The 112593-nt window shown below is 71.3% G+C and carries 102 protein-coding genes, 13 tRNA genes, 1 other RNA gene, 3 pseudogenes and 1 riboswitch (1 of these 120 only partly in view); of the genes and pseudogenes, 60 read left to right on the top strand and 59 right to left on the bottom strand.

Annotated features, from left to right (window positions below; translation table 11 throughout):
* Both ADK65_RS12445 and ADK65_RS12440 read right to left on the bottom strand, forming a co-directional pair.
* On the bottom strand, positions 1-2632 hold the 5' portion of the coding sequence (locus ADK65_RS12445) for a PAS domain-containing protein (protein ID WP_078955935.1). 2255 nt of this gene lie to the left of the window's left edge; 2632 of the gene's 4887 nt are visible here — the first part of the coding sequence; its start codon is at positions 2630-2632; its stop codon lies off the left edge, out of view.
* A 345-nt stretch (positions 2633-2977) separates the two neighbouring features.
* Positions 2978-3502, bottom strand: a complete 525-nt coding sequence (locus ADK65_RS12440; RefSeq protein WP_234352859.1) for an SSI family serine proteinase inhibitor — start codon at positions 3500-3502, stop codon at positions 2978-2980.
* Between the two features lie 187 nt (positions 3503-3689).
* On the opposite strand from ADK65_RS12440, the gene ADK65_RS12435 reads away from it, so the two are divergent.
* Together ADK65_RS12435 and ADK65_RS12430 are read left to right on the top strand one after the other, a co-directional pair.
* Positions 3690-3780 (top strand) — tRNA-Ser (locus ADK65_RS12435).
* Positions 3781-3976: 196 nt separating this feature from the next.
* A tRNA-Arg gene (locus ADK65_RS12430) sits at positions 3977-4049 on the top strand.
* Positions 4050-4297: 248 nt separating this feature from the next.
* Here ADK65_RS12430 and ADK65_RS12425 read toward each other — a convergent pair.
* From ADK65_RS12425 to ADK65_RS12415, 3 genes are read right to left on the bottom strand one after another with little or no spacing between them, the layout of a single operon-like run.
* Positions 4298-4720 (bottom strand): arsenate reductase ArsC, encoded by a 423-nt coding sequence (locus tag ADK65_RS12425; RefSeq protein ID WP_053670038.1) that lies wholly within the window; start codon positions 4718-4720, stop codon positions 4298-4300.
* Positions 4721-4750: 30 nt separating this feature from the next.
* A complete protein-coding gene (locus ADK65_RS12420) occupies positions 4751-5485 on the bottom strand; it encodes an aquaporin (RefSeq protein ID WP_199825614.1) in 735 nt (244 codons plus the stop codon).
* Complete coding sequence (locus ADK65_RS12415; RefSeq protein ID WP_078955933.1) at positions 5482-5856, bottom strand: ArsR/SmtB family transcription factor; 375 nt, start codon at positions 5854-5856, stop codon at positions 5482-5484. Before ADK65_RS12415 ends, ADK65_RS12420 begins: the two co-directional genes overlap by 4 nt.
* A gap of 106 nt (positions 5857-5962) precedes the next feature.
* On the opposite strand from ADK65_RS12415, the gene arsM reads away from it, so the two are divergent.
* The 3 genes from arsM (at position 5963) to ADK65_RS12400 (ending at position 8765) form a co-directional block, all read left to right on the top strand.
* Entirely contained in the window at positions 5963-6853 is an 891-nt protein-coding gene (gene arsM, locus ADK65_RS12410) for an arsenite methyltransferase (RefSeq protein ID WP_053670035.1), read from the top strand.
* 294 nt (positions 6854-7147) lie between these two features.
* Positions 7148-8392, top strand: a complete 1245-nt coding sequence (locus ADK65_RS12405; RefSeq protein ID WP_159038772.1) for a hypothetical protein — start codon at positions 7148-7150, stop codon at positions 8390-8392.
* A 106-nt stretch (positions 8393-8498) separates the two neighbouring features.
* A complete protein-coding gene (locus ADK65_RS12400) occupies positions 8499-8765 on the top strand; it encodes a hypothetical protein (RefSeq protein ID WP_053670033.1) in 267 nt (88 codons plus the stop codon).
* 5 nt (positions 8766-8770) lie between these two features.
* Here ADK65_RS12400 and ADK65_RS12395 read toward each other — a convergent pair whose 3' ends face one another.
* Positions 8771-9247 carry a MarR family winged helix-turn-helix transcriptional regulator gene (locus tag ADK65_RS12395; RefSeq protein ID WP_053670032.1) on the bottom strand — a complete coding sequence of 159 codons (477 nt, stop codon included), beginning with the start codon at positions 9245-9247 and terminating at the stop codon, positions 8771-8773.
* A 95-nt stretch (positions 9248-9342) separates the two neighbouring features.
* Here ADK65_RS12395 and ADK65_RS12390 point away from each other — a divergent pair, with 95 nt between their 5' ends.
* The 8 genes from ADK65_RS12390 (at position 9343) to ADK65_RS12355 (ending at position 19382) form a co-directional block, all read left to right on the top strand.
* A complete protein-coding gene (locus tag ADK65_RS12390; protein ID WP_053670031.1) occupies positions 9343-9735 on the top strand; it encodes an HGxxPAAW family protein in 393 nt (130 codons plus the stop codon).
* Between the two features lie 105 nt (positions 9736-9840).
* Positions 9841-10713, top strand: a complete 873-nt coding sequence (locus tag ADK65_RS12385) for a DUF2797 domain-containing protein (RefSeq protein ID WP_078955932.1) — start codon at positions 9841-9843, stop codon at positions 10711-10713.
* A 155-nt stretch (positions 10714-10868) separates the two neighbouring features.
* The gene (locus ADK65_RS12380; protein ID WP_053670029.1) at positions 10869-11609 is read left to right on the top strand and encodes a response regulator transcription factor; all 741 of its coding nucleotides are present in this window, start codon (positions 10869-10871) and stop codon (positions 11607-11609) included.
* A complete protein-coding gene (locus tag ADK65_RS12375) occupies positions 11606-13222 on the top strand; it encodes a sensor histidine kinase (RefSeq protein ID WP_053670028.1) in 1617 nt (538 codons plus the stop codon). The genes ADK65_RS12380 and ADK65_RS12375 overlap by 4 nt, the downstream gene beginning before the upstream one ends.
* Before the next feature lie 14 nt (positions 13223-13236).
* The gene (locus tag ADK65_RS12370; RefSeq protein WP_053670027.1) at positions 13237-14619 is read left to right on the top strand and encodes a bifunctional glycosyltransferase family 2/GtrA family protein; all 1383 of its coding nucleotides are present in this window, start codon (positions 13237-13239) and stop codon (positions 14617-14619) included.
* Positions 14616-16802, top strand: coding sequence for an ArnT family glycosyltransferase (locus tag ADK65_RS12365; protein WP_053670026.1), 2187 nt, complete (start codon positions 14616-14618; stop codon positions 16800-16802). Before ADK65_RS12370 ends, ADK65_RS12365 begins: the two co-directional genes overlap by 4 nt.
* A gap of 106 nt (positions 16803-16908) precedes the next feature.
* Complete coding sequence (locus ADK65_RS12360; protein WP_053670489.1) at positions 16909-18405, top strand: MFS transporter; 1497 nt, start codon at positions 16909-16911, stop codon at positions 18403-18405.
* A gap of 149 nt (positions 18406-18554) precedes the next feature.
* Positions 18555-19382, top strand: coding sequence for a TetR/AcrR family transcriptional regulator (locus tag ADK65_RS12355; RefSeq protein ID WP_053670025.1), 828 nt, complete (start codon positions 18555-18557; stop codon positions 19380-19382).
* Between the two features lies 1 nt (position 19383).
* Here the strand turns inward: ADK65_RS12355 and ADK65_RS12350 are convergent, their stop codons facing one another.
* Positions 19384-19854, bottom strand: a complete 471-nt coding sequence (locus ADK65_RS12350) for a PPOX class F420-dependent oxidoreductase (protein ID WP_053670024.1) — start codon at positions 19852-19854, stop codon at positions 19384-19386.
* A 10-nt stretch (positions 19855-19864) separates the two neighbouring features.
* Entirely contained in the window at positions 19865-20158 is a 294-nt protein-coding gene (locus ADK65_RS12345) for an STAS domain-containing protein (protein WP_234352879.1), read from the bottom strand.
* 272 nt (positions 20159-20430) lie between these two features.
* Between ADK65_RS12345 and ADK65_RS12340 the strand changes: the two genes are divergently transcribed.
* Positions 20431-21150 carry a GAF and ANTAR domain-containing protein gene (locus ADK65_RS12340; protein ID WP_078955931.1) on the top strand — a complete coding sequence of 240 codons (720 nt, stop codon included), beginning with the start codon at positions 20431-20433 and terminating at the stop codon, positions 21148-21150.
* 57 nt (positions 21151-21207) lie between these two features.
* Positions 21208-21909, top strand: coding sequence for a GAF and ANTAR domain-containing protein (locus tag ADK65_RS12335; protein WP_053670021.1), 702 nt, complete (start codon positions 21208-21210; stop codon positions 21907-21909).
* Here the strand turns inward: ADK65_RS12335 and ADK65_RS12330 are convergent.
* From ADK65_RS12330 to ADK65_RS12320, 3 genes are all read right to left on the bottom strand, one after another.
* Positions 21892-22713 carry a YceI family protein gene (locus ADK65_RS12330; protein ID WP_053670020.1) on the bottom strand — a complete coding sequence of 274 codons (822 nt, stop codon included), beginning with the start codon at positions 22711-22713 and terminating at the stop codon, positions 21892-21894. The genes ADK65_RS12335 and ADK65_RS12330 overlap by 18 nt on opposite strands.
* A gap of 91 nt (positions 22714-22804) precedes the next feature.
* A complete protein-coding gene (locus tag ADK65_RS12325) occupies positions 22805-25351 on the bottom strand; it encodes an MFS transporter (protein ID WP_107092274.1) in 2547 nt (848 codons plus the stop codon).
* Between the two features lie 13 nt (positions 25352-25364).
* Entirely contained in the window at positions 25365-25853 is a 489-nt protein-coding gene (locus ADK65_RS12320; protein WP_053670018.1) for a MarR family winged helix-turn-helix transcriptional regulator, read from the bottom strand.
* A gap of 215 nt (positions 25854-26068) precedes the next feature.
* Between ADK65_RS12320 and ADK65_RS12315 the strand changes: the two genes are divergently transcribed.
* Positions 26069-26266 (top strand): hypothetical protein, encoded by a 198-nt coding sequence (locus tag ADK65_RS12315; protein WP_053670017.1) that lies wholly within the window; start codon positions 26069-26071, stop codon positions 26264-26266.
* Positions 26267-26556: 290 nt separating this feature from the next.
* Here ADK65_RS12315 and ADK65_RS12310 read toward each other — a convergent pair whose 3' ends face one another.
* The 5 genes from ADK65_RS12310 to ADK65_RS12295 form a co-directional block, all read right to left on the bottom strand.
* A complete protein-coding gene (locus ADK65_RS12310) occupies positions 26557-27462 on the bottom strand; it encodes an RNA polymerase sigma factor SigF (RefSeq protein WP_053670016.1) in 906 nt (301 codons plus the stop codon).
* A 268-nt stretch (positions 27463-27730) separates the two neighbouring features.
* A complete protein-coding gene (locus tag ADK65_RS12305; protein ID WP_053670488.1) occupies positions 27731-28618 on the bottom strand; it encodes an RNA polymerase sigma factor SigF in 888 nt (295 codons plus the stop codon).
* Between the two features lie 199 nt (positions 28619-28817).
* On the bottom strand, positions 28818-29111 hold the full coding sequence (locus tag ADK65_RS12300; RefSeq protein WP_053670015.1) for a Dabb family protein: 294 nt from the start codon (positions 29109-29111) through the stop codon (positions 28818-28820).
* Positions 29111-29287, bottom strand: coding sequence for a hypothetical protein (locus ADK65_RS38035; protein ID WP_107092272.1), 177 nt, complete (start codon positions 29285-29287; stop codon positions 29111-29113). The genes ADK65_RS12300 and ADK65_RS38035 overlap by 1 nt, the downstream gene beginning before the upstream one ends.
* Before the next feature lie 234 nt (positions 29288-29521).
* Positions 29522-30031 (bottom strand): AAA family ATPase, encoded by a 510-nt coding sequence (locus ADK65_RS12295; RefSeq protein WP_324614270.1) that lies wholly within the window; start codon positions 30029-30031, stop codon positions 29522-29524.
* A 30-nt stretch (positions 30032-30061) separates the two neighbouring features.
* On the opposite strand from ADK65_RS12295, the pseudogene ADK65_RS12290 reads away from it, so the two are divergent.
* Positions 30062-30319: pseudogene (locus tag ADK65_RS12290) on the top strand (site-specific integrase); the annotation flags it as partial.
* Between the two features lie 83 nt (positions 30320-30402).
* Here ADK65_RS12290 and ADK65_RS12285 read toward each other — a convergent pair.
* The 5 genes from ADK65_RS12285 to ADK65_RS12265 form a co-directional block, all read right to left on the bottom strand.
* Entirely contained in the window at positions 30403-31005 is a 603-nt protein-coding gene (locus ADK65_RS12285) for a DUF6082 family protein (protein WP_159038771.1), read from the bottom strand.
* Positions 31006-31223: 218 nt separating this feature from the next.
* Positions 31224-31308 (bottom strand) — tRNA-Ser (locus ADK65_RS12280).
* 45 nt (positions 31309-31353) lie between these two features.
* Positions 31354-31785 carry a tRNA adenosine(34) deaminase TadA gene (gene tadA / locus ADK65_RS12275; RefSeq protein WP_053670012.1) on the bottom strand — a complete coding sequence of 144 codons (432 nt, stop codon included), beginning with the start codon at positions 31783-31785 and terminating at the stop codon, positions 31354-31356.
* A 62-nt stretch (positions 31786-31847) separates the two neighbouring features.
* Entirely contained in the window at positions 31848-32387 is a 540-nt protein-coding gene (locus ADK65_RS12270) for a hypothetical protein (RefSeq protein ID WP_053670011.1), read from the bottom strand.
* 276 nt (positions 32388-32663) lie between these two features.
* Positions 32664-32897 (bottom strand): hypothetical protein, encoded by a 234-nt coding sequence (locus ADK65_RS12265; protein WP_053670487.1) that lies wholly within the window; start codon positions 32895-32897, stop codon positions 32664-32666.
* 131 nt (positions 32898-33028) lie between these two features.
* Between ADK65_RS12265 and upp the strand changes: the two genes are divergently transcribed.
* Positions 33029-33664: a uracil phosphoribosyltransferase gene (gene upp / locus ADK65_RS12260; RefSeq protein WP_053670486.1), complete on the top strand. Its 636-nt coding sequence runs from the start codon at positions 33029-33031 to the stop codon at positions 33662-33664.
* 15 nt (positions 33665-33679) lie between these two features.
* Here the strand turns inward: upp and ADK65_RS12255 are convergent, their stop codons facing one another.
* Both ADK65_RS12255 and ADK65_RS12250 read right to left on the bottom strand, forming a co-directional pair.
* Positions 33680-34297, bottom strand: coding sequence for a LytR C-terminal domain-containing protein (locus ADK65_RS12255; RefSeq protein WP_053670010.1), 618 nt, complete (start codon positions 34295-34297; stop codon positions 33680-33682).
* 132 nt (positions 34298-34429) lie between these two features.
* Positions 34430-34726, bottom strand: a complete 297-nt coding sequence (locus ADK65_RS12250) for a type II toxin-antitoxin system VapB family antitoxin (RefSeq protein ID WP_003999914.1) — start codon at positions 34724-34726, stop codon at positions 34430-34432.
* 106 nt (positions 34727-34832) lie between these two features.
* On the opposite strand from ADK65_RS12250, the gene ADK65_RS12245 reads away from it, so the two are divergent.
* Entirely contained in the window at positions 34833-36434 is a 1602-nt protein-coding gene (locus ADK65_RS12245) for a helicase HerA-like domain-containing protein (RefSeq protein WP_053670485.1), read from the top strand.
* 57 nt (positions 36435-36491) lie between these two features.
* On the opposite strand, the gene ADK65_RS38525 is transcribed toward ADK65_RS12245, so the two are convergent.
* From ADK65_RS38525 to ADK65_RS12230, 4 genes are all read right to left on the bottom strand, one after another.
* Entirely contained in the window at positions 36492-36629 is a 138-nt protein-coding gene (locus ADK65_RS38525) for a hypothetical protein (protein ID WP_159038770.1), read from the bottom strand.
* 76 nt (positions 36630-36705) lie between these two features.
* Positions 36706-37044 carry a hypothetical protein gene (locus ADK65_RS12240; RefSeq protein ID WP_107092271.1) on the bottom strand — a complete coding sequence of 113 codons (339 nt, stop codon included), beginning with the start codon at positions 37042-37044 and terminating at the stop codon, positions 36706-36708.
* A gap of 235 nt (positions 37045-37279) precedes the next feature.
* Complete coding sequence (locus ADK65_RS12235; protein ID WP_053670009.1) at positions 37280-37873, bottom strand: HhH-GPD-type base excision DNA repair protein; 594 nt, start codon at positions 37871-37873, stop codon at positions 37280-37282.
* A gap of 36 nt (positions 37874-37909) precedes the next feature.
* Positions 37910-38632, bottom strand: coding sequence for a siderophore-interacting protein (locus ADK65_RS12230; RefSeq protein ID WP_053670008.1), 723 nt, complete (start codon positions 38630-38632; stop codon positions 37910-37912).
* Between the two features lie 80 nt (positions 38633-38712).
* Between ADK65_RS12230 and ADK65_RS12225 the strand changes: the two genes are divergently transcribed.
* The 4 genes from ADK65_RS12225 (at position 38713) to ADK65_RS12210 (ending at position 43910) form a co-directional block, all read left to right on the top strand.
* The gene (locus tag ADK65_RS12225) at positions 38713-40854 is read left to right on the top strand and encodes a penicillin acylase family protein (protein WP_053670007.1); all 2142 of its coding nucleotides are present in this window, start codon (positions 38713-38715) and stop codon (positions 40852-40854) included.
* Complete coding sequence (locus ADK65_RS12220) at positions 40847-41455, top strand: GNAT family N-acetyltransferase (RefSeq protein ID WP_053670006.1); 609 nt, start codon at positions 40847-40849, stop codon at positions 41453-41455. Before ADK65_RS12225 ends, ADK65_RS12220 begins: the two co-directional genes overlap by 8 nt.
* Entirely contained in the window at positions 41452-41931 is a 480-nt protein-coding gene (locus ADK65_RS12215) for a cupin domain-containing protein (protein WP_053670005.1), read from the top strand. The genes ADK65_RS12220 and ADK65_RS12215 overlap by 4 nt, the downstream gene beginning before the upstream one ends.
* A 170-nt stretch (positions 41932-42101) precedes the next feature.
* Complete coding sequence (locus tag ADK65_RS12210; protein WP_053670483.1) at positions 42102-43910, top strand: copper resistance protein CopC; 1809 nt, start codon at positions 42102-42104, stop codon at positions 43908-43910.
* On the opposite strand, the gene ADK65_RS12205 is transcribed toward ADK65_RS12210, so the two are convergent.
* Complete coding sequence (locus tag ADK65_RS12205) at positions 43810-44775, bottom strand: DUF72 domain-containing protein (RefSeq protein ID WP_053670004.1); 966 nt, start codon at positions 44773-44775, stop codon at positions 43810-43812. The genes ADK65_RS12210 and ADK65_RS12205 overlap by 101 nt on opposite strands.
* 147 nt (positions 44776-44922) lie before the next feature.
* Here ADK65_RS12205 and ADK65_RS12200 point away from each other — a divergent pair, with 147 nt between their 5' ends.
* Both ADK65_RS12200 and ADK65_RS12195 read left to right on the top strand, forming a co-directional pair.
* Entirely contained in the window at positions 44923-47424 is a 2502-nt protein-coding gene (locus ADK65_RS12200) for a SpoIIE family protein phosphatase (RefSeq protein ID WP_053670003.1), read from the top strand.
* Positions 47425-47529: 105 nt separating this feature from the next.
* Positions 47530-47997: an MSMEG_6728 family protein gene (locus tag ADK65_RS12195; RefSeq protein ID WP_053670002.1), complete on the top strand. Its 468-nt coding sequence runs from the start codon at positions 47530-47532 to the stop codon at positions 47995-47997.
* Positions 47998-48281: 284 nt separating this feature from the next.
* Here ADK65_RS12195 and ADK65_RS12185 read toward each other — a convergent pair whose 3' ends face one another.
* Positions 48282-48503 (bottom strand): hypothetical protein, encoded by a 222-nt coding sequence (locus ADK65_RS12185; RefSeq protein WP_053670482.1) that lies wholly within the window; start codon positions 48501-48503, stop codon positions 48282-48284.
* 144 nt (positions 48504-48647) lie between these two features.
* Between ADK65_RS12185 and ADK65_RS12180 the strand changes: the two genes are divergently transcribed.
* The 5 genes from ADK65_RS12180 to gap all read left to right on the top strand — a co-directional run bounded on the left by ADK65_RS12180 (position 48648) and on the right by gap (position 51829).
* Positions 48648-48881, top strand: a complete 234-nt coding sequence (locus tag ADK65_RS12180; RefSeq protein WP_053670000.1) for a hypothetical protein — start codon at positions 48648-48650, stop codon at positions 48879-48881.
* Between the two features lie 44 nt (positions 48882-48925).
* The gene (locus tag ADK65_RS12175) at positions 48926-49150 is read left to right on the top strand and encodes a hypothetical protein (protein WP_199825613.1); all 225 of its coding nucleotides are present in this window, start codon (positions 48926-48928) and stop codon (positions 49148-49150) included.
* 66 nt (positions 49151-49216) lie between these two features.
* Complete coding sequence (locus ADK65_RS12170) at positions 49217-49672, top strand: amphi-Trp domain-containing protein (RefSeq protein WP_053669999.1); 456 nt, start codon at positions 49217-49219, stop codon at positions 49670-49672.
* A gap of 64 nt (positions 49673-49736) precedes the next feature.
* Positions 49737-50693: a GlxA family transcriptional regulator gene (locus ADK65_RS12165; protein WP_053669998.1), complete on the top strand. Its 957-nt coding sequence runs from the start codon at positions 49737-49739 to the stop codon at positions 50691-50693.
* Positions 50694-50830: 137 nt separating this feature from the next.
* Positions 50831-51829 (top strand): type I glyceraldehyde-3-phosphate dehydrogenase, encoded by a 999-nt coding sequence (gap, locus tag ADK65_RS12160; protein WP_053669997.1) that lies wholly within the window; start codon positions 50831-50833, stop codon positions 51827-51829.
* A 45-nt stretch (positions 51830-51874) separates the two neighbouring features.
* Here the strand turns inward: gap and ADK65_RS12155 are convergent, their stop codons facing one another.
* Both ADK65_RS12155 and ADK65_RS12150 read right to left on the bottom strand, forming a co-directional pair.
* Complete coding sequence (locus tag ADK65_RS12155) at positions 51875-52741, bottom strand: hypothetical protein (protein WP_420709011.1); 867 nt, start codon at positions 52739-52741, stop codon at positions 51875-51877.
* A 222-nt stretch (positions 52742-52963) separates the two neighbouring features.
* A tRNA-Ser gene (locus tag ADK65_RS12150) sits at positions 52964-53051 on the bottom strand.
* 72 nt (positions 53052-53123) lie between these two features.
* On the opposite strand from ADK65_RS12150, the gene ffs reads away from it, so the two are divergent.
* The 6 genes from ffs (at position 53124) to ADK65_RS12125 (ending at position 62217) form a co-directional block, all read left to right on the top strand.
* An RNA gene (ffs, locus tag ADK65_RS36625) (signal recognition particle sRNA small type) lies at positions 53124-53220 on the top strand.
* A gap of 113 nt (positions 53221-53333) precedes the next feature.
* Entirely contained in the window at positions 53334-55868 is a 2535-nt protein-coding gene (locus tag ADK65_RS12145; RefSeq protein ID WP_053669996.1) for a DNA polymerase III subunit gamma and tau, read from the top strand.
* Positions 55869-55956: 88 nt separating this feature from the next.
* Positions 55957-57207, top strand: a complete 1251-nt coding sequence (purD, locus tag ADK65_RS12140; protein WP_053669995.1) for a phosphoribosylamine--glycine ligase — start codon at positions 55957-55959, stop codon at positions 57205-57207.
* A gap of 381 nt (positions 57208-57588) precedes the next feature.
* Positions 57589-59511 (top strand): hypothetical protein, encoded by a 1923-nt coding sequence (locus tag ADK65_RS12135; RefSeq protein WP_107092270.1) that lies wholly within the window; start codon positions 57589-57591, stop codon positions 59509-59511.
* Positions 59512-59772: 261 nt separating this feature from the next.
* Complete coding sequence (locus tag ADK65_RS12130) at positions 59773-61248, top strand: N,N-dimethylformamidase beta subunit family domain-containing protein (protein ID WP_053669993.1); 1476 nt, start codon at positions 59773-59775, stop codon at positions 61246-61248.
* Positions 61249-61317: 69 nt separating this feature from the next.
* Entirely contained in the window at positions 61318-62217 is a 900-nt protein-coding gene (locus tag ADK65_RS12125; protein WP_053669992.1) for a phosphoribosylaminoimidazolesuccinocarboxamide synthase, read from the top strand.
* Positions 62218-62259: 42 nt separating this feature from the next.
* Here ADK65_RS12125 and ADK65_RS12120 read toward each other — a convergent pair.
* The 8 genes from ADK65_RS12120 to ADK65_RS12085 form a co-directional block, all read right to left on the bottom strand.
* Positions 62260-62335: transfer RNA gene (locus ADK65_RS12120), tRNA-Gly, on the bottom strand.
* Positions 62336-62357: 22 nt separating this feature from the next.
* A complete protein-coding gene (locus tag ADK65_RS12115) occupies positions 62358-62978 on the bottom strand; it encodes a response regulator transcription factor (protein WP_053669991.1) in 621 nt (206 codons plus the stop codon).
* Entirely contained in the window at positions 62975-64258 is a 1284-nt protein-coding gene (locus tag ADK65_RS12110; protein ID WP_053669990.1) for a sensor histidine kinase, read from the bottom strand. The genes ADK65_RS12115 and ADK65_RS12110 overlap by 4 nt, the downstream gene beginning before the upstream one ends.
* Positions 64259-64298: 40 nt before the next feature.
* Positions 64299-65102 (bottom strand): ABC transporter permease, encoded by an 804-nt coding sequence (locus ADK65_RS12105; protein ID WP_053669989.1) that lies wholly within the window; start codon positions 65100-65102, stop codon positions 64299-64301.
* Positions 65099-66070 (bottom strand): ABC transporter ATP-binding protein, encoded by a 972-nt coding sequence (locus tag ADK65_RS12100; protein WP_053669988.1) that lies wholly within the window; start codon positions 66068-66070, stop codon positions 65099-65101. Before ADK65_RS12100 ends, ADK65_RS12105 begins: the two co-directional genes overlap by 4 nt.
* A 129-nt stretch (positions 66071-66199) precedes the next feature.
* Positions 66200-66272: transfer RNA gene (locus ADK65_RS12095), tRNA-Gly, on the bottom strand.
* 81 nt (positions 66273-66353) lie between these two features.
* Positions 66354-66425, bottom strand: a tRNA-Gly gene (locus ADK65_RS12090).
* Between the two features lie 134 nt (positions 66426-66559).
* Complete coding sequence (locus ADK65_RS12085; RefSeq protein WP_053669987.1) at positions 66560-66877, bottom strand: histone-like nucleoid-structuring protein Lsr2; 318 nt, start codon at positions 66875-66877, stop codon at positions 66560-66562.
* A gap of 267 nt (positions 66878-67144) precedes the next feature.
* On the opposite strand from ADK65_RS12085, the gene purS reads away from it, so the two are divergent.
* The 8 genes from purS (at position 67145) to purM (ending at position 75331) form a co-directional block, all read left to right on the top strand.
* On the top strand, positions 67145-67408 hold the full coding sequence (gene purS / locus ADK65_RS12080) for a phosphoribosylformylglycinamidine synthase subunit PurS (RefSeq protein ID WP_053669986.1): 264 nt from the start codon (positions 67145-67147) through the stop codon (positions 67406-67408).
* Positions 67405-68085, top strand: a complete 681-nt coding sequence (gene purQ, locus ADK65_RS12075) for a phosphoribosylformylglycinamidine synthase subunit PurQ (protein ID WP_053669985.1) — start codon at positions 67405-67407, stop codon at positions 68083-68085. Before purS ends, purQ begins: the two co-directional genes overlap by 4 nt.
* Complete coding sequence (gene purL / locus ADK65_RS12070; protein WP_053669984.1) at positions 68082-70340, top strand: phosphoribosylformylglycinamidine synthase subunit PurL; 2259 nt, start codon at positions 68082-68084, stop codon at positions 70338-70340. Before purQ ends, purL begins: the two co-directional genes overlap by 4 nt.
* 107 nt (positions 70341-70447) lie before the next feature.
* On the top strand, positions 70448-70948 hold the full coding sequence (locus tag ADK65_RS12065; protein ID WP_053669983.1) for an ArsR/SmtB family transcription factor: 501 nt from the start codon (positions 70448-70450) through the stop codon (positions 70946-70948).
* Positions 70949-71016: 68 nt separating this feature from the next.
* Positions 71017-71814 carry a maleylpyruvate isomerase family mycothiol-dependent enzyme gene (locus ADK65_RS12060; RefSeq protein WP_053669982.1) on the top strand — a complete coding sequence of 266 codons (798 nt, stop codon included), beginning with the start codon at positions 71017-71019 and terminating at the stop codon, positions 71812-71814.
* Positions 71815-71851: 37 nt separating this feature from the next.
* On the top strand, positions 71852-72625 hold the full coding sequence (locus ADK65_RS12055) for an META domain-containing protein (RefSeq protein WP_053669981.1): 774 nt from the start codon (positions 71852-71854) through the stop codon (positions 72623-72625).
* Between the two features lie 63 nt (positions 72626-72688).
* Complete coding sequence (purF, locus tag ADK65_RS12050; protein ID WP_053669980.1) at positions 72689-74218, top strand: amidophosphoribosyltransferase; 1530 nt, start codon at positions 72689-72691, stop codon at positions 74216-74218.
* A gap of 45 nt (positions 74219-74263) precedes the next feature.
* Positions 74264-75331: a phosphoribosylformylglycinamidine cyclo-ligase gene (gene purM, locus ADK65_RS12045; protein ID WP_053669979.1), complete on the top strand. Its 1068-nt coding sequence runs from the start codon at positions 74264-74266 to the stop codon at positions 75329-75331.
* Between the two features lie 83 nt (positions 75332-75414).
* On the opposite strand, the gene ADK65_RS12040 is transcribed toward purM, so the two are convergent.
* Positions 75415-75660: a DUF3073 domain-containing protein gene (locus tag ADK65_RS12040; RefSeq protein WP_053669978.1), complete on the bottom strand. Its 246-nt coding sequence runs from the start codon at positions 75658-75660 to the stop codon at positions 75415-75417.
* A gap of 308 nt (positions 75661-75968) precedes the next feature.
* Positions 75969-77075 carry a Leu/Phe/Val dehydrogenase gene (locus ADK65_RS12035; RefSeq protein WP_053669977.1) on the bottom strand — a complete coding sequence of 369 codons (1107 nt, stop codon included), beginning with the start codon at positions 77073-77075 and terminating at the stop codon, positions 75969-75971.
* Between the two features lie 222 nt (positions 77076-77297).
* Between ADK65_RS12035 and ADK65_RS12030 the strand changes: the two genes are divergently transcribed.
* Entirely contained in the window at positions 77298-78143 is an 846-nt protein-coding gene (locus ADK65_RS12030; RefSeq protein WP_053669976.1) for a hypothetical protein, read from the top strand.
* Positions 78144-78742: 599 nt separating this feature from the next.
* A complete protein-coding gene (bldC, locus tag ADK65_RS12025; protein ID WP_003949541.1) occupies positions 78743-78949 on the top strand; it encodes a developmental transcriptional regulator BldC in 207 nt (68 codons plus the stop codon).
* A gap of 462 nt (positions 78950-79411) precedes the next feature.
* Here the strand turns inward: bldC and ADK65_RS38815 are convergent, their stop codons facing one another.
* The 7 genes from ADK65_RS38815 to ADK65_RS11995 form a co-directional block, all read right to left on the bottom strand.
* Positions 79412-79585 carry a DUF6274 family protein gene (locus ADK65_RS38815; protein WP_199825612.1) on the bottom strand — a complete coding sequence of 58 codons (174 nt, stop codon included), beginning with the start codon at positions 79583-79585 and terminating at the stop codon, positions 79412-79414.
* A 219-nt stretch (positions 79586-79804) separates the two neighbouring features.
* Positions 79805-79879, bottom strand: a tRNA-Asp gene (locus tag ADK65_RS12020).
* A gap of 93 nt (positions 79880-79972) precedes the next feature.
* Entirely contained in the window at positions 79973-83917 is a 3945-nt protein-coding gene (hrpA, locus tag ADK65_RS12015; protein ID WP_053669975.1) for an ATP-dependent RNA helicase HrpA, read from the bottom strand.
* Positions 83918-84115: 198 nt separating this feature from the next.
* Positions 84116-84189 (bottom strand) — tRNA-Phe (locus ADK65_RS12010).
* Between the two features lie 24 nt (positions 84190-84213).
* Positions 84214-84288, bottom strand: a tRNA-Asp gene (locus tag ADK65_RS12005).
* Positions 84289-84323: 35 nt separating this feature from the next.
* Positions 84324-84396, bottom strand: a tRNA-Glu gene (locus ADK65_RS12000).
* A gap of 80 nt (positions 84397-84476) precedes the next feature.
* Positions 84477-86051 (bottom strand): metallophosphoesterase family protein, encoded by a 1575-nt coding sequence (locus ADK65_RS11995; RefSeq protein WP_053669974.1) that lies wholly within the window; start codon positions 86049-86051, stop codon positions 84477-84479.
* An 84-nt stretch (positions 86052-86135) separates the two neighbouring features.
* On the opposite strand from ADK65_RS11995, the pseudogene ADK65_RS11990 reads away from it, so the two are divergent.
* Positions 86136-86429: pseudogene (locus ADK65_RS11990) on the top strand (metallopeptidase family protein); the annotation flags it as partial.
* Positions 86430-86543: 114 nt separating this feature from the next.
* On the opposite strand, the gene ADK65_RS37040 reads toward ADK65_RS11990, so the two are convergent.
* The gene (locus tag ADK65_RS37040; RefSeq protein ID WP_078955930.1) at positions 86544-86894 is read right to left on the bottom strand and encodes a metallopeptidase family protein; all 351 of its coding nucleotides are present in this window, start codon (positions 86892-86894) and stop codon (positions 86544-86546) included.
* 48 nt (positions 86895-86942) lie between these two features.
* Here ADK65_RS37040 and ADK65_RS39220 point away from each other — a divergent pair, with 48 nt between their 5' ends.
* Both ADK65_RS39220 and ADK65_RS39910 read left to right on the top strand, forming a co-directional pair.
* Positions 86943-87074 carry a DUF3295 domain-containing protein gene (locus ADK65_RS39220; protein ID WP_234352857.1) on the top strand — a complete coding sequence of 44 codons (132 nt, stop codon included), beginning with the start codon at positions 86943-86945 and terminating at the stop codon, positions 87072-87074.
* A 344-nt stretch (positions 87075-87418) separates the two neighbouring features.
* Positions 87419-88285: a cadmium resistance transporter gene (locus tag ADK65_RS39910; RefSeq protein WP_420709010.1), complete on the top strand. Its 867-nt coding sequence runs from the start codon at positions 87419-87421 to the stop codon at positions 88283-88285.
* Here ADK65_RS39910 and ADK65_RS39215 read toward each other — a convergent pair.
* Positions 88251-89951, bottom strand: coding sequence for a recombinase family protein (locus tag ADK65_RS39215; RefSeq protein ID WP_053669973.1), 1701 nt, complete (start codon positions 89949-89951; stop codon positions 88251-88253). The two genes, ADK65_RS39910 and ADK65_RS39215, sit on opposite strands and share 35 nt — an antisense overlap.
* A 1096-nt stretch (positions 89952-91047) precedes the next feature.
* Between ADK65_RS39215 and ADK65_RS11975 the strand changes: the two are divergent.
* Both ADK65_RS11975 and ADK65_RS11970 read left to right on the top strand, forming a co-directional pair.
* Positions 91048-93022, top strand: a pseudogene (locus ADK65_RS11975) (DEAD/DEAH box helicase).
* 217 nt (positions 93023-93239) lie between these two features.
* Positions 93240-93312, top strand: a tRNA-Lys gene (locus ADK65_RS11970).
* 59 nt (positions 93313-93371) lie between these two features.
* Here ADK65_RS11970 and ADK65_RS11965 read toward each other — a convergent pair.
* The gene (locus ADK65_RS11965; protein ID WP_053670479.1) at positions 93372-94220 is read right to left on the bottom strand and encodes an RNA polymerase sigma factor SigF; all 849 of its coding nucleotides are present in this window, start codon (positions 94218-94220) and stop codon (positions 93372-93374) included.
* A gap of 340 nt (positions 94221-94560) precedes the next feature.
* Positions 94561-95055 carry a MarR family transcriptional regulator gene (locus tag ADK65_RS11960; RefSeq protein ID WP_078955927.1) on the bottom strand — a complete coding sequence of 165 codons (495 nt, stop codon included), beginning with the start codon at positions 95053-95055 and terminating at the stop codon, positions 94561-94563.
* Between the two features lie 248 nt (positions 95056-95303).
* Between ADK65_RS11960 and ADK65_RS11955 the strand changes: the two genes are divergently transcribed.
* From ADK65_RS11955 to ADK65_RS11935, 5 genes are all read left to right on the top strand, one after another.
* On the top strand, positions 95304-96476 hold the full coding sequence (locus ADK65_RS11955; protein ID WP_234352856.1) for a PP2C family protein-serine/threonine phosphatase: 1173 nt from the start codon (positions 95304-95306) through the stop codon (positions 96474-96476).
* 144 nt (positions 96477-96620) lie between these two features.
* Positions 96621-97532 (top strand): STAS domain-containing protein, encoded by a 912-nt coding sequence (locus ADK65_RS11950; protein ID WP_053669971.1) that lies wholly within the window; start codon positions 96621-96623, stop codon positions 97530-97532.
* The gene (locus ADK65_RS11945; RefSeq protein ID WP_053669970.1) at positions 97529-97942 is read left to right on the top strand and encodes an STAS domain-containing protein; all 414 of its coding nucleotides are present in this window, start codon (positions 97529-97531) and stop codon (positions 97940-97942) included. Before ADK65_RS11950 ends, ADK65_RS11945 begins: the two co-directional genes overlap by 4 nt.
* Positions 97942-98385 (top strand): anti-sigma regulatory factor, encoded by a 444-nt coding sequence (locus tag ADK65_RS11940; protein ID WP_053669969.1) that lies wholly within the window; start codon positions 97942-97944, stop codon positions 98383-98385. Before ADK65_RS11945 ends, ADK65_RS11940 begins: the two co-directional genes overlap by 1 nt.
* Entirely contained in the window at positions 98385-99458 is a 1074-nt protein-coding gene (locus ADK65_RS11935) for an ATP-binding SpoIIE family protein phosphatase (RefSeq protein WP_053669968.1), read from the top strand. Before ADK65_RS11940 ends, ADK65_RS11935 begins: the two co-directional genes overlap by 1 nt.
* Positions 99459-99505: 47 nt before the next feature.
* Here ADK65_RS11935 and ADK65_RS11930 read toward each other — a convergent pair whose 3' ends face one another.
* From ADK65_RS11930 to ADK65_RS11920, 3 genes are all read right to left on the bottom strand, one after another.
* On the bottom strand, positions 99506-100009 hold the full coding sequence (locus tag ADK65_RS11930; RefSeq protein WP_053669967.1) for a MarR family winged helix-turn-helix transcriptional regulator: 504 nt from the start codon (positions 100007-100009) through the stop codon (positions 99506-99508).
* A 117-nt stretch (positions 100010-100126) separates the two neighbouring features.
* Positions 100127-100768 (bottom strand): GTP cyclohydrolase II, encoded by a 642-nt coding sequence (locus tag ADK65_RS11925; RefSeq protein WP_053669966.1) that lies wholly within the window; start codon positions 100766-100768, stop codon positions 100127-100129.
* Between the two features lie 137 nt (positions 100769-100905).
* A complete protein-coding gene (locus ADK65_RS11920; RefSeq protein WP_053669965.1) occupies positions 100906-101415 on the bottom strand; it encodes a MarR family winged helix-turn-helix transcriptional regulator in 510 nt (169 codons plus the stop codon).
* A 77-nt stretch (positions 101416-101492) separates the two neighbouring features.
* Here ADK65_RS11920 and ADK65_RS11915 point away from each other — a divergent pair, with 77 nt between their 5' ends.
* The 3 genes from ADK65_RS11915 to ADK65_RS11905 all read left to right on the top strand — a co-directional run bounded on the left by ADK65_RS11915 (position 101493) and on the right by ADK65_RS11905 (position 104242).
* The gene (locus ADK65_RS11915; RefSeq protein WP_053669964.1) at positions 101493-102623 is read left to right on the top strand and encodes a dihydrofolate reductase family protein; all 1131 of its coding nucleotides are present in this window, start codon (positions 101493-101495) and stop codon (positions 102621-102623) included.
* 49 nt (positions 102624-102672) lie between these two features.
* Positions 102673-102746 (top strand) — tRNA-Met (locus ADK65_RS11910).
* Between the two features lie 287 nt (positions 102747-103033).
* Positions 103034-103190: riboswitch (cyclic di-AMP (ydaO/yuaA leader) on the top strand.
* A gap of 11 nt (positions 103191-103201) precedes the next feature.
* Positions 103202-104242, top strand: coding sequence for a M23 family metallopeptidase (locus ADK65_RS11905; protein WP_053669963.1), 1041 nt, complete (start codon positions 103202-103204; stop codon positions 104240-104242).
* Positions 104243-104354: 112 nt separating this feature from the next.
* Here ADK65_RS11905 and ADK65_RS11900 read toward each other — a convergent pair whose 3' ends face one another.
* The 4 genes from ADK65_RS11900 to ADK65_RS11885 all read right to left on the bottom strand — a co-directional run bounded on the left by ADK65_RS11900 (position 104355) and on the right by ADK65_RS11885 (position 109482).
* Entirely contained in the window at positions 104355-105701 is a 1347-nt protein-coding gene (locus tag ADK65_RS11900) for a PrsW family intramembrane metalloprotease (RefSeq protein WP_053669962.1), read from the bottom strand.
* Positions 105702-105759: 58 nt separating this feature from the next.
* On the bottom strand, positions 105760-106593 hold the full coding sequence (gene trmB / locus ADK65_RS11895; RefSeq protein WP_053669961.1) for a tRNA (guanosine(46)-N7)-methyltransferase TrmB: 834 nt from the start codon (positions 106591-106593) through the stop codon (positions 105760-105762).
* A gap of 119 nt (positions 106594-106712) precedes the next feature.
* Entirely contained in the window at positions 106713-107918 is a 1206-nt protein-coding gene (gene lhgO, locus ADK65_RS11890; RefSeq protein WP_053669960.1) for an L-2-hydroxyglutarate oxidase, read from the bottom strand.
* 139 nt (positions 107919-108057) lie between these two features.
* The gene (locus ADK65_RS11885; protein WP_053669959.1) at positions 108058-109482 is read right to left on the bottom strand and encodes a hypothetical protein; all 1425 of its coding nucleotides are present in this window, start codon (positions 109480-109482) and stop codon (positions 108058-108060) included.
* A gap of 944 nt (positions 109483-110426) precedes the next feature.
* Between ADK65_RS11885 and ADK65_RS11880 the strand changes: the two genes are divergently transcribed.
* Complete coding sequence (locus ADK65_RS11880) at positions 110427-112544, top strand: asparagine synthase-related protein (protein ID WP_053669958.1); 2118 nt, start codon at positions 110427-110429, stop codon at positions 112542-112544.
* Positions 112545-112593 lie beyond the last annotated feature (49 nt).

Genomic DNA, 112593 nt, shown 5'->3' with positions numbered 1-112593 from the left:
CCGCCACGGCCTGCTGCGGCTGACCCTGGACCGGCACCTGCCCCTGCACCGGCATCTGTTGTCCCTGGGCGGGCACAGCGCCCGGGACCACATCCGCTGCGGCACCCGGCACGGCACCCGGTGCGGATTCCGGTGCGGCACCGGGCGTTCCGGTGGGGCCGCCGGTGACCTGCTGCCCCTGGTCGGCCTCGGCCGGGGCCTCCTGCCGGCCCGGGGGCGGAGTCTGGTCCGACCCGGCCGGCGGCAGCGCGAACACCGGACGCGGCCCGGCCGCCTCCTGTGCGGCGGCCGCCCGCTCGCCCGCCGCGGCCAGCGCTCGCCGTCGGCGCCCGCTCGCCTGCCGGCCCTGGCCCTCGTCGGCGGAAGAGCCGTCATCACCGGACGGCGACGCGGGCAGGGCGGGCGGCAGCGCCGCCTGCTCGCCGGGCTCCCGCCGGGCCCGTCGCCCGGACGGGGCGGGCACACCCTGCGGCGGCACGGTTCCGCCGAGGCCCGTGTTCGAGGCGGCGGTGCCCGCCGCGTGCTCGGCGGCCGTCACCACGGCCCCTTCGGCGATGCCCTGGACCGCACTGCCTATGGCAGCCGCACCGGCTTCCTCGGCCGAGCGCCGCCGACGCCCGGTGCCGCCGGACGCGCCGCCCGCCGGGGCGTCCTCACCGGAAGCCTGCGCCGGGAGAGCGGCCGGCTCCCCGGCGGCCCGCCGCCTGCGCCGTCCGGTGGGCACGGCTCCGTCGGCCCCGGGACCACCGGGAGCGTCGCCATCGCCACCGTGAACGTCGCCGTCCCCACCGTGAACGTCGCCGTCCAGGAAGGCATCGGTGGTGGCCCGCCGCGCCCGGCGCCGCCCCCCACCGGAGCTCTGCCCGGCGGCATCGAGGGCGGCCGGGTCCACGGCAGCGGCATCGACGGCAGCGGGGTCGACGAGCGCGAGCGCGGCGGACTCGTCCACCGGCTGGGCGGCGACGGCCCCCGCCCCGCCCCCGATCGGCACCTCCAGGACGTACGCGCTCCCGCTCATCCCCGGCACGTCATGCGTCTGCAGCACACCGCCGTGGGCCCGGACGATCCCGCGCACGATGGGCTCGTGCACGGTGTCGCCACCGGCGTACGGCCCGCGCACCTCGATGCGGACGACCTCGCCGCGCTGCGCCGCCGCCACGACGACGGTGTTGTCCAGGTAACCACCGGCCGACACGGGCGTGTTGCCGGTCGCGTCGACCCCCGCCACGTCCGCGACGAGATGCGCCAGGGCGGTGGCGAGCAGCCGGGGATCGACCTCGGCCTCGATGGGCGGCGCGTGCACGGCGAACTGCACCCGCCCGGGCCCGATGAGCTCGACGGCCCCGTCGACCCCGGCGGCGACGACGGCGTCCAGCATCACCTTCGTACGGGCGATGTCCTCGCTGCCCGCGTCGAGCCGCTGGTAGCCGAGGACGTTGTCGATCAGGGTCGTGATGCGCGCGTAGCCGGCCGACAGGTGGTGCAGCACCTGGTTGGCCTCGGGCCACAGCTGCCCGGCGTCGTCGGCGGCGAGCGCGGCCAGCTCACGGCGCAGCTCCTCCAGGGGGCCGCGCAGCGACCGGCCGAGCAGGGTCAGCAGCTGCTCGTGCCGGGCGGCGAGCGCCTCGAACCGGTCCTTCTCCCGCTCCCCGAGCGCCGCGTACCGGTCCTCGCCCGCGGCGAGTTCCTCTGCGTGCCGCTCGGTCAGCTCCTCCAGCTCGGTGACGTGCCGCTGGCGCAGCGCGGTGAGTTCGGAGGCGTGTTCCTCGGCGATCCGCTCCAGTTCCTCGGCGTGGCGCTTCTCCGCCGCTGCCTTCTCCTCGACGACGGCGTCGTAGGGCCGCCGGTCGGTGAAGGTCATCACGGCGCCGACGAGCTGCTCGCCGTCGCGCACGGGCGCGGTCGTCAGGTCGACCGGCACCTTGCCGCCGTCCTTGGCGTACAGCACCTGCCCGCGCACCCGGTGCTTGCGCCCGGAGCGCAGGGTGTCGGCGAGCGGGGAGTCCTCGTAGGGGAAGGGCGAGCCGTCGGCGCGCGAGTGCAGCACCAGGTCGTGCAGTTCGCGCCCGCCGAGATCGCTGGCCCGGAATCCCAGTATCTGGGCGGCGGCCGGGTTGACGAGCACGATCCGCCCGTCGGTGTCGGTGCCGACGACGCCCTCGGCCGCGGCCCGCAGGATCATCTCGGTCTGCCGCTGGGACCGGGCGAGCTCGGCCTCGGTGTCCACGGTCCCGGACAGGTCGCGCACGACGAGCATGAGCAGCTCGTCGCCGGTGTAGCCGTAACCGTCGTAGGCCTGCTGGCCGTTCTCGAGATTCGCACTGGTGACCTCGACGGGGAACTCGGTCCCGTCGGTCCTGCGCGCGATCATCCGGGTCGGCTTGGTCCGGGCATGCGGATCGAGGTGCTCCGGCCGGCGCATCGAGCCGGGGATGAGCTTGGAGTCGAACTGCGGCAGCAGATCGAGCAGCCCGCGCCCCACCAGAGCGGTCCCCGGGGTCTCGAAGGCCTCCAGGGCGATGGTGTTGGCGTTGACGACCGTGCCGTTGGCGTTGACCAGGACCAACGCGTCGGGAAGCGCGTCCAGTATGGCTGCGAGGCGAGCAGCGCCCCGGGATGGCCTGCTGCTCACGAGACGCTTCCTCCCTGTTACCGCACCTTGCCGACCGCTCGGGCCATCTTGCCAACCGTCCCGCGGCGTGTCACGCGAGGGAGTCTAAGGGTTGCGGTTGCGCTCGCGACGCCGGATGAGAGGGACGTCGCACGAGGAAGTGACCCCGAACTGACGACCGAGTAACCGTGAAACGCCCGCCCTCCTGCGACGACGTCGCGGGACCTTCGCGGGACCTTTACGACGACGGCTTTTCTGTAGCTTTTGGCCGGGCTGGCGTGATGGGGGCGGAGAGTGGCGCAAATGGGATGCGCGATGAGGGGCGCCGGACGTCGCTCAGGCGCCGGGGGCCCGCCCTCGACTGCCTCAGGCCTTGGCGCCTCGGGCGCCTCGGGCGCCTCCCATGTCCGGCAGCAGCGGCACGAGCCGGTCCCACCGGGAGATCTGGCAGCCGTCGCGGCGGTCGTACGTGGCGTCTACGGGCCGGCCGGCCCAGGTGCCCGTGACGTGCGCGGTGGCCGGGCCGCCGTACTGCATCGTGCAGAAGCCGCCCTCCGGCGCGGACGCGAAGACGTCCTGGCCCCACCTCGTGTCCCGCCTCAGGGCGGCACAGGCGCCGCCCGGGTCGGGGTGGCTGCCGCCGTCGGGGTCGCAGTACAGCTCGAACGTCCCGTCGGACCCGCCGCCCGCGTTCCGCACCGTGACGGTCAGGTGATCCCGGTCCCGGCCCTCGCCGGGCCCGGCCGGGGACAGCAGTCCGGTCCCTTCGGCCTGGGCGTACGCGTCCGGGGGTGCCGCGGTCAGCGATCCGGCGACGGCGACGGAGGCGGCGGCGCCGACGAGGAGGCGCCGCAGGACGGGGCGGGCGGTGGCCCGGGGGTTGGCACGCAACATGCCGTGCCTAACGCGACGCGGGCCCGGACGTTGCGCGCGGACGCCCGGGCGGGGCACGCACGGGCCTGACAAGGTCTTTGCCCCGTGCCCTTCCCGCCTAGTACCGTGGGGGTCGATTGGTGACAGCACGCTCGACTGTGTCATCATCGGCACGCACCGCTCGCGCTCGCGCGGGAGTGATGCTGGAGGCGTCGCCTAGTCCGGTCTATGGCGCCGCACTGCTAATGCGGTTTGGGTCTTAAAGCCCATCGAGGGTTCAAATCCCTCCGCCTCCGCACTCGATCACGAAGCCCCGGTCATCCGACCGGGGCTTCGCTGTCGTTGCCTTCGAAAGTGCGGCCTGAAGTGTCGTTTCCGCAGCTCACAAGGGGTGCGGCTAACGGATTTCACATGGCGGCGGCAGTCATGTAATGTTCTTCCTGTCGCCGCGAGCGAGCCGGAAGGCCCGAGAGCGGCGAAAAAACAGAACAAGCACTCGTAGCTTAACGGATAGAGCATCTGACTACGGATCAGAAGGTTGCAGGTTCGAATCCTGCCGAGTGCACACAGGTCAAAGGCCCCGCCGGTTCGCCCGGCGGGGCCTTTGACGTCACCGCTGACATCAACGTCTACGTAGGCCGTGCCGATGACGTGATGAAGGCTTCTGACTACAAGATCTCTTCTTGGGGGATCCTGGGCCACCGCTCGTCCCCACCACGGACGCCCAGGTGTTGTGCCGATTGTGCTGTGCCTGAGAACCCGGGGACGCATAGATCACCTTGACGAGGTGGTCTTGCGGTGGGACACCGTCCATCACGTCGTAGCCGAGATGCCGAGTTCGGCGAGCAGCCCACGTACGCGCTGCTCGATCTCATCCCGGATGGGCCGCACCGCGTCGGCACCTTTGCCCGCCGGGTCCTCCAGCTGCCAGTCCAGGTATCGCTTGCCGGGGAAGACGGGGCAGGTGTCTCCGCAGCCCATCGTGATCACCACGTCCGAGGACTGCACCGCTTCGGTGGTGAGGACCTTGGGTGTCTCGGCGGAGATGTCGATGCCGACCTCCGCCATGGCCTGGACGACGGCGGGGTTGACCGCATCGGCAGGGGCGGAGCCGGCCGAACGGACCTCCACCTGGCCGCCGCTGAGGTGTGTAAGGAACGCGGCGCCCATCTGGGAGCGGCCGGCGTTGTGGACGCAGACGAACAGGGCCGAGGGGCGCGGGGCGGGGGTGCTCATGGCAGGCGTCTTTCGAGAGAGCGGAGCGGGTCACGAGGAGGCGAGCTCTGGTTCGCCGTGTGGGACGACGACCTTGTCCCCGGTGGGAGCGGGACGGCCGTACACCGCGATCACGGCACCAAGCCCGAGCACGGCCCCGGCCGATTGGGCAGCGATGAACGCGGTGACGGAGGCAGGGGCGATTCCGGCGAAGGTGTCGGTGAAGGCCCGGCCGATCGTCACTGCCGGGTTCGCGAAGGAGGTGGAGGAGGTGAACCAGTAGGCGGCACCGATGTAGGAGGCCACGGCCACCGGTGCGAGGGAGGCGTTGCCGATACGGTCGAGTCCGAAGATCAGTAGGATCAGCCCGGCCGTGGCGACCACCTCGCCGAGCCATAGGTGAGCGGCGGAGCGGTCGTGCGTGGACCACTCGACGAGCGGCTTGGCGAACATGGCGTCGGCCAGGATCGCCCCGCCCACGGCCCCGGCGATCTGCGCGGGCACATAGCCGGTCACGTCTCGCAGGGTGAGGCCGTCCTCCTTGTGGCGGCCGGTGTACCAGGCGGCGAGGGTGACGACCGGGTTGAAGTGTGCGCCGGAGACCGGTCCGAGCAGGGTGATCAGCACGCCCAGGCCGAAGACGGTGGCGAGGGAATTGGCGAGGAGCTGCACGCCCACGTCGTGTGACAGCTCAGTGGCCTGGATCCCGGAGCCGACCACAACCGCCACCAGCAGCCCGGTTCCCAGGGCTTCAGCGGCGAGGCGTCGGCCCAAGGGGGCGGTCACGCGGTGGCTCCGGCAGTCTGCGGCGTGGTCAGGAATGCGGCGAGCCGGTCCAGAACACCGGGCAGCACCCAGTAGTAGACCCAGGTCCCGCGTCGCTCGCAGTCGATGAGTCCGGCCTGCCGGAGCAGCTTGAGGTGGTGGGAGATCGTCGGCTGGGACAGGTCGAAGGCCGGGGTCAGCTCACACACGCAGACCTCCCCGCCCTCCCCGCGCGAGGCGATCATCGACATCAGGCGCAGCCGTACCGGGTCGCCCAGGGCCTTGAACACCTTCGCCAGATCCGTGGCCTGGTCCTCGCCGAGCGGTGCGGCGGACAGGCCCGGGCAGCAGGTGGCGTCCTGGCCGATCATCCCAAGCTCTTGCTTCGACATGTGTCTATGTTGACGTTTTTCGATTCAAGGCGCAAGGTTGCATCAATGAACGTCAATACAAGCCGTTCCGGGGTACCGCCATACCCCCTCCCCCAGGAGTGAAGTCATGAGCGAGCAGTCCATCGACCTACGCGAAACCGTCCGCGAGCGCTACGCCGCAGCGGCCGTGAAGGTCACCGAGGGCGGTACCGCCTGTTGCGGACCGCAGCCCGTCGAGGTCGACGAGAACTTCGGGTCCACCCTCTACGCCGCCGACGAGCGCGACGCCCTTCCCGCTGAGGCCGTCGCCGCCTCCCTCGGCTGCGGAAACCCGACCGCGGTCGCCGAACTGCGCGAGGGTGAACGCGTCCTCGACCTGGGGTCGGGCGGCGGCATCGACGTGCTGCTCTCCGCTCGTCGTGTCGGTCCGACCGGCAAGGCGTACGGGGTGGACATGACCGACGAGATGCTGGCCCTGGCCCTTGCCAATGCCGAGAAGGCAGGCGCGGCGAACGTCGAGTTCCTGAAGGGCACCATCGAGGCCATCCCGCTGCCTGCGAACACCATCGACGTGGTGATCTCGAACTGCGTGATCAACCTGTCCGTCGACAAGCCTGCCGTGTTCGCCGAGAGCTTCCGTGTCCTGAAGCCCGGTGGTCGCATGGGCGTCTCCGACGTCGTCGCAGACGACACCCTCACACCCGAGCAGCGAGCCGAGCGCGGCGACTACGTCGGCTGCATCGCCGGTGCTCTGTCGTTCGCCGAATACCGCAAAGGGCTGGAGACGGCCGGCTTCACGGACGTCGAGATCATTCCCACCCACCCCGTTGCCGACGGCATGCATTCCGCGATCGTCCGCGCGGTCAAGCCCGCCGGCGAGATCGAGGCGGCCGGTCCTTCCGCGACCGCCGCGTGCTGCGGCGTGGATGCCTGTTGCACGCCCGACGAGCAGGCTACTGATTCGTCGACCACGGTTGCCGAGGCCAAGGCCGCGAGCGGCTGCGGCTGCCAGGGCTGACGGCAACCTTTACGGCAACGACGGCACACTCGAGCCGCCGGACGCCACCGTCAGCGATCGTGGCGGGAGAGAGCCGAGCAGACGCTCCGTCGACCGGATGGACACCCTCACCTGCCGTCCAGGGCTGCGTCGCGACGACCCGGCACTCCGCACCCGACGGCTCCGCGGCCACAACCCCACGGCGACTCGCGCCAGTTCGCTTACGATCACGTGGCCGCTGCTGGGCAGGACATCGGAGGGGACACGGTCGTGAGCAGAACAGAGGGCCACGGAGGCCGCCGACGAGGCGGGGGCATGGCTGCGTTGGCTGTCGCAACGGTGCTGCTTCCGCTCATGGCGGGGTGTGGCGCGGGCGATGACGACTCCGACCCCGGCGCCAAGGGCACCGAGGCGACTGCCGGACAGCAGGGCGGGAGCAAGAGCGCAGACAAGGGGAGCGGGGCCTTCCCGGAGAGCGGTGTGATCGTCACCGCCGTGTGTTCCGTGCCCGCGAGCAAGCCGGCGGTCGTGACGGTCACAGGCTGGGATCCGGAAACGTGGGAACGGACGGTCTCGCGGGACTTCACCGTCCCGGCCGAGGCCGTGGTCGCCGAGGCCGACGATGTCGCCTCCCCGCTCGTGGAACTGTGTGCTGACAACTTCCCCGGTGTCAGCGCGTCCGAGGACGGGCCGCGCGCCGTGGCCCCCACCAGGCTGCGGCAACTCTTCGACAAGGACTTCTCCCGGATGGCCGTCGTCCTCATCGACCGGGAGACCGAGGCGACAGGGGTGGGCTACGTCGACACGAGCGGCAAGCTGACCAAGTTGTCGGGTGAACAGGGCGAGGACTTCGGTGACACGCCCAAGGAGGAGAACGCCGTCTTCGCCCAGGACGGCAGCGCTGTCTGGTTCACCGAGACCGACTCCTCGGATCATGTGCGGATCGCCAGCCGTTCCGTGGCGGGTGATCACGCGGTGACCGAGCACGGGGGCGGTGATGGCAGTTACATGGACGAGGCCGGCCTTGCGCTCGCGGGTGACCCGGTGCGCGGGCTCTTCGGCAAGGAGGTCCGGATCAGCCCCGACGGGCGCAGGGCCACGGCCTTCATCACCTGGAAGGGCTACAACGTGGCCGACGTGCCACAGCGCAGTGCGCTGCTCAAGGCCGAGCGTGTGAAGGCAAACCGCATGCCGTTCGACGCCGACTGCTCCCCCTACGGCTGGGTCGACGACAGGACCGTGCTGTGCGGCCCTCGACTCGAGAAGGCCGAGGACCCGAAGCGGGAGAACTCCTTCTGGACGCTGGACACCTCGCGACTCGACGGCACCGCGGATCTCCCGAAGGGTGCCCTGGGTGGTCCGATCATCCCGGCGACGGATCGGAAGAACACGGTCCGGGCCATTTCACAGAACGGCAAGCAGATGATCTTCGCCTCGATTCAGGGCACCCGGCTCGATTTCTTCGTCTCGGCCATCGCTCCCGGCGCGACCCCGAAGAAGATCACCGCAAGGGGCGCGAACAGGGCGCTGAGCGTGGGAGAGGTCCTGGAATGGCGGTGAGGGCCGACGCTCTCTGGCTCTCGGTCTCCTCCTTCCATGCCGGTGGCGCGCCGCCTCGTGCAAGGGGACGCTGGTAGTCGGGGGCAACGTGATGGAGGGGTACTCCATGACTCGGACCAGCCCGGACCACAAGGCGCGTACACCGTTTCTCTCCCGCCCCGGCGTCCGCCGCTTCCTGCCGTTCGTCCTGATCAGCGCGGTCGCCCTGGTCTTCATCTTCGAGAACCGCTCGGACGTCGAGATCCGCCTGCTCGTGCCGATCGTGACCATGCCGCTGTGGGGAGCCCTCCTGATCGCGTGGGCTCTCGGCATGCTCGCCTGCGTCTTCACCGTGCGCCGGCGGTCGAGCCGGCATTCACGGCAGATGAAGTAGGTCCGTCAGTCCGGGCGGCAGTGTTCCTCCAGGTAGGTAGCCGCCAGCGTGCTCGCGCGGGTGAACCAGTCGTGCAGGACCGCGATCTCGTCCGGTGAGTACTGGGCGAAGAGCTGCGTGAGGCGGGCGTAGTACGGCTCGTAGACCTCCCGGACCCGGGCGACCGCGTCGGGCTGGGCCGCGACGCGGATGCGGCGGCGGTCCGTGGGGTCGGGGCGGCGGGTGATGTAGCCGGCGCGCTCCAGGCGGTTGAGGATGCCGGTGACCGCGCCGGTCGTGACATGGACGCGAGCCGCCAGGTCGCCCGCCGTGGGCAGGTTCTCGCCGGCCTCGATGACATAGGCGAAGCAGGTGAGGTCGGTCACACTCAAGCCCACCTGCTGGGCGATCTCGTGCTGCCCGACCAGGTGCGTCGCGATGAGCTGGTCCATCGCCGACAGTGCCTGCTCCGGTGTCGCGGCCGGACGAGGCTTCGCGTGCATTCCCAGATCCCTTAGTTCGTGAGATGTTTGGGTCGTAAAAGTCTTAGCAGATGAGGGGTTCGGTGGATCGGGCCCTCGGTGCGAGGGAGCGGCACATGAGTGCACATCAGTATGACCACGGGCACACGGTCGCGGGGTGGGTCGGATTCGCCATCGCCTCGGTCGGGGCCGGTGTGGCCGGACTGGGGGTCTGCACCGTCTCCGGCGCGCTGATCGCCGGCGGACTGGCGATCGGGCTCGTGGCTCTGCTCGTCACGTGGGCCCTGCATCTTGCCGGGTGGGGGAAGGGGCCGGGCGTGCGGCCCCGGGCGGAGTGGGGCTGGCGCGTGCGGGACTCGGCGGCGCCGGGCGGGCACGAGGAGTGCCTGGGGTGCCGGCTGGCCGGGCGCGGGCGGCGTACGGCGGGTGCGGTGCGGCCGGTCATGCCGGTGCAGCGCGCGGGCGAGCCGGAGACCGTCGCCGCGGCGGGGGCCGACTCCGTGAGGTGAGGCCCGGTCCTCACCAGGCGGCCCCGGTCAGCGACCCCCAGCCGCCCCATCAGCCGCCCCATCAGCCGCCCCCGATGTCAGTGGTGCCCCCTACCCTCGGCAGAGATGGCACAGGCATGGAAGTGCTCGGGGCTGCGGTGGTCGGCGGACGGTCCCGTGCTGATGTGGGCCGGTGGGCGGCGCAGTGCGCTGACCTGGGGGAAACGCGTGGCTTTCGAGGTCGCGGACGGGGGTGTGCGCAGCTGCGTGGGGGCTCGGGGGCACGTGTGCCCGCTGGGTGCGGCCGTGCCGGGGCGGAGTACGGCGGCGCGCTGCGAGGAGTGTGCCCGGCTGGACCGGGCGCACTCGGTGGCGGCCGACACCCTCGCCGACGACCCACGGCCGTACCGCGTGTACCTGGCGTGGTTCGGGCCCGGCATGGTCAAGGTCGGGATCACGGCCCGGGAGCGGGGTGGCGCGCGGCTGCTCGAGCAGGGAGCCGTCTGTTTCACCTGGCTCGGCGTCGGTCCGCTCATGGCCGCGCGGCGTACGGAGGAGCTGCTCAGGGCCGCCCTGCGGGTGCCCGACCGGATTCCGTACGCCGCGAAGCGGGCCGTGCGGGCCGCGCTGCCGGAGGCCGCCGACGACCGGGCCCGTGAGGTCGCCGAGCTGTACGAGCGGGCCGTCGCGCTCCCCGCGTGGCCGGAGTCGCTCGTACGGGAGCCGCTGCGGGTCGTCGACCACGTGGGGGTGTTCGGGCTCGCCGGGGTGCCCGCGGCCGTCGGGGACGTGAGAGAGCTCGTCGCCGGAGGTGCGGTCGGTGGGGAGCTGGTCGCGGCGGCCGGACCCGATCTGCATCTGGTCACCGGCGGCGGGGTCGTGGTGCTCGACACGCGGTTGATGACCGGGTGGGGGCTGGTGCCCGCCACCGGGAGTGAGGTGACCGTCCCGGTCAGGCAGTTCAAGGAGGACTCGAGCGTGCAGGACGGCTTGTTCTGAGCCGGCCAGGCTTACCAGGCGTTCTCTGAGCAAGCCCGGCTCGTCATGCACCGAGCCCGCCTCCCAGGGGCCCCTTGAGAAACGCCTGTGTGTTTCTCAGACAAATCACAGGTTGGCGAAAGCATGTTCTCAGAGGCCCTCGACATCGTGTTCGCATGACCACGACCTCGCCCCAGGGGCGCACCGAACTGCTCAGGCCGGACGGGAGCCCCGTCCGCGTGCTCGTGGTGGACGACGAGCTGTCGATCACGGAGCTGCTGTCCATGGCCCTGCGCTACGAGGGATGGCAGATCCGCAGTGCCGGTGACGGCACGGGCGCGATCCAGACCGCCCGCGACTTCCGGCCCGACGCCGTCGTCCTCGACATGATGCTGCCCGACATGGACGGGCTGGCCGTCCTCGGGCGGCTGCGCCGGGAACTGCCGGACGTGCCCGTGCTGTTCCTGACCGCCAAGGACGCCGTCGAGGACCGGATCGCCGGGCTGACGGCCGGCGGGGACGACTACGTCACCAAGCCGTTCAGCCTGGAGGAGGTCGTCGCACGACTGCGGGGTCTGATCCGCCGCTCCGGTGCCGCAGACCGGCGCTCCGACTCCACGCTGGTGGTCGGCGACCTCACCCTCGACGAGGACAGCCACGAGGTGACCCGGGCCGGGGACGACATCCATCTGACCGCCACCGAGTTCGAGCTGCTGCGGTTCCTGATGCGCAATCCGCGCCGGGTGCTCAGCAAGGCGCAGATCCTCGACCGCGTGTGGTCGTACGACTTCGGCGGCCAGGCCAACGTCGTCGAGCTGTACATCTCCTATCTGCGGCGGAAGATCGACGCCGGGCGCGAGCCAATGATCCACACGCGGCGCGGTGCCGGTTACCTGATCAAGCCCGCGGCGTCGTGAGCGGACGGCGGCGGCCGGGTACGCGGCAGCGGCCGGGCAGGCGTTGGGCAGGCAGGCCGCGCACGCTGCGGACACGGCTCGTCGTCGCGTCCGTGGTGCTGATCGCCGTGGTGTGCGCGGTGATCGGCACGGTGACGACCGTGGCACTGCGGTCGCATCTGTACGAGCAGTTGGACGGCCAACTCGGTGTGGCCGCGGTCAGAGCCGCCCAGAGCCCGCCCGGGGTCGGCCCCGGTCAGGGCATGAACGGCGGCTCCGGCCAGTCCGTGCAGAAGAGGGAGAGCCTGACCGACTTCGTCACCCGGGGGCCGCAGCCGGGCGGCACGGTCGCCGCCAAGATAGTGAGCGGCCGGATCACCGAGTCCGCGTACGGCGTGTCCGAGGACAACCAGCCGATGAGGGCGCGCTCGCTGGATGCTGCCCAGGCCGCGGCCCTCACCTCCGTGCCGCAGGTCGACGGGACGCTGCGGACCGTCGACCTCCCGGGCCTGGGTGAGTACCGGGTCGGATACAAGAGCGGCGACAAGGGCGACTACTACGTCGCCATCCCCACCAGGGACGTCACCAACACCGTCAACACCCTGATCCTGGTGGAGATCAGCGTCACGGCAGCCGGTCTGGCCGCGGCGGGGCTGGCCGGCTCCGTGCTGATCGGCGTGGCCACCCGGCCCCTGCGCCGCGTCGCCGCCACCGCCACCCGGGTCTCCGAACTCCCCCTGCACACCGGTGAGGTGAACCTCAGCGAGCGCGTGCCCGACTCCGAGACCGACCCGCACACCGAGGTCGGCCGGGTCGGCGCCGCGCTCAACCGGATGCTCGACCACGTCCACGGCGCCCTGCACGCACGGCAGCGGAGCGAGACACGGGTCCGGCAGTTCGTCGCCGACGCCAGTCACGAGCTGCGCACCCCCCTCGCCTCCATCCGCGGGTACGCCGAACTGACCAGACGCGGGCACGAGGACGTCGGACCGGACACCCGGCACGCCCTCGGGCGGATCGAGTCCGAAGCCGGGCGCATGACGCTGCTCGTCGAGGATCTGCTGCTGCTCGCCCGGCTCGACGCCGGCCGGCCCCTGCAGTTCGAGCAGACCGACCTCGTCCCGCTCGTCGTGGACACCGTCAGCGACGCCCGTGCCGCCGGCCAGGACCACAACTGGCGCCTCGACCTGCCCGACGAGCCCGCGCTCGTGCCCGCGGACGCGGCCCGGCTGCACCAGGTCCTCGTCAACCTGCTCGGCAACGCGCGCAGCCACACGCCACCCGGGACGACCGTCACCGCCCGCGTCCAGCGGCGCGGACCCTGGCTGTGCGTGGACGTGGAGGACGACGGGCCGGGCATTCCGGCCGAGTTGCTGCCGCACGTCTTCGAACGGTTCGCGCGCGGCGACTCCGCGCGTTCCCGCACCAACGGCTCGACCGGCCTCGGCCTGGCCATCGTGCAGGCCGTGGTGGCCGCGCACGGCGGTGCCGTGACCGTCGACAGCGTGCCCGGGCGGACCGTTTTCACGGTGCGGCTGCCCGCGTACCCCGCGCAGCCGCAGCCGGACATGAGCCGGCAACAGCACTCACAGGCACGCCACAGCGTCACCACACGGGCACGACAGGGCGCCTGACGAAGGTCGGTTCCATGCGAACCGACTCTTCTCCCGGCACCCTGCCGGCGCGGGAACACCTCCCGGCCGCACCAGCCGGTACGCCTGTCCTGGACGTAGTGATCCCCGTCTACAACGAGGAGAAGGACCTCCAGCCGTGCGTCCGCAGACTGCACGAGCACCTCGAGAGGACGTTCCCGTACGCGTTCCGCATCACGATCGCGGACAACGCCTCCACGGACACCACCCCGCAGGTGGCCGGGCGGCTGGCGGCGGAGATTCCCGAGGTCGCCACCTTCCGCCTGGAGCAGAAGGGGCGCGGCCGGGCCCTGCGGGCCGTCTGGTCGGCTTCGGACGCCCCGGTCCTGGCCTACATGGACGTGGATCTGTCCACCGACCTCAACGCCCTGCTGCCGCTGGTGGCGCCGCTGATCTCGGGCCATTCGGACCTCGCGATCGGCTCCCGGCTGGCCCGCAGTTCACGGGTGGTGCGCGGGCCCAAAAGGGAGTTCATCAGCCGGGTCTACAACCTGATCCTGCGCGGTTCGCTCCAGGCGCGGTTCTCCGACGCCCAGTGCGGCTTCAAGGCGATCCGCCGGGACGTGGCGCAGGTGCTGCTGCCCCTCGTCGAGGACACCGGCTGGTTCTTCGACACCGAGATGCTGGTGCTCGCCGAGCGGGCGGGCCTCAGGATCCACGAGGTGCCGGTCGACTGGGTCGACGACCCCGACTCGACCGTGCACATCGTCAAGACCGCGACCGACGACCTCAAGGGCGTGTGGCGGGTCGGCAGGGCCCTGGCCACCGGCTCGCTCGCGCTGGACCGGCTCGCCCGGCCGTTCGGCGACGACCCGCGCGACCGTGACCTCGTGGACGTGCCGAAGGGACTGGCCCGCCAGCTCGTCGGGTTCTGCGTGGTCGGCGGCCTGTCCACCCTCTTCTACCTGCTCCTCTACAGCGGCTTCCGGACCGTCACCGGCTCCCAGACCGCCAACGCCCTCGCCCTGCTGGTCTCGGCCATCGCCAACACGGCGGCCAACCGGCGGCTCACCTTCGGGGTGCGCGGGCGCGGCGGGGCCGTACGGCACCAGGCGCAGGGCCTGGTCGTCTTCGGCATCGGACTCGCCCTGACCAGCGGCTCGCTCGCGGCGCTGAACGCGGCCACCTCCGAGCCCGCGCACAGCACCGAACTGGCCGTCCTCATCGCGGCCAACCTCGCGGCGACCGTGCTGCGCTTCCTGCTCTTCCGGGCGTGGGTGTTCCCCGACCGGCGCGAGGACGACCCGGCGCGTGCCGCCTCGTCCTCGTACGACACCACCCCCTTCCGCGCCGGTGACGTCGCGGACTCCTGGCGGGACTCCACCGTGCAGTTGCTGCCGGTGCGCCCGCACGACACCGATGCGAGGAACTCGCGATGACCGTCCACCTCGACCGGCAGAGCACCGGCGGAGCCACGAGCTCCGGCACCCGGGCCACAGCACCCGAGCCGCACGCCGGTGCCCCGGCCCGCCCCTCCCCGCAACGGCTGTGGCGCGGCCGCCCCGAGGATCCCCGCTGGGCCCGCCCGGCCTTCCTCGCCCTGCTGCTGGCGACGGCCGTGCTCTACCTGTACAACCTGAGCGCCTCCGGCTACGCCAACTCCTTCTACTCGGCGGCCGTGCAGGCCGGCAGCCAGTCCTGGAAGGCGTTCTTCTTCGGCTCGCTCGACGCGGCGAACGCCATCACCGTCGACAAACCCCCGGCGGCCCTGTGGCCGATGGCCCTGTCCGTGCGGCTCTTCGGCCTCGGCTCCTGGGCGATCCTCGTGCCCGAGGTCCTCATGGGGGTCGGCACGGTGGCCGTCGTGTACGCGGCCGTGCGCCGCCGGTTCGGCCCGGCGGCCGGCCTGATCGCGGGCGCCGTGCTGGCGCTCACGCCGGTCGCGGCGCTGATGTTCCGCTTCAACAACCCCGACGCGATGCTGGCGCTGCTGATGGCGGTGGCCTGCTACCTCGTCCTCCGCGCCCTGGAGGACGGCCGGACGAAGTGGCTGCTGTGGGCCGGTGCCGCGATCGGCTTCGCCTTCCTGGCCAAGACGCTCCAGGCCTTCCTGATCCTGCCCCCGCTCGCCCTCGTCTACGGCGTCTGCGCACCGGTGTCGGTGAAGAAGCGGATCGGCCAGCTCGCCGCGGGTCTCGCCGCGATCGTCGTCTCCGGCGGCTGGTGGGTCGCGATCGTCGAACTGTGGCCCGCCTCCTCGCGCCCGTACGTCGGCGGTTCGCAGAACAACAGCTTTCTGGAACTGACCTTCGGCTACAACGGCCTGGGCCGCCTCAACGGCGACGAGACCGGCAGCGTCGGTGGCGGCGGTGGCGGTGGCGGCGGGAACGGCGGCGGCAACTGGGGCGAGACCGGCTGGGACCGGCTGTTCGGCTCCTCGATCGGCGGCCAGATCTCCTGGCTGATCCCGGCCGCGCTGATCCTGCTCGTGGCGGGGCTGGTGGCCACCCGCAAGGCGAAGCGCACGTCGGTGACCCGCGCTTCGTTCCTCGTCTGGGGCGGCGCGCTGCTCACCACCCTGCTGGTCTTCAGCTACATGCAGGGCATCTTCCACGAGTACTACACGGTGGCCCTCGCCCCCTACATCGCCCCGCTGGTCGGCATGGGCGCGACGGTGCTCTGGGGCCGGCGCGACAAGGCGTGGGCCGCGCTGACCCTGGCCGCCGCGACGACGGCGACCGCGGCCTGGGGGTACGTCCTGCTCAACCGTTCCTCCGACTACCTGCCCTGGCTCAAGTGGCTCGTCCTGATCGGCGGTCTGACGGCGGCCCTCGGCCTGATCTTCGCCGGCCGGCTCGGCCGCCGACTGGCCCTGGGTGCGGCCGGGCTGGGCCTCGTCGCCGCGCTGGCCGGTCCGGCGGCCTACACCCTCACCACCGTGAACGAGGGGCACACCGGCTCGATCGTCACGGCGGGTCCGGCGGTCGCGGGCGGCCGCGGCGGCCCGGGCGGTGGCGGTGGTCCCGGCGGTGGCGGCTTCCCCGGCGGCGGGTTCCCGGGCGGCGGCCAGAACCAGCAGAACGGCAACGGCAACGCGCAGGGGCAGGGGCAGCAGGGCAACGGCTTCCCCGGCGGCGGGTTCCCGGGCGGCGGCCAGAACCAGCAGGGCCAGGGCCAGCAGGGCCAGAACCGGCCGAACGGCGACGGCGGCCGGATGTACGGCATGGGCGGCGGTGGCGGTGCCGGCGGTCTGCTCAACGGCGCCAGTGTCAGCTCCGAGGCCAAGAAGCTGCTGGCTGCCGACGCCGACCGGTACACCTGGGCCGCGGCGGCCATCGGCGCCCAGAACGCGGCGAGTTACCAGCTCTCCACCGGCGACCCGGTGATGGCCATCGGCGGCTTCAACGGCTCCGACCCGTCCCCGACTCTGGCCCAGTTCAAGCAGTACGTGGCGGAGGGAAAGATCCACTACTTCATCGCCTCGGGCGGCATGGGCGGCGGCATGCGTGGAAACGGCGACGGCACCGCTTCCCAGATCACCTCCTGGGTCGAGGCCAACTTCAAGAAGGTCACGGCCGGTTCGGCCACGTTCTACGACCTCACCCGGAAGACGAGCAGCTGACACGCAACTGACCGGGCGAAGGGCGGTGGCCGAAAGGCGCCGCCCTTCACCGTCCCCGCGGAAACTCCGTTGTACGCCGTATAAGGAGTGTTCTACGGTGTACAGCATGACGACGTCCCCCCAGGAAAAGTCCGTGCCCGAGTCCGTGCGGGGCGGCCATCCCCAGCGCTGGCTGATCCTCGGTGTCATCTGCCTGGCGCAGCTCACCGTGCTGCTCGACAACACGATCCTGAATGTGGCCATCCCCTCCCTCACCCGGGAGATGGACGCCTCGACCGCCGACGTCCAGTGGATGATGAACGCCTACTCCCTGGTGCAGTCCGGCCTGCTCCTCACCGCGGGCAACTCCGCCGACCGCTACGGCCGCAAGCTGATGCTGATGTCGGGCCTCGCGATCTTCGGTGTGGGATCGCTCGCGGCCGGGCTGTCCCAGAGTCCGGGCCAGCTGATCGCGGCCCGTGCGGGCATGGGCGTCGGCGGCGCGCTGCTGATGACCACCACTCTCGCCGTCGTCGTGCAGATCTTCGACGACAAGGAGCGGGTGAAGGCGATCGCGCTGTGGTCGACGGTCAGTTCGCTCGGGTTCGCGGCCGGACCGCTGATCGGCGGTGTGATGCTGAACCACTTCTGGTGGGGCGCGATCTTCCTCATCAACATCCCGGTCGCGGTGCTGGGCCTGGTCGCGGTCGCCGCGCTGGTGCCCGAGTCGAAGCACAAGGCCGGTGACCGGCCCGACCTGCTCGGCGCTGTTCTGTCGACGATCGGCATGACGGCCGTCGTCTACGCGATCATCACCGGGCCCGAGCACGGCTGGACCTCCGCGCAGGTGCTGGTCTCGGCACTGATCGGCCTGGCCGTGCTCGGCCTGTTCGTGCTGTGGGAGCTGCGGACCGAGCACCCGATGCTCGACATGCACTTCTTCCGCAACCAGAAGTTCGTGGGCGCGGTCGCGGGCGCGATCCTCGTGGCGTTCGGCATGACCGGATCACTGTTCCTGCTCACGCAGCACCTGCAGTTCGTCCTCGGGTACGAGCCGCTGGACGCCGGGCTGCGGACCGCGCCGCTGGCGTTGACCGTCGTCGCGCTCAACTTCACGGGGGTCGGGGCGAAGCTGGTACTGAAGGCCGGGACGCCGGCGGCCATCGCGCTCGGCATGACCCTGGTGTCCGCGGGGCTGGCCGCGATCGCCCTGCTCGGTGGGCACGGGTACGGCGGGATGCTGCTCGGCCTGGTCGTGATGGGCGCCGGTGTGGCGCTGTCCATGCCGGCGATGGCCAACGCGATCATGGGCGCGATTCCGCCGGAGAAGGCGGGGGTCGGAGCGGGGATCAACGGAACCCTCGCCGAGTTCGGCAACGGGCTGGGTGTCGCGGTGCTCGGTGCGGTGCTCAACTCCCGGTTCGCCTCGCTGGTCGCCGTCTCCGCGGCGTCGTTGCCGGCGGCGCTGGCCTCCGCCGACTCGGCCGCGGAGAAGGCCCGGATCTCCGACGCCTTCGCCTCCGGTCTCGAGACCAGTCAGCTGGTCGGGGCGGTTGCCGTGCTGGCGGGCGGACTGGTCGCGGCGGCTTTGCTTCGGCGGGCCGAGCGGGCAGAGTCGGCCTAGGAGCCCGGGGCTGGTCGTAGCGCGCGGGTGCGGGTTCGTCGTGGTTGATCGCGCTCACGCGGCGGAGCCGCACATCGACACAGCCCCGCGCCCCTGAAAAGACGGCGCGTCTAGCATGAGCGGCGTTGAAAGATCGAGGAAGGTGCGCCATGGCGAAAGCCGCCCGGCAGGAGCAGCCCCGGCCCAGTGTCTGGCTGGAAGGCAAGGCGCACCGGCGGCGTGGTGGCGGGCAGCCCTCGGGGCTCGACCGGGACCGGATCATCGAGGTCACCGTGCGGCTGCTGGACGCCGAAGGGCTGGCCAGGTTCTCCATGCGGCGGCTGGCCGGCGAGCTGGACGTCACCGCGATGTCCGTCTACTGGTACGTCGACACCAAGGACGACCTGCTCGAACTCGCCCTGGACGAGGTCATGGGCGAGGTGCGGCTACCCGATCCGGACGCCGGTGCGGACTGGAGGGTCCAGGTGCGGGCGCTCGCCCGGGAGTACCGGAGGCTGCTGGTGGGGCACCCCTGGGTGTCCGCGCTGGTCGGTGTCTACCTCAACATCGGCCCCAACAACCTGGCGTTCTCGCGGGCGGTCCAGCGTGTCGTCCGCAGGACGGGGCTGCCCGCGAAGCGCCTGACGAGCGCGATCTCGGCCGTCTTCCAGTTCGTCTACGGCTACGGCACGCTGGAGGGCCATCTCGCCTCCCGGGCCGCCGCCGGCGGTATGAGCGTGGACGAGTACTTCCAGCAGGCCCTGAGCGCGGTGACCGCCGCCCCGCAGGCCGCCGACGTCCTGCGGGAGTCCCGGGAGATCATGGAGGCGCGCGGCGGCGACACGGTCGCCGAGATGCTGGAGCGCGACTTCGAGTTCGCACTGGAGCTGCTGATCGCCGGCATCGAGGCGATGGTCGCCCGCGAGGCGGAAGCCCCCGAAGAGGCGCAAGCCACCGGCGCCCCGGCTCCAGGAGCCCCAGAGTCCTCCGAGGAGTGACCTACTCCCCTTCCACCAGCCGCGCCGGGAACCCTCCGGTCGCCACCGGACCCCACCGCTCCGGCGTGATCCGGATGATCGACTTGCCCTGCTTGACCATGGCCGCGCGGTACTCGTCCCAGTCGGGGTGCTCTCCGGCGATGTTCCGGTAGTACTCCACGAGCGGTTCGACGGAGTCGGGGGAGTCGACGACCTCGGCCGTGCCGTCGATCTGGACCCAGGGGCCGTTCCAGTCGTCGCTGAGCACGAGCAGGCTCACCCGCGGGTCCCGCTTGGCGTTGCGGGTCTTGGCGCGCTCGGGATAGGTGGAGACCACGATCCGTCCGGAGTCGTCGACACCGCAGGTCAGCGGGGAGCCCTGAGGGCTGCCGTCGGCCCGCCGGGTCAGCAGGATGGCGTGGTGGCGGGGGCGTACGAAGTCGAGCAACTCGTCGAGTGAGACGCGGGTGTTCGTCGCGATGTTCGGTGCCATGTGCGGCAGCCTACGACGCCAGGGCTTCGGCGAGGTTGTCGTACACGGGCACGTCCCGGCGTATCCCGGTCAGCTCCAGGACCCGGCTCGTGATGCCCTCGGGCCGGGCCACCAGACGCACGGCCGCCCCCGGGCCGAGCCGCCGCCGTACGTCGTTGATGAGGCGGATGCCCTGGGAGTCCATGAAGGAGGTCGCGGTCAGGTCGAGGACGAGGACGTCCAGGTGGTCACCGTGGGCCCGGGCCGCGGACAGGACGTGCGGCAGCAGATCCGCCGCGTTGCAGAAGTCGATCTCGGCGGGCATCGTGAGGTGGACGCGGCCGGGGAGGTCGCGCGGTTCTGTGGGATTCGTGAAGAAGGTCACGGCTCACCTGGCAGACGTTCGTCCGGATTCCGGTAAGGCCGCTTCCTGACCCGAAGGCCATTCCATCATGTGGGGGCGGGCGGCGAAAGCTCCCCGTGGCGGCATCGGCCGGGCGTCACCTGGAGGCAACCGAACAGTTAGAGTGCTGTCCGTCCTGTGCTCGCAGTCGGGAATGTGCTGCGGAGCTCTCCTGCGCACGGCCATGGCCGTGCATGCCGAAGAGGTTCGTGGTGGCTGCGTCCGAGTTTCCTGATTTGCCCCGTTTTCCGGCTGGCGTCGAGCTGGCCGAGGCTCTCACGGTGGCTTCTCAGCAACTGCACGAGACCCTCACGCCCCACAGCACACTGCGCACGGCGGTCCGGCTGGCCGTGCATCTCATGCCCGGGGCCGAGCACGCCGGGATCTCGGTCATCGAGCGCGGCAACAAGCTCCGCACGCTGGCCTGGACCGACGAGGCCGTGCGCTCCGCCGAGGCCCGGCACACCGGCCGCGAACAGCACGGACTGTGGGACCAGTTGTGGAACAACCCGGTCGCGCGGATAACGGACAGCGAGGCCGACGACGGCTGGGACGTGCTGGCGGCCCTGGGGCTGCGCTCGGCGCTTTCGCTGCGGCTGCGTGCCGACCGCCGCCGGCTGACCGTGCTCACGGCCTACGCGCGCAAACCGGGGGCTTTCGACGAGGAGGCCACGCGCATCGGCCGGCTGTTCAGCGCGCACGTCAGCATCGCCCTGGACTCCGCGACCGTGCGCGAGCAGCTCACCGAGGCCATGCACACCCGGGACCTGATCGGCCAGGCCACCGGCATCCTGATGGAACGCCAGGGCATCGACGCGACCGCGGCCTTCGAGAGCCTCGTGCGGGCCTCCCAGCGGGAGAACGTGAAACTGCGCGACCTCGCCCGCCGGATCGTGGGCGGCAACGCCCCCTGAGGTGAGGTGGATTACCTCAGGGGCGTGTTCGGGTGATGACGGGATATCCGTACGGCCATGAGTTCCGAGACGTCCGACACGCTGGACCAGGCGATGGTGCGCAGCAGCGGTCTCGACACCCTGCTGCGCGATATGACCGACCGCGCGGTGCAGGACGTGCCCGGCGCCGACGCGTGCAGCATCACCGTGCGCCGCGCCGGGCGGCTGCTCACCCTGGCCGGCAGTGACGGCATGCCCAGCGGCCTGGACCTGCGCCAGTACGAGAACGGCGCGGGGCCCTGCGTCGACGCGGCCGAGACCGGCGAGGAGCAGTACGCCCCGGATCTCGCCGAGGAGTCCCGCTGGCCCGACTACGCGCGCTACGCGGTGTCCCAGGGCGTCCGCTGTGTGCTGGCGGTACCGGTCGTCGTCGAGAGCGAGAAGGGCGCCGCGCTCAACTTCTACGGACGGCGGGCCCATGCCCTGGACCCGGGCCGAGAGGCGGCCCGGGCTTTCGCGACCCGGGCCGGGGACGCCATCGACGTGGCGCTGCGCATCGAGCGCCGACACCAGTCGGCGGCCGACGTGCGCACCGCGCTGCTCTCCCGCAGCGTCATCGACCAGGCGATCGGCATCCTGATGGCGCAGGAGCGGATCGACGCTCAAGTCGCGCTGGAGCGGCTGCGCCGGGCCTCGCAGGACCGGAACGTCAAGCTCCGGGATCTGTGCGGCCAGTTGGTGGCGCGGGTGTCCGTGCCGGACTCACGCCGCCGGAAGTGACTCGCCCTGCACGGCCTGGATGTCCAGCTCCACCTTCAGCGTGGTGCCGATGGCGGCGATGCCGGCCTGCAGGACCTGGTTGTAGTTCATCGCGAAGTCCTCGCGGTGCAGTTCGGTCGTCGCACGGAACGCCGCCCGGGTGCCGCCCCACGGGTCCGGACCCGTGCCGAGGTAGGCCAGGTCCAGGTCAACGGGCCGTACGACCCCGTGCATGCCCAGCTCCCCGTGGACGGTCCATCGGTCGGAGCCGGTCGCCGTCAGCCCCGTCGACCGGAAGGTGATCTCCGGGAAGCGTTCGACGTCAAGGAAGTCCGGCGACTTCAGGTGCCCGTCGCGCATGCCGTTGCCGGTGTCGATCGACGCGGCCCGGATCGCCGCCTCCACACGCGACTTGGTGACGTCGTCCGGGGCGATCTCGATCGCGCCGGAGAACTCCGTGAACCGGCCGTGCACGCTGGAGATGCCCAGGTGCTGGGCCACGGCGGCCACGCTGGAGTGCACCGGGTCGACGGTCCACGGCCCGGGCGGCGGCAGCTCGGTGCCGCCCTGCCGGGCCAGCGTCACCGTGCCGACCTCGGCCCGCCCGCTCGCCGTGACGATCACACTGGAGGCCGCGGGCGCGTAGCCCACCGCCGTGACGATGACGGTGTACGCCCCCGCCTCCATCGGCGTCGCGTCCCGCACGGCGCCCTCCGCGTCGGCCTCGGCCCGCAGCACCTGCGCGCCCGTCATGTCCGCCACCGTGACGACCGCGTGCGACACGGCCCATCCGTCGCGGGTACGGATCCTCGCGGTCAGTCCCATCTCACCCAACTTCCTCTCAGAACAAACCGGCCCGCGACAGGGGGCGCACCTCCGCTCGGAGCGCGCCCACCTGTCACGGGCCGGGGCCGGACTACTCGCCGGGGTGGGCGAGTTCGATGTCGTGGGCGTCGGTGCCGGCGCCCGCGACCGTCAGGGCGGTGGCCACCGGCGGGTAGCCCGTGGCGATGACGGTGTACTCGCCGCCGTCCAGGTCGGTGAAGGCGTACGCCCCGTCCGTCCCGGTCGTGGCCGAGCCGACGACGTTGCCCGCCTGGTCGACCAGCGTCACCCGGGCGTCGGCCAGCGGGCCGTGCGGGGCGCGGACGACACCCTGGACGCGGGCGCCGGAGTCCAGGTCGATCTCGACCCGGGTGACCCCGGTGCCGCCCACCTCGACGGGCAGGGCACGCGGCCGGTACCCGGCGGCGTTCACCGCGACGGTCACCGCACCCGGCACCAGCTCGGCGAAGGAGAACTCGCCCTGCTCACCCGTGGTCCCGTTGGCCAGCAGGTCCCCGCGCACATCGGTCACGATGACCATGGCGTCCTTGACCGGCTGCCCGCTCTCGGCGGCCCGCACCAGGCCGGTCAGCCCGCTGGTGCCGCTGAGCAGGATGTCGTAGGCGACCGGCTCGCCGTTCACCACGACCGTGGAGGCCTGCGGCTGGAAGCCGTCGGCGGAGGCGATCAGGACATACGAGCCGGCGCCCGGGGCGTCGACGGCGTACGAGCCGTCGGCCTGCGCCACGGACCGGCCCAGCTGACGCCCGCCCAGCGAGATCAGCGTGACGGCGGCCTGCGGCACGGGCGCGGACTCGTTCCCGCGGACGAAGCCGCGGACGGGCACGCCGGGGGCAGCACCGGAGGTCTCCTCCGGACGCTCCGCCGTGGCGACGGCGGCGAGCCGCTGGGTGCCCTCGGGCCCGGCCTCGGTCTCGGCGACGGCCCAGCTCGGCGCGTTCTTCTCGTTCTTCTCCGTGGCGGGAGCCTCGACGGCGACCGCCTCGGCGGGGGCCACGGCAGGCGTCTCGGACTCGGTGGCCTGAGCCAGTCCGCCCTTCGTCTTCAACGGGACCTCCTTGATGAACAGCGACACCAGCAGGGCGAGCAGCGCCATCGGGGCCGAGTAGAGGAAGACGTCCGCGACACCGTGGCCGTAGGCGCTCTCCACGATGGTGCGGATCGGCGCGGGCATCGCGCCGAGGTCGGGGATGCCGCCACCGCCGGTGCCGGCGTGACCGAGGGCCGCGCCCTTCGGGCCGAGGTCGGCGAGGCCGTCCTTGACGTAGTCGGTGATCTTGTTGCCCAGGACCGCGCCGAGCGCCGAGACGCCCACGGCACCGCCCAGGGAGCGGAAGAAGGTCACCGTGGAGCTGGCGGCGCCCAGGTCGCCCGGCTCCACCTGGTTCTGCGTGCAGAGCACCAGGTTCTGCATCATCATGCCGATGCCGAGGCCCATCAGCGCCATGAAGATCGCTATGTGCCAGTACTCGGTGTCGTAGCGGATCGTGCCCAGCAGACCGAGGCCCGCCGTCACCAGCACACCGCCGGCCAGCAGCCAGCCCTTCCAGCGCCCGGTCCGGGTGATGATCTGCCCGGAGACGGTGGAGGAGACGAAGAGACCCGCGATCATCGGGATCGTCATCACACCGGACATCGTCGGTGACTTGTCCCGCGCCAGCTGGAAGTACTGGCTGAAGAAGACGGTGCCGGAGAACATCGCGACGCCGACGAACAGGGAGGCCACGGAGGCCAGCGTGATGGTGCGGTTGCGGAACAGCCGCAGCGGGATGATCGGCTCGCTGGCCTTCGCCTCGACGAGGACGAACAGCGCCAGCAGCACCACGGAACCGCCGACCATCGCGTACGTCTGCCAGGAGAGCCAGTCGTACTTGTCACCGGCGAAGGTCACCCAGATCAGCAGCAGGCAGACGGCCGCGGTGATGAAGAAGGCGCCGGCCCAGTCGACCTTGACCTTCCGCTTCACCACGGGCAGGTGCAGGGTCTTCTGCAGCACGATCAGGGCGATCACGGCGAAGGGCACGCCGACGTAGAAGCACCAGCGCCAGCCGAGCCAGTCGGTGTCGGTGATGACACCGCCGACCAGCGGGCCGCCGACCATGGCGGTGGCGAAGGTCGCGCCCAGGTAGCCGTTGTAACGGCCGCGCTCACGCGGCGAGATCATCGCCGCCATGATGATCTGGGCCAGGGCGGACAGACCGCCCATGCCGATGCCCTGGACCGCGCGGAAGGTGATGAGCATGCCCGGGTTCTGCGACATGCCGGCCGCCGCCGAACCCAGGACGAAGACGACCAGCGCGAGCTGGATCAGCAGCTTCTTGGAGAACAGGTCGGCGAGCTTGCCCCACAGCGGGGTGGAGGCCGTCATCGTCAGCAGGGACGCGGTGACGACCCAGGTGTAGGCGCTCTGGCCGCCACCGAGGTCCCCGATGATGCGGGGCAGGGCGTTGGAGACGATCGTCGACGACAGGATCGCGACGAACATGCCGAGCAGGAGGCCGGTGAGGGCCTCCATGATCTGCCGGTGCGTCATGGGAGCGCCGTCGCCGGAGGAGCCGTGGGAGCCTCCCCCGTGCTTGGCATGAGCCCGCACACCGGCTGGTGTGGTCGTTGCCATGGGCTTCCTTTTCTTACGTGCTTGCGGGTGTACGGGTGGTCTGGTCGAAAGCGGGCGGTGCGGCCCGGGTGCCGGGGCGGCAGTCGAAGCTCTCCCGCAGCCGCGCCATGAGGTTTGTGAGCTGGCCGACCTCCTCGTCGGTCCAGTCGCTCAGGCGCTCGGCGAGGACCTCGGTGGTCCGCCGGGACAGCTCGTCGAGCTGTGTGTGGCCCGCGGGTGTGAGGCGCAGGATGCGTGAGCGTTTGTCCGCCGGGTCGGGGGAGCGTTCGATCCAGCCCCGGTCCACGACGTGAGCGACGTGGCGACTGGTGACCGACATGTCCACCGCCAGCAGCTCGGCGAGCTTGCTCATGCGCATGTCGCCGTGGCGGCCCAGCAGGGTCAGCACGGCCGCCGACCCGCCGGGGCACTCGGCGGGCATGATCCGTCCGAGCTCCCGCTTCACGGCGCCGAAGGCGCTGAACTGGCGGACCAGCTCTTCGTACTGCGCCTTTTCGGCCATGACACCTCCTGCTTTCGTTGCTTTGAGCAACCATAGAAGCTGTTGGTTGCTGCAGGCAAATAAAACGGGCCGGTGTGGGATCAAAACTTGGCAAAGGCAAGTATTGCGACAGTAAACATGCTGGTGGCGAGCCCGGCGGTAGGGGTCACTCGCTCCCAAACGGAACCCCTACCCCCACTTGGGGAGCCCCGGCGTTTTCGCTAGGGTCTCGGGCCATGGCTAACAACCAGGCCCCGCAGGGCAATCACGACCCCGCCGGCAGCACCCAGATGTTCCGCGCGTTCGTCGACGAGGCCCCGCAGGGCCGTCAGGCGGCGGCACCGTCCAGCAGCGGCCCGCGCACCGGTCTCATCCTCGGCGTCGTGGTCGCCGTGGCGGTCATCGCGGCGGTGGCCTGGCTGGCGCTGGCGTAGCACTTACGGCGGGCTTCCCGGGCCGGGCCGATTTTCCAGGTGCTCGGGGTGGTGGCCGGGGCCGGGTGGGTGCGCGACCAGGCGCGACGAGGTGCCGCTGCGCCCACCCGTGCCGCCCCCAGCGGCACGCATGCCCGCAGCTGAGCGGAGACACCCCCCGGCGTGGCCCCCACCCACACCCGGCGTCGGCGCAGCCACCCGCACCCCCACCGAACCGGCACAGACGTAGGGCGCGGCCCAAAAGACCGCGCCCCAGTCCTCCGTCAGGACCAGCCCTCGTCGGGACCGGCTCAGTCCTCCGAGATCAAGCCTTCCCGGAGCTGCGCCAGCGTCCGGGTCAGCAGTCGGGAGACGTGCATCTGCGAGATGCCGACCTCCTCGCCGATCTGCGACTGCGTCATGTTCGCGAAGAACCGCAGCATGATGATCCGCCGCTCACGGGGCGGCAGCTTCGCCAGCAGCGGCTTCAGGGACTCCCGGTACTCCACGCCCTCCAGCGCGGTGTCCTCGTACCCCAGCCGGTCCGCCAGCGACCCCTCGCCACCGTCGTCCTCCGGTGCCGGCGAGTCCAGCGAGGACGCGGTGTAGGCGTTCCCCACCGCCAGCCCGTCGACGACGTCCTCCTCGGACACCCCGAGCACAGCGGCCAGTTCGGTCACCGTCGGCGACCGGTCCAGCTTCTGCGAGAGCTCGTCACTGGCCTTGGTCAGCGCGAGCCGCAGCTCCTGCAGTCTGCGCGGCACCCGCACCGACCACGACGTGTCCCGGAAGAACCGCTTGATCTCCCCGACCACCGTCGGCATCGCGAACGTCGGGAACTCCACGCCCCGTTCGCAGTCGAACCGGTCGATCGCCTTGATCAGCCCGATCGTGCCGACCTGGACGATGTCCTCCATCGGCTCGTTCCGGGACCGGAACCGCGCGGCGGCGTACCGCACGAGCGGGAGGTTGAGCTCGATGAGCGTGTCACGGACGTACGCACGCTCGGGGCTGTCCTCGCCGAGCGCGGCCAGCCGCAGGAACAGGGAGCGGGACAGGGTGCGGGTGTCGATGGCGCCCGCAGCCGGAAGGACCGGAACGGGCTCGGCCGGGAGGGCCGGTACGTCATCGATGGAGCCGAGTGAGTCGAGAGCATGGGGAGCTGTCTCGCTCTCCGCGAGCGTGAGCACCTTCGAGCTGCCCTGTTCTGCGGACATGCCACCCCCTTTGGGTCGCGGGACGGTCGCGGCGAACGCCCCCGCTTGAGGAACGCAGCCTTCACCTGAATACCGGCTCCGAAGCTCCGGCAAACGCGCTTCCCGCAGAATGTCACATGTCGGCAACACGCTGTAGTGACATGTCGACATCTGAGACGCGAATACGCCCTGCAAACAAGGGGTCTGACGCCTTTTCGGCTTTCAACTGTCGGCAACCGCCCTGATGAGCGATTCCCTCCCCGCGGTGACCTCTCGCTCGCGTTTGCGGTTACGCGTCGATCCGGTTCGCAGAACGCAACCGCTGGAAGCTACGCGCGAGTAGCCGCGACACGTGCATCTGTGAGACGCCGAGCTCCGCGGAGATCTGAGACTGCGTGAGATTGCTGTAGTACCGCAGCAGCAGGATCCGCTGCTCCCGCTCGGGCAGCTGGACGAGCAGATGCCGGACGAGGTCCCGGTGCTCCACGCCGTCCAGCGCGGGATCCTCGTAGCCGAGCCGGTCCAGCAGCCCCGGCAGGCCGTCGCCCTCCTGCGCGGCCTCCAGGGAGGTCGCGTGGTACGACCGCCCGGCCTCGATGCAGGACAGCACCTCGTCCTCCGTGATGCGCAGCCGCTCGGCGATCTCCGAGGTCGTCGGGGTCCGCCCGAAGGAGGTCGTCAGATCCTCCGTCGCGCTGTTCACCTGCACCCACAGCTCGTGCAGCCGGCGCGGCACATGGACGGTGCGGACGTTGTCGCGGAAGTACCGCTTGATCTCGCCCACGACGGTCGGCATCGCGAACGTCGGGAACTGCACGCCCCGGTCCGGGTCGAAGCGGTCGATGGCGTTGATGAGCCCGATCGTGCCGACCTGGACGACGTCTTCCATCGGCTCGTTGCGGGAGCGGAAGCGGGCGGCCGCATAGCGCACGAGCGGGAGATTCGCCTCGATGAGCGCCCCGCGTACGCGGTCGTGCTCCGGGGTGCCCGGCTGGAGGTCCTTGAGCTGCGCGAAGAGGACCTGGGTGAGGGCCCGGGTGTCGGCGCCACGGCTGCTCCGCTGGGGTGCGGCTTGAGGAGGCCCTGCCGGAGGGGGCGACGCCTGGGAGGACGCGGGCGGAGCCTGAGGAGACGGTGCCTGAGGGGACGGTGCCTGAGGTGCGGTACTGGCCAGCACGGTCAACTCCACCTCGTCATCGTCGACTCATCCGTCAACTCTGCCATCAAAAGCGGTCATAGCATCACAAGACATGCACTCCGTGTGCAAGCACCTCATAACTACGTGTTGAGTGATGAAAGCCGCACCACTTCTCACTCAACAGAAGAGCCCCCTGCCGAGGGGCAGGGGGCGGAAGCGGCCGGTGGTGCGGCCGGTCTCAGAACTCGTAGTCCGCGATCACCCACGTGGCGAACTCACGCCACAGCGCGACCCCGGCCTGGTGGTCCGGGTGCTCCACGTACCGCCGCAGCGCGTCCGCGTCGTCGCAGGCCGAGTTGATGGCGAAGTCGTAGGCGATGGGGCGGTCGCTGACGTTCCAGCCGAGCTCCCAGAACCGCAGCTCCGGGATCGTGTCACCGAGCGCGCGGAAGGCCTCGACACCCTTCACGACCCGGGGGTCGTCACGCTCGACGCCCTCGTTGAGCTTGAAGAGCACCAGGTGGCGGATCATCACTTTCCTCCCTTGGCGACCCACGTCGCGAAGTCCCCGAGCGCCCCGGCGGCGTCCGAGATGCCCTGGAACCCTATGAGGACGTAGTCGGCCGCCGTCTGCGGGTCCGTGACGATCACGTACATCACGAAGACCACGACGACGTAGACGGCGATCTTCTTCGCGTTCACCGCCACCGCGGCCTCCCCAGTCACTGTTGCCCCATGCAGCGCACATGATCGCACGAAGGGCCGATCACCCGAAGGGGCAGATCGCACGAAGAGCCCGGATCGCACGAAGGGCCCCGTCTGACGACGGGGCCCTTCACAAGCGGTAGCGGAGGGATTTGAACCCTCGGTGACTTGCGCCACACTCGCTTTCGAGGTCTGTTCCTGCTGGTCAGAGGAATATCCAGAGTCGTTCAACCTCGTTCATTCCCGCTTCCCACCGGTGACGCGGACCGCTGTGAACGACTCCGAACGAGGCTGAATGAGACGGGACCTGAGACGGAGCGCGGTCCGGCTGACCTGCCCTTCTGCTCCCTTAGCAGTCAGAGGCAGGGGCCTCCAGGCTGCGATCACAGCCGCTGGGTCACCGTCGTAAAGCACGTGTGGCTCATCTGCCTGTGGGGGGATGAAGCGCGTGCGGTACCGCTGTAGGTCGCTCTCGGTAGCGATCGCTCGCCACTTCGCCCGGTCCTCGGGGGTCCAAAAGCCGTGGTCAACGACGACGTCACGCCCTGCCTTGAGCAGCTCCCGAAGGTCGACCGCCACGTCTTCGAGGACGGGGCGCTCAAGGGTGGGGAAAACGCCCCGGGGGAAGTCCACGCCATAGACGCCGTGCCGGCGGAACATCTCTTCGTCTGGGCACAGCCTTGAGAACCCGCGAGCAGTGAGGGTGCGGGAAAGGGTCGTCTTTCCGGAGCCGGGGAGCCCGGCCATAAGGACGCAGAACGGCGGGTGTGCAGGCATTACGACGACTGGAAGGAGCTACTGGAGGACGCGAAGGTGCGAGACGGCCGTCTGCGCGATGCTCGGCACACCGCCGCCACGGTCCTGCTGATCCTCGGAGTCTCGGAGCGGGCCGTAATGGGGCTCATGGGATGGTCCACCACGGCCATGGCCGCGCGGTACCAACACATGGTCGACAGCGTCCGCAGCAGTGTCGCCGAACAGGTCGACGGGCTCATCTGGAAGTCCGCTCGGGAATCGCAGGAGGACGATGCCTGAGCGTCTCTAAGTGTGCGCCGTCTGCCCATGGTGATGAGCGACGCCACCGCGGGCAGACGAGTGACCTGAGGGCGCAGTCGTCGCTAGCCGGTGGAGGAGTAGTGAGAATCATGCGGGATGGGAGGGCCTGCGGCGACGGCTTGCAAGTACGCCTCATCGAGTAGAGAGACGAACCGGATGGGCCGACGATCCTCCAAAGTTCCGGCCCAGTTTCTCCAGTTCGTCCCAGACAATTGCCAGTGCCGGCGTGCCACCTCGCCACTGAAGTGGAGCTCTGCCAACACTCGGATCGTGTCGTCGTTGACCCGCTTTAGGCGGTAGTCGGCGAACCAGTTACTTACGATGAGATTGACGAAGATCGTCTGCTTACGCTCTAGCTGTGAGGTGACAGGGACCGGCTCCCAACAGGCCGTAAGCTCAGGGTCCTCGACGGAGGCTAAGAGGAGTTGCCGGTGAGACGCGCGTTGCGCTTCCTCGTTCGCGACCTTGATCTGACGTGACTGATGAACCAACGAGGCAACTACGCCCAAGAGCGCTGCGGCGGAGAAGAGCACCGATAGGGCGCCGTAGGCCTGACTGACCTTGCTGAGTTCGTCCCAGTCCTTCTCCCCAGAGGCTGCCAATTGCAGCAAGAGAGGCGTCATCGCTATTGCGAGCGCAGTGGCTACCCCCGCCGTGATCCACACCGAGATCCTTTGGTGCCGTTCAGACATTCGCGCCATGAGCCCTCCGCCCCGAGACCTTCACCCATCTTGGGGAGACGCGATCAGCGGAGCAAGGTCGACGGCCGTTCGATCATCCGAGTGCCTGTGCGCGGCTCGATGTTCGGCGCGTCGTGGTGAAACAACTGAGACGGAGAAGCACGAGGGGCCCGACTCAGTGAGTCGGGCCCCTCGTCTACCTGCGGTAGCGGAGGGATTTGAACCCTCGGTGACTTGCGCCACACTCGCTTTCGAGGCGAGCTCCTTCGGCCGCTCGGACACGCTACCGAGGGAGACCTTACAGCACGGAGCCGCGTGCTTTGAAATCGGTATTCAGCGACCGCGGAAGAAATCGGTGAGCAGCCCGGCGCACTCCCCGGCGAGCACGCCCTCGATCACCTCGGGGCGGTGGTTGAGCCGCCGGTCCCGGACGAGGTCCCACAGGGAGCCGGCCGCGCCGGCCTTCTCGTCGCGGGCGCCGTAGACGAGGCGGTCGACACGGGACTGCTGGATCGCGCCCGCGCACATCGTGCAGGGCTCCAGCGTGACCACGAGGGTGCAGCCGGCGAGCCGCCACGCGCCGAGAGCGGCCGCGGCCCGCCGCAGGGCGAGCAACTCCGCGTGAGCCGTGGGGTCGCCGCCGGCCTCGCGTTCGTTGTGCCCGGCCGCGAGCACGGTCGTGCCGTCCGGGGCGAGGACGACGGCGCCGACGGGGACGTCCCCGCCCCGGACGGCCTCGGCGGCCTCGTCCAGGGCGAGCCGCATCGCGGGCCGCCAGGGGTCCCGGACCGGATCCGGCACTCCCGCGCCCGCGCCGTCACGACCGGTCAGCGGACGGTCTCCAGGGTCTCCGAGGCGCCCAGGGACTCGGCGATCTCGGTGACGGCGTCCGTCGACATCAGCCGCAGCTCCTTCTCGCTCACCCCGAGGTCGTCCAGGACCAGCGCGTCACCGACCGGGCCGTGCGGCACGGACTTGGCGGAGCCGGCGGGCCCGGAGCCGCCCTCGGCATCCTCGTCGTCCCCGTCGGATTCACCGTCCTCGGTGCCGTCGAGGTCGAGGGCGTCGAGGTCGTCCCCGTCGTCCGGATCGCGGCCGAGCAGCTCGGTCAGCAGGATCTCGCCGTAGCTGCTGCGGGCAGCGGCGGCGGCGTCCGAGACGTAGATGCGAGGGTCCTCCTCGCCATCCACGCGGACGACGCCGAACCAGGCGTCCTCCTGCTCGATGAGCACGAGCACCGTGTCCTCGTCGGGGGAGGCTTCACGGGCCAGGTCGGCGAGATCCGACAGGGTCTCCACATCGTCGAGCTCTGTGTCGCTCGCTTCCCACCCGTCTTCGGTGCGCGCGAGCAGTGCGGCGAAGTACACCGTGACTCTCCCACTGGTCATAGGCGTGCCGGTTGGGGGTCCCCCCGGCGGAGGTTACGGGCGGGGAGTGCTCGTCCGAGCCCCACCCACTCGGAATCGTGGCAGAAACAAGGCGTTCAGGGGACGTCTTCGGCTCCCTGTGTCCGGCAGTTCCGCTCGCACGCCCGTTGCCGCCACCTGCGGATCGTACGCGGCTTTGCCCCGCTGCACGCACGGTCACCCGCGACAATCTCCGCGCGGTTCGTGATCTTTGCCAGGGGTTTCCCCACCGGTTTCCTACCAGCGGAAGGTACGCATGCGCATGGCGTGCCGCAGCCGGGCCGTCTTGGCGCGGCGCGGCTGGACGCGGTCGCGCAGCGCCCGGGCCTCGGCCAGGTCGCGCAGGAACCGGGCGCGACGCCGGCGCCGCTCGGCCTCGGACTCGTCGGCCCCGTCCGTCCGGTCGGGCGTCGGGCCCGTCCCCGGCCAGGTGCGCGGCAGCGGATCGTCTCGGAATTTCCGGTCGGGCATCAGGTTCACCACCCCTATCCGTCCTTTCCGCTTTCCCCCGGACGGGCGGTTTGACTCCGGCGACCGGGTGGCGGCCGGACGGCGGGCTTGCCGTGCGGCCCGGGGCACCCCGCCCGGTTAATGTTGTGGACATGCGTCTCCACGTCGTCGACCACCCTCTGGTCGCCCACAAGCTCACCACGCTGCGCGACCAGCGCACCGACTCCGCGACCTTCCGCCGTCTCGCCGACGAGCTGGTCACCCTGCTCGCCTACGAGGCCACGCGTGACGTGCGCACCGAACAGGTCGACATCCAGACGCCGGTCGCGCGGACCACGGGCGTCAAGCTGTCGCACCCGCGGCCGCTGGTGGTGCCGATCCTGCGGGCCGGGCTCGGCATGCTGGACGGCATGGTCCGGCTGCTGCCGACCGCCGAGGTGGGCTTCCTCGGCATGATCCGCAACGAGGAGACGCTGGAGGCCTCCACGTACGCGACGCGGATGCCGGAGGACCTGTCGGGGCGTCAGGTCTACGTGCTCGACCCGATGCTCGCCACCGGCGGCACGCTGGTCGCGGCGATCCGGGAGCTGATCCGGCGTGGCGCGGACGACGTGACCGCCGTGGTGCTGCTGGCCGCGCCGGAGGGCGTCGAGATCATGGAGCGCGAGCTGGCGGGCACGCCGGTGACGGTCGTGACCGCCTCGGTCGACGAGCACCTGAACGAGCACGGCTACATCGTCCCGGGCCTCGGAGACGCGGGGGACCGGATGTACGGGGCCGCCGAGTAGGCCGGACGGGGCCTGTCAGCACCCCTTCTTCGTCGTGGGCGCCGGCTCGGGCGTGGCCAGCTTCGCCAATGCCCGGTCGGCGTCCGGCTTTTTCGCCAGCGCCTTGAAGCCGTCCCCGATGACGAGGTCGACGGCCGCGCCCTTGCGGGCCGCCTCGGTACGCCGTTCGGCGCCCGGGAGCTGGGTGCCGAGCACGGGCAGCGCGGTGTCGAGCGCGGCGGCGGGGCCGAGCAGGAGTCCGGTGCCCTTGACCTTCTTGTCGTACTGCTTCGTCGCGTTGCCCACGTCGCCGATCTTGAAGCCGCGCTTCTTGAGCTCGTCGGCGGTCTTCTTCGCCAGGCCGCCGCGGGTGGTGGCGTTGAGCACGTTGACGGTGATCGTGCGCGGCTCGGGCAGGGCCGCCTTTGCGCTGGGCGAGGGGCTCGCCTTGGTCTTGATGCCGCACCGCCCGTCGCCGGCTGCCGAAGCCTTTCTGCCGCCGCCGGTGAAGACGTCGATGAGCTGCAGGGTGCCCCACCCGCCCACACCGAGGACGACGACGGACGCGACGGTCAGGACGACGAGCCTGCCGCGCCGCCGGGGCCGGCGCATCTTGGGGTACTTGTTGCCCGTGATGCGGTACTTGCCGCCCATGCCGGGGGGAGTCAGCATGCTCATGAGCGCAGCGTAGTGCGCCGGGGCGGCGATGCCTACTAGATGATCATTCGACGTCGCCCGGCGGAACCCGAAAGGGCCAACCCGCGACCGCCGGGGATCAGTCGAACGTCAGTCGAGCTCGAGCACGCGCGCGTGCAGTACCTGGCGCTGCTGGAGCGCGGCCCGCACCGCGCGGTGCAGTCCGTCCTCCAGGTACAGGTCGCCCTGCCACTTCACGACGTGCGCGAAGAGGTCGCCGTAGAACGTCGAGTCCTCGGCGAGCAGCGTTTCCAGATCGAGCTGACCCTTGGTCGTCACGAGCTGATCGAGGCGGACCGGGCGCGGCGCGACGTCCGCCCACTGCCGGGTGCTTTCCCGGCCGTGGTCGGGGTACGGCCGGCCGTTTCCGATGCGCTTGAAGATCACACGGAAAGCCTACCGGTCAAGACCTTCCGGGCGCAGCCATGGCGAGCGAGTGCGACGCTGAAAAAATCAATACAAGGCGGTACGAACCCGGAACAGGTGCGTGAACATGCCGGATCGCGAGACCATGCCGTCGGCGCCCGCTCCGGAAGTGTCCGAGCGTGCCGCCGCCCTCCCCCAGGACGCCCTGCGGATCGCCTCCGGCTACGCGTTCACCGGCCCGGCCCTGCATCTGGGCGCCCTGTTGTGGGAGGGGCAGTGCCTGCCGGACGCGCAGATCCGGGTGCCGCTGGCGATGCTCAACCGCCACGGCCTGGTCGCGGGCGCCACCGGCACCGGCAAGACCAAGACGCTCCAGTTGATCGCCGAGCAGTTGTCCGCCCAGGGCGTGCCGGTCTTCCTGGCCGACGTCAAGGGCGACCTCTCCGGGATCGCCGCACCGGGCCGGCCGGACGCCCGGGTCGAGGGCCGGGCCGCCGATGTCCACCAGCGCTGGGCGGCGACCGGCTTCCCGGCCCAGTACCTCGCCCTCGGCGGCAACGGGCACGGCGTCCCGGTCCGGGCCACGGTCACGGGCTTCGGGCCGGTGCTGCTGGCCAAGGTGCTGCGGCTGAACCGGACACAGGAGCAGTCACTCGCGCTGATCTTCCACTACGCCGACAGCAAGGGCCTGGAGCTGATCGACCTGAAGGACCTCCGGGCGGTCGTGACCTTCCTGACCTCCGACGAGGGCCGGCCGGAGCTCAGGTCCGTCGGCGGGCTCTCGGCGGCCACGGCCGGGGTGATCCTGCGGTCCCTGACCGCCTTCGAAGCGCAGGGCGCGTCCGGCTTCTTCGGGGAGCCGGAGTTCGACACGGCCGAGCTGCTGCGTACGGGTGAGGACGGGCGCGGCGTCGTCTCGGTCCTGGAGCTGAGCGCCCTGCAGGACCGGCCCCAGCTGTTCTCGACGTTCCTGATGTGGCTGCTCGCCGACCTCTTCCACGATCTGCCCGAGCTCGGCGACGTCGACAAGCCGCGGCTGGTGTTCTTCCTGGACGAGGCGCACCTGCTCTTCGACGACGCCTCCGAGGCGTTCCTGGAGTCGATCACGCAGACGGTGCGCCTGATTCGCTCGAAAGGGGTCGGGGTCTTCTTCGTGACGCAGTCCCCGAAGGACGTACCGGCGGACGTCCTCGCCCAGCTCGGCAACCGTGTCCAGCACGCGCTGCGGGCTTTCACCCCCGATGACCAGAAGGCTCTGAGCGCCACGGTGCGGACCTTCCCGAAGTCGCCCTACGACCTCGAAGAGGTGCTGACGAACCTGGGGACGGGGGAGGCGGTGGTGACGGTGCTGAGCGAGCGGGGCGCCCCGACCCCGGTCGCCGCGACCCGGCTCCGGGCACCCGAGTCACTCATGGGGCCGCTGGGGCAGGAGGCCCTGGAGCGGGCCGTCGCAGGGTCGCCGTCGTACGAGCGGTACGCGCGGGCCGTGGACCGGGAGTCGGCGTACGAGCGGCTCGGGCGCGGGCGGGGTGCGAAGGGGCCCGACGAGATGCGGGACACGGCACCCGAACGCCCCGGGCGGGCGCAGGAGCAGCCGTCCATGGCGGAGCGGGTGGTCGAGAGCGGCGTCTTCACATCCCTGGCCCGGTCGGTGGGGACGCAGATCGGGCGGGAGATCACCCGATCACTGTTCGGCACGGCGCGTCGCTCGGGACGGCGGAGGCGGTAGAAGGCGCAGGTGTCGGCAACGGCGGAGGCGTTGTGGCGCCTCCGCCGTTCCGGTGGGTCAGCCGCGGTCTTCTCTGCTCCCCTTCGGGGGCTGCGGCGGCTTGCGGGTGTCCGGCCGGGAGGGGGGCTTGGGTGTGCTGCGGGCGGCCTCCGCGCGCAGGAGGGCGCGCAGGACCGCGTAGGGGTCTTGGAGCATGGCTGGTTCCTCGCCGTTCGTCGTCGTTCTTCCTGGTCCCGTGCGGGACGGACGGGCCGGGGCGCGGCCGGTCCGGTCAGCAGCGCAGGACCTCGGAACGCGGAGGGCGAGGGTCGTGCGGCGGGCCCGGCGGTACGGGCAGGGACGGCTGTGCGGCGTACGCGGCTCCGGGGCCGGGGAGCGGGGCCGGGCCCGGGGGGACGGCGACGCGGCGGGCGCCACGGGCCGGTGGGCGCGGGGCTGTGTCGAGGAGGTCGCACTCGACGGTGGTGTTCTCCCCGGAGACGGGGGCCGTCCATCCCGGGTGGGCCTCCGCGTGGGCACCCGGCACGAGGAGGGCGAGCAACAGGACGAGCACCCGCAGCCAGGCGTGCCGGCGCGGGCCGCGGGGGACCGGCTGCGGTGCGGGGGTCACGGGAGGTCATTCCCCGCAGGGGCCACGCCGTTCATCCCGCCGGCGGAGAGATCCGCTCGCTCGGCCCATGCGGGGGAGCCGCTCGGTGGCTCGGTCATGGTCCATGCTGCGACCGGCCCGCGAACGACCGCCACCCGGAACGGACCAGGTGGCTGACGCTCCGGCTTCCCGCTGTCGCGGGGGCGGGCCGTGCCGGCTTCCCGCTGTCACCGGGGGCGGGCCGGATGGGCGGTGCCTATCGGCCGGAGGCCTTCGCCGCCTTCGCCGCCGCTTTCATCTCCTGCTTGTGGGCCCGCACCTTGACCAGCGACTCGGGCCCCGTGATGTCGGCGACCGAGCGGAACGAGTCCGGCTCGCCGTAGGAGCCCGCCGCCTCGCGCCAGCCCGTGGGGCGTACCCCGAGCTGCTTGCCCAGCAGGGCGAGGAAGATCTGGGCCTTCTGCTTGCCGAAGCCGGGCAGCTCCGCGAGGCGCTTCAGCAGTTCCCCGCCCGTGCCCACGTCCTTCCAGACGGCCTCGGCGTCACCGTCGTAGTGCTCGACGAGGTACTGGCACAGCTGCTGGATCCGCTTGGCCATGGAACCCGGGTAGCGGTGTACCGCCGGTTTCTCGGAGAGCAGCGCGGCGAAGGCCTCCGGCTCGTGCGCGGCGATCTCGTGCGCGTCCAGGTCGTCCGTGCCGAGCCGCCGGGCGATCGTCGCCGGGCCCTTGAACGCCCACTCCATGGGGACCTGCTGGTCCAGCAGCATGCCGACCAGCGCGGCGAGCGGGCTGCGGCCGAGCAGCGCGTCGGCCTCGGGATCCTGGGCGAGGTGAAGAGTGACGTCCATGCCCCGATCATCCCCCGGGCCGGGCCCGACCGCTGCTCAGGTCGCCCGCCAGTAGCCCAGCGCGTGCACCCGCTGCTTGGGCAGCCCCAGTTCCTTGCGGACGTACGCCGCCAGGGTCCGGGTCGTCGTCGTGTCGCAGGCGATCCAGACGTAGGGGTCGGCCGTGTCCTGGAGCAGACCGGGCAGGTCCGACTTCACCCGGTCGACCAGGTGGGCTCCGGAGTCCCGGCGGGGCACCTTCCGGAGCTCGTGCCGGTCCGGGTCGGCACGGAACGGCAGGTCGTCGTCGCCGCCCTCGAACCAGACGGTGGCCGGGGCCGAACCCAGGGCGTCCAGGAGGGAGTTGATGGCGGGGAGGGAGGCCGGGTCGCCGACGGCGAAGACGTGCGAGGGCGCCGGGCTCGGGTGCTCGAAGCCGGTGCCCTGGACGGTCGCCTCGATGGTGTCGCCCGGTTTCGCCGCCCGGGCCCAGTCGCTCGCGCACCCCTCGTGCAGGGCGAACTCCAGGCCGAAGGTGCCGGCCTCGGCATCCGGGTCGACCAGGGTGTAGGCCCGCTGGTGCGGCTTGCCCGCGTTGTCGAACCACAGCCGTACCCACATGGTGGGATGCGCTCCGGTCGCGGCCAGCAGACCGCCGTCGGTGAAGCGCAGCCGCCGGTAGTCCGGGGTGACGTCCTCGACGTCCGTCACCGTGAACTCGAAGTCCTTCGCGCGCAGCAGTTTGAGGACCGCGCCCTCCCAACCCCGCCCCTGCCCCATCGTGTTCCAGCCCCTCGCGTACGATTTCGGCCACAGCTTGACTTAGGCAAGGCTAACCTAAAGGGCACAGGGGGTACAGCGTGACCGTCGAGATCTACCGTGACGCCTGGGGCATTCCGCACCTGCGCGCGGACGACGCGGTCGGCCTCGCCCGGGCCCAGGGGCTCGTCACCGCCCGCGACCGGGCCTGGCAGCTGGAGGTCGACCGCCACCGGGCGCAGGGCACTTCGGCGTCCTTCCTCGGTACGGAAGCCCTGGCCTGGGACCTTTTCGCGCGACGGGTCCGACTCGACGACACCGCAAGACGCTGTTTCGCGGACCTGGAGAGACGGGACCCCGGGACGGCGCGGTGGGTGCGGGCGTACGTCGACGGGGTCAACGAGGGGCTGGCCGACGCCATCGCCCCCGAGTTCGCCCGTACCGGTCTCACCCCCGGCCGCTGGGAGCCCTGGACCCCTCTCGGTGTCTGGCTCGCCGTCCACATCCTGTTCGCCGGGTTCCCGTCCAAACTCTGGCGCGAGCAGGTCGCCGCCCACCTGGACGGGGACGCCATCGGCCTCTTCGCCACCGACGGCCCCGGCACCTCCGGCAGCAACGGCTGGCTGGTCAGCGGTGAGCGGACCGTCACCGGACAGGCCCTCATCGCGGGCGACCCCCACCGCTGGATCGAGGACCCGGGCGTCTACCAGCAGATCCACCTGTCCTGCCCGGAGTTCGACGTCGTGGGCCTGGCCGTCCCCGGCGTCCCTGGCATCGCCCATTTCGGGCACACCGGCACCGTCGCCTGGGCCATCACCAACGCCATGGCCGACTACCAGGACCTCTACCGGGAGCGGCTGCGGCGCACCGGTGCCGGTGTGGAGGCCCTCGGCCCGGACGGTGTCTGGCGGCGGGCGGCCCGGCACACCGAGACGGTCGGGGTGGCGGGCGCGGAGCCGGTCGAGGTCGAGGTGATCGAGACCGACCGTGGCCCGGTGATCATCGGCGGCCCCGAGGGGATCGACGGCGACCCGGAGGGCGCGGGTGCGGCGGCCGGGCCGCCGGGCTCGGTGCGTCCCAGCGGCCCGGCCGGCCCCATGGGCATCCCCGTGGCGATCAGCCTGCGCTACCCGCCCCGCGTCACCGGCGACCTCGGCTTCGGTGCCCTGCTGCCGCTGCTGCGAGCCCGCCGGGCCGCCGACGTGGACCGGGCCTTCGACCGCTGGGCCGAGCCGGTCAACGTCGTCCAGGCCGCCGACACCGAGGGCGGTGTCCTGCACCGCGTGGCCGGGCGGGTGCCGCTGCGCGCCGAGGCCAACCGGCTGCGGCTGGTGCCCGCCTGGGAGCCCGGCCACGAGTGGCGGGGCTGGCACGTGTCACCGCGCGCCGGGCTCACCGACGGCGTCGCCGTCATGGCCAACCAGCGCGGCCCGGCCGAACCCCTCGGCGTGGAGTTCGCCCCGCCGCACCGCGCCGACCGCATCGCCGCCCTGCTCGCGGGCAAGGAGCGCTGGTCCGCCGCCGACATGCCCGCCCTGCACACCGACACCCACCTGGGCTCCGCGGCCCCCCTCCTGGACCACCTCGCCACCCTCGACGGCCTCACCCCCGAGGCCGCCGCCCTGCGGGACCGCCTCCTCGGCTGGGACCGCCGTATGGACGCCGGCAGCGCCGACGCGGCCCTCTACGCGGCCGTGCGCGGAGCGGTCGTCCGGCGGCTCGCGGCGCACCCGGCGTTCACCGGGCTCACCACGCCCCCGGCCTACCCGGAGGTGTTCCGGCCCTGGCTGGCGCTCGTCCCCCGGGTCGGCTTCGCCCTCGAACACCTGCTGCGGGCCGGGGAGCTGTACGGAGTCGACCGTCCGGCGGCCGTGCGCGCGGCGATCGAGGACGTGGCGCTGCGTCCGCCGGCCGGGGTCTGGGGCGACACCCACCGCCTCGCCCCCTGGCGGGCCCTGGAGCCGGAGCGGCCCCACGACGAACCGGGGCTGTCCGGCGACCACGACTGTGTGCTGTGCACGTCGGGCGTGCCGGGCCTCACCGACCGCGCCGCCCGGGGCCCGGCCGCCCGGTACGTCTGGGACCTGGCCCGGCGCGAGAACAGCCGCTGGGTGGTTCCGCTCGGCGCCTCGGGCCTCCCCGGCTCACCCCACCACCGCGACCAGCTCCCCCTGTGGCTCACGGGAGACCTCGTCCCGGTCGTCACCGACTGGTCCCTGCTGAAGAAGGAAACCGATGTCTGACCCGTACGCCTCCCGCACCGCCGTCCACGAGGAGGTGACCGACGGCTTCGGCACCGTCCGCCTCCTGCCGGTGGACCCCGGTGCCGACGCCGCCGTGATCCACCGCTGGGTGAGCGAGGACCGGGCCGCCTTCTGGGGCATGACCGAGCTGACCGAACAGCAGGTCGCCGACGTCTACGCCCACATGGCCACGCTCGACACCCACCACGCCCACCTCGTCGTCCGGGACGGCGAGCCGGTCGCGCTGCTGCAGACCTACGAGCCGGAGGCCGACCGGGTGAGCGAGTGCTACGAGGTCCGCCCCGGCGACATCGGCGTCCACCTGCTCCTGGCCCCCGCGGGCCCGGGCGGCGGTCAACGCGGCTGGACGGCCCGGCTGGTGGCCGCCGTCGCGGCCTACGTCCTGCCCGGTCTGGGCCGCCGGCGGATCGTGGTCGACCCGGACGTGCGCAACGAGAAGGCGATCACCCGTTTCCGCGCGCTCGGTTTCGCTCCCGGCCCGGTGGTGGTCCTGCCGGAGATCGACCTCCCGGACGTGTACCTGCCGGAGAAGAAGGCCCAGCTCGCCTTCCTGGACCGGGAGATACTGTTCCCCGGGTGACCCCTGAGGACCTCATCGCCCACTACGGCCTGGAGCCGATCCCGAGCGAAGGCGGCCTGTTCCGCCAGACCTGGGCCGGACCCGGACGACCCGACGGCAGGCCGGAGGGCACGGCGATCGTCGCGCTGCTGACGGCGGACGACTTCTCCGCCCTCCACCGCCTGCCCACGGACGAGATCTGGCACTTCTACCGGGGCGATCCCCTTCAGCTCCTGCTGCTCGCCCCGGACGGCACCACGAGGACGGTGGTGCTCGGGCCGGACGTCCTGCACGGCCAGCACGTCCAGTTCACGGTCCCGGCGGGCACGTGGATGGGCGGCAGGGTACGCCGGAACGGGCAGTGGACCCTGTTCGGCTGCACGATGGCACCCGGCTTCACGTTCGACGGCTACGAGCACGGGGACGCCGCGGAACTGACGGCCCGCTATCCCGCGGTGGCCGACGAGATCGCGGGACTGTCCAGGTCCGCCTCCTAGTGCCGCGGCACTGGGTCGCATCGGACGACGGACCCCTCCATCCGGTGAGCACTACACCGATCCCGTCCGTACTCCCCTCGTAGCCGTACAGCCCGACCCCGGAGACCCACGTGGACCAACGGCGGAACGAGGATCGCAATGTCGGACATCCCCGGCGATTCCAAGCCCTGGTGCTGCTCGGCACCGTGCTGGTCCTGCTCCTCGCCGGAGCAGCCCCCGCCTCCGCCCACGCCGCCCTGCGCGGCACCGACCCCGACGACGGATCCCTCGTCCGTCAGGCACCCCGTCACGTCACCCTGACCTTCACCGAGTCCGTGGGCCTGCTCGACGACTCCTTCCGGGTCTTCGGCCCCGACCAGCGCCGGGTCCACACCGGCGAGGCCACGCATGCGGAGGGCCGCTCCGACACGGCCCGGGTCGGCCTGCCCGGCAAGCTCGCCCAGGGCACGTACACGGTGGCCTGGCGGGTGGTCTCCGCCGACAGCCACCCCGTCTCCGGCGCCTTCTCGTTCTCCGTGGGGAAGCGTTCGGCGACGACGGTCCAGATCGACACGGGCTCGACCGAGGACCCGCTCACCGGCGGCCTCAACGACGCCGCCCGCTACCTCGCCTACCTCGCGGCCGCGCTGCTCGTCGGTCTCGCGGCGTTCGCCCTGCTCTGCCGGCCGGCGGACACCTCCGCCGTGCGCCGGCCGCTGGTGGCGTCCTGGTGGACGCTGCTGGGCTCGACGCTCGTGCTGCTCCTGATGCGCGCCCCCTATGAGGCGGGCACCGGCCCGGCCACCGCCTTCGACGTCTCCGCCCTCGGCCGTACCCTGACCGGCCGCCCGGGGCTGGCCCTGGTCGCCCGGCTGGTCCTGCTCCTGCTGATCGCGGTCTTCCTGCTGTGGCTGTCCAGGCGCCGTGACCCCGAGGGGAGGCCCGTCGCCCTGGCGACCGGCACCGCCCTGGCCGCGGCCCTGGCCCTGACCTGGGCGGCGGCCGAGCACGCCTCCGCCGGGATCCAGGTGCCCCTGGCGATGACGTCGTCGGTGCTGCACCTGCTGGCGACCGGCGTCTGGCTGGGCGGTCTCGTGGCACTGCTGCTGACCCTTCGCCGCCGCTCGTCCGGCGACGACGCGGTGGACGACATGGCGGAGGTCGTACCCCGCTTCTCGCGGATCGCCTTCGCCTCGGTGACCGTCCTGGCCGTCACGGGCGTCTACCAGTCCTGGCGCGGCCTCGGCTCCCTCTCCGCGCTGACCGGCACGTCGTACGGCCGTCTGCTGCTCGCCAAACTGGCCGGGGTGGCCGTGCTGTTGCTGGCGGCCCGGTACGCGCGGCGCTGGACCGCGCGGATCGCGGCCCCGACGGCCGTCACCAAGGTCCCCGTCCAGGAGCGGGTGCCGCAGCCGGTCGGAGCACCGGCGGAGCACGACGGCCCCGACGAGCCCGGGACGCCGGACGGGGCGCCACAGGAACTTCCGGAGTCCGGGGGTGCCCCGGACATCCGGCGCCGCCTGCGCCGCTCCGTCCTCGTGGAAGTCGCCGTCGCCGCGGTGGTGCTGATGATCACGACCGTGCTCACGGGCACCCTGCCGGCCCGGGCCCAGGCCGAGGCGGCCCGGCAGGCCCCGGCGGGCGCGCTGCCGCCCACCACCCTGATCACGGTGCCCTACGACACGGGCACCGAGTCCGTGAGCGGACGCGGCACGGTGCAGGTCACCCTGGACCCGGCCCGCGTCGGTGAGAACGGCATCCAGGCCGTGGCCGCCGGCTCCGACAAGGGCCTGGTCGTCGTCCCCGAGATCCGCATCACCTTCACCCTGCCCTCCCGGAAGGTCGGCCCGATCGACGCCGAACTCACCGACCAGGGCGGCTACTGGAGCACCAACTCCGTCAACCTGCCGCTCGCCGGGAACTGGACGATGAAGACGACCGTGCGGGTGTCGGACGTGGACCAGGTGTCGGTGGAGCGTCGGGTGCGGATCGCGCCCTAGGCAGCCGCACCGCCGCCGGGTCCCGTTCGAGGAGCCGTGCCATGGTCTCGGCGTCGCGGACGGCGGCGTCGCCGCAGCAGTTGTTGAAGAGGACGTGGACCTGCTCGGTCCGTTCGGCCAGCCGCCGCACGCGGGGCAGCCACTCGGCGAGCTCGTCCTCGTCGTAGCGGTACCGGAACCGGTCCTCCTTGCTGCCGGTCCCCCAGGCGGTGCTGCGGCCGTGGAAGCGGACGACGGAGAGCCGGGGCGTGGTCACCGGCGTGACGGGCGGGACGGAGGAGGCGAGCGTCTGCGTCATGTCGACGGCGACCGCGGCCATGCCGTGCCCGGCGAGCAGCGCGCCCGTCGCCTCGGCCTGCCCGGGCTCCCACCAGGAGGGATGCCGGAACTCGACGGTGAGGGGCCAGCCGGCGGTCCGCTCCGCGCACTCCCGGAGGAAGGTCTGCGCCCGCTGCCCCGGCCGGAACCAGGGCGGGAACTGGAACAGCACGCTCCCCAGCCGCCCGGCCTCCCGCAACGGCTCGACCCCGGCCGCGAACCGGTCCCACACCGCGTCGAGCACCGCCGGGTCCCGGTGCTCGGCCGGCAACCCGCCGGGCATCACCGCCTGCCGGGTGGGATGCCCCGTGAGCAGCGAGAACGCCTTCACGTCGAAGACGAAACCGTCCGGTGTCCGCTCGGCCCACAACCGGCTGTTCCGCTCGCTCGGCAGCGCGTAGTACGAGGCGTCGACCTCGACGACCTCGAACCGCTCGGCATAGTGCCGTAACCGGCCCTCGGCGTCCCGCCGCCCCGGGGGATACCAGCCGCTGCCGACCAGTGCCCGGTCGGTCCAGGAACACGTGCCCACGCGGATCTGACCCATGGGGGAGCGGTTACCCGGGCCGGGCGGCGGCAGGCTCGGCTTCCGGCGAGACGGCACGGTAAGACCCGGCGTAATCGGGGTAGGCAGGTTCATATCTGTGCAAATCCGGGGTTACGGCTGATTCCCCCGAGAGTGAGATGACCGATCATGGAGCAGCCCGTCACCGCCGGCCGGGCCACCCGGTCGTACGGAGCAGAACCGGAAGCCCTCGAAGCTCTCGTCGGCCCCTCCCTCACGGCCCGTGTCACCCTCGACGAACACGGCATCGTGACCGGCTGGAACGCGGGCGCCGAGCGACTCCTCGGCTACCCCGCCCGGCAGGTGACCGGCCGCCGGGCCGCGGATCTGCTGGCCGAGCCGATCCCGGTGCGCGGCGGCCTGCCCACGCTCGCCGAGCTGCCCCGCTGGAACGGCGACGTCGCGCTCCGGCACCGGGACGGCCGGAAGCTGACCGTCGGGATCATCGCCCACCACAGGCCGCCCGGCGCCGACGGCCCCGCCTGGCTCGTCGTCTCCGCCCTGACCGACCGGCAGCCACCGGCCGGTCTCGACGAGTCCCTCGTGAGCTGGAGCTTCGCCCAGTCCCCGTGCTGCGCCCTGGCGATCTACGACACCCGCCTGAGGCTGCGCCGGGCCAACGCCGACATGGAACGCGCCACCGCGCTCACCGAGGAGGAGATGCGGGGCCTGCGCGTGTCCGAGATCTCCGACAGTGATGCCGGCCGGCGGGCGGAACACGACATGGCCCGGGTGCTGCGGACCGGCGAGCCGGAGTACGAGGAGAACTATCTGCGCGCCCCCGGCGAAAGCCATGAGCACGCCTGGTCGGTCTTCCTGTCCGCACTGCGCGACCACGAGGGCACCATCCGGGGCGTCTGCCTGTCGGCGCACGACATGACGGAGCAGTTCTGGGCCCGCAAGCGCCTCCAGCTGATCGCCGAGGCCGGCCGCCGCATCGGCAGCACGCTCGACGTGACCCGCACGGCCCAGGAGCTGACGGACGTGACCGTCCCGGCCCTGGCCGACTTCGTGAGCGTCGATCTGCTGGCCGCGCTGGACGACGTGGCCGAGCCGCCCGAGCGGGCCGCTCCGGTCGAGGGGCCGCTGCTGCTGCGCCGGGCCGCCCTGCGGTCGGTGACGCCGGGAGCCCCGGAGTCGGCCGTACCGGCCGGCGCCGTGGACGCCTACCCGGCGGGCTCGATGCCCTTCGAGAGCGTGCGCACCGGCCGGCCCGCCCTGCACGAGACGACCGACCCGGCGTTCAGCGCCTGGCTCGCCCGGGATCCGGCACGTGCGGCCCGGGTCCGCGCGTTCGGCATCCACTCCGCGATGACCGTGCCCCTGGCCGCCCGGGGCACCACCCTGGGCGTCGCCTTCTTCGTCCGGTACCGCAACCAGGAACCCTTCCGGCACGACGACCTGGTCCTGGCCGGCGAACTGGTGGCCCGGGCCGCGGTCAGCATCGACAACGCCCGCCGCTATACCCGCGAACGGGCCACGGCCGTCACGCTCCAGCGCAGCCTGCTGCCGCAGCGGCTGCCCCGGCAGGCCGCCGTCGAGGTCGCCTCCCGCTACCTCCCGGCCGGCGGGCACGCCGGTGTCGGCGGGGACTGGTTCGACGTCATCCCGCTCTCGGGGGCGCGGGTCGCGCTGGTCGTCGGGGACGTGGTCGGCCACGGGCTGGTCGCGTCGGCGACCATGGGGCGGCTGCGTACGGCGGTCCGCACGCTGGCCGACATCGACCTGCCCTGCGACGAGCTGCTGACCCACCTCGACGACCTGGTCGCCCGCCTGAACACGGAGGAGGACCCTGAGGAGGACACGGAGGACAGCGGCGCCGGGGGCGGCGCGACGGGCCCGGCCCGCCCCACCGGCGACGTGGGGGCCACCTGCCTGTACGCCGTCTACGACCCCGTGACCCGGCACTGCTGCTTCGCCGGGGCAGGGCATCCCGTGCCCGCCGTGGTGAGCCCCGAGGGCGGCGTCGAACTCGTCGGGCTCCCGACTGCGCCCCCGCTCGGCGTGAGCGGCCTGCCGTACGAGTCCACCGAGGTCGTCGTCCCCGAGGGCAGCCTGCTCGCCCTCTACACCAACGGCCTAGTGGAGACCCCCGACCGCGATCTCGACACCGGCGTCGACCGGCTGCGGGAGGCCCTGGGCCGCCCGGCCCCCTCGCTGGACGCCCTCTGCGACACGGTCCTCGCCGACCTGCTGCCACCGCGACCGGCCGACGACGTGGCCCTGCTCATCGCCCGTACCCGCGCCCTCGACGCGAGGCAGGTCGCCACCTGGGCGGTGCCGGCCGACCCGTCCGCGGTCGCGCAGACCCGCAAGGACGTGGTGGCGCAGATGGAACGATGGGGGCTCTCCGACGCCGTGTTCGTCACGGAGCTGGTCGTCAGCGAACTCGTCACCAATGCCATCCGGCACGCCGAGCCACCGGTCCAGCTGCGCCTGATCCACGACACGAACCTGATCTGCGAGGTGTCCGACGGCGGCACCACCGCGCCCCACCTGCGACGCGCCCGCACCTACGACGAGGGCGGCCGTGGCCTGCTCCTCGTCGCCCAGCTGACCGAGCGCTGGGGCACCCGCCAGAGTTCCACGGGCAAGACCATCTGGGCGGAACAGAGCCTGACCCCCGCGTGAGGAGCCACCGTCCATGACCCCGCCCGCGTCCCGCCCCGCAGCCCGCGCCCGTGCAGCAGGCCGCCCTGCCGGCCGGGCTGCACGGTAAGGACCACCGAGGACGTCATGCAGACCTTCCTGCCCTACCCCGGCTTCCGCGCCACGGCCCTGGCCCTGGACCGCCGCAGGCTCGGCAAGCAGCGGGTCGAGGCGCTGCAGGTCCTGCGGGGCCTGGTCGTCCCCGGCTACGGGTGGCGCCGCCACCCGGCCGTGCGGATGTGGCGTGGATACGAGGAGGCGCTGGTGCGCTACGGGTTGGAGATCTGCCGCGTCTGGCGCGAGCAGGGTCACCAGGACACCTGCGCGGCGACGCTCGTGGCCGACCTCGCGGCGAGGCGGCCCCACGCACCGATCCGTGACCAGCACGAGCTGGCCGCCGAGGGTGAACTCCCGCCCTGGCTCGGCGACGGCCCCTTCCACGAGAGCCACCGCTCCGCCCTGGTCCGCAAGGACCCCGCCGCCTACACGGCCCTCTTCCCGGACGTCCCCGACGACCTGCCGTACGTCTGGCCGACGTCGGACCGCGGGATCTGAGGGCCGCGGAGCGGGATCAGGGGACGGCGGCGCTAGGCGGCCCTGCGGCGCGCCGGACGCCTGGCCGCGGCAGGGGGCTCCGGCAGCTCGTCCAACGGGAAGCTTTCGTCCTCCCCGAAGTCGGGGGCCTGGAAGGGGTTGGTCGCCGGAGGCGGCGACGCCGCGCCGGAAAGGCTCGGCTGCCCCTCCACGGCGGAGAACAGCGAAGTCGGTTCGATGAGAGGTCTCTTTTCCGTTACTGGCCCAGGTCAGGGCCAGGTGTGCCCCGGCCGGGCACGGAGGTCCTACAACTTGGTCATCTTGGCGTACGGGCTCGGGATCCGCATGTGCGCCGAACCGAAGTCCACGAGCGCGGCGATGCCGTCCTCGATGCCGATGACCCGGCCGAGGCCGTACATGTCGTGCGTGACCTGGTCACCCACGGCGAAGTGTTTGGGAGCGGGGGCGACCGGAGCCTTGAAGGGGCTGGTCGGCAAATGACGCTTGGGAGCAGCAGGCTTTGTCATCGGCCTCAGTATGCGCCCCGTCGTGCCGCTCGCGCTGCGGCTGTACCCGTCCGGTGCCCAACCGAGATGTGAGCGCGAGGCTCCGTCGTCCTCCGCCGCGTCCTCCACTGGCCCAAAAAATCGAACACATGCTTGAATTCAGTCATGCGAACGTTTCCCGACGACCTCGTCCGGGCGCAACGGGAGTGGAGTGCCACCTACCGGCAGCTCGCCCGTCGGCCCGGCCGCACCGAGCTGCGTCGGCGTCTGTACCGGCTGTCGGTCCAGACGTACTTCCACCCCTACTGGCAGCGGCGACGGCCGAGCCCGGCGGCGTGGTGTGAGCTGCGGGAGCTGGGCAGGACCGTGGGGGACGTGCGTGGGCGGCTCCCCCGGTGACGCTCCGGCCTGCGGGACCGTACGTCCCGGACGATCCTGAAGGCATGGCCGGACCGATTCGCGTGATCGTGCACCCACCCTCGCCCTCGGGCGGCCGTCGCGTGCGCGTGGACGGTGAGATCCTCGGCCTCGCCCACAACGTGACCGACGTCGCGGAGTTCCTGCGCCGCGCGGGCCTGGAGATCGACCCCGCCGACGTGGCGGAGGTGCCGTGGATCGACTGGCGCGGGGTGGGGCCGGAGCGCTGGGGCCCGGAGACGGGTGGCTGACGCGCGAGTCCGGGCAACAAGCCAAGATGGTTGTATCCACTCTTTTCTGCCATATCGGAGGGCCCCATGAAGGACCTCAAGTTCGAGCAGAAGCGCTCCCTGTCACGCCAGGAGGCCGCCGACCAGCTCACGGCACTCGCGGACGCACTGCGGGAAGGCGGGGACGCCGAGCTGGAACTCGGCCCCGGCACGCTAGGCCTGCGGATCCCCGACGATCTCCACAGCGAGATGGAGGTGGAGATCGGTGAGGGGGAGATCGAGCTGGAGATCGAGCTGAAGTGGGCGACGGCGCAGGAGCGGGCGACGCGATCGGACGCGAGAACAGCGCCCGATGAGGCGTCCCGCGCAGACGCGTCCCGCACGGACGCACCCACGCAGAAGCCCAAGCGGAAGACGGCGTCCGCGGGCACGGGCCGAAGCGGCACAGGCCGAACCGACTCGGGCAGCGGCAAGACGAGGAGCACGGGCACGGGCACCGGTAAGTCCAGGAGCCCGAAGCGCGCCGCAGCGAAGTCCGCCTGACCGGGGGGACTCGGCCGCCGGCTCGTACCCGGGCGCCGCTCCTCGCACCTCGTACCCTGTCCCGGTGCCGTCCTCCCGCCTGCACCGCGTCGCCGTCCTCGTGCTCCCGGGCGCGAAGCCGCTCGACGTCGGCATCCCCGCGCAGGTGTTCACCACCCGCGCGAGCATGCCGTACGAGGTGCGTGTGTGCGGGGCGGCGCCCGGCCCGGTGACCGGCGGCGACGGCCTGTCGTACTCCGTCGCCCACGGCCTGGACGCGCTCGCGTGGGCCGACATCGTCTTCCTCCCCGGCTACCGGTTCCCGGACCGCGACGACCCGCCGCGGGCCGTCGTCGAGGCGCTGATCGCCGCCCACGCCCGGGGCGCGCGGCTCGCCGCCATCTCCACGGGCGCCTTCGCGCTCGCCGCGACCGGCCTGCTCGACGGCAGACGCGCCACGACGCACTGGCACTACACACGGGCGCTCGCGGCGAAGCATCCGCTCGTCCGGGTCGACGAGAACGTGCTGTTCGTCGACGAGGGCAGCGTGCTGACCTCGGCGGGCGCCGCCTCGGGCATCGACCTGTGCCTGCACATCCTGCGCGGCGACCTCGGCGTCGCCGCGTCGAACCACGCGGCCAGGCGCCTGGTCGCCGCCCCCTATCGCAGCGGCGGCCAGGCGCAGTACGTGCCGCGCAGCGTCCCCGAACCGCTGGGCGAGCGGTTCGCCGCCACCCGCGAGTGGGCGCTGCACCGGCTCGGTGAGCCCCTCACCCTCGACGGGCTCGCGCGGCACGCGGGGGTCTCGGCGCGCACGTTGTCGCGGCGCTTCGTCGAGGACACGGGGTACACGCCGATGCAGTGGGTCATGCGCGCCCGCATCGACGTGGCCCGTGAGCTGCTGGAACGTTCGGAACGCGGCGTCGAGCAGATCGCCGCCGACGTCGGCCTGGGCACCGGTGCGAATCTGCGGCTGCACTTCCAGCGCATTCTCGGCACCACGCCGACCGAGTACCGGCAGACTTTCGCCCGCGGCGAGTAGCCCGGCACAGGGGCGCGTCCCCCTGGGGGATTCGCTGGCGGGATCCTTTCGAACCCTGTCGATCCCGCCGCTGTCCCGCGCGGGCGCCGGGCGCGACGCTGGTGGCGAACCGGAGAGACCGAAGGGACCCACCACTCATGACGCGCATCGCGATCAACGGATTCGGCCGCATCGGACGCAATGTGCTGCGCGCCCTGCTCGAACGCGACAGCGACCTCGACGTCGTCGCCGTCAACGACCTCACGGAGCCCGCCACCCTCGCCCGGCTGCTCGCCTACGACTCGACGGCGGGCCGGCTCGGCCGCCCGGTGACCGTGGACGGGGACACCCTCGTCGTCGACGGACGCCGCATCAGGGTCACGGCCGAGCGCGATCCCGCGCAGCTTCCGTGGGCCGAACTCGGCGTCGACCTCGTCCTGGAGGCCACCGGCCGCTTCACCTCGGCCAAGGCCGCCCGCGCCCACCTCGACGCCGGCGCGAAGAAGGTGCTCGTCAGCGCCCCGTCGGACGGCGCCGACGTCACCCTCGCGTTCGGGGTCAACACCGACGCCTACGACCCGGCCGTGCACACGATCGTCTCGAACGCCTCCTGCACGACCAACGCGCTCGCCCCGCTGGCCAAGGTGCTCGACGACGTGGCGGGCATCGAGCACGGCTTCATGACGACGGTGCACGCCTACACGCAGGAGCAGAACCTTCAGGACGGCCCGCACCGCGACGCCCGCCGCGCCCGCGCCGCCGGCGTCAACATCGTGCCGACCACGACCGGCGCCGCCAAGGCGATCGGCCTGGTGCTGCCGAACCTCGACGGCAAGCTGTCGGGCGACTCGATCCGCGTGCCGGTGCCGGTGGGCTCGATCGTCGAACTCAACACGACCGTCGCCCGCGACGTGACGCGCGAGGACGTGCTGGCGGCGTACCGCACCGCGGCGGAGGGCCCGCTCGCCGGAGTCCTCGAGTACTCGGAGGACCCGCTCGTGTCGTCCGACATCACCGGCAACCCGGCCTCGTCGATCTTCGACTCGGCCCTCACCCGCGTCGACGGCCGCCACGTCAAGGTGGTCGCCTGGTACGACAACGAGTGGGGCTTCTCGAACCGCGTGATCGACACGCTGGAACTCCTCGCCGGCAACTGAGGCGGCGACGGCGGCAGGCGGTGGCCTGCCGCCGGCCCGGCTCGTTCAGCCTGTCTGTACCTCGTCCGCCGCGGCGGCGAGGTCGGCGGTGTCCTCGGAGGGCGGTGCCTCGACGGTCACCGGCTGGTTGACGTCGAGGAAGGTGAAGGTCACGTCGAGGGGATCGCCGTCGACGAACTCCAGCGGCTTGCCGTCGGTGCCGCCCCGAGTCGCCCGCGTGTCGCCCCGCATGCGGAACTGCTTGGTGTGGCCGTCGTCGCCGACCCACAGATCCACGGTGAGCGTGCCGTCGATGTGAAGCGTCATGAACTGATCGAGGTTGCCGATCTGGCGCTCCCGACCGGCCTTGTCCGGGGCGGCGTCACGGGCGGCCATGATGTCCGGACCGGTGACTGTCCCTCTGAAGTGAGTGGTCCGGGTGCCGTTGACCGTCTCGGACCCGATCCTGCGTACCTTCTTGGCGGCGGTCAGCATCGTCGACTGCGCGGCCGGGTTGCCTTCGAGCTGAGTCGGCAGCACCCGATAGGACTGGTTGTCCGTCGCGCCGCGCCCCCAGACGGCCGGGTCGGCGCTGAACCAGCTCTTGCCCCCCAGCTCCCCGGAGTCGATCGCGCTCCCGCCGACGTACATCGCCTTGTCCACGAACCGGATCTCCATCCGGCCCTTCACGCCCTGGCCGGCCGTGTCCATCGACATCTTCATGATCGCCGGTTCCGTGCCCATGGACGCCTCGGCCTCCACCTTGCCTCTCTCCGGCACGGTCCCGGTGACCCGGTAGTGGAGCGACCTGATGCCCTCGGCGTTCTCCGCGGCCTTCGCCACGGCCGCCGCGGGCGTCTCCCCGCCCGAGCCCCCTCCACAACCAACCGTTCCCCCAGCGAGCAGCACAGCCGCGAACGCCACGCCGGCCATTCTGCGCGGTAGCGGTACGGAACCAAGCGACGGAACCCTCATAATTCCCCCCCGGAATCACAGCGACTGACCCATGCCAGACCCGTGAGGTTATCCCGGCACGGATCTTGTGGGCTGGGGGAGCGGGAGCGGCACGTGTGCGCGCCCGATACATGGCCGGACAACGTCGAAGGGCCCCACCGCGAACGGTGGGGCCCTTCGACATCGTGCCCGGTGAGGCACTGGCGGAGGATACGAGATTCGAACTCGTGAGGGGTTGCCCCCAACACGCTTTCCAAGCGTGCGCCCTAGGCCTCTAGGCGAATCCTCCGCTGGGAACATTACATGACCGAGAGGAGTGCTCGCGAACTCGTTCCCTGCCCCAGACATCAGGTAGCCTTGGCGCAGCCCCTCACGCGGCGCTATCTGACTGAACTCCCCCAGGGCCGGAAGGCAGCAAGGGTAGGTCGGCTCTGGCGGGTGCGTGGGGGGCGTCTGCGTTCCCGGACCGAACCTTCCGGACGGAACCTCCCGGACGGACTTGCCCGCTTGGATCTCCCGGCCGGGTCCCGGCCCGGGCCCGATGTCAGCGGGCGCCTATAACCTCGTATGCGTGTCGTCTCTCGCTCTGTACCGCCGCTACCGCCCCGAGACCTTCGCCGAGGTCATCGGGCAGGAGCATGTCACCGACCCGCTGCAGCAGGCGCTGCGGAACAACCGGGTCAATCACGCGTACCTGTTCAGCGGGCCGCGCGGCTGTGGCAAGACGACCAGCGCGCGGATCCTGGCCCGGTGTCTGAACTGCGAGCAGGGGCCCACGCCCACGCCGTGCGGTGAGTGCCAGTCCTGTCAGGACCTCGCCCGCAACGGCCCCGGCTCCATCGACGTCATCGAGATCGACGCCGCTTCCCACGGTGGCGTGGACGATGCCCGTGACCTGCGTGAGAAGGCCTTCTTCGGTCCGGCCCGCAGCCGGTACAAGATTTACATCATCGACGAGGCCCACATGGTCACGTCGGCCGGCTTCAACGCCCTGCTGAAGGTCGTCGAGGAGCCGCCGGAGCATCTCAAGTTCATCTTCGCGACCACCGAGCCCGAGAAGGTCATCGGGACGATCCGGTCCCGGACCCACCACTACCCCTTCCGGCTCGTCCCCCCGGGCACCCTGCGGGAGTACCTCGGCCAGGTCTGCCAGAAGGAGACCATCCCCGTCGAGGACGGCGTGCTGCCGCTCGTCGTGCGGGCCGGCGGCGGGTCCGTGCGTGACTCCATGTCGGTCATGGACCAGCTCCTCGCCGGCGCCGCGGCGGACGGTGTGACGTATGCCATGGCCACCGCCCTGCTCGGATACACCGAGGGCTCCCTGCTCGACTCCGTCGTCGAGGCGTTCGCCACCGGAGACGGAGCCGCGGCCTTCGAGGTCGTCGACCGCGTGATCGAGGGCGGGAACGACCCCCGCCGCTTCGTCGCCGACCTCCTGGAGCGGCTGCGTGACCTGGTGATTCTCGCCGCCGTCCCGGACGCGGCGGAGAAGGGGCTGATCGACGCCCCCGCCGATGTGATCGAGCGCATGCAGGCCCAGGCCGGCACCTTCGGTCCCGCCGAGCTGAGCCGTGCGGCCGACCTGGTCAACGAGGGCCTGACCGAGATGCGCGGCGCCAACTCGCCCCGCCTCCAGCTCGAACTGATCTGTGCCCGTGTCCTGCTCCCCGCCGCCTACGGCGACGAGCGCTCCGTCATGGCCCGCCTCGACCGGATCGAGCGCGGTGTGAACTACTCCGCGGGCCCCGCCGGCCTGCCCGCCATGGGATACACACCCGGGCCGGAGGGCCACGGGGGAGCGGCGCCCGCTGCGGCTCACGCGGGCGGCGCGGCTCCGGCCCAGACGGGCGAGGGCGCTCCGGTGCCCCCGGGCGGTGGCCCGGCCGCGGCCCGAGCGGCGGTCCGTGCGTCCGGAGCGCCGGGCAACGGCGGTGGCGGTGGCGGTTTCGGCGGGAGCGGCCATACGGCGGCTGCGGCCGGCTCGACCCATGCGACCGGCTCCGGCCCTGCGACCGGCTCCGGCTCATCGGCGGCGGGCCAGGGAACGCCGCCGTCGGCACCGGGCACGCCCCCGGCCCAGGCGTCCGCTCCCGGCCCCCAGGGCGGACCCTCCGCCCACGGCGGGCCTGACACCGCCCGCACCCCCGCCGAATCCCCGGCCGCCTCCGCTCCCGCGGGACCCGCCCAGCCGGCCCCGGCCCCGGCCCCGTCCGCCCCCGGCGCCTGGCCCACCGCCGCCTCCGCCGGAAGCGGCGCCCGTCGCCCCGGCGGCTGGCCCACGGCGGCCCAGGGCGCCCCCGCCTCGAACACCCCACTGGCAAGCGCCCCACCGGCGTACGCCCCGCCGACGAGCGCCCCCGCTTCCAGCAGCCCACCAGCGGCCCAGCCCCCGGTTCCGGCACCGGCCCCCGCCTCCGGTCCCGCTCCCACGGGCGGCGGCGGCCTCGACCCCCGCATGCTCTGGCCGAACATCCTGGAGGCGGTCAAGAACCGCCGGCGTTTCACCTGGATCCTGCTCAGTCAGAACGCCCAGGTGGCAGGCTTCGACGGCACCACCCTGCAGCTCGGCTTCGTCAACGCGGGCGCGCGGGACAACTTCCTGAGCAGCGGCAGCGAGGACGTTCTGCGGCAGGCGCTGGGCGAGCAGTTCAACGTCCAGTGGAAGATCGAGGCGATCGTCGACCCGTCGGGCGGCTCCGCGCCCCCAGCACCGGGCGGCCCCTCCGGGTTCGGCGGCGGTGGGGGCTACAACACCTCCGGCGGTCCGGGCACCGGCGGCGGCCACACCTCCGGCGCCGGTGGCTACACCTCCGGCGGCGGACACAGCGCGGGCGGCGGTACGGCCACGGCTCAGCGCCCCGCCGCGACCCCGTCGGCTCCCCCGGCCGCTCCCGCCCAGCAGTCGAGCAGCCCCGCTCCCGCCGCGACCTCCGCGCCGGCCGCCTCCGTCCCCCAGCCGTCCGCCCCCCAGCCGCGTCACGTCTCCGTCGAGGAGGACATCCCCGAGGACGACGATCCCGACCTCGACGAGTCGGCCCTCTCCGGCCAGGAGCTGATCGTCCGGGAACTGGGGGCGACGGTCGTCGAGGAGTTCACGAACGAATAGCCCTTGGAGGAACCTCCAGCTCAAGATCCCCCCTCCCTTCGGAAGCCCGCACAAGGACCAGCCGGCGTCTCCCGTTAGGCTGGCCCCCGTGAAGGTCCTCGTCATCGGTAGCGGCGCCCGCGAACACGCCCTGTGCCACTCCCTGTCCCACGACCCCGACGTCACCGCGTTGCACTGCGCGCCCGGCAACGCCGGCATCGCCGAGGTCGCCGAGCTGCACCAGGTCGACGCCCTGGACGGCGCCGCCGTCACCGCGCTGGCCACCCGCCTCGGCGCCGAGCTCGTGGTCGTCGGCCCGGAGGCCCCGCTGGTCGCCGGTGTCGCCGACGCCGTGCGCGAGGCCGGCATCCCGGTCTTCGGCCCGTCCGGCCGGGCCGCGCGGCTCGAAGGCTCCAAGGCCTTCGCCAAGGACGTCATGGCGGCGGCCGAGGTGCCCACGGCCCGGTCGTACGTCTGCACGACGGCGGAAGAGGTCGACACGGCCCTCGACGCCTTCGGCGCTCCGTACGTCGTGAAGGACGACGGGCTCGCCGCCGGCAAGGGCGTCGTCGTCACCGACGACCTCGAAGCGGCCCGGGCCCACGCGGCGGCCTGCGAGCGCGTGGTCATCGAGGAGTACCTCGACGGCCCCGAGGTCTCCCTGTTCGCCGTGACCGACGGCGAGACGGTCGTACCGCTCCAGCCCGCGCAGGACTTCAAGCGCGCCCTGGACGGCGACGAGGGCCCCAACACCGGCGGCATGGGCGCGTACTCCCCGCTGCCGTGGGCCGACCCGAAGCTCGTCGACGAGGTGCTGCAGACCGTGCTGCAGCCGACCGTGGACGAGATGCAGCGGCGCGGCACCCCGTTCTCCGGCCTGCTCTACGCCGGTCTCGCGATCACCTCCCGGGGCGTCCGCGTGATCGAGTTCAACGCGCGGTTCGGCGACCCCGAGACCCAGGTCGTGCTGGCCCGGCTGAAGACGCCGCTGGCCGGTCTGCTGATGGCGGCCGCCACCGGCAACCTCGCCCACCTGGAGCCGCTGCGCTGGAGCGACGACGCGGCCGTCACCGTGGTCGTCGCCTCGCACAACTACCCCGGCACCCCGCGCACCGGCGACCCGATCACCGGTCTGGACGAGGTCGCCGCGCAGGACGCCCCGCACGCGTACGTGCTGCACGCCGGTACCCGGCAGGAGGGCGATGCCGTCGTCAGCGCGGGCGGCCGCGTCCTGTCCGTGACGGCCACCGGCAAGGACCTCGCCGAGGCGCGCGAGCGTGCCTACACGGCCGTCGGCCGCATCCGCCTCGACGGCTCCCAGCACCGCACCGACATCGCCGCGAAGGCGGCGGGCGCGTGACCGACGCCCGCGCCCGGCAGGCGGAACCGGGCAAACCCCGCCGCCGATGAACCCCACAGGCCCCGGATCCGTCTCAGGATCCGGGGCCTGACGTATGAGGAAGGCGGTGGCCGGACGTCCGGGGAAACGGTGGCCTGAACTGTGCGGAAGACGGGGGCCTGATGCTCGCTCTGCGTCATCCACCTCTCCCCAAAGCCATTCCATCGAGTGACCGATGCCGTATCCGGCTGACGGGGAGCGGAGCCCCAACTAGGGTGCGGCGCAAGCGTTCCGGCACTTGGCCCATCGGCATTGCGATGTCCGTGGCGGGTGCCACAGTGGGGGAGTGAGCAAGGCAAGCATCGGGTCAACGGGGAGGGGGTGAGGTCGGTCGTGACCGGAATGGGTGTGGAAGTGGGCGCGCAGGTCGCGCGGGCACGCGCACTGGCCGTGCTGCGCATCCGCAGCCGTGCCCTGGCCGTCGCCCTGCTGCCGGCCGCCGTCGCCGTGATCCTGCTCGCGGGCGCCGCCGGTGACCGCCTGGAGGGCCCCGGCTGGGACGCGGCCCGGGCTGTCGCGACACCGGCCGCGGCCCTCGTGCTGCTCGCCGCGGCCGGGATCGCCCTGGTCGTCGCCCGGGCCCGGCCCGCCATGAGCCCGACCGTCCCGGTCACCGAGGAGGCGGCCCCCGACCTGTACCGGATGGTGCGCGACCTCGCCGACCGCCTCGACGTCCCCGCGCCCTCCGCGATAGCGCTCACCCCGGACTGCGACAGCTGGCTGGAGGACCGTACCCACCCGTCCCAGGCCCCGCCGCCGGTCGAGGAGCACCGGGACATAGCGGGAGCGGGCAAGCAGCCACACCGCCGGCAGCCCGTCGCGCCGGTGCTCGTCATCGGCTCCCCGTTCCTGTGGTGGATGCGGGTCGGTGAGCTGCGCGCGGTCCTCGCCCCGGTCATCGCCGGTACGGGGCCCTCGGCCCACCCGGACATAGCCGCCGCCCGGCGCTTCGTCCGGGGCCTGGACGCCGCGGTGGCCGTGGCGTCGGCGCCCCGCCGCGACCCGGTGTCGCGGGCGGTGCTCGCCGGGGTCGGCCGGGTGGCCCGGCTTCTGCTGCGCGGCTGCCGCATCCATGCCGCGGAGATGGAGCGGGGGGTGGCGGCCGCGGCCGCGGAGCGTGCACAGGCTGTGGATTACGGGCTGCGGATCGTGGCCCAGGAGCAGGTGGGGCTGGCCTACGCGGGCTGGGACCGGCTGCTCACGCGGGTCGCGCTGCCCGCCTGGCGGATGGGCCGCTGGCCGTCCCGGCTGGACGCCGGTGTGGTCGCCGCACTCACGGAGCTGTCCCGGCGGGACCGCCTGGCCGAGGGCTTCGCGTCGCGGCTGGGCGAGCGGCCGGCCTGCGACCTGCTGGAGGAGCCGGGCACGGTCGACGAAGCCGCCTCCCTGCTCGCGGCCCGTCTCTTCCACGGCGGCCCCGCGGGGCCCGGGCCCGACTGGTCGCCGGTGGACTGGAGCGAATATCCGGACGAGGTCGTGGACCGCAAGTGGCGCCTGGACGCGGCCCGGCTCCACCGCGTCCTGGACGCGATGGGCGTCCGCCCCGCCCCCGGCCCCACGGCCTCCGCCACCGACGCCCCGACCCTGTCCCGCGTCCTCGACCACCTCACGGAGACGGACCCGGCGGGCCCGGCGGGTACGGCCGGGACCGCCGGAGCCGGCAGCCCCGCGGCGGATCCGACAGCGGACCCGACAGGGCAGCCGGCACCGCACCCGGCCGGTTCCAGACCCCACACCGCACCGCCCGAAGCCCCCGGCACACCGGAGCCCGGCCCCGAAGGCACCACCGGCACCAACAGCACCATCCCGGGCACCGGCGCCACACCGGATCCTCTCGACGACGAGGACCTCTTGGGTACGACGGCCCCCAGCGCCACCCTCGCCGCCCGGCTCAGCGCCGAATTGGCCAGGGAAGAAGCCGCTCCCTCCCCGCCGACGGCGGTCTCGCCGTCCCCCACCACCGATCTCGCGGCCCTCTGGGACGACCGGGCCCTGCCTCTCTTCCCCCTCCAGCCCCCGCGCACCGCCCGGGAGCTGCTCGCCGACCACCTCACCGCGATGGTCTGCTGCGCGGCGATGGACACCGCCGGTGCGACCCCGGGCCTGGACTGGCTGGACGGCCCGACCCTCCTCGTGGACGGCGAGCGCACGGCCGATCTGGCCCCCAAGGTCCTGACGCTCATCGAGGACGGCGACGCCACCCCCCTGCGGCTCTGGCTCTCCCAGCTCGGCATACGCCCGGAGAAGCCGGTCCGTCTGGGCTGACCGCCGGAGCCCGTGCTTCCGGTTCTGGCCAATTCGAAACGAACAGTGACGAAGTGCGTGCTTTATGTGATGTGCTTGGACCGTTCGCGTGCATGGCAAGAGCGAGTGACATACGACAAGCACATAAGCACAGGCTGTCGCACGCACCACAGACACCACGGGGGAACCGCCGGCGCCGCAGAACCGCACCGGCACACACCGCACCGGTTCGCACCACACCGGCACGCATCACCACGGGGGCCAAGGGGAGGGGAAGCACTCATGGGTTCGGACCAGATCCGCCGCTGGGAGTCGGGAGCGCTGGCGCATGCCGTGACGGATCCCTTCGGGCAGGGCCCCGTTCCGTGGCTGCGCGGCAATGTGACCTACTTCGACGACTCGGGCCAGGTCGTCCCCTGGTACGTGGACCAGGACACCCCCCACCCGTCGAAGAAGGGCAGCCGCTCGGGCGGCCCCCGCGCGGCCGACGACGTCCACCGTCAGATCAAGGGCTTCACCTCCACCGGCGCGGTCGCGCCCGGCGAGGCCATCGACTTCCACATCACCGTCGACCCGCCGCAGCAGTTCGCCGTCGACATCTACCGCATCGGCCACTACGGCGGTGACGGCGCCGCGAAGATCACCACGAGCCCGCGGCTCTCCGGCATCGTCCAGCCCGCCCCGCTCACCGCGGACCGTACGGTCTCCTGCCACCACTGGTGGCTGTCCTGGCGGCTGCAGATCCCCTCGTACTGGAACATCGGCGCGTATGTCGCCGTCCTCACCACCGCCGACGGCTACCGCTCCCACGTCCCCTTCACCGTCCGGCACGACCAGAGCGCCGACCTGCTGCTCGTGCTGCCCGACGTCACCTGGCAGGCGTACAACCTCTACCCGGAGGACGGGCGCACGGGCGCCAGCCTCTACCACGCCTGGGACGAGAACGGCCGGCTGCTCGGCGAGTCCGAGGCGGCCACGACGGTCTCCTTCGACCGCCCGTACGCGGGCGCGGGCCTCCCCCTCCACGTCGGGCACGCCTATGACTTCATCCGCTGGGCCGAGCGCTACGGCTACGACGTGGCCTACGCCGACGCCAGTGACCTGCACGCGGGCCGCGTCGACCCCACCCGCTACCGCGGTCTGATCTTCCCGGGCCACGACGAGTACTGGTCGGCCGCCATGCGCACCACCGTGGAGCTCGCCCGCGACGCCGGCACCTCGCTGGTCTTCCTCTCCGCCAACTCGATGTACTGGCAGGTGGAACTGGGCCCCTCCCCCTCCGGCGTGCCCGACCGGCTGCTGACCTGCCGCAAGCGCCGGGGCCCGGGCAAGCCGGTGCTGTGGCGGGAGATCGACCGGGCGGAACAGCAGCTCCTGGGCATCCAGTACGCCGGGCCGGTCCCCGAGCCGCACCCGCTGATCGTGCGCAACGCCGGGCACTGGCTGTGGGAGGCCACCGGGGCGCACGAGGGCGACGGGATCGAGAACCTGGTGGCCGGCGAGGCCGACCGCTACTTCCCGCGCACCCCGCTGCCCGAGCACGAGGAACGCGTCCTGCTCGCCCACTCCCCGTACACCGGCAAGGACGGGGCTCCGCGCCACCAGGAGACGTCCCTGTACCGCGCTCCCTCGGGCGCCTGGGTCTTCGCAGCAGGAACGTTCGCCTGGTCCCCGGCCCTGGACCGTCCCGGACACGTCGACGAGCGTGTCCAGCGCGCCACCGCCAATCTTCTGGACCGCATCTGCAAACGCGACTGACCCACTGTCCGTGATCAAGCTCGGATACGGGAGAATCGAGCCACTGGGACAGAACCACGGGGAGGAACCGTGTCCGGATTCGTAGAAAAGCCCGAGCCGATCCAGGTTCCGGGCCTGGTGCATCTGCACACCGGCAAGGTGCGCGAGCTGTACCGCAACGAGGCGGGCGACCTCGTGATGGTCGCCAGCGACCGCATGTCCGCCTACGACTGGGTGCTGCCGACCGAGATCCCCGACAAGGGCCGGATCCTCACCCAGCTGTCCCTGTGGTGGTTCGACCGGCTCGCCGACCTGGTCCCGAACCACGTCCTGAGCACGGAGCTGCCCGACGGCGCCCCCGCCGACTGGGCGGGCCGCACGCTGATCTGCAAGTCGCTGCGGATGGTCCCCGTGGAGTGCGTGGCCCGTGGCTACCTCACCGGCTCGGGCCTCGCCGAGTACAACGAGACCCGCACGGTCTGCGGCCTCGCCCTCCCCGAGGGCCTGACCGACGGCAGCGAACTGCCCGCCCCGATCTTCACCCCGGCCACCAAGGCCGAGGTCGGCGAGCACGACGAGAACGTCTCCTACGAGGAGGTCGCCCGCCAGGTCGGCGCGGACACCGCGGCCCGGCTGCGCCAGGCGACCCTCGCGGTCTACTCGCGGGGCCGGGACATCGCCCGGGAGCGGGGCATCATCCTCGCGGACACGAAGTTCGAGTTCGGTTTCGAGGGGGACGACCTGGTCCTCGCGGACGAGGTCCTCACCGCGGACTCCTCCCGCTTCTGGCCGGCCGACCAGTGGCAGCCGGGCCGCGCGCAGCCGTCGTACGACAAGCAGTTCGTCCGCGACTGGCTGACGTCGGCGGAGTCCGGCTGGGACCGGGGGAGCGAGCAGCCCCCGCCCGCCCTGCCCCAGCAGGTCGTCGACGCCACCCGCGCCAAGTACGTCGAGGCGTACGAGCGCCTGACCGGCACGAGCTGGTCGTAGGACACGAAGAAGCCCCCCGTCCTGAGCCGGGGGGCTTCTCACTGGAGCGAACGACGAGGTTCGAACTCGCGACCTCAACCTTGGCAAGGTTGCGCTCTACCAACTGAGCTACGTTCGCATGCGCCGTGGCGCGAGAACCACTATACCCAACCTCGCTCCCGTGCGAGCCGTACCGCCGCATGCCGGTTCTCCGCACCGAGCTTCGAGGCGGCCGACGACAGATAGTTCCGCACGGTGCCCTGCGACAGCGCGGCCCGCTCGGCGATCTCCGCGACGGGTGCCCCGTCGGCGGCGAGTTCCAGGACCTCCGCCTCCCGCGCGGTCAGCGGCGAGTCACCGGCGGCGATCGCGTCGGCGGCCAACTCCGGGTCGACGTAACGGTTCCCGGCGTGCAGGCTCCGGATGAGCTCCGCGAGCCGCTGCGCGCTCACGGTCTTCGGCACGAAGCCGCGCACCCCGGCCTGCAGCGCCCGCTTCAGGTGCCCGGGCCGCCCATGACTGGTGACGATGAGCACCTTGCAGCCGGGCAGTTCGGACCGCAGGGATGTGGCGACCTTCACACCGTCGGCCCCGGGCATCTGGAGATCCAGCACGGCGACGTCGGGGCGGTGCGCCCGGGCCATCGCCATCGCCTCGGGCCCGGTGGCCGCCTCGGCGACCACGACGAGGTCGTCCTCCAGGGACAGCAGCGCGGCGAGGGCCCCACGGATGAGGTGCTCGTCGTCGGCGAGCAGCAGCCGGACGGGCTCCACGGCCGTCATGAGGTGACCTCGCTCACGGAACGCGCCGTGACGGCGGCCGGGGGAGCGCCGGAAGCGGTGGACGGCGACGGCAGCGGGATCTCCGCCGTCAGCCGGAACAGTCCCCGTCCCACGGGTCCGGCCTCGAGCGTCCCGTCGGTCTTCGCCAGCCGCTCCCGCAGCCCGGCGAGTCCCGAGCCGGACGGGCCGGACCCGGACTTCGCGCCCGCTTCGCTCACCCCGTCGTTCTCCACGGACAACACCACCCGCCCCTCCATCACCTCTAGTCGCACGTCACACCGTTGCGCGTCCCCGTGCCGCAGCACATTGGTCGCGGCCTCCCGCACCACCCATCCCAGGGCGGACTGCACGGCGGGCGGCAGGCCGGCCGACGGCACGCCGCCGACCGTGCAGTCGATGCCGGCCGCCGCCAGCACCCCTTGCGCACCGGCGAGTTCCGAGCCGAGGTCGGCCTCCCGGTAGCCGCGCACGACGTCCCGCACCTCCCGCTGCGACTCCTGCGCCAGCCGCTGCACCTCGACCATCTGCGGCACGGCCTCGGGCCGCCCCCGCTGGGCGAGCTGCACGGCCAGCTCGCTCTTGAGGGCGATCACGGCGAGGTTGCGCCCCATGACGTCGTGCAGATCCCTCCCGAACCGCAGCCGCTCCTCGGCGACGGCGAGCCGGGCCCGGGTCTCGCGGGCCTCGTCGAGCTCGTAGACGGCGTTCAGCAGCCACACCGAGAAGACGGCCGTGAAGGTGATGAACACGCCGCCGATCAGCACGATCAGAGACGTGAAGAGCGCCGTGAGCACGGGGGCGCCGAGCGCCAGGGTCACCACCAGGGTGCCTGCAGCGAAACCGCCCGAGATGCCGAACGCGCGCCGCCGGGAGCGGACGCCGAGCGCGATGATGCCGGGACCGAAGATCAGGATCACTCCGCAGATCCCACCGGCGGCGGTGGCGACCTCCTCGCCGTCGGGTCCGTACTCGGCGAGGGCGAGCGCGGCCACGGCGATCACGGCGGTGACGGCGCCCAGCGACCCCATCAGGCCGGTGGGCTGAGGCCTGCGGCCGCGCGTCCAGTCGATCGCCCGGGACACGGTCACGAAGCAGAGGGCGGCGTGCACGGCCACCACCAGCATGGCGGCGCTGCCCAGCCGCACCCCGAGCGGGGCCACGGACGTGAGCCCGACGGAGAAGAACTCCATCACCGCGAAGAGGTGGAACGACCACCGTGTGTACGTCTCGACCTTCTGCGGTGTGTTCTTGTGCCGCCACCACCTGCCCGGCATGCGCATCGGCCCGTCACTCCCCCTCGTTCGGCGCCGCGGTCGTCGGTCAGCGCCGCGGTTCCCAGCGGAACCACCGTCGTACAGCAAACACCGCGACGAGGATCCAGGCCACGGCGGTCGCGAAGGCGCCCAGCGCCTCGTAGGCGGAGAGGCTCCCGGTCCAGCCGCCGCGCACCAGCGTGACGACGGGTGTCAGGGGCAGCAGCTCGCACACGGAGGCCACCCGGTCCGGCATCAGCTCCAGCGGCCAGAACATGCCGGAGCCGATCATCGAGACCAGCAGCAGCGGCATGGGTGTGGCCTGGGCGCTCTCGCCGGTCCGGGTGAAACTCGCGGTGGCCGCGGCGAGGGCGGCGCACATCACGAGCCCCAACAGCAGGCCCAGGACGGCCAGATGGGGCGCCGAGGGCGCGGAGAGGTCCAGCAGCGCGACGCAGCCCGCCGTCAGCAGCAGGCACTGCGCCAGGCCGGTGAGGGCGGCCGGCAGCGCGGAGCCGGCCAGGATCTCTACGTCCCGCAGCTCACCGGTGCGCAACCGCTTGAGGACGAGTTCCTCGCGCCGGACGACGAACACGCCGACGAGCACCGAGTACACGGCGAACAGCAGGGAGAAGCCGACCGCGGCGGGCAGCACCAGCGTGCCGGTGTCCAGGCCCGCCCCGGCGAGGTCCATCTCCTCCGCCGCCGACCGCACACTGACCGGCATCACCAGCGGCACGAACAGCGCGGCGACGAGCGCGCCCCGGGTCCGTCCGAGCAGGGTCAGTTCGGCGCGGGCGAGCGAGGTCATCCGGCTCAGCGGGGTCGTCGCCGCCGCTGCCGGGCGGGGCGTCGTGCGGATGGCGCTCATGCCGCGTACTCCTTCGTCGTCATGCCGTCGGTCCGCTCGGCGGAGACGTTCTCGGCGATGCCGAGGAACGCCTCTTCCAGGGAGGCCGAGCGCACGTCCAGGCGGTTCAGCCCGACCCGGGCCCGCTCGGCCCACACCAGCAGTGCGGTGGCCGTGCGCTGCAGGTCATGGGTGCGCAGGCGGACGGTCCGGCCGGCGCTCTCGTGGCTGGTCACGCCGAGTTCGCCGAGCGGCGGCAGATCGCCGACGAAGTAGCCGTCGGGCAGCTCGAAGGAGATCCGCGACGGCTGCTCGGCGGTCACCTCGGCCGGGGTGCCGGTGGTGGCGATCCGGCCCTTGTGCATGATCGCGAGCCGGTCGGCGAGGTGCTCAGCCTCCTCCAGGTAGTGCGTGGTCAGCAGTACCGTCGTGCCGCGGTCGCGCAGCGCGCTCACCAACTCCCAGGTGGCCCGGCGGCCTTCCGCGTCCAGCCCGGTGGAGGGCTCGTCGAGGAAGAGCACCTCGGGTTCGCCGAGCAGGGCGAGCGCCAGGTCGAGGCGGCGCCGCTGGCCGCCGGACAGCTGCTTGACCCGGGTGCCGGCCTTGGACTCCAGGCCCACCAGCGCCAGTACCTCCGCCGGGGGCCGGGCCCCGCTCACGCAGCCCGCCCACATCCGGGCGGTCTCCGCGACGGTGAGCTCGGAGGGGAAGCCGCCTTCCTGCAGCATCACGCCGGTGCGGGGCCGTACGGCGGCCCGGTCGGTGTACGGGTCGTGTCCGAGGACGCGTACCCGCCCGCCGGCCGGCCGTGCGAGTCCCTCCAGCAGTTCGACGGTCGACGTCTTGCCCGCGCCATTGGTGCCGAGCAGGGCGAAGATCTCGCCGCGTCGGACGGAAAAGCTGATTCCTCGCACCGCCTCGAACCCGCCCCCGTACACACGCCGCAGGTCAGTGACCTCAATCACGTGTTCGTGTCCGTTGGTCTCCATGATTCAAGCGTCCCGGCCGTGCGCGCCCGGAAGCAGTGCGCGCTGTCATCACTCGGCATGACAAATGTCAGGCGGACATCAGGGGACACGAAAAGACCCCGGTCCATCAGGACCGGGGTCTCATTCCCGAGCGGACGACGAGGCTCGAACTCGCGACCTCAACCTTGGCAAGGTTGCGCTCTACCAACTGAGCTACGTCCGCATGTGCTCCCGACCGGCTTTCACCGATCGGTGCGGGCACCAGCCTACCTGATCCACGACAGTGGTCGGTATGGCGATGCAGAGCGGGTGACAGGAATCGCACACTGCGCCTTCCCCCTGGAAGGGGGATGTTCTACTACTGAACTACACCCGCATGTATCCGTGAGCCGGGCCTTTCGGCCTCGCCCCTCGGCGTGTTCCAGACTCTAGCTGATCGGCCGGGGTGCTGCGCAAGTCGGCTGTTGCGAGGGGCGGGTGACCGGGCATCGGTCCGGGCTCGACGGACCGTCACTGCGCGGCGGTGAACGCCTCGTAGACCTTCTTGGGGATGCGCCCGCGCGCGGGGACCTCCATCTTGTTGGCCTGCGCCCAGGCGCGCACGGCCGACGGGTCGGGGGCGACCTCCGTCTGCCGGTACGCCCTGCCCGACCGGGACCGCTTGCGGCCGGCCTCCACGTACGGCGCCAGCGCCTTCCGCAGTTCTCCGGCGTTGCCTTCGCTCAGGTCGATCTCGTACGACTTGCCGTCCAGTCCGAAGGCGATCGTTTCCGCCGCTTCCGAGCCGTCGATGTCGTCAGAGAGAGTGACCACGACCTTCTGCGCCACGAATATCGGTCCCTTCATGCGGCACTATGCCAATTTATTTGTACAGCGCCTGGCAATACATTGTGAAGCCCGACTAAATCCTTCCGCGTGTCCGAAGGCAATAGGTTCCGGGTGTCGATCCGGAATCTTTCCCGAAAATTTCGCGTGTGGGTCCGTCGATGCCGGATCGTGATGACGGTCACGTAGTTTCCTACAAGTCAACGCGCGTAGAAATTTTGTGCGGGTAGTCTGAAGGAACCTGCTCAGCACCACACACCGGGAGTGCCAGTGGCACGCGTCGTAGTCGACGTCATGCTCAAGCCGGAGATCCTCGACCCCCAGGGCCAGGCGGTGCAGCGCGCACTGCCGCGGCTGGGTTTCGAGGGGATCTCGGACGTCCGCCAGGGAAAGCGTTTCGAACTGGAAGTTGACGGGCCGGTCGACGAGGCCGCCCTCGCCCGCATTCATGATCTTGCGGAGTCCTTCCTCGCGAACACCGTGATCGAGGACTTCACGATCCGGGTCGAGGAAGTCGCGGAGGCCGCGAAGTGACCGCTCGTATCGGCGTCGTCACTTTTCCCGGCAGCCTGGACGACCGTGACACCCAGCGCGCGATCCGCGTCGCCGGCGCCGAGCCGGTCGCCCTCTGGCACAAGGACAAGGACCTCAAGCAGGTCGACGCCGTGGTGCTGTGCGGTGGTTTCTCCTACGGCGACTATCTGCGCGCCGGGGCCATCGCCCGTTTCTCGCCGGTGATGGAGCCCCTGCTGGAACAGGCGAAGGCGGGTCTGCCGGTGCTCGGCATCTGCAACGGCTTCCAGATCCTCACCGAGGCCCACCTGCTGCCGGGCACGATGCTGCGCAACGACCACCTGCACTTCATCTGCCGTGACCAGAAGCTGCGGGTGGAGAACGCCGAGACCGCCTGGACCACCGACTACTCGGCCGGCCAGGAGATCCACATCCCGCTGAAGAACAACGACGGGCAGTACGTCGCCGACGCGTACACGCTCGACCGGCTGGAGGCCGAGGGCCGCGTCGCCTTCCGGTACCTCGACTTCAACCCCAACGGCTCGCAGCGCGACATCGCCGGCGTCACCAACGAGGCCGGCAACGTGGTCGGCGTCATGCCGCACCCCGAGCACGCCGTCGAGCCGCTGATCGGCACCGGCCGCACCGACGGCCTCCCGTTCTTCACCTCGATCCTCAAGAAGCTGGTCAACGCATGAGCCGGACGCCTCTGGACACGGTCGAGCACGCGGCCGCGACCCCCGACGTCGAGCTGCCCTGGGCCGAACTGGGCCTGAAGAAGGACGAGTACGAGCGGGTCGTGGAGATCCTCGGCCGCCGGCCCACCGGGGCCGAGCTCGCCATGTACTCGGTGATGTGGTCGGAGCACTGCTCGTACAAGAGCAGCAAGGTCCACCTGCGCCAGTTCGGCGAGAAGGCCCCCGAGTCCGACGCGATGCTCGTCGGCATCGGCGAGAACGCCGGTGTCGTCGACGTCGGCCAGGGCTACGCGGTCACCTTCAAGGTCGAGTCGCACAACCACCCCTCCTACGTCGAGCCCTACCAGGGCGCGGCCACGGGTGTCGGCGGCATCGTCCGCGACATCATCGCGATGGGTGCCCGCCCGGTCGCCGTCGTCGACCCGCTGCGCTTCGGCGCCGCCGACCACCCCGACACCAAGCGCGTCCTGCCGGGCGTCGTCGCGGGCATCGGGGGCTACGGCAACTGCCTGGGCCTGCCCAACATCGGCGGCGAGGTCGTCTTCGACGCCTGCTACCAGGGCAACCCGCTGGTCAACGCCGGTGCCATCGGTGTGATGCGGCACGAGGACATCCACCTCGCGAAGGCGTCCGGCGCGGGCAACAAGGTCATCCTGTACGGGGCCCGGACCGGCGGCGACGGCATCGGCGGCGCCTCGATCCTGGCCTCCGAGACCTTCGACGACGCCAAGCCCTCCAAGCGCCCGGCCGTCCAGGTCGGTGACCCCTTCCAGGAGAAGCTCCTCATCGAGTGCACCCTGGAGGCCTTCGCCGAGAAGCTGGTCGTCGGCATCCAGGACCTCGGCGCGGCGGGTCTGTCCTGCGCGACGAGCGAGCTGGCGTCCAACGGCTCCGGCGGCATGCGCGTCACCCTGGACGACGTCCCGCTGCGCGACTCCACGCTCTCGCCCGAGGAAATCCTCATGAGCGAGTCGCAGGAACGCATGTGCGCGGTCGTCGAGCCGGAGAAGGTCGACCGCTTCCTGGAGATCTGCGACAAGTGGGACGTCATCGCCACCGTCATCGGTGAGGTGACCGACGGCGACCGCCTCGAGATCTACTGGCACGGCGGCAAGATCGTCGACGTCGACCCGCGCACGGTCGCCCACGAGGGCCCGGTCTACGAGCGCCCGTACGCCCGCCCGTCCTGGCAGGACGAGCTCCAGGCCGACGACGCGAACAAGCTGCCGCGCCCGGCGACGTCCGAGGAGCTGAAGGACCAGGTCCTGAAGCTGGTCTCCTCCCCGAACCAGGCCTCCAAGTCCTGGATCACCAGCCAGTACGACCACTTCGTGCAGGGCAACACCGTCCTCGCCCAGCCCGAGGACTCCGGCATGATCCGGATCGACGAGGAGACCGGCCTCGGCGTGGCCATCGCCACGGACGGCAACGGCCGGTACGCCAAGCTCGACCCGTACCACGGCGCCCAGCTGGCCCTGGCGGAGGCGTACCGCAACGTCGCCACCACCGGTGCCAAGCCGCTGGCCGTCTCCGACTGCCTGAACTTCGGCTCGCCCGAGGACCCGGCGGTGATGTGGCAGTTCGCGGAGGCCGTGCGCGGTCTGGCGGACGGCTGCCTGCAGCTCGGCACGCCGGTGACCGGCGGCAACGTCTCCCTCTACAACCAGACGGGCGAGGCCGCCATCCACCCGACCCCGGTCGTCGCGGTCCTCGGCGTCATCGACGACGTGGCCCGCCGCACGCCCGTCGCCTTCCAGGAGGAGGGGCAGCTGCTCTACCTCCTCGGCGACACGCGTGAGGAGTTCGGCGGCTCGGCCTGGTCCCAGGTCGTGCACGACCACCTCGGCGGCCTGCCCCCGAAGGTCGACCTGGAGCGCGAGCGCCTGCTGGCCGAGATCCTGATCTCGGCCTCCCGCGACGGCATGATCGACTCCGCGCACGACCTGTCGGACGGCGGTCTGATCCAGGCGGTCGTCGAGTCGGCGCTGCTCGGGGGGAAGGGCGCCCGCCTGATCGTCCCGGACGGTCTGGACGCCTTCACCTTCCTGTTCTCCGAGTCGGCGGGCCGCGCTGTCGTGGCCGTACCGCGCTCGGAGGAGGTCCGCTTCAACGACATGTGCGGTGCGCGGGGCCTTCCGGTCACCCGCATCGGTGTCGTGGACGGTGACACCGTGGACGTACAGGGCGAGTTCGCGCTCTCCCTGGCCGAGCTGCGCGAGGCGCACGAGAACACGATCCCGGCGCTGCTGAAGTAGCCGACCGCTCCGAAGCCCCCGCCCGGCCCACCCGGTGCGGGGGCTTCGCCGTGCCCGGACGGGCGGGCCTCTTGCGCACTATTACGTAGTTCCGTAATTTCTGCGGAATGGAACTGGAGCAGCGCGTCGCCGACCTCGAACGTCGGCTGTCGGATCTGGAAGGCACCCAGCGCCCCGGGCCTCGCATCGACGGGGGTGACTACTGGGCTCTGCACGGGCTGAAGGAACAGCTGTCCGAGGCGGGAGCGGACGACGGCGGTGTCCTCTACACGGGCTCCGTGGGCCTTTCGACGGGCGAGGAGTACTCCTGGCAGATGACCCTCCTCACGGAGGACCTGCTGGACGACGACTGGACGACGACCGCCGAGTCGTTCGCGGCCCTCGGCCACCCGGTCCGCCTCCGGCTCCTGCGCGAGATCCTCGCCGGACGGCGCACCGCCGCCGAACTCGCCGATCTGGACGAGACCGGCACTACCGGCCAGATCTACCACCACCTGCGCCAGCTCACCGGCGCCGGCTGGCTGCACACCACCGGCCGGGGCCGCTACGAGGTGCCGCCGGCGCGGGTCGTACCGCTGCTGGTGGCCCTGGCGACGGCCCGTCCGTAGCCGGGCCGGGGGCCGGAGAGGCCGTCGAGACGGTTCCGGTGTCACAGGCCGCGCTTAGGCTGGCCCCCATGCCCCCGGCCAAGAAGCGCACCCGCAGCTACGACCCGGTCAAGATCCGCACGGCGGTGCTCACCCAGTTCGGGCACATACGGGCCGCTGTCGCCGGTCTCACACCCGAGCAGCTCGCCCTGCCCACCCGGCTCGGCGACTGGACCGTACGGGAGCTCGCGGCCCACGTGACCATGGCCGTGGAGAGCGTCAGCCGCAACCTCGACCGGGAGGAGCCCGCGAAAGCGGAGCTCACCGTCGTCGACTGGCCCTTCGCCACGGCCGCCCGAGCCGGGGACATCGACGACGGCACCCGTCGGCTGGCAGAGGCCCACCCCGACCTCGACGCCCTGTTCGCCGAGACGGCGCAGCGCCTGGCCGCCAAGCTGGAGGACGCCCCCGGCACCCGTCTCCTGGCCACGCGGACGGGTGCCATGACCCTCGCCGACCACCTCGTCACCCGCACCGTCGAACTCGTCGTCCACACCGACGACCTCAACGCCGCCGTCCCCGGCCCGGACATCCCCTACGACCGTCAGGCCCTGGCCGCCTGCACCCGCGTCCTGGCCGACGCCCTCGCCGCGAAGGCGCCCGGCGGCTCGACGGAGGTACGGGTGCCGCCGTACGCGGTGGTGCAGTGCGTGGCGGGGCCGCGGCACACCCGGGGCACCCCGCCCAACGTCGTGGAGACGGACCCGCTGACCTGGATCCGGCTGGCGACCGGACGCACGGATTGGGCGCAGGCCCTGCGGAACGCCCAGGTCAGCGCCAGTGGGGAGCGGGCGGACCTGTCCGCGTGCCTGCCCCTGATGCGATAAGGGGAACCGATCCCCCCGGCTCGCCCGTCGAAGTGGCATGGACAGGCAGAAGCAGCGCATGACCCTGATGGCCGCCGCCATGCTCGTCCCGCTCCTGGCGGCCTGCGGCGGCGAGAAGGCGGGCAGCGGCAGCGACTCGGTCGGTGGCGGCAAGCCGATCACCGGTGTGCGGTGGAACGTGGACAGCGTCACCACGGACGGCAGGACACAGAAGGCCCCGGCGGGCGCCCATGTGACCATCGACAAGGGCCGGGCCGAGGGCAGCCTCGGCTGCAACCACTTCAGCGCCGAGGCCACCGTCGACGGCGACCGCGTCCGGCTGGGCAGGACCAGGGCCACCGAGATGGCCTGCGAGGGCACACCCGTCCGGTTCGAGACGACGCTCGCGAAGGCCTTCTCCGACCAGGAGCTGACGGCGAAGACGCACGACGACCGTCTCACCCTCACCACCGGCGAGGGCGACACCGTCCGCCTGACCGAGGCGAAGGACGCCCCGCTGGCCGGTACCAGGTGGACCGTCACGACCCCGAGCGCCGACGGCCGGGCCCACCTCACCTTCGACGAGAAGAAGCACACCGTCTCCGGCAAGCTCGGCTGCAACAAGGTGAACGCCGAGGCCACGGTCCGCGACGGCCATATCACCCTCGGCCCACCCGCCACGACCCGAATGATGTGCGAAGACTCACTCATGGACGCCGAGAAGAAGCTGCTGCGTCTTTTCGACGGAAAGCTGAAGTACGGAGTCGATCACCAAACCCTTACGCTGACCAGCGAAAACGGTACGACTGTGCGAGCGGTCGCCGGGCGGTGATCCACCGGAAAGTCCGGTATCCCCAATTCGGACCAGTGGTCGACCTCGCCTACACTCGGTGGCGTGCCACGTGGTGACGGACGACTCAACCACGACCTGCTCCCCGGCGAGAAGGGCCCCCAGGACGCTTGTGGCGTCTTCGGTGTCTGGGCTCCGGGCGAAGAGGTCGCCAAGCTCACGTACTTCGGGCTCTACGCCCTCCAGCATCGAGGCCAGGAATCCGCGGGAATCGCGGTCAGCAACGGCTCACAGATCCTCGTCTTCAAGGACATGGGCCTGGTTTCCCAGGTCTTCGACGAGACCTCCCTCGGTTCGCTCCAGGGTCACATCGCGGTCGGTCACGCCCGCTACTCGACCACCGGTGCCTCCGTCTGGGAGAACGCCCAGCCGACCTTCCGCGCGACCGGACACGGCTCCATCGCGCTCGGCCACAACGGCAATCTCGTCAACACCGCCCAACTCGCCGAGATGGTCGCCGACCTGCCCAAGCAGGAGGGCGGGCGGACCCCGCGCGTCGCGGCGACCAACGACACCGACCTGCTCACCGCGCTGCTCGCGGCCCAGGTCGACGAGGACGGCAAACCGCTGACCATCGAGGAGGCCGCCCACACGGTCCTCCCGCAGGTCAAGGGAGCCTTCTCGCTCGTCTTCATGGACGAGCACACCCTGTACGCGGCCCGTGACCCGCAGGGCATCCGCCCGCTGGTCCTCGGCCGTCTGGAGCGCGGCTGGGTCGTCGCCTCCGAGTCCGCCGCCCTCGACATCTGCGGCGCCAGCTACGTCCGCGAGATCGAGCCGGGCGAGTTCGTCGCCATCGACGAGAACGGCCTGCGGTCCTCCCGCTTCGCGGACGCGAAGCCCAAGGGCTGTGTCTTCGAGTACGTGTACCTGGCCCGCCCGGACACCGACATCGCCGGCCGGAACGTGTACCTCTCCCGCGTGGAGATGGGCCGCAAGCTCGCCAAGGAAGCCCCGGTCGAGGCCGACCTGGTGATAGCGACGCCGGAGTCCGGCACCCCCGCCGCCATCGGCTACGCGGAGGCATCCGGCATCCCCTTCGGCAACGGCCTGGTGAAGAACGCCTATGTCGGCCGGACGTTCATCCAGCCCTCGCAGACCATCCGCCAGCTGGGCATCCGCCTGAAGCTGAACCCGCTGAAGGAAGTCATCAAGGGCAAGCGCCTGGTCGTCGTCGACGACTCGATCGTGCGCGGCAACACCCAGCGGGCCCTGGTCCGCATGCTCCGCGAGGCGGGCGCCGCCGAGGTCCACATCCGGATCTCCTCGCCGCCGGTGAAGTGGCCCTGCTTCTTCGGCATCGACTTCGCCACCCGCGCCGAGCTCATCGCCAACGGCATGACGATCGACGAGATCGGCACCTCCCTGGGCGCCGACTCCCTGGCCTACATCTCCATCGACGGCATGATCGAGGCGACCACCATCGCCAAGCCGAACCTGTGCCGCGCCTGCTTCGACGGCGAGTACCCGATGGAGCTCCCGGACCCCGAGCTGCTCGGCAAGCAGCTGCTGGAGACGGAGCTGGCCGCCGGCCCGGCCGCCACGGCCGCCGCCGACGCGATCCGCCGCCCGTAAGACGGCCCGTACCACCTGCCGTACAACACGAAGGTTCTCATCGTCATGCCTGACACAACTGGTGCCAGCTACGCAGCCGCGGGCGTCGACATCGAAGCGGGCGACCGCGCCGTCGAACTGATGAAGGAGTGGGTGAAGAAGGCCCAGCGCCCCGAGGTCCTCGGCGGCCTCGGCGGCTTCGCAGGCCTCTTCGACGCCTCCGCCCTGAAGAACTACGAGCGGCCGCTGCTCGCCTCCGCCACGGACGGCGTCGGCACCAAGGTCGACATCGCCCGCCAGCTGGGCGTCTACGACTCCATCGGCCACGACCTGGTCGCGATGGTCATGGACGACATCGTGGTGTGCGGCGCCGAGCCGCTGTTCATGACCGACTACATCTGCGTCGGCAAGGTCCACCCCGAGCGGGTCGCCGCCATCGTCAAGGGCATCGCCGAGGGCTGTGTCCTGGCCGGATGCGCCCTGGTCGGCGGTGAGACGGCCGAACACCCGGGTCTGCTGGGCGAGGACGACTTCGACGTCGCCGGCGCCGGTACGGGCGTCGTGGAGGCCGACCGGCTGCTCGGCGCCGACCGCATCCGGACGGGTGACGCGGTGATCGCCATGGCGTCCTCCGGGCTCCACTCGAACGGGTACTCCCTCGTCCGCCACGTCCTGCTCAACCAGGCCGGTCTGGCACTGGACGCGCACATGGAGGAGCTCGGCCGCACCCTCGGCGAGGAGCTGCTGGAGCCCACGAAGATCTACTCGCTGGACTGCCTGGCCCTGATGCGCACCACCGAGGTGCACGCTTTCAGCCACATCACCGGCGGCGGCCTGGCGGCCAACCTCGCCCGGGTCATCCCCGACGACCTGCACGCCGTCGTCGACCGCTCCACCTGGACGCCGGCCCCGATCTTCGACCTGGTCGGCCGCACGGGCAGCGTCGAGCGCCTGGAGCTCGAGAAGACCCTGAACATGGGCGTCGGCATGATCGCGATCGTGCCGCAGGAGTCCGTGGACGTGGCCCTGGCGACCCTCACCGACCGCGGCGTGGACGCCTGGGTGGCCGGAGAGATCACCGACCGGGGCGAGCACCCCACCGGTGCCGCCCTGATCGGTGACTACGCGAGCTGAGGCACGGGGCCTCGGCCCTGCAGGCAGCACAGAACCCGGTCGGTGACCGGAGTCACCGACCGGGTGAGTGCACTAGTGCAGGGTCAAGCGCCGCGACGATGCTGCGAGGACTGGCCGTCCTCGTCGTCGTCGTCCTCGTAGAGGTCGGCGTACCGTGCGTACAGGTCGTCGTCCTCATCGTCTTCGAACGGCTCGCCGTTAGGCGGCTGCGGATTCGAAGGCGATGCACCCAGCTCCTCGGCCAGGCGTGAGAGGTCAGTCCCACCGCTGTTGTACTTCAGCTGGCGGGCGACCTTCGTCTGCTTGGCCTTGGCCCGGCCGCGCCCCATGGCTCGACCCCCTCAACGACGGGGCTCGACGGCCCCAGAGTCTTGACACGCGTTCATGGTCCGGCACGGACTCTCCGCGGAGAGACCGGTCCGTAGGGCTTCCACGGTACCTGAGCCCGCGCCCATACGGTACGTCGCCCGCATGACGTGCCCGCGCCCAGGACCTTCGAGGCGCCCCGTCCTCGCTGGTCAACCGCGATTTTAACCACTTATCGGCGGTCGACCCGCCGGTAGAAGTGAGAGTTCTCTCTAACTGCCCACCGACGGGTACCGGCCAAACGTGCGAGGCGCCCGGGATCAGCCCGCTGTCACCGGGTCCGACGGGCCAGGGCCGCGTCGTGCATCCGCTGCTCGGCGATCCGGTCGGCCGCCGCGGCCGGCGGAATGCCGTCCTCCTTCGCACGTGCGAATATGGCCAGCGTGGTGTCGAAGATCTTCGACGCCTTCGCCTTGCACCGCTCGAAGTCGAAGCCGTGCAGCTCGTCCGCGACCTGGATCACACCGCCGGCGTTCACCACGTAGTCCGGCGCGTAGAGGATCCCGCGGTCCGCGAGGTCCTTCTCCACGCCCGGGTGGGCGAGCTGGTTGTTGGCGGCGCCGCAGACCACCTTGGCGGTCAGCGCCGGCACCGTGTCGTCGTTCAGGGCACCACCGAGCGCGCAGGGGGCGTAGATGTCCAGGCCCTCGACGCGGATCAGGGTCGCGGTGTCGGCCACGGCTGTGACGCCCGTCGGGTGCGCGGCGAGGATCCGGCCCACGGCGTCCTCGCGCACGTCCGTGATGACGACCTCGGCGCCCTCCGCCCGCAGGTGCTCCACCAGGTGGTGGCCGACCTTGCCGACGCCCGCGATGCCGACCTTGCGGCCGCGCAGCGAAGGGTCGCCCCACAGGTGCTGCGCGGAGGCGCGCATGCCCTGGTAGACGCCGTAGGCGGTGAGGACGGAGGAGTCCCCGGCGCCGCCGTTCTCGGGGGAGCGGCCGGTCGTCCAGCGGCACTCGCGGGCCACGACGTCCATGTCGGCCACGTACGTGCCGACGTCGCAGGCGGTGACGTACCGGCCGCCGAGCGAGGCCACGAACCGGCCGTAGGCGAGGAGCAGCTCCTCGCTCTTGATCTTCTCCGGGTCACCGATGATCACGGCCTTGCCGCCGCCGTGGTCGAGACCGGCCATGGCGTTCTTGTACGACATCCCGCGGGCGAGGTTCAGCGCGTCGGCGACGGCCTCGGCCTCGTTCGCGTACGGGTAGAAGCGCGTACCGCCGAGCGCGGGGCCCAGGGCGGTGGAGTGGAGGGCGATGACGGCCTTGAGGCCGCTCGCCCGGTCCTGGCAGAGCACGACTTGCTCATGTCCGCCCTGGTCCGAGTGGAACAGGGTGTGCAGTACATCAGCAGGTGCGCCGGTTACGTCGGTCACTGTGGTGACTCCTGAGTAGGTGCGGCGGGTGGTGACCAGCCCTCGTGCGGGTGGCGGGGACTGTTGGGCATGAGATTAGAGCCTGGCGGGCCCGCCGACCGCACAGAGCGCAGGATCACCTCCGACCGGAGTACACCCGTGCGACGATTTGCATGGATTTCCCGCGCGATCGTGAGTGGGTTCCGCAGGTTTTCACGGCGGTGCGCGGGGGAGGGAGCAGGCGTGCCCAAGGTGACCTCGGTGATCGTCCCCTACGCGACCTACCTGCGCGTGTACGAACCGCTGGCCGCCTTCCCCGAGCCGGAGCGCAGCCAGTGGGCCCGCTACGCCCGCCGGACCGACCGACCCACCTACCAGGACGAACTCCGCCGTGCTCTGGCCGACTTGGCACCCGTCCCGCCGGTCCCGGTACCGGTGCACGAGAGCGAGGACGCCTTCGTGCTGGAGGTCGACGGCGTCGTCTGCGTCTGCCCCTGGCGCACCCGGCTGCGCGGCTGGCTGGCCCTGGACGAGCTCGCCGAGGAGCTCCCCCGGCCGGTCATGGACGCGGTCCTGCCCCCCGTCCTGCGGCGCCAGGCGGCCCAGGACTACGAGCGGTGGCTGGCCATCAACCCGGACGCCCGGCCGTGGATCCGTACGGCCACCTGGCAGGTGCCGATCAACTGGTTCGTCCTGGTCTCCGACGAGGAGCGCGAGTACGACAGCGGCGCCCCGGCCGGCGGCCCGCCGGTGCTGCGCTACCGCACGCCCATGGTCCAGGCCCGTCGGCGGGTGGCCCGGGGCCTGCGGGCCCTGAAGGAGGCCATGGACGAGGGGCCCCTGATCGACGGCCTGACGGACGTCGGGCGCTGGCTCGAGGAGTTCCACCCGCGTTCCCTCGTGGAACTGGACTACGGCGGCCTGGTGCACGCCCTGCCCGCGGGGACGCTGGAGGACGATCATTCGGCCGCGGACGTGGCCGAGGGCATCGCCGCCCTGCGCAGGGGCGACGGGGAGGCCGCGGGCAAGGCGTACGCCCGGCTCGTGGAGCGCTGGCGTTCCGTGCGGGATCTCCGGTCGGCCAACTGACCCGTGACCTTGATGTCCGTACACACCGCTCGCATTCGGTCACGAACTGACGTTTGACGAACCGCCCGATGTGGGGTTTCGTCCTCGCACCGAGTTCCTGAAGCGGGCCGTGCGTCTTCTGAGGCTTCGTCAACAAGGGACGTAGGACCCGATCCGGGCAGACCTCTCAAGTAGGCCAAGCGTGACGGACTACACGTACGAGGCTCTTGCGTCCCTTGCCCCTCCTCATGCCAAAATAGGACAAGGAGCCCGGGGAGGGCTCCTTCCGTCCAATGGTGCTGCACTATGGGCGGAATCTCAGCATTGCACGCTTTGGGGGGTCTCGTGACTCCCTGATCACCCTGTGACTGATCGTCACAGTGGTGTGACTGTCCGCTATGGCATGGTCCATCGGCTTCCGTCGCTGATGAACACCTGGAGGGGCAATTCCATCGGTTTGGCCGACGCGGCTGGACAGATGGTGTAGTTGTAGTGCCGAGGACAAGCCGTTCGTCCTATAACCGACTCGACTCGCGTCCGCCATTTCGGGCAACGCGGGTCAAGGTGCAGAATTTAGAGGAAAGAACCGAGAAGGTTCGGTTCTCCCGAGGAGGCCGCTCATGACCGCTCGCACCCCTGATGCCGAGCCGCTGCTGACCCCGGCTGAGGTCGCCACCATGTTCCGCGTGGACCCGAAGACGGTCACGCGGTGGGCGAAGGCCGGCAAGCTCACGTCGATCCGCACGCTCGGCGGGCATCGGCGCTACCGCGAGGCCGAGGTCCGCGCTCTGCTCGCGGGCATCCCGCAGCAGCGCAGCGAGGCCTGAACAACTGAATAACCGGGCAAACCGGCCGGTCCCCCACTGGCCGCGGCGCCCGGAACCGCAGCTCCAAGCGACGCGGGACCCTGCCCCAACAGGCCCCACGCCCACGCCAGTCAGAGCTTCTCAGGCATACAACAGGGTGCGTCGTCGATCGCGCTGGACTCCGCCGGGTCCAGCGCGATTTTTTTTGTGCGCCCACGACGGTTCTCCCGCTCCGGCTGTGAGCGGCCTTGTGGGAGCCTGGGGAGGGGTGTCGGATCCTCGCTGCGCGACACCCCGGACAAGGTGCAATTGCACATATTAAATTGACCCCTTGTAGGCGGGGTGTAAGTAACCCGCTTTCCAAAACTCATGCGGTGACACCCGTCACATACCGCGCGGCTTGTTGGCTCCGCCTCGGCTGCGGTAAAGGAGCCTCCCTCTCCAGCGTCCCGCGCACGTACGGGTGTTGGGGTCGCTCGTGGATCAAGCCGGCGTCGGGCTTCCGTCCTCCCGGGCGCCGGGCGGCGCGGACTCCATCGCCAGCCGCAGCAGCCGATGGCAGATCGGGCAGTGCCGTGTGAGGTGCCGGTACGACGACGCGGCCGACAGGTGCGCACGGAGCAGAGCCCGCGTCTCGTGCCTGGCCACTGTCGCCATACGCCACCTCCAGAAGGCCGCACGGGGAACGGCCCTGGTTCTGGGGTACCGACGGATCGAAAGGGCGTCAAGACGGCGTGTGGGGCCCGGAGGCGGCCGCGGGGGTCAGGCGCCCGGTAAGGGGCCCGGTTCCCGAAGGCCGGGCGCAGCGAGAGCCCCCGGACCGGAAGGCCGGGCACAACGAAAAGAGCCGGATCCGAAGATCCGGCTCTTTCACTGCGGTCCTGACGGGATTTGAACCCGCGGCCTCCACCTTGACAGGGTGGCGAGCACTCCAAACTGCTCCACAGGACCAGGTTTCGCGGCGCTATTTGTGCGTTGCGCTGCGAGAAGAGACTGTACAGGAGGGTGAGCCCCGGGTCGAACTCACCCTGCGTACCGGTCCCGTCACGGCGCCGCCGCGTCGATCGCCTTCACGATCCGCTTGTCGGAGACGGGGTACGCCGTGCCCAGCGCGTGGGCGAAGTAACTGACCCGGAGCTCCTCGATCATCCAGCGGATGTCCAGCACCGACGACGGCACCGGCCGGCCCTGCGGCAACTGCTCCAGCAGCCAGGCGTACTCGTCCCGCATCTCGTGGATCTTCTGCATCCGCGTGGTGTCCCGCTGGACGTTCGTCGGCATCTGCTGCAGCCGCCGGTCGGCCGCCACCAGATAGCGCATCAGGTCCGGCAGACGCCGCAACCCCGCCTCCGTCACGAAGCCCGGCCTCACGAGGGCGTCCAGCTGCCCCCGTACGTCCTGGAGGTTCGCCAGCAGCGCCGGGCTGCGTACGGCCTTCAGACGCCGCTCACAGGCCTGCCAGGCCGCCAGGACCTGCTGCACCCGGTCCACCGCCCGCACGGTCGTGTCGACGATCTCGGCCCGCACCTTGTCGTACAGCTTCCGGTACGACTCCTCGTCCCACGCCGGCCCGCCGAAGTCCCCGATCAGCTTGTCGGCGGCGGCCATCGCACAGTCGTCGAACAGAGCCTGGACCGAACCGTGCGGGTTGGCGGACAGCGCCAGCTTCTGCGCGTTCGTCAGGCGATCGCTCGCGAATCTCGCCGGATTCACCGGGATGTTGCGCAGGATCAGCCGGCGCGTGCCCTTCCACATCGCCTGCGCCTGCTCCGCCTCCGTGTCGAAGAGGCGGACGGAGACCGTGTCGCCGTCGTCGACCAGCGCCGGGTACGCCTTCACCGGCTGACCGGCCCGACGGGTCTCGAAGACCCGGGTGAGCGTGCCGATCGTCCAGTCCGTCAGGCCCGAGCGCTCCAGCGACTCACCGCCGGAGCGCTCCGCGGTCGCCGCGGCCGCCTGGGAGAGCGCCTTGCGGGCCTTCGGGCGCAGCGTGAGCTTCAACGCCTCCAGGTCCTTGTCCTCGGCCAGTTTGCGGCGCCGCTCGTCGACGATCCGGAACGTGATCTTCAGGTGGTCGGGCACCTTGGACAGATCGAAGTCGTCCGCCTCGAAGGGCGCGCCGACCATGAGCCGCAGCTCACTGGTCATGGTCGTGGTGAGGGGCTCCTGGAGGGGCACGGCCCGGTCCAGGAACGCCTTCGCGAAGTTCGGCGCGGGGACGTAGTTCCGCCGGATCGGCTTGGGCAGCGACCGGATCAGCTCCGTCACCAGCTCCTCGCGCAGCCCCGGGATCTGCCAGTCGAAGCCCTCGTCCGTGACCTGGTTGAGGACCTGGAGCGGGATGTGCACGGTCACGCCGTCGGCGTCCGCCCCCGGCTCGAACTGGTACGTCACCCGGAACTTCAGATTCCCCTGGCGCCACGCATCGGGGTAGTCGGCCTTGCTGACCTCACCCGCCTTCTCGTTGATGAGCATCTCGCGCTCGAAGTCGAGAAAGTCCGGCTGCTCGTGCCGCTTGCGCTTCCACCACGAGTCGAAGTGGGCCCCGGAGACCACATGTTCGGGAATCCGCTGGTCGTAGAAGTCGAACAGGGTCTCGTCGTCGACCAGGATGTCCCGGCGCCGCGCCCGGTGCTCCAGCTCCTCCACCTCCGTGAGGAGGCGGCGGTTGTCCGAGAAGAACTTGTGGTGCGTACGCCAGTCCCCCTCCACCAGCGCGTTCCGGATGAACAGCTCACGGCTGATCTCCGGGTCGATCCGCCCGTAGTTGACCTTCCGCTGCGCCACGATCGGCACGCCGTAGAGCGTGACCTTCTCGTACGCCATCACCGCGGCCTGGTCCTTCTCCCAGTGCGGCTCGCTGTACGTGCGCTTGACGAGGTGCGCGGCCAGCGGCTCGACCCACTCGGGCTCGATCCTCGCGTTGACGCGGGCCCAGAGGCGGGACGTCTCGACGAGCTCGGCGGACATCACGAAACGCGGGGGCTTCTTGAAGAGCGCCGAGCCCGGGAAGACCGCGAACTTGGCGTTCCGGGCGCCCAGATACTCGTTCTTCGCGCCGTCCTTCACGTCCTTCATGCCGATGTGCGACAGAAGACCGGCCAGCAGGGACAGATGGACGCGGTCGGCCGGGGCGTCGTCCTCGTTGAGATGGATCCCCATCTGCTTCGCCACCGTGCGCAACTGCGTGTAGATGTCCTGCCATTCACGAATGCGAAGGAAGTTGAGGTACTCCTGCTTGCACATCCGGCGGAAGGACGACGACCCACGCTCCTTCTGCTGCTCCCGCAGATAGCGCCAGAGGTTGAGGTAGGCCAGGAAGTCGCTGGTCTCGTCCTTGAAACGGGCGTGCTGCTGATCGGCCTGCGCCTGCTTGTCCGCCGGACGCTCACGCGGGTCCTGGATGGACAGCGCGGCGGCTATCACCATGACCTCGCGCACACAGCCGTTCCTGTCCGCCTCCAGGACCATCCGGGCCAGCCGCGGGTCGACGGGCAGCTGCGCCAGCTTGCGGCCGGTCTCCGTCAGCCGCTTGCGCGGATCCTTCTGCGCCGGATCGAGCGCGTTCAGCTCCTGCAGCAACTGGACACCGTCGCGGATGTTGCGGTGGTCCGGCGGGTCGATGAAAGGGAACTTCTCGATGTCGCCCAGGCCGGCCGCGGTCATCTGCAGGATGACGGAGGCCAGGTTCGTCCGGAGGATCTCCGCGTCCGTGAACTCCGGCCGGGCGTTGAAATCGTCCTCGCTGTACAACCGGATACAGATGCCGTCGGACGTACGACCACAGCGCCCCTTGCGCTGGTTGGCACTCGCCTGCGAGACCGGCTCGATGGGCAGCCGCTGAACCTTCGTGCGATGGCTGTACCGCGAGATCCGCGCGAAGCCGGGATCGATCACGTACTTGATGCCCGGAACGGTCAGCGACGTCTCGGCGACATTCGTGGCCAGAACGATCCTGCGGCCCGTGTGCTGCTGGAAGACCCGGTGCTGCTCCGCATGCGAGAGCCGGGCGTACAGCGGCAGGACCTCCGTGAACCGGTAGTTCTTCTTGGTGAGGGCATCGGCCGTGTCCCGGATCTCCCGCTCCCCGGAGAGGAAGACGAGGATGTCCCCCTGCCCCTCCCTCTGAAGCTCCTCCACGGCATCGGTGATCGCGGTGATCTGATCCCGGTCGGCGTCGTCGCCGTCCTCCTCCAGCAACGGCCGGTAACGGACCTCCACCGGATACGTACGGCCGCTGACCTCGACGATCGGCGCGTCACCGAAATGCCGCGAGAACCGCTCGGGGTCGATCGTGGCCGACGTGATGACGACCTTGAGATCAGGACGCTTCGGCAGCAACTGGGCGAGGTACCCCAGCAGGAAGTCGATGTTGAGGGACCGCTCGTGCGCCTCGTCGATGATGATCGTGTCGTACGCGCGCAGCTCACGATCGGTCTGGATCTCCGCCAGCAGGATGCCGTCCGTCATCAGCTTGACGAACGTGGCGTCCGGATCGACCTGATCCGTGAACCGCACCTTCCAGCCCACCGCCCCGCCCAGCGGGGCGTCCAGCTCCTCGGCGACACGCTCGGCGACCGTCCGGGCCGCGATCCTGCGCGGCTGCGTGTGCCCGATCATGCCCCGCACACCGCGCCCCAGCTCAAGACAGATCTTGGGAATCTGCGTCGTCTTGCCGGAACCCGTCTCACCCGCGACGATCACGACCTGGTGATCGCGAATGGCGTCGGCGATCGCGTCCTTCTTCTGGCTGACCGGCAGCTGCTCGGGGTACGTCACCTCGGGCACGAGAGCCCGCCGGCCGGCCATCCGCTCCTCGGCCCTGCCGACCTCCGCCTCGATCTCGGCGAGCACAGCGGCCCGCGCCTCCGGCTTACGGATCTTGCGCGCACCTTCGAGCCTGCGCCCGAGCCGGTGCGCATCGCGCAGCGACAGCTCGGTCAGACGGGCGGCGAGGGCGCCGAGGGCGGGGGCAGGGTGCGTAGACATACGGGATCCAGGATCTCATCCCCCGCAAAACAGAGGCGAACGGATTTCGAGCGGGGCGCGCGGACGATCTACGAGCGCTTGGCGAGCGCTCGTATGCCGCCGCCTCAGTCCTGGCAGCCGACGCGATCGCTCGTACAGCGAGCGCGGTAACACACGGCATACAACAAGGCCCCGATCCGAAGATCGGGGCCTTAGATGTGGCTGGGGCCGGGGTCGAACCGGCGACCTTCCGCTTTTCAGGCGGACGCTCGTACCAACTGAGCTACCCAGCCACGAGGTTTCACGTGAAACCTCAGCGGTCCTGACGGGATTTGAACCCGCGGCCTCCACCTTGACAGGGTGGCGAGCACTCCAAACTGCTCCACAGGACCAAGCTTCGTACGACAGTGTCGCACAGGGTGGTGCGTGCCCCCAACGGGATTCGAACCCGTGCTACCGCCTTGAAAGGGCGGCGTCCTAGGCCGCTAGACGATGAGGGCTATCGGCCCGCCTGGGCGCTTCTCAGCGCGTCGGGGACGTGAGAAGCATATGGGATGGCGGGAGCTATCGCCAAAACGGTTTACGGGGAGGCTGACGGGGCGGTCTGCGAGGGGGTGCCGGGGGAGGGTGTCGCGCCGGGCTGGTTGTCCTCGGGGAGGTGGCGGCTGACCTCCGCCGTGGTGAGGCCGAGGCCGCCCAGTTCGATCTCGTCCCAGGCCTGGAGATGGCGGGTGTCCCGGTCGAAGTACAGGATCGACGCCTCGATGGGGTCGGGGTGCTTGCCTTCGATGGCGCGCAGTCCGCTGCCGCCTGTGGAGCCCTCGATGCGCAGTCGGGTGCCGTACGGCAGCATTTCCATCTCGTCGTGGTGGAGGTGACCGGCCAGGGCGAGGGGGACCTCGCCGTCGGCCTCGCGGGCGGCGGCGGGTTCGTGAGCGATGGCGATGTCCACCGGGGTGCCGGCGGCGCTCTGGTCGCGCAGGGCGGTGGCGAGGCGGGCGCCGGCCAGTTCCTGGGACTGCCGGGCGCCGGTCTGCTGTGAACGGTCGGGGGTGAACTGGGGGTCGCCGATGCCGGCGAAGCGCAGGCCCTTGATCGTCTGTGCCTTTCCGTCGTCCAGGACGTGGACGTTCTTCAGGTCCCGCATGTAGCGCTGGGTGATCATCGAGTCGTGGTTGCCGCGGACCCAGACATAGGGGGCCCCGAGGTCCTCGATGGGGTCCAGGAAACCGTTCTCGGCGGCGGTGCCGTGGTCCATGGTGTCGCCGGAGTCGACGATCACGTCGATCTTGTACTGCTTCACCAGTGAGGCGATGATCTTCCAGCTCGCCGGGTTGAGGTGGATGTCGGAGACGTGCAGGACCCGGATGGTGGAGGGGTCGGGGGCGTAGGCCGGCAGTGTCGAGGTGGCGTCGTAGAGCTTGGTCACGTTGGTGACGAGGCGGGCCAGTTCCTGTTGGTAGACGTCGAATTCCGTGACGATGCTGCGGGCGTTGCCGACCAGGGAGGGGGCCGAGGTGAGCAGGCCGGAGAACTTGGGTTCCAGGACGGAGTCGGGGCGCCAGGTGGCGTAGGCCGTGCCGCCCGAGGCGGCGAGGAGGGTGAGGGCGAGGCCTCCGGCGGCGAGGGCGCGGCGGGGGCGGCGGTAGACGGCGAGGCCGAGGGCGGTGGCTCCGGTGACGACGGCGACGCCGGAGCGCAGGGCCAGGTCGAGGGTGCCGCGGCCGACGTCGGCGGTGACTTCGTCCTGGAGGCCGGAGAGGCGTTCGGGGTGGTCGACGAGGGCCTGGGAGCGGTCGGGGTCGAGTTGGTCGACGTTCACGTCCAGGCGGACGGGGGCGGTGTGGCTGTCCAGTTGGAGGGCGCCGAGGGGCGAGATGTTGATCTTGGTGCCGCCGGTGAGGGAGGGCCGTAGCGTCATCGTGGTGTCCATGGGGCCGACCGGGACCCGGACGTTGCCCACGATCAGCAGTCCGAGCCATGCGCCGCAGAGGACGACGGCCACGAGTCCCACGGCGCGGGTCCAGGGGTGTGGCTGGGTGACGAGTTCGATGGTGGTGGGGGCCTGGCGGGAGCGGTAGCGGCGGGCGAGGGCTTGCGGGAGCTTGCGGATCGGGTTCAGGGCGCTCAGGACTGCGGCGGGGACGCGGGCCATTGATCCCGTATGCCCAAGCCCGTGGGCGGATATGCGGCGGCCGGGAGGCTCTCGTGGGGCGGGGTCGTGGCTGACAATGGGCCTGTGCTGGAGATGACGCGTGAGGAGTTCGAGGAGCTGGTCGCCGAGGCGCTCGACCGGATCCCGCCGGAGTTGACGCGGCTGATGGACAACGTCGCGGTGTTCGTCGAGGACGAGCCGCCGGCGGACGATCCCGAGCTGCTCGGGTTGTACGAGGGGACTCCGCTGACCGACCGGGGTGAGTGGTACGCGGGTGTGCTGCCGGACCGGATCACGGTGTACCGGAATCCGACGCTGCGGATGTGCGAGTCGCGGGAGGACGTCGTCGCGGAGACGGAGATCACCGCGGTGCAGGATGCCCCGTCGTACACCTCTTCGCTGATCTTCAGCCAGTCGGAGCGACGCTCCCGTAGGGCCTGGTATCGCCGCAGATCAGGGGTGGGTCGGTGGGCGTCTGGGGTCGCCCAGAAGTCAGCCCCAGCCCAGTTCGTGGAGCCGCGCGTCCTCAATTCCGAAGTGGTGGGCCACCTCGTGTACGACCGTCACGGCCACCTCGTGCACCACTTCTTCCGGCGTTTCGCAGTAGCGCAATGTCGGGCCCCGGTAGACCGTGATCCGGTCCGGGAGGACCCCCGCGTACCACTCCCCGCGTTCCGTGAGCGGGGTCCCCTCGTACAGGCCCAGTAGCTCCGGGTCGTCGGCGGGCGGTTCGTCCTCCACGAACACGGCCACGTTGTCCATCACCCGCGCCAGTTCCGGCGGGATCTGGTCCAGGGCCTCACTCACCAGTTCTTCGAACCTGTCGCGCGTCATCTCCAGCACAGGGCCATTGTCCGTGAGAGGTCACGCAAGCGGGAGATCCGGGAGGCCGTGGCCAAGCTGAAGGCAAACGGCCAGCCGATCAACGGCACCACGTACGCGGCCCTGGTGGGCTTGGCCCCCAGGACGACCCGCCGGGACCTGGAGACGCTGGCCACCGCGTCCCCGGTGGTGGCCGCATGATGGCCGCCAGACGAGCCGCACAGAACGGTGACGAGATAGCCACCCTGTCCGTCCTGGACTCCGTGGAGGGCATCGTCCGCCGCGCGGTCCGACACCGTTGGCGGCCGCGATGGAGGTAGACGACATATCCCAGGAGGGCCGGGTGGCCGCCCTGAAGCGGTACGACCTGGCTTTGTTCACGACTCTCGGCAGCAGTTGTTCAGTACTTCGGGAGGCGCCCTGAGGCTGTCGTGTCCGATGTTCACGAGAAGGGGCAGGGCTGAGCCTCGGCCCAGCGAGGGGCGCGGTCCGGGCTCCCGGTTGCGTCACCGGGACACTCGCGCCGAAGGAGAGGGCCCCCACTCGTGAACCTGGGCATCGTCGGGCAGGCCGCCGGGCTGTTCGCCGTCACCAACATTGACGACATCCTGATCCTGTCGCTGTTCTTCGCCCAGGGCGCCGGACACCACGGCTCCGCCCGCCGGATCGTCATCGGCCAGTACCTCGGCTTCGCCGCCATCCTCGCCGTCGCCCTCGCCGTCGCCGCCGCCTTCGGCGCCACCTTCCTGCCCGAGTCCGCCATCCCCTACCTCGGCCTGCTGACCCTTGCCCTCGGCTTCAAGGCGGCCTGGCAGGTGTGGCAGCACCGCGACGACGAGGACGACGAGCCGGAGTCGACCGAGGGCGGCCCGAAGGCCCTGGAGGTCGCCGCTGTCACCTTCGCCAACGGCGGCGACAACATCGGCGTCTACGTTCCCGTCTTCGCCACGGCCGGTATCGGCGGCATGACCGTGTACACGATCGTCTTCCTGGTCCTCGTGGCCGTGTGGTGCTTCGCGGGCCGCTTCTTCGCCACCCGCTCGATCGCCCCGGCCGTCCGCTCCAGCCGTGGCGGATGGCCGGGGCCGTTGTCGTGTTCGCCATGCAGCCTCCAGGGCGTCCCAGCCATGGCGTGTGTGCGCCGTTCTCAGCGTCCACGGTCAGGCCGAAACGTTCGAAGCCAGGGCACCCACGGGCGTCCCACCACCAGTACGCCGCCTCCACCTCCGACCACAGCTCACGCGGGCCGGACTGGTACACGTCGTACTCCGTGCGCCCGGGTTGTAGGTCCGGAATACCCGCGTGCGCTCGTAGAGGAAGACATACGACTCCTGAAGCCAGCGCAGACCCGTGCGCTGGACGCGTCGCCACTCCACCTCAGTCCGCCTCGGCCAGCGTCAGGGGCACGCTGATGTCCGTCGGCTCCGGGTCACCCACCCACCAGAACCGGAACCGGTCCACGGAGGGCTTCACACCTGACGTACGAGCCTTGAAGAGCCAGGCCCGGTTCAGCGCGAGTCCGAGGATCTCGCGCTTCTCGCTGAGCGGCCAGCCCTCCCACGCTTCCGCGAACAGCTCCGAGTCCCGCAGGAACGTGATGTCGAGCGTCTGAGCATTGGGCAGAACCGCTAGCTCCTCCTCGTACTGCTCCAGGCGTTCGTTGCTGGCGTCATAACGACGCCGGAAACGCTCCTCACCGCGCTTGCCTTGGAAGAGACCGTTCAGTTTCTCCTCTTCCAAGCGGTCCAGGAACTCCTCTTCGTTCTGGATGCGGGCCTCCAGTTCTCGCCGTTGTGCCCGTCGTTCTGGGTGCTGCAAGTCCGCCCAGCGTTCCGCAATGGCCAGGAGCGCAGGGGAGTCGGAGTCATCCTCCAAGGCGGTCAAGTGGCCAACCAGCGCCTCTGTGACCAGGGCGTCCGCATGATCACCCTTCATCAGCGTTCCAGGGCACCTGCCGCTCATCTGGCGGCGCGCGCAGCGATAGCGCGGCCAAGGTTTGCCGTTTCGGACCCAATAGGCGTCGTACGACATCCGGGCCCCGCACTCTCCGCAGTACAGGAAGTCCGACAGGAGCCCCGTTACGGCCCGTCCCGTGTTCTTGGATTTGCTGCCTGGTGTCGCATCGCGAGTCCAGTGCACTGGAACACGTGTACCGAACATCGCCCGGAGGCGGGTGTAATCCGCGAGAGAGATGATCTCGGGGCCGACTCGGACCATCTCGCCCGTGCGCGAGTGGCGGTAGATCTCGCCCTTGTGCGGCAGGTAGCCGGTCATGAGTGGCGACAGGACCATGTTCCGGACCACGGGCCACGACCAGGAATTCGGGCCCTTGAGCGGCTTCTCCCGGAGCTTCTGAGCCTTGAGCGGTTCGCACTTGGCTTCCAACTGAGCGATGCGGATCTTGCGACTTGCCCAACGTGGAGAGTCGTAACCCTCGGCGTTGATCCATGCCGCGACTGACCGCAGGGACTCGCCGTTGAGGAGCTTCCGGGCGATGGACCGTACGACCTCAGCCTCCCCCTCATGCAACTCCAGCCTCCTCTCCGGCGTGACCAGGAAGCCGTACGGGCGTGATCCCATCCAGCGGCCCGCGTCCCGCTCGGCGGCCCGCAGGTCGGCCACCCGGGTGGCCATGTTCTTGGACTCCCGGTGTGCCTGGTGAGCGGCGATGGTGAGCTGAAGTTCCCAGCCCTCGTTCTCGGAGTCGATGCCGTCCGCGATGGAGATGAAGCGGCAGCCCGTCTCGTAGACGACGCGGATGATCTCGGATGCCTGGGGGATGCCCTGGCGGGTCGCGCGGTCCACCTTGAAGACGATGAGCACGTCCGCCAGGCGCTCACGGAGCATGGACAGCGCAGCGTCCCAGTCCGGGCGCTCCACGTACGTGTGGTAACCGGACTTGTCCACGTCCTTGAAGATCTTCACGACGTCGGCGCCGAGGTCGTCGGCCTTTGAGCAGCCCGCCTTCTCCTGGCGAGGTATCGACGTGGACGTGTCCGTGAGGTCAGAGATGCGCAGGTACAGAATCGCCCGGAGCGTCGCCTGGGCAATACGGGCAAGTACCTCACGGTGTGGCATTGAGCCTCCCCATCGTTCACGTCGCGGATCAGCTTGGATACGGAGCGCGACCAACATGCAGTGTTTCATCAAAATTTCTGCGTGCATGAGATCGCGCACTACTTCGCATCGACGACGAGCGTCTTCACGCCCTGGGGTATGGCTGACCGGGGTGTGAACACGGGGCGCGTGTCCTCTTGTGGGCGGCGGGAGTTGGAGGTGTTGACTTCCTCACCCGTTCCGGAGGTGGCCCCGTGCGCCCCTTGTACGTACCCGTCCGACTGGCTGCCACGGTCGTGGCGGTTGCCGCTGCCGCCGGCTGTATGAGTGTCGGTGACGACGGCGCGGGCGGGAGCGTCAAGCCGTCGCATTCCGCGGGGCAGCGGGCCGGCGAGGCGTCCGGTGATTCTCCGGCGGTGCCGGGGGCCGGTGGCGGTCCGGGGGCGGTCGGGCCCGAGGGTGAGCGGGGGCGCGGTGAGGGCGGGAAGGGCAGGAAGGGCAAGAAGGGTGGGGCCGGGAAGTCGGCTGTGCCCGAGGTGTCACCGAGTGCTGAGGTGAGTCCGCCCGGGCCGGGGGGTGACAAGCCGGGCAAGCCGGCCCGGCCGACGCCGAAGCCGCCGGCGCCGCCGACGCCCACCCGGACGGTCGAACCGGAGCCCACGCCGACGCCGCAGGAGCCGACGACGTCTCCCGAGCCGACGCCGGAGCCGTCGTCGTCGGCGCATGAGCCGCCGGGGCCGCAGCTCGAGCAGCGGGAGCCGGCGCCGGAGGCGGGGGCGCCGGCGTAGGGGCGGGGGTGCTCGGGTGGTCGGGGGTTTTTCTTCTCGGGGCGGGAACAATCCTGGCCGGAGGGTGGTTGGGGACCCTTGGACGCTGTCCGGCCTTCGGGCGGTGGCCCGCTGTCTCCTGAGCAGTCCGGTTTGCCTTGTGGGGCCCGGAGTGCGTATGGTGGCAGATCGTTTGATCCCATCTTGCCCGGCGCCACTGCAGAGCGCGCCGTGTGGCGCGTACTCTCCCTTGCCGTGGTGGACCGCATTGAGGCGGTCGTATTGCGATTCGCGAATCACGGAGTTGACGGGCGCGTGCCGACTGAGACTCCGGAAGGTTTCGCATTCGCATGTCCATCGCCAGTACTGATCACGTCGTCCTGCCCGAGAACGAGGCAGTCGAGGACGCCCCCGAGGTCACCTTCGCGGACCTCGGTCTGCCCGAGGGCGTTGTGCGCAAGCTCGCGCAGAACGGTGTGACCACCCCCTTCCCGATCCAGGCCGCGACCATCCCGGACGCCCTGGCCGGCAAGGACATCCTGGGCCGGGGCCGCACCGGCTCCGGCAAGACCCTCTCCTTCGGTCTGCCGACCCTGGCGCGTCTCGCCGGCGGCCGCACCGAGAAGCACAAGCCGCGCGCGGTCATCCTCACTCCGACCCGTGAGCTCGCGATGCAGGTCGCGGACGCGCTTCAGCCGTACGGCGACGTCGTCGGCCTGAAGATGAAGGTGGTCTGCGGCGGTACGTCGATGGGCAACCAGATCTACGCCCTGGAGCGTGGCGTCGACATCCTCGTCGCCACCCCGGGCCGGCTGCGCGACATCATCAACCGTGGCGCCTGCTCCCTGGAGAACGTCGAGGTCGCCGTCCTCGACGAGGCCGACCAGATGTCCGACCTGGGCTTCCTGCCCGAGGTCACCGAGCTGCTCGACCAGGTCCCCGCCGGCGGTCAGCGGATGCTGTTCTCGGCCACGATGGAGAACGAGATCTCCACGCTGGTCAAGCGCTACCTGAGCAACCCCGTCACGCACGAGGTCGACAGCGCTCAGGGCAACGTCACGACCATGTCGCACCACATCCTCATCGTGAAGCCCAAGGACAAGGCGCCGGTCACCGCCGCGATCGCCTCCCGCAAGGGCCGCACGATCATCTTCGTCCGCACGCAGCTGGGCGCCGACCGTATCGCCGAGCAGCTGTGCGACTCCGGTGTGAAGGCCGACGCGCTGCACGGCGGCATGACGCAGGGCGCGCGTACCCGTGTGCTCGAGGACTTCAAGAAGGGCTACGTCAACGCGCTCGTCGCGACCGACGTCGCCGCTCGCGGCATCCACGTCGACGGCATCGACCTGGTGCTGAACGTCGACCCGGCCGGTGACCACAAGGACTACCTGCACCGTTCCGGCCGTACCGCTCGCGCGGGCCGTTCCGGCACGGTCGTGTCCCTGTCGCTGCCGCACCAGCGGCGTCAGATCTTCCGGCTGATGGAGGACGCGGGCGTTGACGCCTCGCGTCACATCATCCAGGGTGCCGGCGCCTTCGACCCGGAGGTCGCCGAGATCACCGGTGCCCGGTCGATGACCGAGGTCCAGGCCGAGTCCGTGGGCAACGCCGCGCAGCAGGCCGAGCGTGAGGTCGCCCAGCTCACCAAGGAGCTGGAGCGGGCGCAGCGGCGTGCGAACGAGCTGCGCGAGGAGGCCGACCGCCTGGTCGCCCGGATCGCCCGCGAGCAGGGTGAGGACCCCGAGGCCGCGGTGGCCGAGGCCCAGGCGGCGGTGGTGGCCGCGGCGGCCGAGGTGTCCGTGCCCGAGCAGCCTGCGGCGCAGGACGTCGACCGGGCGGACCGTGACGACCGTGGTGGTCGTGGCTTCGAGCGTCGTGACGACAACCGTGGTGGCGGTTTCCGCCGTGACGACCGTGGTGGCCGTTCCTTCGAGCGTCGTGACGACCGTGGTGACCGTGGTGGTCGTTCGTTCGAGCGTCGTGACGACCAACCGTGACCGTGACCGTGGTGAGCGCGGCGGCTTCCGTCGTGACGACCGTGGTGACCGTGGTGGTCGTTCGTTCGAGCGTCGTGACGACCGTGGTGGCTTCAACCGCGACCGTGACCGTGGCGAGCGCGGCGGCTTCCGCCGTGACGAGCGCGGTGGGCACCGGGGCAGCGACCGTCCCTTCAACCGTGACCGCCGTGACGACCGTCCGGGTTTCCGCTCCGGTGGGCACGACCGTCCCGGTCACGACCGCCCGTACGGCCGTCGTGACGACCACCGCGGTGGCGGCTCGTTCCAGCGTCGCGAGGACAAGCCGCGCTGGAAGCGCAACGGCTGACATCAGTGCGTGAGGAGCGCCGTGGCCCCCTTCCAACGGGCGGGCCACGGCGCTTCGTCGTGGGGGCGCGGGTGGTGCGGGGTCCGTGCGGATCCGCCCGAACCGGTCGTTCCGCGGCCCTCGTCGGCCGAGTTCGTCCGATCGTCACGGCCGGGACCCGGATACCTGATCGGAGACTCGGCGTCGTCCGGCTATGCTCGTGGGGGCGACATCGCTTGGGCCCTTAGCTCAATTGGCAGAGCAGTGGACTTTTAATCCATTGGTTGTGGGTTCGAGTCCCACAGGGCCTACGAGGAAGCCCCGGTCCGGATCTTCTCCGGACCGGGGCTTTCGTCGTTGTGGGGCCGGGTCAGCCGGTGGTGAGCATCCCCGAGCGCAGCCGGGCCACCGTGCGGGAGATCAGCCGGGAGACGTGCATCTGCGAGATGCCGAGCCGGGCGCCGATCTCGGCCTGGGTCAGCTCCTCGACGAAGCGCAGGTGGAGGATGAGGCGCTGGCGTTCGTCGAGTTCGGCGACGAGGGGGGCCAGGGCGTGGAAGTCCTCGACGAGTTCGAGGGCCGGGTCCTCCTCGCCGATGAACTCCGACAGCGTCGTCTCGCTCTCGTCCGGGTCGCCGGTGACCGTCGCGTCGAGGGAGGAGGACAGGTAGCCGTTGGCCGCGATCTGGGCTTCGACGACCTCCTCCTCCGACAGGTTCATCAGGGCGGCCAGTTCGGCGACCTTCGGGGCGCGGCCGAGGCGGGAGGCCAGTTCCTCGGTGGCCTTGGCGAGTTCCGTACGGGCCTCCTGCAGGCGGCGCGGTACGTGGACGGCCCAGGACGTGTCACGGAAGAACCGCTTGATCTCGCCGATGATGTACGGCACGGCGAAGCTGGTGAACTGCACTTCGCGGGAGACCTCGAACCGGTCGATGGCCTTGATCAGCCCGATGACGCCGACCTGGACGACGTCTTCCATGGACTGGCCGCTGGTGCGGAACCGCCGGGCGGCGAAGCGCACCAGCGACATGTTCATCTCAATAAGGGTGTTGCGGGCGTACTGGTATTCGGGCGTGCCCTCCTCGAGCACGGCGAGCCGGCCGAGGAACTGTCCGGTCAGCTCGCGCGCGTCCTGCGGGGCGAGCTTCTGGGGCTCGGCGATCTGCGGCAGCTCCTCACCGGTGTAGGTGGCGGAATCCGTCGTCGTGCCGATGCGCATGGTCGCCGTCACGGGCCCTCCCTGTCAGTCCGGCCCGCTCCGATCCCCCGACAGGCCACCTCCAGCGCCGTTACCCGCCCTCGCCGCGGTCATGCCCTGCATATGCCCCGGCGAGACGTTGACCACAGTCGGCGCAGGTCGAGGCGGTGGCGGGGTACCCGGACCTGTGCTGCGACGGTACGGGCAGGGAGGGTGAGCGGTGTGCGCGAGAGAAGGCCACAGGGCTAGCGAAGCGGACAGTTGCCGTTTGACAACTATAGGTGGAGAGCAACAGCCTAGGCATGCCGAGCGTGCGCGGGGAAGAGACCGGAAGGGACGACTCCGTGCGACGGCGCGAAAGTCAGGCAGTCCGGGCATCGGACGAGCGGGAGTCTTCGGAGTCGTCGTGTATCTGGGCCGCCGCCGCGTCGCAGAACGCCTCCAGCCCCTGCAGCAGTGCGACCCGCTTCGCCGCGGGCATCTGGTCGAGCACCGCGCCCAGCGCCTGCTCCCGGCGCACCCGCAGGTCGGCCAGGAAAGCGCGGCCCCGGCCGCTGAGGTGCAGGCGGACCTCGCGCCGGTCGGCCGGACTCACCTCGCGCTCGACGAACCCGGCCGCCTGCAGCCGGTCGCACAGCCGGCTGGTCGAGGGCGGTGTGGAGGCGAGGGAGCCGGCGAGCGTGCGCAGGTTGATGCCCTCGTGGTGTTCGAGGATGAGCAGTACGCGCAGCTGGGACGCGGAGGCCGGCGCGGTCGAGGCGCGGCCCCAGAGGACTTCCAGCAACTCCGCGGCCGTGGAGGTCACACGGGCGACCTCGGTCGGCTCAGGGCGGGGTCGGAGGGAAGTCACAGTCACACTCTCGCAGGCACCGGGGTGGCCGTCAGCGTACTAGTGCCGCGGCAGGCGACGTTCGCCCCGTCGCGACGCCCTGCGGCACGGCAGCGGTGCCGCGGCGGGAAGGCTTCGGCCCGACGGGACGAGCGGCGCCCGTCGCGGCGTCAGGCGTGAAGTGAACCGCCCGGGGCCCGCATCCCCGGCCCGTGGACATGGACCGATTTTCCGAGGACGCGCCGGCGTCCCACCGAGGATGGTGAACAACCCCCGTGAACACGATCACGAGCAGATTCGTGGCCGCCGAGCGCGCCCTGCGCACGGCGGCGCCCCATCAACTGCTGGACGCGGTCCGTCGTGTACTGGCCGACCAGTACGCGGCGGACTCCGTCGAGCTTTTCCTCGCGGACTACGGGCTGACGGTGCTTCAGCCGGTGTCCGTGCTGCCGCACACCCTCCAGCCGGTGTCCGTGCACAACAGCCCGGCGGGCCGGGCCTTCGGTGCGCAGGAGCCGTACGTGGAAACCCTCCCGGGCGACCTCGTGCGGGCGCATCTGCCGGTCACCGTGCGCGGCGACCGCCTCGGGGTGCTGACGGTGACCCTGCCGGGCGCGGAGCATGCCGAGGGCCGCCTGGACGAGCTGGCCGAGATCGCCCAAGTGCTCGGGCACGAGGTCGTCGTGGCCGAGCGGGACACCGACCTGTATCTCCAGGCGCGCCGCCGGGACCGGCTCACGCTGGCCGCCGAGATGCAGTGGCAGCTGCTGCCGGGCCGCTCCTGCGCCCGCCCCGAGTACGAGCTGGGCGCGCAGCTGGAGCCGGCGTACGCGATCTTCGGCGACAACTTCGACTGGTCCGCCTCCGCCGACCGGCTCAGCCTCTACGTCACCAACGGCATGGGCGAGGGCATCGAGGCCTCCCTGCTGACGGCGCTGGCGATCAACGCCCTGCGCAACGCGCGCCGGGCCGGGCTGTCCATCGACGACCAGGCGGCCCTGGCCGACCAGGCGGTGTACGCGCACTACCGGGGCCGCTGCTACCTCTCCGCCCTGATGCTCGACTTCGACCTGGCCACCGGCCGGGTCCGGGCGGTGGACGCCGGGTCGCCGCAGATGCTGCGGCTGCGCGGGGGAGCGGTGGAGCGCATGCCCTTCGACGCCCAGCTGCCGCTCGGCATGTTCGAGGAGACCGACTACGTGGTCCAGGAGTTCCGGGTCGAGCCGGGCGACCGCCTGGTCTTCGTGAGCGACGGGGTCTACGACGTCGCGTCCCCGGGTGGCGAGGCCTACGGGGACGCCGCTCTGGCCCGGGCGATCCAGGCGACCCGGCTGCTGCCGGCCGCCGAGGTGCCCCGGGCCCTCCTGCGCGAACTGCCGGGCCACCGCGGCGGGTCCACCCCGGACGACGACGCCCTCGTGGTGTGTCTGGACTGGCGTGGGCGGTAAGGGACGGGGCAGGCGCAGGTCGGGGGCGGCAGTGAGCGATTGTTTGGTGGTGCCGTACACCGGCACTAATGTTTGTCATACGGCAAGTAACGGCTGAGGCGCCGTCGCGCACCTCGGTCCGGCCCGTGCAAGGGAGCGATGCAAGTGTCGGTGTCGGAAGAGAACGCGGAACAGGAGCCGGCCGTATACCAGGTGAGCGCCTTCCTGGAACGGCGTCGGGAGCAGATCGCCCAACGGTGGGCGGACGCCGCGCTGTTCCGCACGGTCTTCACCGTGTCCCGGGACGAGGCGGTGGAGGCCGGCAGGGCCGTGACCGCGGCGCTGGCGGCGGTGGCGGCCTCCGGGCGGCTGGACGACATCCGGGCGTCCGGATTCGAGGCCGTGCGCGACCAGCTGGGGCGGATGGCCGCCTCCCGCGCCCGCACGGGCACCGACCCGGACGGGGTGGCCAGCGAGGTGGCCGCGCTGCGCGAGCCGGCGGTCGAACTGCTGCGCGCCGAGTTCCCGGAGCCGAACGCCCCCGAGGCGCAGGAGGCGGTACTGGCGCTGACCGTGCTCATGGGCACGCTGCGGCTGGTCGTGATGGAGACCACGCTCAGCGCGGGCGAGGAGCTGATCGCCCGGCAGCGCGAGCAGCTGCACGAGGTGGCCACCCCGGTGATCAAGCTGTGGGAGAGCACCGTCGCCGTACCGCTGATCGGCACCCTGGACAGCGCGCGCAGCCAGGTGGTCATGGAGAGCCTGCTGGACGCGATCGTCGCCGAGCGCGCCCGGTACGCCATCCTCGACATCACCGGCGTGCCCACGGTCGACTCGCTGGTCGCCCAGCACCTGATGAAGACCGTGGCGGCGGCGCGGCTGATGGGCGCCGAGTGCATCGTCTCCGGCATCCGGCCCGCGATCGCGCAGACCATCGTCCACCTGGGCATCGACCTGGGCACGGTGCTCACCCGCTCCAGCCTGGCGGACGCGCTCGCCTACGCGCTCAGCGAGCAGGGGGTCGAGATCGCACCGCTGAGGGCGGCCGGTACGGCGGCGGACGCGGGCACGCGGTGACCGGCTTCGCGGGACACGGGCCCGTGGGCGGGCACGGCTTCACCGTGCCGGTCCTCCAGCTGGGCGATGTCCTGCTGGTCACCCTCCAGGGGGAGTTGCACGACGGGATGGCCGAGCAGCTCCAGCAGGACATCACGGCCCGGATCTCGCACAGCCGGGTGACCGGAGTGGTGATCGACATCTCCGGTGTGGAGATCGTCGACTCCTTCCTGGGCCGGGTCCTCGCCGAGATCGCCGCCGGAGCCAAGCTGCTGGCGGCCCGTACGGTGCTGGCCGGGATGCGCCCGGCGGTGGCGATCACTCTGGTCGAGCTGGGGCTCACCCTGCCCGGCCTGAGAACGGCGCTGGACGTCGAACGTGCCATGGAGCTCCTCGGCGTGAGCACGCGCCGGGGCGAGGGGAGTCCATGATGCAGGCTTCCCGCCATGCCGGCCCGGCCACCCTGCCGATCGGCTCGGACGCCGATCTGGCGTGGGTTCGCCAGCAGGTCCGGCAGGCCGCCGCCGAGCTCGGCTTCGGGCTCGTGCAGCAGACCAAGCTCGTCACGGCGGCGAGCGAACTGGCCCGCAACACCCTCGTCCACGGCGGGGGCGGCCATGTGGAGCTCACCCCGCTGGACGCCGGCTCGTCGCGGGGGCTGCGGCTGTCCTTCGTCGACACCGGGCCCGGCATCCGCGACCTGGACCAGGCGCTCACCGACGGCTACACCAGCGGCGGCGGGCTCGGGCTCGGGCTGAGCGGGGCCAAGCGGCTGGTGCAGGAGTTCGAGGTGGACAGCCGGCCCGGTGAGGGGACCACCGTCACCGTCACCGCCTGGGCCACCGTCGTGCCACCCGCCCGGACGGTGCCGTGATGAGCAGGGTCTGGGACATGCCGGTGGAGGACGACTCGACGCGGGTGCGGGACGTGCGGGTGGCGGCCGAGGAGGCCAGTGCCTGCGCCGGCCTGCCCCCGAACCGCACCGCGACCGCCGCGCTCGTGGCGACGGAGCTGGCGACCAACCTGCTGCGGCACGCGGAGGGCGGGCGTGTGCTGATCAACCTCGTCGAGCGGGCCTACGACGACGGCCCCCGGACGGCCGTGCAGCTCGTCTCGCTCGACCACGGACCCGGCATCCCGGACGTCGCGGCGGCGATGCGCGACGGCTACACCACGACCGTCGCCGCCTCACTCGGAGCCGGGCTCGGGACGTGCCGGCGCATAGCGAACGACTTCGATCTGCACAGCGCGCCGGGCCGGGGCACCGTCGTGATGGCCCGGATCGGCCACGAGCCGGCCGTCCGCAACCAGGGGCCGCCCCCGCCGGGTCCGCGCGCCGGGGGTGTCAACGTCCCCCTGGGCCGGGCCGAGCAGTCGGGGGACGGCTGGGCCCGGGTGCGCTCCGGTGACCGTCTGACCCTGCTGCTCGCCGACGGGCTCGGGCACGGGGCGAAGGCCGCCGAGGCCTCCACCGCGGCGGTGACGGAACTGCGCGCTCTGGCGGAACTGCCGCCCGCCGAGATCCTGCGCCGCCTGGGCCGCACCCTGCGCCCGACCCGGGGCGCCGCCGTCGCCGTGGCCCAACTGGATGTGCGACAGGCGCAGTTGAGTTTCGCCGGGATCGGCAACGTCGGTGCCCGGCTGCGGACCGACGGCACGTGGAAGGCGCTGCTGTCCCACCCCGGCATCGTGGGCGCGCAGGCACCGGCGTCCGTGCCCGTGCAGCGGATGTCCTGGAACGCGGACAGTCTGCTGGTGCTGCACAGCGACGGCCTGCCCAGCCGCTGGACGCCGCCCGACGACGGCGTACTGCCCGGCTGCGACCCGGCGGTCGCGGCCGCGGTGGTGCTCCGGGACGCGGGGAGCGCGGCCCGCCCGGTCCGGGACGACACCTGCGTGGCGGTCCTCACCGCCGGCGGCGTGAGCCGCCATGGCTCGGGGGCCTGAGGGGCGTTGTGACGTGGCGCCGGTGGCCGGGCGTCAGGTGGACGAACTCACTCGGTGCCGTCGACGTGGGGTACCACCGTGTCCCGGGCTGCCAGAAACCCTCGCAAGCCCGTGCTCAGCGCCGTCCGTTCGGCCGGTTCCATCGCCGCCAGGGCTGTGGCCAGGGCCTGGGCGCGGCGGTCGGCGACATCGCACAGGACGTGCTGCCCGTGTGAGGTGAGCCACAACTGCACCTCGCGGCGGGTGTCGGGGTGCGGGGTCCGTTCCAGGAGGCCCGCCGCCGCCAGGCGGTCGCAGAGGCGGCTGGCCGTGGGGAGACCGATGTCGAGGCCGTCCGCGAGGGCCGTCAGGTTCAGGCCGGGTGCCGCCTGCACGGTGCGCAGTGCCCGCAACTGGTGCGGTGACAGGCGCAGCGACGCCTCCTGGGCGGCGATCGACCACAGTTCCGCCAGGCTCTCCACGGCATCGGCGATCTGCGCTGCGACGGCCTGCGGGCCCTCGCCCGGTCCCTTCGCCCGGTGGTGGTTGCCGGGGCCGCCGAGATCGGTCACGAACGGTCACTTCCAAAAAGCTCCGGGTACTGATGAGGTCGCCCTCTTGCAAAGGCTGTACCCGAGGAAGCGAGGGGCAAGCAGTCCGGTTCCGTGCCCGGCCGGACCGGCGACCGCTCAGCCGGCGTTGAGCTCCGCCAGCGCGGCGAGCGGCAGCGTGTGCTGGGTCTGGAGGACTTTCGCGCGCAGGTAGCGGACGTTGTGGGCGGTGGTGAAGACGCCCGTGGGGATCCGCTCCCGGACGTCGACACCCAGGGACCGCAACTGGCCCGCCTTGTCGGGGTTGTTGGAGAGCAGGTCCAGTTCGCCGATGCCCAGGGCCCGGAGCATCTGGGCCGCCGCCGTGTAGTCGCGGGCGTCCTCTGGCAGTCCCAGCGCCGCGTTCGCCTCGTACGTGTCGAGCCCCTGGTCCTGCAGGGCGTACGCGTCGAGCTTGTTGTAGAGGCCGATGCCGCGGCCCTCCTGGCGGAGGTAGAGCAGCACTCCGCCGCGCTCGGCGATGCTCTCGACCGCCTCGCGCAGCTGCGGGCCGCAGTCGCAGCGGGCGGAGCCGAACACGTCCCCGGTCAGGCACTCGGAGTGCAGCCGCACCAGCGGGACCGGGCCGGGCTCGCCGAGGACCACGGCCACGTGTTCCTGGCCGTCGGCCAGGCCGTGGAAGGTGACGAGCTCGGCGTCCGCCTCGTAGCCGTCGTGGAAACGCAGCGGGACCCGGACGCGGGAGCGCTCGGTGGCGATGACGGCGGGGGTGTCGGGCATGCGGGGCCTCCGGGTTCCGTTCCTGTTCGGCTGCACAGCCGTCTGCTTCAGATTTGAAGCAGATCCACGACCGGAACCCTACTCGTGCTTTAAAGTTGAAGCAATCGGAATCCGGCTTCGTGTGGCGCGCGTCACGATCAGGCCGTCGACGACCTCCGCCGCCACGGCACCTCGTCCGCCGCCGCCCGCGCCCCGTCCTCCTGCAGCCCCCGCGCGATCGCCGAGGAGATCTCCTCGAGCTGCCCCACCTGCTCCTCGCTGAGCCGGTCGAAAAGGGAGCTCCGCACGGTCGCGACATGCCCGGGCGCCGCGCGCTCCAGCACGGCGAAACCCTCGTCGGTCAGCGCCGCGATGCTGCCCCGCTTGTCGTGCCGGCAGGCCTCGCGCCGCAGCATGCCGTCCTTCTCCAGCCGCGTCACCGCGTACGTCAGCCGGCTGCGCGTGATCTTCAGCCGCTCCGCGAGGTCGGTCATGCGCAGTCGCCGCTCGGGGGACTCCGACAGGACGGACAGGATGGAGTAGTAAAGGTGCGGCATGCCGGCGTCCTGCTGCAGCTGCCGGTCGATCGCGTCCTCCAGGAGCAGCGAGGCGGCGATGTAGGCGCGCCAGGCGCGCTGCTCCTCGGGGGTGAGCCAGCGAGTCGTCATGCCACCAGTGTAGGTTTGTTTCAAACTTGAACCAAGCCTTGCTCAGTCCCGCCGTCCCGACCAGCCGCGGAGCACCGATGCCTCACCCGTACGTCCTGCTGTCCGCCGCCGTCTCCCTCGACGGCTACCTGGACGACACCGGACCCGACCGCCTGCTCCTGTCCAGCCCGGCCGACTTCGACCGGGTCGACGAGGTGCGGGCCTCCGTGGACGCGATCCTGATCGGCGCCGGCACCATCCGGGCCGACAATCCGCGCCTGCTGGTGAACTCGGAGCGGCGCCGGTCCGCCCGCACGGCCGCGGGCAAGCCCGAGTACCCGCTCAAGGTCACCGTCAGCGGCTCCGGCGACCTCGATCCGGACGCCCGCTTCTGGCACACCGGCGGCGACAAGGTCCTCTACACGACCGACCAGGGCGCCGAACGCGCCCGTGCCCTGGGTCTGGCCACCGACGTCGTCCCGCTCGGCGCCGACCTCGACTGGCGGCGGCTGCTCACGCACCTGCACGACGTCCGGGGCGTGGAACGGCTCATGGTCGAGGGCGGCGGCCTGATCCACACCCAGCTCCTCACCCAGGGCCTCGCCGACGAACTCCAGCTGGTCCTCGCCCCGCTCTTCGTGGGCGACCCCCGGGCCCCCCGTCTCTTCGGCCCCGGCGGCTACCAGGGCGGCCGGCTCCGGCTGCTGGAATCGCGGCGGATCGAAGACGTCGTCCTGATGCGCTACGAGCCGACCGCCCCGGGCACCGGCCCCCTGTCCGCCGCCGCCGACCACCACTGGCTGGCCCGCGCCTGTGAGCTGGCCGAGCGCTGTCCGCCGTCGGACACGGCGTTCAGCGTGGGCGCGGTCGTGGTCGCCGCCGACGGCACGGAACTGGCCCGCGGCCACTCCCGCGAGGGCGGCGACCCAGTGGTGCACGCGGAGGAGGCGGCTCTCGCGAAGCTCGACCCGGCCGACCCCCGCCTGCCCGGCGCGACGGTGTACAGCAGCCTGGAGCCGTGCGCCCGCCGCTCCTCCCGCCCCGCACCCTGCGCCCGGCTGATCCTCGACGCGGGCGTCCGACGGGTCGTCACGGCCTGGCGCGAGCCGGACACCTTCGTGACGGACGCCGACGGCAGCGGCCTGCTGGCGGCTCAGGGGGCGGAGGTCCTCGTCCTCCCGGAGCACGAGGCGCGGGCCAAGGCCCCGAACCGCCACCTGCTGCGCTGAGTGCGGAGCCCGAGCGGCGGGTGTGTGCGAGCGGTCCCGCGGATGGCGACGCGGGGTGGAGCAGCTCGGTAGCTCGCTGGGCTCATAACCCAGAGGTCGCAGGTTCAAATCCTGTCCCCGCTACTGAAGGCCGAGGGCCGGAATCCAAAAGGATTCCGGCCCTCGGTGCTTTCTCGATACGCCATCACGTTCGGTGAGCGAACCGCCCCGCTCCGCATAACAACTGACGCACCGTCAAAACCCGTCGGTCACTTACGAGGCGGTCAACTCGCCCGATTTAAGCCGGTCATGTCAGGTAAGTCCATGCGAAAAAGGTTAATGATCAAGTGGAATCGCTGGAATACCCCCCGCGCCTCCATTAACGTTCGATAACGCAGCGCGGTCGTCCCAGCCGTCACAGAAGGCGGCTCCGTGCGCACGCGCCGAATCCCGAAAGGGAACCGGGGAACCACCACTTGGGGTGAATCGGGCGGATACCACCGTGGAAGCACGGCAGGTATACGCGCGTAGGAGACCTTCCTGCTCCGAACCCGTCAGCTAACCCGGTAGGCGAGAAGGAAGGAAAGGAGTACGCCCACGTGGCGTCCAACCGGCCTGCCCCCGCGGCCCCGTACGCGCCGAAGCGCGAGAACGACACCTTCGGCTACGGCGGTCCGCGCACCGACGAGGGCCCGTTCCAGGAGTGGAACCCCACCGAGGAGTCCATCCGTCCCGTCCGCGGCCGGCATCGCGTCACCAAGCAGCGCGGCGGAGGCCTCGCTCGCAGCTCCACCGTCCTGGGCGTCGGCGTCATAGCCGCCGTGGGTGCCGGCGGCATGGCCAGCGCCCAGACCGGCAAGCCCCCGGTGTCCATCTCCGTGCCGGACCTGCCCTCGGTGGGTTCCCTCATCTCGGACGACGACACCCCCGAAGGTTCCGCCACCCCGCTCAGCAGCCTCGGCACCGCCACCGCGGAGACCGCCAAGGGCACGTCCGGCGCCCGCGCCGGCGCCGGTGACGCGCTGCGTGCCCGGATCATGGCGCAGGTCGAGCACCAGCAGGAGCAGATCGAGACCAAGGCCGCGCAGGACGCCGCGGCCGCCGCCGAGAAGGCAGCGGCGGACGCCGTCGCCAAGGCGGAGAAGGAAGCCAAGGCCAAGGCCGCCGAAGCCAAGAAGAAGGCGGAGGAGGAGGCCGAGAAGAAGGCCGAGGCCGAGCGCCTGGCCGCTCTCGCCAAGCAGTTCACCCTGCCGACCTCCTCGTACACCCTCACCTCGACGTTCGGCCAGGCCGGCGCCTACTGGTCCTCCGGCTACCACACCGGCCTCGACTTCGCCGCTCCGACGGGCACGCCGATCAAGGCCGTGCACAGCGGCACCATCACCGAGGCGGGCTGGAACGGCTCCTACGGCTACAAGACCGTCCTCACCCTCGATGACGGCACCGAGATCTGGTACGCACACCAGTCCTCCATCGGCGTCAGCGTCGGCCAGAAGGTCAGCACCGGCGATGTGATCGGCCGCGTGGGCGCCACCGGCAACGTCACCGGGGCGCACCTGCACCTCGAGGTCCACTCCGGCGGATCCGCGAGCGGCCTCGACCCGATGGCGTGGCTGCGAGGCAAGGGACTGAACCCGTAAGCGGTACGCACACGTTGAAGAACCGGCGGCCCTGACGACGACCCCCCGACGTCAGGGTCGCCGGCTTTTTTCGAAGTCGGGCGGCTCACCCAGGCGTCGGCCTGAGCGGGGCTCAGGTGCGGTACGGGTTGTACGCGGGGTACGCCGTCGGCTGGTGGCCGTACCCGTACACCCCGTGCACCGGCCAGGGCGGGGCCGCCACCGGGACCGGTGGGGCGGTGATCCGCGCCGCGTGGTCCAGGGCGGGGCGGGACACCTCCCGGCGCCGCCACAGTTCGCCGAGCAGTTCCCGCTCCCGCTGGGCGAAGTCCGCCCGGGCGTTGCCCCGCCGGGCCCGGTGCCGCAGGAACGCCAGGGACGTCGCGTACGCCTCGTAGCGGGCCACCTCCCGGGCCGCCGCCCTGCCCAGGTGGCGGCGGGCGTACTGGCGGGCGATCCGCCTGGCCCGCATCGAGCCGAGCGCGTACGGCTCGGCCGGGGTCAGCCAGCCGGCCACGGCGTAGGCGGGCAGTTCCGCCCGTACGGTCTTCAGTTCCCGCTGCCGGGTCCAGATCACCAGCCACGTCAGCAGCCCGAAGATGGGCACCATGAACGCCGCGTACACGGCGAAGAACCCGTACTCGCCGAATGCCGAGGAGCCGTTCCACATCGCGTGCATGCCCATGGCGAGCAGCAGTCCGGACAGCGGGAAGACGATCCGGCGGACGGGCCGGCGGGCCGTCGAGAGCGCGGAGACACCGAAGCCGATGCCGGTGAGGACCGTGAACAGCGGATGCGCGAACGGCGACATGATGATCCGCACGAAGAAGGTCGCCGCCGTGACGGAGGCGATGCCGGTGCCGCCGGTGAGCTGGTCGGTGCCGAACGCGGTGCCCAGGTAGAGGATGTTCTCGGTGAAGGCGAAGCCGGTGGCGGTCACACCGGCTATGACGACGCCGTCGACGATGCCGGTGAAGTCGCGGCGCCGGAAGAGGAAGACCAGGAGCACGGCCGCAGCCTTGGCCGACTCCTCGACCACGGGCGCTATCACGGTCGCGCCGAGGGTGTCCGCGCTGGACGGGTCCGCGGTCGCCGTCGCTATCCATCTCGTCGCGAAGCTGTTGGCGACGATCGCTATCAGCGCCGCCGCGCAGGCACCCCAGGCGAAACAGAAGATCAGGTTCCGCCAGGGGCCGGGTTCGACCCGGTCCAGCCAGCGGAACGCGGCGATCAGCAGGGGCACCGGCAGGACGGCCAGACCCAGCCCGACCAGGAACCCCTCCGTGCCGGTCTCCTCGCGGACCAGGGCGAGGATGACCAGGCCGGATATCGCGAGGAGCGTGCTCAGCGCGCCGTAGCGCACCCAGGCGCGCTGCCACCAGTGGGCGTGCCGCAGGGAGCCGGCCGTGCCTGGGCCGGCGAAGGGGACGCCGTCGGTGGGACCGCTCGGGTACGACGGATGCGGGGGGCTGGTGGCCACGGAATTGACCCTAACGACGGATGGGCGCTGTCCGCAGGCGGGAAGGTGCCAGGGGTGGTCAGGCGCCGGCGGGGGGCTGGTCCACGTGCTGTACGCGGCGGAAGAGGAGGTCGTTCACGACATGTCCCTTGTCCAGTCCCTGGCCCTCGAAACGGGTCAGCGGACGGAAGTCGGGACGCGGCGCGAAACCGCCGTCCGCCTGTGTGTTCTCGAAGTCGGGGTGCGCCGTGAGGACGTCGAGCATCTGCTCGGCGTACGGCTCCCAGTCGGTGGCGCAGTGGACGAGGGCGCCGGGACGGAGTCGGGTGGCGGCGAGGGTGAGGAAGTCGGGCTGGATGATCCTGCGCTTGTGGTGCCGCTTCTTGGGCCAGGGGTCGGGGAAGTAGACGCGGAGGCCGCCGAGGGAGTCCGGGGCGAGCATCTCGCGCAGGAGGATGATCGCGTCGCCGTTGCCGACGCGGACGTTGGACAGGCCGTTGCGGTCGGCGAGGTTGAGCAGGTTGCCCTGGCCGGGGGTGTGGACGTCGACGGCGAGGATGTTCGTGGCGGGGTCGGCGGCGGCCATCCGGGCGGTGGCCTCACCCATGCCGAAGCCGATCTCCAGGACGACGGGGTTGTCGTTGCCGAACAGGTCGGGCAGGTCGAGGGTCCGGCTGCCGTCGATGTCGAGACCCCACTTGGGCCACAGGCGCTGCAGCGCGTCCGCCTGACCGGCGGTGACACGGCTGCGCCGGGGCTGGAAACTCCGGATCCGCCGCTCGAAGTGCGAGCCGGCGGGGTCGGCCTTCGGCCCGTCGGGGAAGCGCGGCTCTCCCTTGGCCCGGGTGCGGCGGACGGAGACGCCGGGGGCGTGCGGGTTCGGGGCTTCGGGGGTGTTGGCGGAGTCAGACACAGTGCCTCTGATTTTACGGCTGCGGGGGCTTCGCGTGACGTGGGGTGGTGGGTCAGCACCCCGCTGCGCCGGGCTGCGGACCCACCCGGCATCAGCCACACCCCGGGCACCCGCGGAACTCACAGCGCGCTCAACGCCCTCCGCGCCACCTCCCGGCCGATCGGCAAAGACGCGGTGGCTGCAGGAGACGGTGCGTTCAGGACGTGCACCGTGCGAGGCCCCTCGCGGATCAGGAAGTCGTCGGCCAGGGTTCCGTCACGGAGGACCGCCTGCGCGCGTACGCCCGCCGCCGTCGGGACCAGGTCGTCCTCGGACACGCCGGGCAGCAGCCTGCCCACCGCCTGGGTGAACGCCCTCTTGGACAGGGACCGCCGCAGCTCACCCGCCCCGTACCGCCAGTGCCGGCGGGCTATCTGCCAGGAGCCGGGCCATGCCAGGGTCGAGCTCAGTTCGCGCAGGCTCACCGTGCCCCAGCCGTATCCCTCGCGGGCCAGGGCCGGGACCGCGTTCGGCCCGACGTGGACCCCTCCGTCGATGCCCCGGGTGAGATGCACCCCGAGGAACGGGAACGCCGGATCGGGCACGGGGTAGACCAGGCCACGCACCAGCTCGGGCCGGGCCAGCTCGTAGTACTCGCCCCGGAACGGCACGATCCGGACGTCCGGGCCGTCCCCGGTGAGCCGGGCGATCTCGTCGCACTGCAGCCCCGCGCAGTTCACCAGGACCCGTCCGCGTACGACGTCCCCCGCGGCCGTGAGCACGGCGACTCCCCGTTCGGGGCGCCGGTCGACGCGCACGACCCGGGTGCCGTAGCGGATCTCCGCGCCCGAGCCGTGGGCCAGCTGGCGGGCGACCGCGACGAAGTCGCAGATGCCGGTCGTGCCGACGTGTATCGCGGCGATCCCGCGCACCTCGGGCTCGTGCTCCTCGATCTGGGAGGGGCCCAGCTCCCGCACCGGGATCCCGTTGTTCCGGCCGCGCTGCACGAGCGCGTGCAGACGGGGCAGCTCCGAGCGGTCGGTGGCGACGATCAGCTTGCCGGTGACCGCGTGGGGGATGCCGTACTCGGCGCAGAACTTCACCATCTCCGCCGCGCCCCGCACCGCGTAGCGGGCCTTGAGGGAGCCGGGGCGGTAGTAGATGCCGCTGTGGATGACGCCGCTGTTGCGGCCGGTCTGGTGGCGGGCCGGGCCCGGCTCCTTCTCCAGGACGGTGACACGTGTGCCCGGTGCGGCGCGGGTGATCGCGTACGCCGTCGACAGACCGACGATGCCGCCGCCGATCACCAGCACGTCACAGTCGTACGCCGTCCGCACCTGCACCACCTCCCGCTACCGATAGTGCACTGCGCCACTGACAGCGGCTTCAAACGCCCGGGAGCGCCATCGCCTCCAGGGGCGCGGGGAACCGCGCGATCAGCCACGACCGACCCGCGGCACGAGATCACGGCAACCCGGCACCCGCTCAGGCGGGAGCCATCAGCAGCGGTCGTGCACGCTCACGGAGCTCCACCACCCGCGGCTCGTCGCCGTACGGCTCCAGCCGGTGCAGGAGGTCCTTCACGTACTCGGTGGTACGGGCCGAGGAGATCCGCCCGGCGACCTCCACCGCCCGCACTCCCTGCTCGCACGCCGCGTCGAGGTTCCCCGACTCCAGTTCGGCGACCGCGGAGACGACCAGGCGCAGGCCGTGCGAGCGGACGAACTCCTCCGTGGGCTTCGACAGGGCCTGCTCGGTGAAGCGGCGGACCTGGCGGGGTGCCTTGAGATCGCGGTAGCACTCGGCCGCGTCGGCGGCGAAACGGTCGTAGGAGTAGAAACCGAGCCAGCTCGGGTCGTTGTCGCCGGGGCGGGCCCGCTCCAGCCAGCTCTCGGCCGCCTTCAGGGCGCCGCCGGCCGCCTGGGCGTCGTTGGCGCGGGCGTGCGCGCGTGCCTCGACGAGGCGGAAGAAGCTCATGGTGCGGGCCGTCGCCAGTCCGCGGTTGCGCTCCAGGGCGGCCTGGGCGAGGTCCACGCCCTCGTCGCCGAAGCCGCGGTAGGTGGCCTGGAGGGACATGGTGGCCAGCACGTAGCCCCCGAGGGGGACGTCCGCCGCCGCCCGGGCCAGGCGCAGGGCCTGGATGTAGTAGCGCTGGGCGGCTTCCTGCTGGCCCGTGTCGAAGGCCATCCAGCCCGCCAGACGGGTGAGTTCGGCGGAGGCGCCGAAGAGGGCCCGGCCGACCTCGTCGGAGTACGAGCCGAGCAGCAGGGGGGCCGCCTCCACCCTTAAGCATTCGGGGACCATCGAGGAACGCCAGTCGCCGCCGCCGTACTTGGAGTCCCAGCGCCGGGCGTCCTCCGCGGCCTCCCGCAGCTTCTGCACATCGCTGTGGCCGACTTTGAGCGGTGCGCCGGAGCCCTCACCGGGGCCCACGTCACGCGCGACCGAACTGTCGGCCGGGGTTATCAGCCATCGTGAGGCAGGCGTTGCGTATGCGCTCACCGCGAACGATCCCGCCAGCGACTGCCAGATGCCGCCGGAGCCGGCCCGGCGGCCGGCGAGGTCGAGGCGGTACAGGTCGGTCGCGGAGCGCACCGCCTGTCCGACGTCCCGCGGGAAGGCGAGGCCGACCTCGGGTGCGGGGTCCGCGTCCGCCAGGCCGATCTCGTGCAGCGGCACCGGGCGGCCGAGCTTCTGGCCGATGGCGGCGGCGATGAGGTGCGGGGCGGCGCCCTGCGGCACCATGCCCTTCGACACCCATCGCGCCACCGACGTCTTGTCATAGCGAAGCGTCAGACCGCGCTGGGCGCCAAGATCGTTGACGCGCCGCGCGAGGCCCGCGTTGGAGATACCCGCGAGGGCGAGAACGGCGCCGAGTTTTTCGTTCGGCCCGCGTTGCTCCCTGGACATGCGCCACCCCTCGACACAGACGGCTGCCGCACTGGCATAACCACGCGGCATTCGTAAACCCAGCGTAGTTCGCCGCATCCCAAGCGTTAAGGGGCATTGTTCCGGTTGGCGGGAATGTGGTCCGTACTGAAGTACGGTTCAGATACGGGCTGTTGCGACGTGCTCCCACTGTGTGGCCGTGCGCCCGCCCGTGCGCTCTTCTCCGGCCATCGCGGGAGCGGTTCCATGGTCGTCGCGTGGGTCGGCCCGCTGTACTGGATCCAGTGGGCTGGGGGACACCGCCGCCTACATCCCCGCGGGCGGCGGTACGGTCCGGGAGGCGTGCTCCGTCTCCCGGACTGCGCGACCTGGGGGTGGGGTGCCGCGCCTGTACGGAGAGTGTTCGAGGCTTCTTCCGTGGCGGCGATTTGGCCGAAAATCGCCCCCGCCGGTCGTGGGGTCGCAGGGCTCCGACCACGGCACTTGAGGGCGCGTCGGGCGTGATTGGGGCGCGTTTCGGGGGCGCATTCGTGTCGCAGTACTACTGCAGACATGTCGCTGACGTGCCTTGATTCTGCGCCGCTTATGCGCCGTCTCTTCGATTCGCCGCGCTTCTTCCGGTGCCTTGTTCGGCTTGTGCGGGTGCCGCCTTCTCCCGTGCGGGCGCCGCTTTCGTTTTGTGGTGGTGCCGCTTCCGTCTTGTGCGGGTGGCGTTTTCGTCCTGTGCGGGTGCGCGTTGGTCTTCCTCCGGTGTATCGCCGGACGTGTTCTTCGTTCGGCTTTCCGCCCGGATCTTCTTGTGGCGCGCGGGTGTTCGGGGTGTTCGCGACCGTGCGGGTGGCTCCGCCGGGGCGCATTGGGCGGAGCGCAAGCGGCGTCGGCACCCTCTGGAACGCTTCCTTCATGGCAGCATGGTGAACCGGTTCGTACGGTGCACTGGTTGTCCACAGCCTGTGGAGGCGGCGATGCGGTGGTTGGTGGGATGGAGCAGCACCGCCGCGGGAGCCGTCGCTGCCGGTTCGGCGGGCGCCACCGGCGCCGAGGGGGAGACGCTGCACCCGGTGGGTTCCCAACTCCTGTGGGGCGACCCCGATCCGCTGTGGGCGGTCGGTGACTGGCGCCCCGACGAGGTGCGGGTGGTGAAGGCCGACGAACGGACCAGGATCGCCGTCCTCGGCATCTGCGGCGCCACCGACGAGCAGCTGCGCGTCGCGCTGTTCGCCGCGCGCGGCGGCGCACTTCGGCACCTGACCGCCTGGCCGGGCAGTTATACCGCGATCGTCCAGGTCGGCAGGCGGATCACCGTCTGCGGTGATCTCGCGGGCGCGCGGCCGGTGTTCCACACGCCCTGGGCCGGCGGTACGGCGTACGCGACCGCCGCGCTGCCGTTGGCCGACCTCATCGAGGCCAACCTCGACTTCGGGCATCTCGCCGCGTTGCTGGCGGCTCCTGACGTGCCCGCCGCGCTGCACGACTCCACGCCGTACGACGGCGTGAAGCGCATTCCGCCCGGGCACGCCCTCATCCTGCGCGCCGGGGCGCGCGAGATCGCCGGGTACGAGCCGGTCGCCTCGCTGGCCGTGGCGGCGCCCCCGGCCGATCCCGACAGCGCGGTCGACGCGGTGCGCGACGCGCTCGTCGAGGCCGTGCGGACGCGGCTGTCCGCGCCGCGGCACGTCCCCGGCGCCGACATCGACCCCGGCCCCGTGCCCGGCATGGGGCCCGCCGAGCGGCGTGCCGCGCGCGGGATGCCGGTGCCGGGAATCGGCGCGGACCTGTCCGGCGGGCCGGCCTCCGGTGCGCTGGCGCTGCTCGCCGCGGGTCTGCCCGGGATGCCGGGCACGGTGCTGGGGCACGGCACGGGTGCGGGGGAGCGGCTGCTGGCCGTCACGTTCAACGACCTCGCCGTCGGCGGCCGGGAGGCCGAACTGGAGCGGGCGGGCGCGCTGGCCGCCAACCCGCGGCTGCACCACGTCGTCGTGGCGGGCGACGAGGGGACCCTTCCGTACGCCGACCTGGACGGGCCCCTCACGGACGAGCCCGGGCCGTGCCTGGTGTCGGCGGCGCGCCATCGGGCCCGGCTGGCGGCCGGCAGCGCGGACCACTTCACGGGCTACGGTGCGCGCCAGGTCCTGGACGCCCATCCCGCGCGTCTGGCCGATCTGTTGATGGACCGTCGGCGGCGTCACCTCGTGCGGCCGGTCGCCGCGCTCGCCAAGGCCGACGGGTCGGTGCTGGTGCCCGCGCGCGTGTACGCGGCGGCGCGGCGGTTGTCCCGTATGCCGTACCGGTCGGGGCTAGAGGCCCTCGCCGAACGCCTGCTGGACCCTCGTTCCGACGACGGCCTCGACGCGCCCGGCGGTGCGCTGGACGCGTCGCTCGCCGCGCTGACCTGGGGCAGACCCGGCCCGGCGGCGCGCTGGCTGACCGGTGAGGCGCTCGCTGAAGTATCGGTTCGTCTTCAGGCGTCCACCCACCGGTCGGAGCTGGTCGGGCCGGGACAGCGGCCGGGAGATTTTCGCGCGCGGGCGGCACTGGCGCGGCATGCGGCGGACCTGCGGGTGCTGGAGCAGGCGGCGGAGGTCCGCTTCCAGCGGCTGCACGCCCCGTTCCTCGACAACCAGGTCGTCCGCGCGGCCCGGGCCCTGCCCGAGGCGCTGCGGGTGCGGCCGGGGGCGCGGGCGGCGGTCCTGCGTACGGTTCTGGAAGGGGCCGGGGTGCGCGAACTGCCGCCCGGCTGGGGCGCTCCGACCCAGGCGACGGCTGCGGCCGCGGAGCGCACGGGGCTGCGCGTGGCGGCGGACACCCTGGTCGCCCTGTTCGACACTCCGCTGCTGGCGGAGGCGGGCCTGGTGGAGGCCCGCGTGGTCCGCAAGGCGCTGCGTGGCGCGGCGGCGGGCGAGCCCCTCCCTCTGGACGGCCTCGCGGACCTGGTCTCCCTGGAGCTCTGGCTCCGTCGCCTCCTCGCCCGCCGCGGCACCTGCTGGACGGGCACACCGGCACGGCAACGGGCCGTACCGGCGGGCATCGCACCGCAGCGGGGGGCGTTGGGGGCGGGGGCCGGCGGGGGGCGGAGGGTGTAGTGCGGGGTGCGCGTCTTCGCGTGATGCCGGGAGGGGGCCGGGGCCGCGC

The organism is Streptomyces sp. NRRL B-1140, assembly GCF_001280065.1.
Classification (GTDB): Bacteria; Actinomycetota; Actinomycetes; order Streptomycetales; family Streptomycetaceae; genus Streptomyces.
This window is presented reverse-complemented; position numbering and strand designations above follow the sequence as displayed.

Coding starts and splice junctions, on each gene's coding strand:
- ADK65_RS12170 (WP_053669999.1), top strand. CDS start 49,217: ATGAAGGACCTCAAGTTCGAGCAGAAGCGCTCCCTGTCACGCCAGGAG.
- ADK65_RS12065 (WP_053669983.1), top strand. CDS start 70,448: ATGGAACTGGAGCAGCGCGTCGCCGACCTCGAACGTCGGCTGTCGGAT.
- ADK65_RS12200 (WP_053670003.1), top strand. CDS start 44,923: ATGGAGCAGCCCGTCACCGCCGGCCGGGCCACCCGGTCGTACGGAGCA.
- ADK65_RS12370 (WP_053670027.1), top strand. CDS start 13,237: ATGCGAACCGACTCTTCTCCCGGCACCCTGCCGGCGCGGGAACACCTC.
- ADK65_RS12205 (WP_053670004.1), bottom strand. CDS start 44,775: ATGGGTCAGATCCGCGTGGGCACGTGTTCCTGGACCGACCGGGCACTG.
- ADK65_RS12390 (WP_053670031.1), top strand. CDS start 9,343: ATGAGTGCACATCAGTATGACCACGGGCACACGGTCGCGGGGTGGGTC.
- ADK65_RS12060 (WP_053669982.1), top strand. CDS start 71,017: ATGCCCCCGGCCAAGAAGCGCACCCGCAGCTACGACCCGGTCAAGATC.
- ADK65_RS12155 (WP_420709011.1), bottom strand. CDS start 52,741: ATGGCCGGCGTGGCGTTCGCGGCTGTGCTGCTCGCTGGGGGAACGGTT.
- ADK65_RS12175 (WP_199825613.1), top strand. CDS start 48,926: ATGGCCGGACCGATTCGCGTGATCGTGCACCCACCCTCGCCCTCGGGC.
- ADK65_RS12365 (WP_053670026.1), top strand. CDS start 14,616: ATGACCGTCCACCTCGACCGGCAGAGCACCGGCGGAGCCACGAGCTCC.
- ADK65_RS12385 (WP_078955932.1), top strand. CDS start 9,841: ATGGCACAGGCATGGAAGTGCTCGGGGCTGCGGTGGTCGGCGGACGGT.
- ADK65_RS12195 (WP_053670002.1), top strand. CDS start 47,530: ATGCAGACCTTCCTGCCCTACCCCGGCTTCCGCGCCACGGCCCTGGCC.
- ADK65_RS12320 (WP_053670018.1), bottom strand. CDS start 25,853: ATGGCCGAAAAGGCGCAGTACGAAGAGCTGGTCCGCCAGTTCAGCGCC.
- ADK65_RS12295 (WP_324614270.1), bottom strand. CDS start 30,031: ATGGCCGGGCTCCCCGGCTCCGGAAAGACGACCCTTTCCCGCACCCTC.
- hrpA (WP_053669975.1), bottom strand. CDS start 83,917: ATGTCTACGCACCCTGCCCCCGCCCTCGGCGCCCTCGCCGCCCGTCTG.
- ADK65_RS12310 (WP_053670016.1), bottom strand. CDS start 27,462: ATGTCCGCAGAACAGGGCAGCTCGAAGGTGCTCACGCTCGCGGAGAGC.
- ADK65_RS12040 (WP_053669978.1), bottom strand. CDS start 75,660: ATGGGGCGCGGCCGGGCCAAGGCCAAGCAGACGAAGGTCGCCCGCCAG.
- ADK65_RS12185 (WP_053670482.1), bottom strand. CDS start 48,503: ATGACAAAGCCTGCTGCTCCCAAGCGTCATTTGCCGACCAGCCCCTTC.
- ADK65_RS12400 (WP_053670033.1), top strand. CDS start 8,499: ATGACTCGGACCAGCCCGGACCACAAGGCGCGTACACCGTTTCTCTCC.
- ADK65_RS12335 (WP_053670021.1), top strand. CDS start 21,208: ATGAGTTCCGAGACGTCCGACACGCTGGACCAGGCGATGGTGCGCAGC.
- gap (WP_053669997.1), top strand. CDS start 50,831: ATGACGCGCATCGCGATCAACGGATTCGGCCGCATCGGACGCAATGTG.
- ADK65_RS11925 (WP_053669966.1), bottom strand. CDS start 100,768: ATGCCCGACACCCCCGCCGTCATCGCCACCGAGCGCTCCCGCGTCCGG.
- ADK65_RS11920 (WP_053669965.1), bottom strand. CDS start 101,415: ATGACGACTCGCTGGCTCACCCCCGAGGAGCAGCGCGCCTGGCGCGCC.
- ADK65_RS12380 (WP_053670029.1), top strand. CDS start 10,869: ATGACCACGACCTCGCCCCAGGGGCGCACCGAACTGCTCAGGCCGGAC.
- ADK65_RS12315 (WP_053670017.1), top strand. CDS start 26,069: ATGGCTAACAACCAGGCCCCGCAGGGCAATCACGACCCCGCCGGCAGC.
- bldC (WP_003949541.1), top strand. CDS start 78,743: ATGACCGCTCGCACCCCTGATGCCGAGCCGCTGCTGACCCCGGCTGAG.
- tadA (WP_053670012.1), bottom strand. CDS start 31,785: ATGCGGCTCGCCCTGGACGAGGCCGCCGAGGCCGTCCGGGGCGGGGAC.
- ADK65_RS12345 (WP_234352879.1), bottom strand. CDS start 20,158: ATGCCCGCCGAGATCGACTTCTGCAACGCGGCGGATCTGCTGCCGCAC.
- ADK65_RS12405 (WP_159038772.1), top strand. CDS start 7,148: ATGGCTGCGTTGGCTGTCGCAACGGTGCTGCTTCCGCTCATGGCGGGG.
- ADK65_RS12235 (WP_053670009.1), bottom strand. CDS start 37,873: ATGGACGTCACTCTTCACCTCGCCCAGGATCCCGAGGCCGACGCGCTG.
- ADK65_RS12055 (WP_053669981.1), top strand. CDS start 71,852: ATGGACAGGCAGAAGCAGCGCATGACCCTGATGGCCGCCGCCATGCTC.
- ADK65_RS12110 (WP_053669990.1), bottom strand. CDS start 64,258: ATGCGCATGCCGGGCAGGTGGTGGCGGCACAAGAACACACCGCAGAAG.
- purL (WP_053669984.1), top strand. CDS start 68,082: ATGAGCCGGACGCCTCTGGACACGGTCGAGCACGCGGCCGCGACCCCC.
- ADK65_RS12255 (WP_053670010.1), bottom strand. CDS start 34,297: ATGGGCGGCAAGTACCGCATCACGGGCAACAAGTACCCCAAGATGCGC.
- ADK65_RS12355 (WP_053670025.1), top strand. CDS start 18,555: ATGGCGAAAGCCGCCCGGCAGGAGCAGCCCCGGCCCAGTGTCTGGCTG.
- ADK65_RS12105 (WP_053669989.1), bottom strand. CDS start 65,102: ATGAGCGCCATCCGCACGACGCCCCGCCCGGCAGCGGCGGCGACGACC.
- ADK65_RS39215 (WP_053669973.1), bottom strand. CDS start 89,951: ATGCCACACCGTGAGGTACTTGCCCGTATTGCCCAGGCGACGCTCCGG.
- ADK65_RS12130 (WP_053669993.1), top strand. CDS start 59,773: ATGGGTTCGGACCAGATCCGCCGCTGGGAGTCGGGAGCGCTGGCGCAT.
- ADK65_RS11915 (WP_053669964.1), top strand. CDS start 101,493: ATGCCTCACCCGTACGTCCTGCTGTCCGCCGCCGTCTCCCTCGACGGC.
- ADK65_RS12395 (WP_053670032.1), bottom strand. CDS start 9,247: ATGCACGCGAAGCCTCGTCCGGCCGCGACACCGGAGCAGGCACTGTCG.
- ADK65_RS12350 (WP_053670024.1), bottom strand. CDS start 19,854: ATGGCACCGAACATCGCGACGAACACCCGCGTCTCACTCGACGAGTTG.
- ADK65_RS12180 (WP_053670000.1), top strand. CDS start 48,648: ATGCGAACGTTTCCCGACGACCTCGTCCGGGCGCAACGGGAGTGGAGT.
- ADK65_RS11885 (WP_053669959.1), bottom strand. CDS start 109,482: ATGTCCAGGGAGCAACGCGGGCCGAACGAAAAACTCGGCGCCGTTCTC.
- ADK65_RS12115 (WP_053669991.1), bottom strand. CDS start 62,978: ATGACGGCCGTGGAGCCCGTCCGGCTGCTGCTCGCCGACGACGAGCAC.
- ADK65_RS11935 (WP_053669968.1), top strand. CDS start 98,385: ATGAGCAGGGTCTGGGACATGCCGGTGGAGGACGACTCGACGCGGGTG.
- ADK65_RS11965 (WP_053670479.1), bottom strand. CDS start 94,220: ATGCGCATCGGCACGACGACGGATTCCGCCACCTACACCGGTGAGGAG.
- ADK65_RS11995 (WP_053669974.1), bottom strand. CDS start 86,051: ATGGCCCGCGTCCCCGCCGCAGTCCTGAGCGCCCTGAACCCGATCCGC.
- ADK65_RS12135 (WP_107092270.1), top strand. CDS start 57,589: ATGGGTGTGGAAGTGGGCGCGCAGGTCGCGCGGGCACGCGCACTGGCC.
- ADK65_RS11940 (WP_053669969.1), top strand. CDS start 97,942: ATGCAGGCTTCCCGCCATGCCGGCCCGGCCACCCTGCCGATCGGCTCG.
- ADK65_RS12245 (WP_053670485.1), top strand. CDS start 34,833: ATGCCGGATCGCGAGACCATGCCGTCGGCGCCCGCTCCGGAAGTGTCC.
- ADK65_RS12360 (WP_053670489.1), top strand. CDS start 16,909: ATGACGACGTCCCCCCAGGAAAAGTCCGTGCCCGAGTCCGTGCGGGGC.
- ADK65_RS12340 (WP_078955931.1), top strand. CDS start 20,431: ATGCCGAAGAGGTTCGTGGTGGCTGCGTCCGAGTTTCCTGATTTGCCC.
- arsM (WP_053670035.1), top strand. CDS start 5,963: ATGAGCGAGCAGTCCATCGACCTACGCGAAACCGTCCGCGAGCGCTAC.
- ADK65_RS12100 (WP_053669988.1), bottom strand. CDS start 66,070: ATGGAGACCAACGGACACGAACACGTGATTGAGGTCACTGACCTGCGG.
- upp (WP_053670486.1), top strand. CDS start 33,029: ATGCGTCTCCACGTCGTCGACCACCCTCTGGTCGCCCACAAGCTCACC.
- ADK65_RS12220 (WP_053670006.1), top strand. CDS start 40,847: ATGTCTGACCCGTACGCCTCCCGCACCGCCGTCCACGAGGAGGTGACC.
- ADK65_RS12300 (WP_053670015.1), bottom strand. CDS start 29,111: ATGATCCGCCACCTGGTGCTCTTCAAGCTCAACGAGGGCGTCGAGCGT.
- ADK65_RS12325 (WP_107092274.1), bottom strand. CDS start 25,351: ATGGCAACGACCACACCAGCCGGTGTGCGGGCTCATGCCAAGCACGGG.
- ADK65_RS11880 (WP_053669958.1), top strand. CDS start 110,427: ATGCGGTGGTTGGTGGGATGGAGCAGCACCGCCGCGGGAGCCGTCGCT.
- ADK65_RS12230 (WP_053670008.1), bottom strand. CDS start 38,632: ATGGGGCAGGGGCGGGGTTGGGAGGGCGCGGTCCTCAAACTGCTGCGC.
- ADK65_RS12265 (WP_053670487.1), bottom strand. CDS start 32,897: ATGCCCGACCGGAAATTCCGAGACGATCCGCTGCCGCGCACCTGGCCG.
- ADK65_RS38525 (WP_159038770.1), bottom strand. CDS start 36,629: ATGCTCCAAGACCCCTACGCGGTCCTGCGCGCCCTCCTGCGCGCGGAG.
- ADK65_RS12415 (WP_078955933.1), bottom strand. CDS start 5,856: ATGTCGAAGCAAGAGCTTGGGATGATCGGCCAGGACGCCACCTGCTGC.
- ADK65_RS12330 (WP_053670020.1), bottom strand. CDS start 22,713: ATGGGACTGACCGCGAGGATCCGTACCCGCGACGGATGGGCCGTGTCG.
- ADK65_RS38815 (WP_199825612.1), bottom strand. CDS start 79,585: ATGGCGACAGTGGCCAGGCACGAGACGCGGGCTCTGCTCCGTGCGCAC.
- purM (WP_053669979.1), top strand. CDS start 74,264: ATGCCTGACACAACTGGTGCCAGCTACGCAGCCGCGGGCGTCGACATC.
- ADK65_RS12425 (WP_053670038.1), bottom strand. CDS start 4,720: ATGAGCACCCCCGCCCCGCGCCCCTCGGCCCTGTTCGTCTGCGTCCAC.